This is a genomic window from Pseudomonas sp. AL03 (genome assembly GCF_029960815.1).
In the GTDB taxonomy this organism is placed as follows: domain Bacteria; phylum Pseudomonadota; class Gammaproteobacteria; order Pseudomonadales; family Pseudomonadaceae; genus Aquipseudomonas.
Genome location: NZ_JASBRE010000024.1, coordinates 1 through 87,436, shown reverse-complemented (window position 1 = coordinate 87,436; position 87,436 = coordinate 1). Strand labels below are relative to the sequence as shown.

The 87,436-nt window shown below is 59.2% G+C and carries 75 protein-coding genes and 5 pseudogenes; 40 read left to right on the top strand and 40 right to left on the bottom strand.

What is annotated here, in order from left to right; translation table 11 throughout:
• Nucleotides 1–89 (top strand): annotated as a pseudogene (gene glnQ, locus QK293_RS21205) (glutamine ABC transporter ATP-binding protein GlnQ); the annotation flags it as partial.
• Nucleotides 90–227: 138 nt separating this feature from the next.
• On the top strand, nucleotides 228–1,532 hold the full coding sequence (locus QK293_RS21200; protein ID WP_282380652.1) for an amidase: 1,305 nt from the start codon (nucleotides 228–230) through the stop codon (nucleotides 1,530–1,532).
• A gap of 80 nt (nucleotides 1,533–1,612) precedes the next feature.
• Here QK293_RS21200 and QK293_RS21195 read toward each other — a convergent pair.
• A pseudogene (locus tag QK293_RS21195) lies at nucleotides 1,613–1,978 on the bottom strand (cation:proton antiporter); the annotation flags it as partial.
• 2 nt (nucleotides 1,979–1,980) lie between these two features.
• Nucleotides 1,981–2,474, bottom strand: a pseudogene (locus QK293_RS21190) (MFS transporter); the annotation flags it as partial.
• A 286-nt stretch (nucleotides 2,475–2,760) separates the two neighbouring features.
• On the opposite strand from QK293_RS21190, the gene QK293_RS21185 reads away from it, so the two are divergent.
• Both QK293_RS21185 and QK293_RS21180 read left to right on the top strand, forming a co-directional pair.
• On the top strand, nucleotides 2,761–3,594 hold the full coding sequence (locus tag QK293_RS21185) for an EamA family transporter (protein ID WP_282380658.1): 834 nt from the start codon (nucleotides 2,761–2,763) through the stop codon (nucleotides 3,592–3,594).
• Between the two features lie 40 nt (nucleotides 3,595–3,634).
• Nucleotides 3,635–4,018 (top strand): MAPEG family protein, encoded by a 384-nt coding sequence (locus QK293_RS21180; RefSeq protein WP_282380650.1) that lies wholly within the window; start codon nucleotides 3,635–3,637, stop codon nucleotides 4,016–4,018.
• Nucleotides 4,019–4,063: 45 nt separating this feature from the next.
• Here the strand turns inward: QK293_RS21180 and QK293_RS21175 are convergent, their stop codons facing one another.
• Nucleotides 4,064–5,236, bottom strand: a complete 1,173-nt coding sequence (locus QK293_RS21175; protein WP_282380648.1) for an MltA domain-containing protein — start codon at nucleotides 5,234–5,236, stop codon at nucleotides 4,064–4,066.
• A 128-nt stretch (nucleotides 5,237–5,364) separates the two neighbouring features.
• Here QK293_RS21175 and QK293_RS21170 point away from each other — a divergent pair, with 128 nt between their 5' ends.
• Entirely contained in the window at nucleotides 5,365–5,814 is a 450-nt protein-coding gene (locus tag QK293_RS21170; protein WP_282380646.1) for a cytochrome c, read from the top strand.
• 63 nt (nucleotides 5,815–5,877) lie between these two features.
• Here the strand turns inward: QK293_RS21170 and QK293_RS21165 are convergent, their stop codons facing one another.
• The 4 genes from QK293_RS21165 to QK293_RS21150 form a co-directional block, all read right to left on the bottom strand.
• Nucleotides 5,878–6,273 (bottom strand): DUF1090 domain-containing protein, encoded by a 396-nt coding sequence (locus tag QK293_RS21165; protein WP_282380644.1) that lies wholly within the window; start codon nucleotides 6,271–6,273, stop codon nucleotides 5,878–5,880.
• A 98-nt stretch (nucleotides 6,274–6,371) separates the two neighbouring features.
• A complete protein-coding gene (gene ligB, locus QK293_RS21160; protein ID WP_282380642.1) occupies nucleotides 6,372–8,051 on the bottom strand; it encodes an NAD-dependent DNA ligase LigB in 1,680 nt (559 codons plus the stop codon).
• A 160-nt stretch (nucleotides 8,052–8,211) separates the two neighbouring features.
• Entirely contained in the window at nucleotides 8,212–9,402 is a 1,191-nt protein-coding gene (gene metK, locus QK293_RS21155; RefSeq protein ID WP_282380640.1) for a methionine adenosyltransferase, read from the bottom strand.
• A gap of 18 nt (nucleotides 9,403–9,420) precedes the next feature.
• The gene (locus tag QK293_RS21150) at nucleotides 9,421–10,416 is read right to left on the bottom strand and encodes a metalloregulator ArsR/SmtB family transcription factor (protein ID WP_282380638.1); all 996 of its coding nucleotides are present in this window, start codon (nucleotides 10,414–10,416) and stop codon (nucleotides 9,421–9,423) included.
• A 273-nt stretch (nucleotides 10,417–10,689) separates the two neighbouring features.
• On the opposite strand from QK293_RS21150, the gene tkt reads away from it, so the two are divergent.
• From tkt to fba, 6 genes are all read left to right on the top strand, one after another.
• Nucleotides 10,690–12,687, top strand: coding sequence for a transketolase (gene tkt / locus QK293_RS21145; RefSeq protein ID WP_282380636.1), 1,998 nt, complete (start codon nucleotides 10,690–10,692; stop codon nucleotides 12,685–12,687).
• 225 nt (nucleotides 12,688–12,912) lie between these two features.
• Nucleotides 12,913–13,977, top strand: a complete 1,065-nt coding sequence (gene epd / locus QK293_RS21140; protein ID WP_282380634.1) for an erythrose-4-phosphate dehydrogenase — start codon at nucleotides 12,913–12,915, stop codon at nucleotides 13,975–13,977.
• Nucleotides 13,978–13,994: 17 nt separating this feature from the next.
• On the top strand, nucleotides 13,995–15,158 hold the full coding sequence (locus QK293_RS21135) for a phosphoglycerate kinase (protein ID WP_282380632.1): 1,164 nt from the start codon (nucleotides 13,995–13,997) through the stop codon (nucleotides 15,156–15,158).
• Nucleotides 15,159–15,192: 34 nt separating this feature from the next.
• The gene (locus tag QK293_RS21130; RefSeq protein WP_046045274.1) at nucleotides 15,193–15,414 is read left to right on the top strand and encodes a hypothetical protein; all 222 of its coding nucleotides are present in this window, start codon (nucleotides 15,193–15,195) and stop codon (nucleotides 15,412–15,414) included.
• Nucleotides 15,415–15,470: 56 nt separating this feature from the next.
• Entirely contained in the window at nucleotides 15,471–15,803 is a 333-nt protein-coding gene (locus QK293_RS21125) for an MliC family protein (protein ID WP_282380629.1), read from the top strand.
• A gap of 129 nt (nucleotides 15,804–15,932) precedes the next feature.
• On the top strand, nucleotides 15,933–16,997 hold the full coding sequence (gene fba / locus QK293_RS21120; RefSeq protein WP_046045276.1) for a class II fructose-bisphosphate aldolase: 1,065 nt from the start codon (nucleotides 15,933–15,935) through the stop codon (nucleotides 16,995–16,997).
• 156 nt (nucleotides 16,998–17,153) lie between these two features.
• Here fba and QK293_RS21115 read toward each other — a convergent pair.
• Nucleotides 17,154–17,249: pseudogene (locus tag QK293_RS21115) on the bottom strand (fructose-bisphosphate aldolase); the annotation flags it as partial.
• A gap of 235 nt (nucleotides 17,250–17,484) precedes the next feature.
• The gene (locus tag QK293_RS21110; RefSeq protein ID WP_282380622.1) at nucleotides 17,485–18,153 is read right to left on the bottom strand and encodes a polysaccharide lyase family 7 protein; all 669 of its coding nucleotides are present in this window, start codon (nucleotides 18,151–18,153) and stop codon (nucleotides 17,485–17,487) included.
• Nucleotides 18,154–18,472: 319 nt separating this feature from the next.
• Between QK293_RS21110 and QK293_RS21105 the strand changes: the two genes are divergently transcribed.
• The 3 genes from QK293_RS21105 to QK293_RS21095 are packed head-to-tail and all read left to right on the top strand — an operon-like array spanning nucleotide 18,473 to nucleotide 21,461.
• On the top strand, nucleotides 18,473–20,596 hold the full coding sequence (locus QK293_RS21105) for an EAL domain-containing protein (protein WP_282380620.1): 2,124 nt from the start codon (nucleotides 18,473–18,475) through the stop codon (nucleotides 20,594–20,596).
• 45 nt (nucleotides 20,597–20,641) lie between these two features.
• A complete protein-coding gene (locus QK293_RS21100) occupies nucleotides 20,642–21,133 on the top strand; it encodes a M48 family metallopeptidase (RefSeq protein WP_282380618.1) in 492 nt (163 codons plus the stop codon).
• A gap of 31 nt (nucleotides 21,134–21,164) precedes the next feature.
• Complete coding sequence (locus tag QK293_RS21095) at nucleotides 21,165–21,461, top strand: winged helix-turn-helix domain-containing protein (protein WP_007894945.1); 297 nt, start codon at nucleotides 21,165–21,167, stop codon at nucleotides 21,459–21,461.
• Nucleotides 21,462–21,501: 40 nt separating this feature from the next.
• On the opposite strand, the gene QK293_RS21090 is transcribed toward QK293_RS21095, so the two are convergent.
• Nucleotides 21,502–21,957, bottom strand: a complete 456-nt coding sequence (locus QK293_RS21090; protein ID WP_282380612.1) for a GNAT family N-acetyltransferase — start codon at nucleotides 21,955–21,957, stop codon at nucleotides 21,502–21,504.
• 258 nt (nucleotides 21,958–22,215) lie between these two features.
• Between QK293_RS21090 and QK293_RS21085 the strand changes: the two genes are divergently transcribed.
• The gene (locus QK293_RS21085; RefSeq protein WP_282380610.1) at nucleotides 22,216–22,953 is read left to right on the top strand and encodes a transporter substrate-binding domain-containing protein; all 738 of its coding nucleotides are present in this window, start codon (nucleotides 22,216–22,218) and stop codon (nucleotides 22,951–22,953) included.
• Between the two features lie 15 nt (nucleotides 22,954–22,968).
• On the opposite strand, the gene yccS is transcribed toward QK293_RS21085, so the two are convergent.
• From yccS to betI, 9 genes are all read right to left on the bottom strand, one after another.
• The gene (gene yccS / locus QK293_RS21080) at nucleotides 22,969–25,152 is read right to left on the bottom strand and encodes a YccS family putative transporter (RefSeq protein ID WP_282380608.1); all 2,184 of its coding nucleotides are present in this window, start codon (nucleotides 25,150–25,152) and stop codon (nucleotides 22,969–22,971) included.
• 86 nt (nucleotides 25,153–25,238) lie between these two features.
• Entirely contained in the window at nucleotides 25,239–26,417 is a 1,179-nt protein-coding gene (locus QK293_RS21075) for an NAD(P)/FAD-dependent oxidoreductase (protein ID WP_282380606.1), read from the bottom strand.
• 132 nt (nucleotides 26,418–26,549) lie between these two features.
• Nucleotides 26,550–27,935: an ATP-dependent RNA helicase DbpA gene (gene dbpA / locus QK293_RS21070; RefSeq protein WP_282380605.1), complete on the bottom strand. Its 1,386-nt coding sequence runs from the start codon at nucleotides 27,933–27,935 to the stop codon at nucleotides 26,550–26,552.
• A gap of 182 nt (nucleotides 27,936–28,117) precedes the next feature.
• Nucleotides 28,118–29,545 carry a multidrug transporter subunit MdtD gene (mdtD, locus tag QK293_RS21065; RefSeq protein ID WP_282380604.1) on the bottom strand — a complete coding sequence of 476 codons (1,428 nt, stop codon included), beginning with the start codon at nucleotides 29,543–29,545 and terminating at the stop codon, nucleotides 28,118–28,120.
• A 188-nt stretch (nucleotides 29,546–29,733) separates the two neighbouring features.
• Nucleotides 29,734–31,071, bottom strand: a complete 1,338-nt coding sequence (locus tag QK293_RS21060; RefSeq protein ID WP_282380603.1) for a TldD/PmbA family protein — start codon at nucleotides 31,069–31,071, stop codon at nucleotides 29,734–29,736.
• Entirely contained in the window at nucleotides 31,071–32,513 is a 1,443-nt protein-coding gene (locus QK293_RS21055) for a TldD/PmbA family protein (RefSeq protein ID WP_282380601.1), read from the bottom strand. Before QK293_RS21055 ends, QK293_RS21060 begins: the two co-directional genes overlap by 1 nt.
• A gap of 256 nt (nucleotides 32,514–32,769) precedes the next feature.
• Nucleotides 32,770–34,473 carry a choline dehydrogenase gene (betA, locus tag QK293_RS21050; RefSeq protein WP_282380599.1) on the bottom strand — a complete coding sequence of 568 codons (1,704 nt, stop codon included), beginning with the start codon at nucleotides 34,471–34,473 and terminating at the stop codon, nucleotides 32,770–32,772.
• A 155-nt stretch (nucleotides 34,474–34,628) separates the two neighbouring features.
• Nucleotides 34,629–36,101 carry a betaine-aldehyde dehydrogenase gene (gene betB, locus QK293_RS21045; RefSeq protein WP_282380597.1) on the bottom strand — a complete coding sequence of 491 codons (1,473 nt, stop codon included), beginning with the start codon at nucleotides 36,099–36,101 and terminating at the stop codon, nucleotides 34,629–34,631.
• Nucleotides 36,102–36,208: 107 nt separating this feature from the next.
• The gene (gene betI / locus QK293_RS21040) at nucleotides 36,209–36,802 is read right to left on the bottom strand and encodes a transcriptional regulator BetI (protein ID WP_282380595.1); all 594 of its coding nucleotides are present in this window, start codon (nucleotides 36,800–36,802) and stop codon (nucleotides 36,209–36,211) included.
• A 379-nt stretch (nucleotides 36,803–37,181) separates the two neighbouring features.
• On the opposite strand from betI, the gene QK293_RS21035 reads away from it, so the two are divergent.
• On the top strand, nucleotides 37,182–39,131 hold the full coding sequence (locus QK293_RS21035; protein WP_282380656.1) for a BCCT family transporter: 1,950 nt from the start codon (nucleotides 37,182–37,184) through the stop codon (nucleotides 39,129–39,131).
• Between the two features lie 193 nt (nucleotides 39,132–39,324).
• Here the strand turns inward: QK293_RS21035 and choV are convergent, their stop codons facing one another.
• From choV to QK293_RS21020, 3 genes are all read right to left on the bottom strand, one after another.
• Complete coding sequence (gene choV, locus QK293_RS21030; RefSeq protein ID WP_282380593.1) at nucleotides 39,325–40,503, bottom strand: choline ABC transporter ATP-binding protein; 1,179 nt, start codon at nucleotides 40,501–40,503, stop codon at nucleotides 39,325–39,327.
• Entirely contained in the window at nucleotides 40,500–41,345 is an 846-nt protein-coding gene (choW, locus tag QK293_RS21025; RefSeq protein WP_282380591.1) for a choline ABC transporter permease subunit, read from the bottom strand. Before choW ends, choV begins: the two co-directional genes overlap by 4 nt.
• A 66-nt stretch (nucleotides 41,346–41,411) precedes the next feature.
• Entirely contained in the window at nucleotides 41,412–42,359 is a 948-nt protein-coding gene (locus tag QK293_RS21020) for a choline ABC transporter substrate-binding protein (protein ID WP_282380589.1), read from the bottom strand.
• Nucleotides 42,360–42,794: 435 nt separating this feature from the next.
• On the opposite strand from QK293_RS21020, the gene QK293_RS21015 reads away from it, so the two are divergent.
• Nucleotides 42,795–44,171, top strand: coding sequence for an L-serine ammonia-lyase (locus tag QK293_RS21015; RefSeq protein WP_282380587.1), 1,377 nt, complete (start codon nucleotides 42,795–42,797; stop codon nucleotides 44,169–44,171).
• Between the two features lie 443 nt (nucleotides 44,172–44,614).
• A complete protein-coding gene (locus QK293_RS21010) occupies nucleotides 44,615–45,718 on the top strand; it encodes a GlxA family transcriptional regulator (protein ID WP_201198415.1) in 1,104 nt (367 codons plus the stop codon).
• A gap of 91 nt (nucleotides 45,719–45,809) precedes the next feature.
• On the opposite strand, the gene QK293_RS21005 is transcribed toward QK293_RS21010, so the two are convergent.
• From QK293_RS21005 to QK293_RS20980, 6 genes are all read right to left on the bottom strand, one after another.
• Complete coding sequence (locus tag QK293_RS21005) at nucleotides 45,810–46,073, bottom strand: hypothetical protein (protein ID WP_282380576.1); 264 nt, start codon at nucleotides 46,071–46,073, stop codon at nucleotides 45,810–45,812.
• Nucleotides 46,074–46,332: 259 nt separating this feature from the next.
• On the bottom strand, nucleotides 46,333–47,496 hold the full coding sequence (locus tag QK293_RS21000) for a gamma-butyrobetaine dioxygenase (RefSeq protein ID WP_282380574.1): 1,164 nt from the start codon (nucleotides 47,494–47,496) through the stop codon (nucleotides 46,333–46,335).
• A 13-nt stretch (nucleotides 47,497–47,509) separates the two neighbouring features.
• Entirely contained in the window at nucleotides 47,510–47,986 is a 477-nt protein-coding gene (locus QK293_RS20995; protein WP_282380572.1) for a thioesterase family protein, read from the bottom strand.
• Between the two features lie 65 nt (nucleotides 47,987–48,051).
• A complete protein-coding gene (locus tag QK293_RS20990) occupies nucleotides 48,052–49,017 on the bottom strand; it encodes an L-carnitine dehydrogenase (protein ID WP_282380570.1) in 966 nt (321 codons plus the stop codon).
• Nucleotides 49,018–49,045: 28 nt separating this feature from the next.
• Nucleotides 49,046–49,933 (bottom strand): 3-keto-5-aminohexanoate cleavage protein, encoded by an 888-nt coding sequence (locus QK293_RS20985; protein ID WP_282380568.1) that lies wholly within the window; start codon nucleotides 49,931–49,933, stop codon nucleotides 49,046–49,048.
• Between the two features lie 74 nt (nucleotides 49,934–50,007).
• The gene (locus QK293_RS20980) at nucleotides 50,008–50,952 is read right to left on the bottom strand and encodes a choline ABC transporter substrate-binding protein (protein ID WP_282380566.1); all 945 of its coding nucleotides are present in this window, start codon (nucleotides 50,950–50,952) and stop codon (nucleotides 50,008–50,010) included.
• Nucleotides 50,953–51,146: 194 nt separating this feature from the next.
• Between QK293_RS20980 and QK293_RS20975 the strand changes: the two genes are divergently transcribed.
• Nucleotides 51,147–52,094 (top strand): GlxA family transcriptional regulator, encoded by a 948-nt coding sequence (locus QK293_RS20975; RefSeq protein ID WP_282380655.1) that lies wholly within the window; start codon nucleotides 51,147–51,149, stop codon nucleotides 52,092–52,094.
• A gap of 164 nt (nucleotides 52,095–52,258) precedes the next feature.
• On the opposite strand, the gene QK293_RS20970 is transcribed toward QK293_RS20975, so the two are convergent.
• From QK293_RS20970 to QK293_RS20955, 4 genes are all read right to left on the bottom strand, one after another.
• On the bottom strand, nucleotides 52,259–52,675 hold the full coding sequence (locus QK293_RS20970) for a DUF3010 family protein (protein ID WP_282380564.1): 417 nt from the start codon (nucleotides 52,673–52,675) through the stop codon (nucleotides 52,259–52,261).
• A gap of 133 nt (nucleotides 52,676–52,808) precedes the next feature.
• Nucleotides 52,809–53,981, bottom strand: coding sequence for a hypothetical protein (locus QK293_RS20965; RefSeq protein ID WP_282380562.1), 1,173 nt, complete (start codon nucleotides 53,979–53,981; stop codon nucleotides 52,809–52,811).
• Nucleotides 53,982–54,450: 469 nt separating this feature from the next.
• Nucleotides 54,451–54,858, bottom strand: coding sequence for a hypothetical protein (locus tag QK293_RS20960; RefSeq protein WP_282380561.1), 408 nt, complete (start codon nucleotides 54,856–54,858; stop codon nucleotides 54,451–54,453).
• A 219-nt stretch (nucleotides 54,859–55,077) separates the two neighbouring features.
• Complete coding sequence (locus QK293_RS20955; RefSeq protein WP_282380560.1) at nucleotides 55,078–55,479, bottom strand: lysozyme inhibitor LprI family protein; 402 nt, start codon at nucleotides 55,477–55,479, stop codon at nucleotides 55,078–55,080.
• A 234-nt stretch (nucleotides 55,480–55,713) separates the two neighbouring features.
• On the opposite strand from QK293_RS20955, the gene QK293_RS20950 reads away from it, so the two are divergent.
• From QK293_RS20950 to QK293_RS20920, 7 genes are all read left to right on the top strand, one after another.
• Nucleotides 55,714–56,691 carry a dipeptidase gene (locus tag QK293_RS20950; protein WP_131060646.1) on the top strand — a complete coding sequence of 326 codons (978 nt, stop codon included), beginning with the start codon at nucleotides 55,714–55,716 and terminating at the stop codon, nucleotides 56,689–56,691.
• Between the two features lie 78 nt (nucleotides 56,692–56,769).
• A complete protein-coding gene (locus QK293_RS20945; RefSeq protein WP_003194877.1) occupies nucleotides 56,770–57,300 on the top strand; it encodes a DUF5943 domain-containing protein in 531 nt (176 codons plus the stop codon).
• A 15-nt stretch (nucleotides 57,301–57,315) separates the two neighbouring features.
• Nucleotides 57,316–59,376, top strand: a complete 2,061-nt coding sequence (dgcA, locus tag QK293_RS20940; RefSeq protein WP_282380559.1) for a dimethylglycine demethylation protein DgcA — start codon at nucleotides 57,316–57,318, stop codon at nucleotides 59,374–59,376.
• Nucleotides 59,377–59,549: 173 nt separating this feature from the next.
• Nucleotides 59,550–61,499: a dimethylglycine demethylation protein DgcB gene (dgcB, locus tag QK293_RS20935; RefSeq protein ID WP_282380556.1), complete on the top strand. Its 1,950-nt coding sequence runs from the start codon at nucleotides 59,550–59,552 to the stop codon at nucleotides 61,497–61,499.
• Entirely contained in the window at nucleotides 61,499–62,719 is a 1,221-nt protein-coding gene (locus QK293_RS20930) for an electron transfer flavoprotein subunit alpha/FixB family protein (RefSeq protein WP_282380554.1), read from the top strand. Before dgcB ends, QK293_RS20930 begins: the two co-directional genes overlap by 1 nt.
• A gap of 15 nt (nucleotides 62,720–62,734) precedes the next feature.
• Nucleotides 62,735–63,505: an electron transfer flavoprotein subunit beta gene (locus tag QK293_RS20925; protein ID WP_282380552.1), complete on the top strand. Its 771-nt coding sequence runs from the start codon at nucleotides 62,735–62,737 to the stop codon at nucleotides 63,503–63,505.
• Between the two features lie 21 nt (nucleotides 63,506–63,526).
• Entirely contained in the window at nucleotides 63,527–64,093 is a 567-nt protein-coding gene (locus QK293_RS20920; RefSeq protein WP_282380550.1) for a GNAT family N-acetyltransferase, read from the top strand.
• 708 nt (nucleotides 64,094–64,801) lie between these two features.
• Here QK293_RS20920 and gbcA read toward each other — a convergent pair.
• Complete coding sequence (gbcA, locus tag QK293_RS20915) at nucleotides 64,802–66,097, bottom strand: glycine-betaine demethylase subunit GbcA (RefSeq protein ID WP_282380548.1); 1,296 nt, start codon at nucleotides 66,095–66,097, stop codon at nucleotides 64,802–64,804.
• A 287-nt stretch (nucleotides 66,098–66,384) separates the two neighbouring features.
• Here gbcA and gbcB point away from each other — a divergent pair, with 287 nt between their 5' ends.
• Entirely contained in the window at nucleotides 66,385–67,485 is a 1,101-nt protein-coding gene (gene gbcB / locus QK293_RS20910; protein ID WP_282380546.1) for a glycine-betaine demethylase subunit GbcB, read from the top strand.
• Here gbcB and QK293_RS20905 read toward each other — a convergent pair.
• The 3 genes and pseudogenes from QK293_RS20905 to QK293_RS20895 form a co-directional block, all read right to left on the bottom strand.
• Nucleotides 67,482–67,769, bottom strand: a pseudogene (locus QK293_RS20905) (hypothetical protein); the annotation flags it as partial. The gene gbcB and the pseudogene QK293_RS20905 sit on opposite strands and share 4 nt — an antisense overlap.
• A 223-nt stretch (nucleotides 67,770–67,992) precedes the next feature.
• Nucleotides 67,993–68,526 carry a transposase gene (locus QK293_RS20900; protein WP_282380544.1) on the bottom strand — a complete coding sequence of 178 codons (534 nt, stop codon included), beginning with the start codon at nucleotides 68,524–68,526 and terminating at the stop codon, nucleotides 67,993–67,995.
• Nucleotides 68,527–68,841: 315 nt separating this feature from the next.
• Nucleotides 68,842–69,882, bottom strand: coding sequence for a low specificity L-threonine aldolase (locus QK293_RS20895; protein WP_282380542.1), 1,041 nt, complete (start codon nucleotides 69,880–69,882; stop codon nucleotides 68,842–68,844).
• A 133-nt stretch (nucleotides 69,883–70,015) separates the two neighbouring features.
• Between QK293_RS20895 and QK293_RS20890 the strand changes: the two genes are divergently transcribed.
• The 8 genes from QK293_RS20890 (at nucleotide 70,016) to fdhA (ending at nucleotide 80,027) form a co-directional block, all read left to right on the top strand.
• The gene (locus QK293_RS20890) at nucleotides 70,016–70,732 is read left to right on the top strand and encodes a TraX family protein (RefSeq protein ID WP_282380538.1); all 717 of its coding nucleotides are present in this window, start codon (nucleotides 70,016–70,018) and stop codon (nucleotides 70,730–70,732) included.
• 191 nt (nucleotides 70,733–70,923) lie between these two features.
• On the top strand, nucleotides 70,924–72,177 hold the full coding sequence (gene glyA, locus QK293_RS20885) for a serine hydroxymethyltransferase (RefSeq protein ID WP_282380536.1): 1,254 nt from the start codon (nucleotides 70,924–70,926) through the stop codon (nucleotides 72,175–72,177).
• A 23-nt stretch (nucleotides 72,178–72,200) separates the two neighbouring features.
• The gene (locus tag QK293_RS20880; RefSeq protein WP_038981138.1) at nucleotides 72,201–73,451 is read left to right on the top strand and encodes a sarcosine oxidase subunit beta; all 1,251 of its coding nucleotides are present in this window, start codon (nucleotides 72,201–72,203) and stop codon (nucleotides 73,449–73,451) included.
• 14 nt (nucleotides 73,452–73,465) lie between these two features.
• Nucleotides 73,466–73,795 carry a sarcosine oxidase subunit delta gene (locus tag QK293_RS20875; RefSeq protein WP_131060659.1) on the top strand — a complete coding sequence of 110 codons (330 nt, stop codon included), beginning with the start codon at nucleotides 73,466–73,468 and terminating at the stop codon, nucleotides 73,793–73,795.
• A complete protein-coding gene (locus QK293_RS20870; RefSeq protein ID WP_282380530.1) occupies nucleotides 73,792–76,809 on the top strand; it encodes a sarcosine oxidase subunit alpha in 3,018 nt (1,005 codons plus the stop codon). Before QK293_RS20875 ends, QK293_RS20870 begins: the two co-directional genes overlap by 4 nt.
• Nucleotides 76,810–76,939: 130 nt before the next feature.
• Nucleotides 76,940–77,572 carry a sarcosine oxidase subunit gamma family protein gene (soxG, locus tag QK293_RS20865; RefSeq protein WP_282380528.1) on the top strand — a complete coding sequence of 211 codons (633 nt, stop codon included), beginning with the start codon at nucleotides 76,940–76,942 and terminating at the stop codon, nucleotides 77,570–77,572.
• A gap of 191 nt (nucleotides 77,573–77,763) precedes the next feature.
• Entirely contained in the window at nucleotides 77,764–78,621 is an 858-nt protein-coding gene (gene purU / locus QK293_RS20860) for a formyltetrahydrofolate deformylase (protein WP_282380526.1), read from the top strand.
• Nucleotides 78,622–78,827: 206 nt separating this feature from the next.
• Nucleotides 78,828–80,027, top strand: coding sequence for a formaldehyde dehydrogenase, glutathione-independent (fdhA, locus tag QK293_RS20855; RefSeq protein ID WP_282380524.1), 1,200 nt, complete (start codon nucleotides 78,828–78,830; stop codon nucleotides 80,025–80,027).
• Nucleotides 80,028–80,082: 55 nt separating this feature from the next.
• On the opposite strand, the gene QK293_RS20850 is transcribed toward fdhA, so the two are convergent.
• From QK293_RS20850 to QK293_RS20840, 3 genes are read right to left on the bottom strand one after another with little or no spacing between them, the layout of a single operon-like run.
• Nucleotides 80,083–80,757 (bottom strand): anti-sigma factor, encoded by a 675-nt coding sequence (locus QK293_RS20850; RefSeq protein WP_282380522.1) that lies wholly within the window; start codon nucleotides 80,755–80,757, stop codon nucleotides 80,083–80,085.
• A complete protein-coding gene (locus tag QK293_RS20845) occupies nucleotides 80,754–81,389 on the bottom strand; it encodes a sigma-70 family RNA polymerase sigma factor (protein ID WP_282380520.1) in 636 nt (211 codons plus the stop codon). The genes QK293_RS20850 and QK293_RS20845 overlap by 4 nt, the downstream gene beginning before the upstream one ends.
• Before the next feature lie 54 nt (nucleotides 81,390–81,443).
• Nucleotides 81,444–82,034 (bottom strand): fasciclin domain-containing protein, encoded by a 591-nt coding sequence (locus QK293_RS20840; protein WP_282380518.1) that lies wholly within the window; start codon nucleotides 82,032–82,034, stop codon nucleotides 81,444–81,446.
• Nucleotides 82,035–82,249: 215 nt separating this feature from the next.
• Between QK293_RS20840 and QK293_RS20835 the strand changes: the two genes are divergently transcribed.
• The 5 genes from QK293_RS20835 (at nucleotide 82,250) to creD (ending at nucleotide 87,038) form a co-directional block, all read left to right on the top strand.
• A complete protein-coding gene (locus tag QK293_RS20835; protein ID WP_282380517.1) occupies nucleotides 82,250–82,801 on the top strand; it encodes a DUF2780 domain-containing protein in 552 nt (183 codons plus the stop codon).
• Nucleotides 82,802–82,899: 98 nt separating this feature from the next.
• A complete protein-coding gene (locus QK293_RS20830; protein ID WP_282380515.1) occupies nucleotides 82,900–83,406 on the top strand; it encodes an ATP-dependent zinc protease in 507 nt (168 codons plus the stop codon).
• Nucleotides 83,407–83,480: 74 nt separating this feature from the next.
• Nucleotides 83,481–84,161, top strand: a complete 681-nt coding sequence (gene creB / locus QK293_RS20825) for a two-component system response regulator CreB (RefSeq protein WP_282380513.1) — start codon at nucleotides 83,481–83,483, stop codon at nucleotides 84,159–84,161.
• Nucleotides 84,161–85,579 carry a two-component system sensor histidine kinase CreC gene (gene creC / locus QK293_RS20820; protein ID WP_282380511.1) on the top strand — a complete coding sequence of 473 codons (1,419 nt, stop codon included), beginning with the start codon at nucleotides 84,161–84,163 and terminating at the stop codon, nucleotides 85,577–85,579. Before creB ends, creC begins: the two co-directional genes overlap by 1 nt.
• A gap of 88 nt (nucleotides 85,580–85,667) precedes the next feature.
• A complete protein-coding gene (gene creD / locus QK293_RS20815; protein ID WP_282380509.1) occupies nucleotides 85,668–87,038 on the top strand; it encodes a cell envelope integrity protein CreD in 1,371 nt (456 codons plus the stop codon).
• 150 nt (nucleotides 87,039–87,188) lie between these two features.
• On the opposite strand, the gene QK293_RS20810 is transcribed toward creD, so the two are convergent.
• Nucleotides 87,189–87,436 (bottom strand): transposase (locus QK293_RS20810; protein ID WP_282380507.1); only part of this gene is annotated, 248 nt, incomplete at its 5' end.

Here is an 87,436-nt window from a genome sequence, read left to right as displayed (position 1 = left end):
AAATCGTCGAACAGGCCGCGCCGAACGACTTCTTCGATAATCCGCAGAATGAGCGGACCCAGTTGTTCTTGAGTCAGATTCTGCATTGATTATCTGGATACATCTGCTGGTTCTGCCGAGTGCCGCTCGGCGCGCACCCATAAAGATGAAGCTCGAAATCTCATGAGTTGTCGGTAATGACAACCCTCCAATTAGTCTCCGGGTTATAAGTAGCTCGAAGGAGCGATATGCACGATTTTAATAAGTTTGACGCCACCACCATTTCGGAAATGGTTCGTTCAGGTGTCGTGAGCGCAGAGACAGTAGCTGATCACTTTCTTGAGTACGTTGAATCGCAAGAGCGAAACATTAAAGCATTCGTTTCGTTCGATCCAGAAGGGGTGCGCACTCAAGCTTGCCAACTAAAAAAGAGTAACGCGAATGGTCTCCTGGCGGGTGTCCCAGTGGGAATCAAAGACAACTATGACACCACGGATCATCCCACCCGTTTTTTCTCTCCGATCTATGATGACAACTGTCCTTCGCGTGACGCCCATGTCGTCTCGCTTCTGCGCCAGGCCGGAGCGGTCATCATGGGCAAGACGCATACCACCGAATTCGCTTACATGCATACCGGTCCAACCCGCAATCCACATGATCTCGACAGGACCCCAGGGAGCTCCAGTGCCGGATCGGCAGCGGGGATGGCGGCCGGCTTTTTTCCGATCGCTTTGGGAACACAGACAGCCGGATCATTGATTAAACCGGCATCCTATTGCGGACTGTATGCTTTCAAACCTTCGTACGGGTTAGTTCCTCTAGAAGGGGTCAAACCATTAGCGCCGAGCTTCGACACGGTGGGTTGGTATGGCCGCTCCGTTCGTGATCTGGTGCTGATGGCTAAAGTGTTGATTCCTGGATTTCCAAAGCTTGCTCATGAGCGCAATTTACGGTCGTTCGGCTTCTGTCGTACGGCCCGTTGGGATCAGGTAGACGAGCACGTGTCCAAATCACTGGACGCTGCTGTAGAAGATCTGCGATTGGCGGGACATCAAGTGAGCGAGGTATTGCTGCCCGAGGAATTTGCGGGTGTATTTGATGACCATCTGCTGATAAACGATTGCGAGGGCGCCCGATCACTCTCCAAAGAACTGCAATTGCACCCTGACAAACTAAGTGAAGAGTTGTTAGCCATGTTCGAACGCGCCAGTCTGACGACTTGGAACCAAGAGTCAGCGGCAAAGAAGCGTTTAGCAAAGTTAGCCGCTGTTCTGGAACCGATATTCATGCCTTTTGACGCCGTCTTGGGTGCGAGCTGCGGCATCGTCGCGCCGTTGGGGCTTGGAGCTACCGGATCTTCTGATTTCTGCAAGTTTTGGATGGCGTTTGGATTGCCTCAAATCAATATCCCTCTCGTTCGGAATACCAGGGCGTTACCAGTGGGACTTCAAATGATCGGGGGATTTAGAAACGACAGCAATCTGTTACTGGCTGCGGAGCAAGTTGATGCGGTGCTGAGAGCAGCCGCACCCGCGCCTGCCGCATCAGGGTGATGCAGCAGGCGCGTAGTTCAATGTTCAATCGTCAGGCCCTGCAGCAGGATCGACGACAGCACCACGATGTAAGTGATGCTCAGCAAAACGGTGAACACCACGACCGCAGTGCCGTCGTTGAACAGCGACTCACCGACGATGGTGGTTTTCAGCGGCTTGGATGCGTTGGCGGTCCGCAGCACGCCGAGCACGGCAATCGGGTCGGTCGGGGAGATCAATGCGCCGAACAGCAGGCAGTACAGGAAACTCACGTGCCAGCCGAACAGGGCAAAAATGTAATAGGCGAGGCTGCCGATCACGGCGGTCGCGATCAATACGCCGAACGTTGCCAACAGGCCGATGGGCTAACGGTAGCTGCGCAAGTCATTGAGGTTGACGTGCAGGGCGCCGGCAAACAGCAGGAACGACAGCATCCAGTTCATCAGCAGATCACCGAAGTCGATCTGGTCACTGACACCGCCCAGAACGTCGAGCGCCAGCCGGCGTATTGCCCCAGCGCGGTTCCCAGCGGAACGCCAAGCACGTTGGCCAGGGTCAGGCCGGTGAACATCATGGCAATCGCCTGGGCCCGTTTGTTCGGCGCGACCAGGCCGGCGGCCACCACCGAACCAATCCCGAAGAACGCCCCGTGGCACAACGCAGTTACCACGCGAGCGGCCATCAACGTGGCGTGGTTTGGCGCCAGCGCGCACAGAATATTGCCAAGAATGAACATCAACGTCATGCCCAGCAGCGTGGCTTTGCGCGGCATGTTGGCGGTGCCGATTGCGAGGATCGGTGCGCCAAACACCACGCCCAGGGCGTAGCCGGTGATCAGCAGGCCGGCGTCGGAATGCTCACGGCGAGGTCGCGGGCCACATCGGGCAACAGGCCCATAATGACGAATTCAGTGGTGCCGATGCCGAACGCGGCAACAGCGAGGGCAAGCAAGGCGAGTGGCATGCGCAAGGTCTCTGTCGGTAGTCTTGACGCTCTGATCAGGCATACGCATGCCGACGCCCGTTCTCGACGAGAGCGGGCGTCGGCACAAATTATTGGAATTAGTCAGTGCACAACTGAGTGCGGCGTGGTCGCTTGCAGTATAAACAGCTGCTGACATATGGCGAATCAATTATCTGACCCGCTCCCTGTAGGAGTACGGCTTGCCGGCGATGGCGATCTCAAGGACGCCTTCGCCGGCAAGCCGCGCTCCTACAAGGGCGGGTTGGGCAACAAAAAGGAGTGTGCCGTGCTTGCCACAGCACTGGTGTTAGTCGCGGCGCTGTTGCACGCGGCGTGGAATACCCTGATCAAATTCAGTGCGGAACGATTGTTGGTAGTGGCCTGCATGGACAGCGTGGCGATGTTGTTTGTCGCGGTGATGCTGCCTTTGGTGAACGTGCCGCCCATGGAAATCTGGCCGTGGATTTTGGCGTCGGCGGCGTTCGAGTTGCTCTATCGCTATCTGTTGATCCAGGCGTACCGCGTCGGCGACCTCGGGTTGGTCTACCCGCTGATGCGTGGTTTGTCGCCGCTGGTGGTGCTGGCGTTGACGCTGATTTTTGCCGGGGAAGTGCTGACAAACCAGCAGATCTTCGGGATTCTGCTGATCCCGTTTGGCATGCTGTGCCTGCTCTGGCAGGGCGGTGGCGGCGCGCGTTTGCCATGGTCGATGCTGCCGGTGGTGGCGTTGATCGGCCTGTGCATCGGCTGCTACACCTTCATCGACGGCCAGGCGTTGCGACGCTGGTCGCATCCGCTGGATTACCTGGTGTGGGTCACGTTACTCAGTGCCTGGCCGTTTCCGTTGCTGGCTGTGGTGCGCAAGCGACCGGCTTTCATGTTGTTCTGGCGTGAACAGTGGCGACTGGGGTTGGCAGTCGGCTTTTGCGTGTTGTTCAGCTACGCTCTGGTGCTGTGGGCCATGCAGCTGGGCTCGATTGCCGAAGCGGCGGCATTGCGCGAGATCAGTGTGATTCTGGTGGTGCTGTTCGGCATGCGTTACCTGAAAGAACCTTTCGGCAGGCCACGGCTCTTAGCCTGTGGACTGGTGCTGATCGGCATACTGGTGATGAAGTTTTGACTGGAGCTCGACTCTTGAAACTTGAAGAAGGGATTGCGTTATGACGGTTGCTCTGTGGTGCATTTTGATCGTGATTTTCCTGCCCTATATCTGCACGGGCATCGCCAGGGTCAGTGGCGGGTTCAGGCCGAAAGACAACCATGACCCCCGTGACTTTCTCGAGTCACTGAATGGTTTGGGCCGACGCGCGTATGCGGCGCATCTGAACGGTTTAGAAGTGACTCCCGCGTTCGCGGCGGCGGTGATCGTTGCGCACCTGGCCGGCAATGCCGAACTGGTGACGATCAATGTGCTATCGGTGTTGTTTATCACCAGTCGGCTGCTGTACATCATTTGCTACCTGGCGGACTGGGCGATTTTGCGGTCGCTGGTGTGGTTGGTGGGGATGGGGTTGATCGTCAGTTTCTTTGTGGTTTCTGTTTAAGAGCAAGCTCAAAAGATCGCTGGCGAAGTCAGCGATCTTTTGACTTTAAAGCTTGTCGGTCACCTGAGGCACTTGAGGCAGGGCTGCGCCTTTAGGCCAGAGCATCCAGATCTGCCCCTGCTGTTTCATGTCGCCGGCCAATTGCCCGGCCGCATCGCCCGTGCCCCAGAACAGGTCCGCACGGACTTCGCCGGCAATTGCGCCGCCGGTGTCTTGAGCGGCTACCGGGCGTACCAGTGCGGTACCGTCCGGTTTAGTCGTCGATAACCACAACAGACTGCCCAGCGGAATCACTTTGCGATCCACCGCCGCGCTATAGCCTGCGGTCAGCGGTACGTTCAGCGAGCCGCGAGGCCCTTCGTTGCTGTCCGGGTTACGGGTGAAGAACACGTAGCTAGGGTTGCTGCCCAACAGTTCCGGAATGCGCGTCGGATTGGCCTTGGCCCAATGGCTGATGGCGCCCATGGTCACCTCTTCTTTTTTCAGCTCGCCCTGATCGACCAGCCAGCGGCCGATGGGTCGATAGGGGTGACCGTTCTGGTCGGCATACGCAATGCGCAATTGACGGCCGTCGTCGAGTTGAATGCGGCCCGAGCCCTGAATTTGCAGAAATTGAAGATTCATCGGGTCGGTCAGCCAGGCAACAACCGGTGCCTTGACCCCTTTGGTTTCAATCGTTGCCGCATCGTCGTAAGGCTTGAGCACACGACCTTCGAGTCGTCCCCGCAGGCGTTTGCCTTTGAGTTCCGGGTAAATGCTGTCCAGAGAGACGATGATCATGTCCTCGGGTACGCCGTACACCGGGATGTTCGCCGCTTCGGTCTGGGTCAGGCTGCCGGGGTAGACCGGCTCGTAATAACCGGTGATCAAGCCGTCGGGATTGTCATTGGCGGCGCGCAGGCCGTAGACGTCGAGGTTCTGCTTGAGGAAGCCACGAATGTCGTTGGCAGTTTGCGGCACGTTGGCGGCAGCCGCACATGTTGAACCCCAGACCGGGTCGGCTTTGAGTCGGGTGCAAGCGCTGCGCCACGAGCCGAAGCCGGCGACCAGGTCGTTGTCGGACACCGTCGGAAGTGCTTCCCACGTGGCGCTGGAGTAGGTGGCCAGGGCGTGGGTTTTTGGTTTGTTGTTGTCGCCACCGGTGCAGCCCGCAAGCACGACCACCATCGGAAGGGTCCAAGCGAGGTTGTGACGGCATGCCTTGAAACGGCTGTTCATGGAGTAATTCCTTTGCCGGTTGCCTGAGTGCTCCATGCGCTCAAACAACCCGTATTGATAATAGGGCTATTGGTCTTTGCCGATGACGCGAGGATACTGGCCGCCGTTTCCCGTGACCTGAAGCCACCATGACTCTTAAAAGACTTTCTGTTGTATTGCTGGCCTGCCTGACGCTGTCCGCCTGCGGTGGTGTCGACCCCAACTCGCCGCTGGGGCAGCGCAAGGCAATCTTCAAGCAAATGCTCAAGACCGGCGAAGACCTGGGCGGCATGTTGCGTGGTCGCATTCCATTCGACGGTCCGAAATTCGCTGATGGCGCCGTGAAACTTGACGCGTTGTCCCATGAACCCTGGAAACATTTTCCGCAGGTGCGCGAAGAAGATCACACCAGCGCCAAGGACAATGTGTGGCAGCAGCAGGCACGCTTCCAGGAAATGGTCCGCACCCTTGAAGCCGCCACCGGTGAATTGGTGATTGCCAGCAAGGTTCAGCCTTACAAGGCCAGTAACCTGGGTCCGGCAGTGCAGAAAGTCGAAGATGCCTGCAGTGCGTGCCATAAAGAGTTTCGGGATCATTGATCTCTGATCAGAGGTGGACGCGGAGCGTCCATGGCTGCATTCCCACGCAGAGCGTGGGAACGATCACTTATCCAACTCGTCGAGTGCGTCCTGCAATTCCTTGCGGGACTCGGCGAGTTTGTCTTTGCGCTTGTTGATCTTTTCGGCGTCGCCTTTCTTCATTGCCTTGTCGAGATCAGCCTGACGCTTGCTGACTTCGTGCTTGGCGTCGAGCACTTTGTTCTCCCGTTCTTTCTTCAGGGAAGCGTCGGTGCAATGAGCGGTGACTTCGCTCAGGGCAGTTTCAAGGCCAGCCTGCTGATCAGCATTGCCGTGAGACTTGGCCAGTTCAATCTGGTTGATGATGCCCTGCTTCTTCGCGGCGCAGCCGGTCAGCCCCGGAGCTTCTTCGGCGGCCATCAGTGGAGTGGCCATCACGCTGCAAAGGGTCAACAGGGCGAGCGGTGAAAGAAGTTTCATAAAAGCTCCATGTGAAAAGGCAATCGGGTCTATGTGGCGATAGGGTGTTTGAGCCCGGCGGCGCCATTGGGTTCCGGGTTGGTGGGCATCGTCAGTCGTTAAAAACCATCAATCCGGGCAACACGTAATGTTTCACTCAAGGCCAGGACCTGCGGGTCGCGGAAAAATGCGCTCAATTGCGCTGCGCGTCCCGGGCCGATGCCAGGTTCTGCCTGCCATTGTTCGGTGCTTCGTTGTGCCAGTTCCTGCCATGAGTTGGCGAGGCGTGCCTGGCCGGTCGGTGGCAAACCCAAGGCTTTGAGCCAGCGAGTGAATGGGCGTTGCCGGGCACTGATGAAGCTGTTCAAAAGACGAGCACTGCTGCGTTCGCCGAAGCCTTCAATGTTAGCAAGCTCTTGAGCATCGAGGGTTAACCAATCCAGCAGGCCGTTCAGGCGGCCTGTTTCGAGAAGTTTCTCCCACGTGCCAGGGCCAACATGAGGCAAAGCCAGTCCCTGCTTGCTGCTGAGCCAGGTCAGTCGAGCGAGGAATTGGCTTTCGCACCCCGGTGTCGGCTGCCAGCAACTCAAATGATGAAAGTCTTCTACCAGCGGTACGCTCAATTCAGTGCGTTCGGTACTGCGCAGCATGACACCGTCGAGCCTTGGAATGGTCAGGCCTGCCAAGCTGATGGCGACCTGGTCTCCAGGTCGGATATCCAGCGTTTCCCAGCGTTGCAGTGAACTCACACTGACTCGCTTGATCTGCCGGTCATCAAGCATTACCGGTGTCAGTTCCAGAACCGGCGTGATCCGTCCGGTCCGTCCAATCTTGAAATGGACCTTGCGCACCTCGGCCAGCGTCTGAGCAAAAGGGTATTTCCAGGCGACGCTCCAATAAGGCGGTTTGGCCTGCCAGCGCTCGGCGGGTGGACGCTGACCCTGGCGCAGGACAATGCCATCACTGGTGAAGGGCAGGGGCGTACGATACCAGTGATCTCGCCAGCGTTCGGCGTCGGCGAATACCTTGATCGACTGGCTGTAAGGTGCGGAGCTCGGGAAACCCAACTCATCCAGGGCCGCGACGCGGGCGGGCAAACTGGCCGGGCCTTGGGGCCAGTCCCAGACAAACAGGCCGATCCCGGCGGCTTGTTCAGTGCTCAATTTTTTACGGGCCATCAAACCGGCCACTGTAGCGCGTGCATTGAGGCTGCCGGCCTGGGCCTGTACGTGGTCGGTCAGGCGCCAATAGAGTTCACCTTGCAGCAGCAAGTCGCGCGGTTGTGGCAATCGTTGGGGGATGGTGGCGATCCGGCGCGCCGAAGCCGTCCAGTCCTGGCCATTTATCCCGTCACCGCGACTGATTGCCTGAGTCAGCAGGCCTTTGCGGTAGATCAGCGTCACCGCCACGCCGTCGATTTTTGGCTGAATCCAGACATCGTTCCGACCTTTTAGCCAGGCTTCGACGGCGTGACCATCGTGGAGTTTTTCCAGACCGGTGTGGGCGATGGGGTGAGCAATCGTGCCGCCTGCGGTGCGTAACGGTTCCGCGGATTGGCCCAGGCCAAAACAGGTGCGCCATTCGGTCAGTCGCACACGGGACTGATCGTAGAGTTCGTCGGCGACCAATGAGCGGCCTTCCCGGTGATAGCTGTCGTCCCAGAGGTCGATTTGTTTTTGCAGTGACGTGACTTCGTCCAGTGCGCGTGTCGGTGGCCAGTTGGGGCACTCGGCCGCGTGGGTGGTCAGGCAGAAAGTTGTCAGTAGAAAACCGAAAAAGAGGCACAGGTAGAGCCGCATCGTGAGCGTCCTTGCTCAAGTGGAATGCTTGAAGGCTAGGACGGATTTTCAGGATGAGAAGGCCGGCTGTTTTTCAGCGTGTGTCGGCACCGGGGCAGCGGACAATAAAAAGCCCCGCACGGCGAACCGTGCGGGGCTTTTTGGTACCGCCGGGGAAGTCTTACAGGCCGGCAGCAGCGCGCAAGGAATCGGCGCGGTCGGTCTTTTCCCAGGTGAAGGTGGTGAAAGTGTCTTCGCCCACGGTCTTGGTGGCCGGGGTGCGACCGAAGTGGCCGTACGCAGCGGTTTCCTGGTACATCGGGTGCAGCAGGTCGAGCATGGTGGTGATTGCGTATGGACGCAGGTCGAACACTTCGCGAACCAGTTTGACGATTTTGTCGTCGCTGATTTTGCCGGTACCGAAGGTGTTCAATGAGATCGAAGTCGGCTGAGCAACACCGATCGCGTAGGAAACCTGGATCTCGCAACGCTCGGCCAGGCCGGCTGCCACGATGTTTTTGGCCACGTAACGACCCGCGTAGGCGGCCGAACGGTCAACCTTCGATGGATCTTTACCGGAGAACGCGCCGCCGCCGTGACGGGCCATGCCGCCGTAGCTGTCGACGATGATCTTGCGACCGGTCAGACCGCAGTCGCCCACCGGGCCGCCGATGATGAACTGGCCGGTCGGGTTGATGTGGAATTGGGTGTCTTTGCTCAGCAGTTCGGCAGGCAGGACGTGCTTGACGATCAGCTCCATCACGCCTTCGCGCAGGTCTTTGTAGGACACGTCAGGGTTGTGCTGGGTCGACAGTACAACGGCGTCGATACCGACAACCTTGCCGCCGTCGTAACGGCAAGTCACTTGCGACTTGGCGTCCGGGCGCAGCCAAGGCAGCAGGCCGGATTTACGGGCTTCGGCCTGACGCTGCACCAGTTGGTGCGAGAAGGTGATCGGTGCTGGCATCAGCACGTCGGTTTCATTGCTGGCGTAGCCGAACATCAGGCCCTGGTCGCCGGCGCCCTGATCTTCAGGCTTGGCACGGTCGACACCCTGGTTGATGTCAGGGGACTGCTTGCCGATGATGTTCATCACGCCGCAAGTGGCGCCGTCGAAGCCGACATCGGAGCTGTTGTAGCCGATGTCCAGAATGACGTTACGCACGATCTCTTCCAGATCGACCCAGGCCGACGTGGTGACTTCACCCGCGATGATTGCCACGCCGGTTTTAACCAGTGTCTCGACCGCTACACGGGCGAATTTGTCTTCAGCAATGATGGCGTCCAGCACCGCATCGGAAATCTGGTCGGCGATTTTGTCCGGATGCCCTTCGGACACGGACTCGGAGGTGAAGAGGGAGTATTCGCTCATCTCGATTTTTTCCTGAATTTACCGATGGTGAGTGTCGCCAGCCGGTCGCTGAAAATGGCGGACCTGGATCTGGAAACCATTACGTAAGCCTACATAGAGGCTTTCCCCGGGAACGAGTCCCGCAGCGGTGGCCCAACGGGCCAAATCGTCCTGTTCAAACCCCAACCAGAGATCACCGCAGGCCTCCCTGGCCCAACTCTGGTTGTGGCTACATAACTCTGTCACGAGCAGGCTTCCGCCTGGTTGCAGCAAGTCGGCCATGCGCTTGAGCGCTTCGGCCGGCGCGGCGAAATGGTGCAGCACCATGTTCAGTACAACGCAGTCAGCCTTGAGGTTTACACCGTTCAATGCATCGGCTAATTGCAGGCTGACGTTAGTCAGCGTTTCACGCTCGCAGACCTGACGCGCCAGTTCGAGCATCGCCGGGCTGTTGTCCAGCGCCGTCACCTGTGTGAAACGACGCGCCAGTTCCGGCAAAAATGCACCGTCACCGGGGCCGACTTCGATGGCCGTGGCGTCTGCGCCGAAACTCAGTTTGTCGAGCAACGCCACCACGCTTTCACGGTATTGCGGCAGACCGGCGATCAAGTCTTGCTGGGCGCGAAACTTCTCCGCGACCCGTGAGAAAAAGTCCTGGCTGGCCGCCGCTCGTTGCCCATGGACCTGACCGATCCGCGACTGCACCTCGGCAGGCAGGGTCAGGTTATCCACTTCTTCCAGTAGCGCAGCGTGCAGCTTGCCACCCAGCAGGTCGGTGTGAGGCAGGGCGCGACGGTAGAAAATCGCGTTGCCTTCACGGCGAGTCGCCACCAGGTCGGCCTGGGCCAATACCTTGAGGTGGTGACTCATGCCGGACTGACCGATGCCGAAGATCTGCGCCAGTTCCAGCACGCCGAACGAATCGTTGGCCAGCGCGCGCAGTACATTCAGACGCAGAGGATCACCGCCGGCCTTGCACAGGGCCGCCAGCTCATCGCAATCGTCATGTCGAATGGAGGGCGCACGTAAATTCATAAGGCCAGCAGTCTAGTGACGGTCAGAAATCACTGCAAGAGCAATATCAAAAAGTTTTGATATTGCTCGATAGATGGCACTTCTCGGGGACAGGGTCACTCTACAAATCGTCAGCGGAAAGGTTTCATCAGGCGAATGCGACTTTATCCACCGGAAAAACGCCTTCAGATGACTATCTGTCATTGCCCCGAGGCGGCCCGGTGAGGGAAAATGCTCGCCTTTTTTCCGTTTCGTTTTATTCACTCTCGATTCAGAACCCGCAGGAGAACAGCGATGCCCAGCCGTCGTGAGCGTGCCAACGCCATTCGTGCCCTCAGCATGGATGCCGTGCAAAAAGCCAACAGCGGCCATCCCGGTGCCCCTATGGGTATGGCGGATATCGCCGAAGTACTTTGGCGTGACTACCTGAAGCACAACCCGAGCAATCCATCGTTCGCCGACCGTGACCGCTTCGTGCTGTCCAACGGTCACGGCTCGATGTTGATCTACTCGCTGCTGCACCTGACCGGCTACGATCTGTCGATCGATGACCTGAAGAATTTCCGCCAGCTGCACAGCCGCACCCCGGGCCACCCGGAACTCGGCTACACCCCAGGCGTTGAAACCACCACCGGTCCACTGGGCCAAGGCCTGGCCAACGCGGTTGGTTTTGCCCTGGCAGAAAAAGTCCTGGCGGCGCAGTTCAACCGTCCGGGCCACAATGTCGTCGACCACCACACCTACGTGTTCCTGGGTGATGGCTGCATGATGGAAGGCATTTCCCACGAAGTTGGCTCCCTGGCCGGTACGTTGGGCCTGGGCAAACTGATCGCCTTCTACGATGACAACGGCATCTCCATCGACGGCGAAGTCGAAGGCTGGTTCACCGACGACACGCCTAAGCGTTTCGAAGCCTACAACTGGCAGGTCATCCGCAACGTCGACGGTCACGACCCTGAAGAGATCAAGATCGCGATCGAAACCGCGCGTAAAAGCGAGCAACCGACGCTGATCTGCTGCAAGACCACCATCGGTTTCGGTTCGCCGAACAAGCAAGGCAAAGAAGACTGCCACGGCGCCCCACTGGGTGATGCGGAAATCGCTCTGACCCGCGCCGCGCTGAAATGGAATCACGGCCCGTTCGAAATCCCGGCCGACATCTACGCCGAGTGGGACGCCAAGGAAACCGGTCGCGCGGCCGAGGCCGAGTGGGATCAGCGTTTCGCGGCCTACTCCGCTGCTTTCCCTGAGTTGGCCAACGAACTGGTCCGTCGCTTGAGCGGCGACTTGCCGGAAGACTTCGCTGAAAAAGCCTCTGCTTATATTGCTGAAGTCGCCGCCAAGGGCGAAACCATCGCCAGCCGTAAAGCCAGCCAGAATGCACTGAATGCCTACGGCCCGCTGTTGCCTGAACTGCTGGGCGGCTCCGCTGACCTGGCCGGTTCCAACCTGACCCTGTGGAAAGGTTGCAAAGGTGTTTCCGCTGAAGACGCCAGCGGCAACTACATGTACTACGGCGTTCGCGAGTTCGGCATGAGCGCGATCATGAACGGCGTGGCTCTGCACGGCGGTCTGGTGCCTTACGGCGCGACCTTCCTGATGTTCATGGAATACGCCCGCAACGCAGTGCGCATGGCCTCGCTGATGAAGAAGCGTGTCGTGTTCGTCTACACCCACGACTCCATCGGTCTGGGCGAAGACGGCCCGACTCACCAGCCGATCGAGCAACTGACCAGCTTGCGCAGCACGCCGAACCTCGACACCTGGCGCCCAGCCGATGCCGTTGAATCGGCGGTGTGCTGGAAACTGGCTCTGGAACGCAAGGACGGCCCTTCGGCGCTGATCTTCTCGCGTCAGAACCTGCAGCATCAAACCCGCAATGCGATTCAGATCGAAGAGATCGCGCGTGGCGGTTACGTGTTGAAGGACTGCGACGGCGAGCCTGAGTTGATCCTGATCTCCACCGGTTCCGAAGTCGGCCTGGCGGTTCAGGCCTACGACAAGCTGACCGAACAGGGTCGCAAGGTGCGCGTGGTTTCGATGCCTTGCACCAGCGTGTTCGATGCTCAGGACGCCGGCTACAAGCAAGCGGTTCTGCCATTGCAGGTCAGCGCCCGTATCGCCATCGAAGCCGCCCACGCGGACTACTGGTACAAGTACGTGGGCCTGGAAGGCCGCGTCATCGGCATGACCACTTACGGCGAGTCGGCGCCTGCGCCAGCCTTGTTCGAAGAATTCGGCTTCACCCTGGAAAACATCCTGGGTCAGGCTGAAGAGCTGCTGGAAGACTAAACACGGACGTGGCAGTCATGTTTTCATGCCGGCCACGATCCCTGCAGCAGCTGCCGAAGGCTGCGTCCGGCCGCGAAGCGGTCGTAAACCTGACAACGCGTATCTTCAAAATGGAGCGCGGTGCTTGATTTTACGACCGTTTCGCGGCCGGACGCAGGCTGCGCCAGCTGCTACAGGCCCGTGTTGTTACAAAGAATTCGTCTGCCCGCGTCTATCGAGAACCCCATGCCTCAACCGCGTCCTTACAAAGTTGCACTCAACGGCTACGGCCGGATTGGTCGTTGCGTCTTGCGTGCGTTGTTCGAGCGAGGGGCGGCGGCAGGGTTTGAAATTGTGGCGATCAACGATCTGGCTGACATGGCCAGCATCGAATACCTGACACGCTTCGACTCCACTCACGGGCGCTTTCCCGGTGAAGTGAAGGTCGACGGCGATTGTCTGCATATTAATGGCAACTGCGTGAAGGTCCTGCGCAGTGCCACCCCCGAAGGCATCGATTGGGCGTCGTTGGGCGTCGATCTGGTGCTGGAGTGCTCCGGCGCCTACCACACTCGGGTCGACGGCCAGCGTTTTTTGGATGCCGGCGCACCGCGAGTACTGTTTTCCCAGCCGATGGCCAGCGAGGCGGATGTCGACGCCACCATCGTCTATGGCGTGAACCAGGATTGCCTGACCGGCGACGAGCTGCTGGTGTCCAACGCGTCCTGCACCACCAACTGCGGTGTGCCGCTGTTGCGCCTGCTGGATCAGGCCATTGGTCTGGAATACGTGTCGATCACCACCATTCACTCGGCCATGAACGATCAGCCGGTGATCGACGCCTATCATCACGAAGACTTGCGCCGCACCCGTTCGGCGTTTCAGTCGGTGATTCCGGTGTCCACTGGTCTGGCGCGTGGCATCGAACGGCTGTTGCCGGAACTTGCCGGGAGAATTCAGGCCAAAGCCGTGCGGGTGCCGACGGTTAACGTGTCTTGCCTCGACATTACGATGCAGACCGTGAGCGATACCGACGCCACCGAGGTCAATCGGATTTTGCGCGAGGCCGCCACCACTGGCCCACTCAAGGGCCTTCTGGCCTACACCGAGTTGCCTCACGCCAGTTGTGATTTCAATCATGACCCGCATTCGGCCATCGTCGATGCCAGTCAGACCCGAGTTTCCGGCCCACGGCTGGTGAATATCCTGGCCTGGTTCGACAACGAATGGGGTTTTGCCAACCGAATGCTGGACGTTGCAGAGCACTATCTGCAAACAGCTTCTCCACTCTCTGCTTATCAAAAGCCGTAAACCAGGAAATGCGACCCATGACCGTGTTGAAGATGACCGACCTCGATCTGCAAGGTAAGCGCGTACTGATCCGCGAAGACCTCAACGTCCCAGTCAAGGACGGTGTTGTCACCAGCGATGCGCGAATCCTGGCCTCGCTGCCGACCATCAAGCTGGCCCTGGAAAAAGGCGCGGCCGTGATGGTCTGCTCGCACCTTGGCCGTCCGACCGAAGGCGAATTCTCGGCCGAGAATAGCCTCAAGCCAGTCGCTGATTACTTGAGCAAGGCCCTGGGCCGCGAAGTGCCGCTGGTGGCCGATTACCTCGGCGGCGTCGACGTGAAAGCCGGCGACATCGTGCTGTTCGAAAACGTGCGCTTCAACAAGGGCGAGAAAAAGAACGCTGACGAATTGGCCCAGCAATACGCCGCCCTGTGCGACGTGTTCGTGATGGACGCCTTCGGCACCGCTCACCGCGCCGAGGGTTCGACCCATGGCGTGGCCAAGTTCGCCAAAGTCGCGGCCGCTGGCCCACTGCTGGCCGCCGAGCTGGACGCACTGGGCAAAGCCCTCGGCGCCCCGGCTCAACCCATGGCTGCCATCGTTGCCGGCTCCAAGGTCTCCACCAAACTCGATGTACTCAACAGCCTGAGCCAGATCTGCAACCAGCTGATCGTCGGCGGCGGCATTGCCAACACCTTCCTGGCCGCTGCCGGTCACCCGGTCGGCAAGTCCCTGTACGAGCCGGATCTGCTGGACACCGCTCGCGCCATCGCCGCCAAGGTCAGCGTACCGCTGCCGGTCGACGTCGTCGTGGCCAAGGAATTCGCTGAAAGCGCGACCGCTACCGTCAAGCTGATCGCTGATGTGGCCGCAGACGACATGATTCTGGACATCGGCCCACAGACCGCGGCGAATTTCGCCGAGCTGCTGAAGTCGTCCAAGACCATCCTGTGGAACGGCCCGGTGGGCGTGTTCGAATTCGACCAGTTCGGTAACGGCACCAAAGTCCTGGCCCAGGCCATCGCACAAAGCTCGGCGTTCTCCATCGCTGGCGGCGGCGACACCCTGGCAGCGATCGATAAATATGGCGTTGCCGATCAGATCTCCTACATTTCTACCGGCGGTGGCGCGTTCCTCGAATTCGTCGAAGGCAAGGTTCTGCCGGCCGTTGAAGTCCTGGAAAGCCGGGCCAAGGCCTGAGGCCGCCCATTTGACCAGGCAAAGGAGTGTTCAGATGGTCAAAACGTTAGCGCTGTTGATTATCGCGGGTTCGCTTGCGGCTTGCGGGAGTAACCCGAAAGCCCCGAAGGTGCCGGAGACGCCTGAACAGGACAAAGGCTGCTACCAGGCCGACTGGCAGGCCGAAACCAACCCGGTGATCAACAAGCGTTCCGGGCCTGATGGCCTGGACAAATACGAGACGCAGACCCCGGCCAAGGAACATGGTTGCCCTTGACGGGTCTGACACTTTACTCAGGGCTGGCGGCGTGCGTCGTCAGTCGAGGAACATGGATGAAAGGTTTTATCGCCGTTACGGCGCTGGCTCTGCTGGCAGGTTGCGCCAATTTGAACCTGTTCAAGCCTGCCGAATCGACGGACAGCTGGACCACCTGGACCTGCGACAGTCAGGCCAACGTGCTCTGGCGCTACAGCGACGAAAGCCGCAAGGAAGTCGACGTTCGCCTCGGCGGTGCCGATCAGGTCTACCGCTTGAAGCATGAGCCGGGCGCCGAAGGTTCGCTGTACAGCAACGACATGCTGGCGTTTCACATAAAAGGTGAGGAAGGCCTGGTGTACTGGGTCGCCACCAATGATTTGATCGGCCGCGGTTGCAAAGCGCAGTAACGCCGCAAGATTGAGGCAACACCGAATTGGCAGGCCGGGCTGACCCCCGATCTGCAATAACTTGAATAGCCGCCGCCGCTACGGCAGGCTGGCACGATTAACGACCCTCAACCGGGAGATACACACACAATGGCACTTATCAGCATGCGCCAGATGCTGGACCACGCAGCCGAGTTCGGCTACGGCGTTCCAGCCTTCAACGTCAACAACCTTGAGCAGATGCGCGCCATCATGGAAGCCGCTGACAAGACTGACTCCCCGGTGATCGTCCAGGCTTCGGCCGGTGCTCGCAAATACGCCGGCGCACCGTTCCTGCGTCACCTGATCCTGGCGGCGATCGAAGAATTCCCGCACATCCCGGTGTGCATGCACCAGGACCACGGCACCAGCCCTGACGTCTGCCAGCGCTCCATTCAACTGGGCTTCAGCTCGGTGATGATGGACGGTTCCCTGGGCGAAGACGGCAAAACGCCGACCGACTACGACTACAACATCCGCGTTACCCAACAAACCGTCGCCTTGGCTCACGCCTGCGGTGTATCGGTAGAAGGCGAGCTGGGCTGCCTGGGTTCGCTGGAAACCGGCATGGCCGGTGAAGAAGACGGCATCGGCGCCGAAGGCGTTCTGGATCACAGCCAAATGCTGACCGACCCGGAAGAAGCCGCTGACTTCGTCAAGCGCACCCAGGTCGACGCCCTGGCCATCGCCATCGGCACCAGCCACGGCGCCTACAAATTTACCAAGCCGCCTACCGGCGACGTGCTGGCCATCGACCGCATCAAAGAGATCCACAAACGCATCCCGAACACCCACCTGGTGATGCACGGTTCGTCTTCGGTTCCGCAAGACTGGCTGGCGATCATCAACCAGTACGGCGGCGACATCAAAGAAACCTACGGCGTACCGGTTGAAGAAATCGTCGAAGGCATCAAGCACGGCGTGCGCAAGGTCAACATTGACACCGACCTGCGCCTGGCCTCCACCGGTGCGATGCGTCGCCTGATGGCGACCAACCCGAGCGAGTTCGATCCGCGTAAGTTCTTCGGCGCGACTGTTACTGCGATGCGTGATGTGTGTATCGCTCGCTACGAAGCTTTCGGCACTGCCGGTAATGCTTCGAAGATCAAGCCGATCTCGTTGGAAGCGATGTATCAGCGGTATTTGAAGGGTGAGTTGAACGCTAAGGTGAACTAAGCCTGAGCGTTTGAGTTGCATAAAAAACCCGCCGAGAGGCGGGTTTTTTGTGGTCGGAGATTTTTACGCGGGGCAGCTAATGCTCGGCGAATCAAATGTCACCTATAACGGACATTTTTAAGGCTTGAGGCAGAAAAGTCCGATATAGGTGACATTTTATCGGTTCGATTTCTCGTCAAACCCACACTGCTCAATCACCCGAAACACATCGCTTACATCCTGGACCAGGATCCGCGCAATATCAGTGATACTGCCAAAAGGGGATGGCAAGCCCCCTCGCCACAGTGGGAGCAGTCCTACGAGTTTTGCGGACGCCAGGATTTTGTAGCAGCTGCCGAGCCTGCGAGGCTGCGTTCGATCGCGAAGCGGTCGCAATCTGGCAAACACTGGGCTCCTGAAAAACGCAGTTGCCGGTTTTACAACGGCTTCGCAGCCGGACGCAGCCTCGCGGGCTCGGCAGCTACAGGATTGAGTCGCGCTTAAGGGCTTACTTATCGTGATCAATATCCAGCTTGGTGAACGTCACTTTCCCGCCTTCACTGGTGTACCCCGTGTAATCCTGCACATAAACCCCGGCCTTGAAGTACAGCGGCTTGTCGCGCCAGGACGCGCTGATGTCGGTGCCCCACTGGTAGCCCGCCGCACTGATGCCCAGCGCGCCGCCGGGGCTCAGGTGGATGAGGTAGTTGAATTCTTTATCCAGTTTCACACCGGTAGCAAGGGTGATCACCCGTCCTTCACCGTCATCAGGGCGCATACGAACCTTGGCGACGATGTTGCCCGACTGCGTGCTGGTCTTGTACTGATACTCAAGCTTCACCATGGGCTTCTGGCTTTGATAGGCGTGGATCTGGCCGATGACGATCTTGCCCGAACTCGGAACCTGGTTCACCGCCAGGGTGGCACGCAGGGTATTGTCGGCGTCCGGGTAGAGCCAGTTGCGCAGGGCGCCGTTGCTGTAGGTTTCGCGAAGTTCGGTGCGGGGATACTTTGCATTTTCAGTTTTAGTGCCGGTCACCGGCGACCAGAAAAACAACGTGCCGGTGTCGGAATGGAAGTATTGATCCTTGAAGCCGTCCACCAGTTTGCTTGTTTCAACGGTGTACGGCGGATTGCCGACAGGAACGCTGAGGTTCCAGGTTGCGAGATCGATCATAGACAAAGCTTCCACAGATTTTACAGCACGGACGTACCAGAAGCTCTGGCACGCGCCTCGGGGGCAATCTTTATAATCGCAGAAGTTCAATTTGTTAATGCGTAAATGACAAACGGATGACGTCAAAATCCTGTTAGAAGGCCATCTTCCCGGTTTCAGGGGCCTGTAGCGCCGACCGTTAGTCGGTAAATGAACGCTTGGGTTAAATGATGGCGTACTGACACCTTCTGCTTTCGCGGATCCCGGTCTAGAGTGAAGACTTAGTATTTGTCCGGTTTTCACGAGAAACCGGCCTGACGTCCCGCAAAAGAGAAGCAGCATGGAATGCGCGCAACCCCCGCCAGCTGAAGGCAGCTCAATCCTTTTAATCGTCGATGATTACCCTGAAAACCTGATCAGTATGCGAGCGCTGTTGCAGCGCCAGGATTGGCAGGTCATGACCGCCGCCTCGGGCTTTGAGGCACTCAGTTTGTTACTCGAACACGATGTCGACCTGGTGCTGCTGGATGTGCAGATGCCGGGCATGGACGGTTTTGAAGTGGCACGCCTGATGCGCGGCAGTCAGCGAACCCGTCTTACACCCATTATTTTTCTTACCGCCAACGAACAGTCCCAGGACGCCGTGATCAAGGGCTATGCCAGCGGCGCGGTGGATTACCTGTTTAAACCGTTCGACCCGCAAATTCTCAAGCCCAAAGTCCAGGCGCTGCTCGAGCATCAGCGCAATCGCCGTGCGCTGCAGCGCCTGAGCCACGATCTGGAGGTCGCACGCGCGTTTAACGCCTCGGTGCTGGACAACGCCGCCGAAGGTATCCTGGTGGTCGGTGAGGACGGTCTGATCCGCTTTGCCAATCCGGCGATGTCGCGGCTGCTCAATGCCACGGTGCAAGACCTGCAAGGCAAAGAGTTCCTGGATTTCCTGCAAAATCCGCACATCCCGATCTGGGCCGACTCCGAGCTGTTCGCCGGTTACAAACGCGGCGAAACCTTGCGCCTGCATGATGCATTGCTGCGTACGGCGCCCGGCCAGCAGGTGCCTGTGGCGCTGTCCTGCGCGCCATTGCCCAGCGAACAACATGCGATGGTGGTGACGGTGCTGGACATGTCGGTGGTGCGCCATCTGCATCAGCAACTGGAGTTCCAGGCGGTCACTGACCCATTGACCGGGCTGCTCAATCGTCGCGGTTTTTATCAGACGGCGGAAAACCTGCTGCTGCGTGGCGAACGTTCCGACAGCGCCTGGGTGCTGCTATATCTGGACCTCGACGGCTTCAAACGGGTCAATGATTCCCTCGGTCACGATGCCGGCGACCGGGTGCTGCGCTGGGTGTCCGAGCAGTTGAAGGCCAGTCTGCGGCCCTTCGACATTCTGGCGCGCATGGGCGGTGATGAGTTCACTGCTTTGCTGGATCTGGAATTCCCCGAGCAAGCGGCAAAGATTGCCGAGAAACTCATTGAGCGGGTGTCGATCTGTCAGCAGATTGATGGTCTGGATATCGCGTTGGGCGCCAGCATCGGCATTGCGACGTATCCGGATTGCGGTGCCAATCTCGACGGCTTGCTGCGCGCATCCGACATCGCCATGTACGAAGCCAAGCGCGCCGGCCGTCAGCAATATCGTTTCTACGATCACGAGATGAACGGCCGCGCACGCTCGCGGCTGATGCTCGAAGAAAGTGTGCGCGCGGCGATCGAGAACCGTGATTTCAATTTGGTGTATCAACCTCAGGTGGCCATTGCCAGTGGGCAGATTCGCGGCTTCGAGGCGTTGCTGCGCTGGCAGCACCCGAGCGTCGGCGATGTACCGCCGGGGCTGTTTTTACCATTGCTGGAAGAGGCGCGGTTGATCAGTCACCTGGGCAGCTGGATCTATCAACAAGTGGCGAGCCAGCGAAAAGCCTGGGAAACCTCGTTTGCTGAGGATCTGGTGCTGGGCGTCAGTTTGAGCGGTACGCAGTTTGGCATGCCCAATCTCGTCACCGAGTTGCGCCAGGTACTGGAGCGCCATGGTTTGCAGGCGCGCCATCTGGAAGTCGAGGTCACTGAAGAGGGCTTGATGCAAAACCCCGAGGAGACTCGCAAACAGTTGCGCCTGCTGCGTAACCTGGGGGTGCGAGTGGCCTTGGATGACTTCGGTTCCGGGCCGTGTTCGCTGTCTCATCTGCGTGATTTTGAGTTGGACACGCTCAAGCTCGACCGGCATTTGATTGCCCGGTTACCGGAGTCCTCACGCGATGCGGCGCTGGTGCGCAATGTGATCGACCTGTGCAAGCAGTACGGGATGCTGGTGATCGCCGAAGGGGTGGAAACCATTGCGCAATATCAGTGGCTGCAAGCCAATGGTTGCGAGTACGTACAAGGGTTTCTGGTCGCGCGGCCGATGATGGCCAAGGACGTCGGCGACTTTGTGCAGCCATTCGACTGGAACACGCTGACCGGCTGAATTCGCTACACTGGCGACCTTTTCCTGATGTGTGTTGCCGCCCCAATGACTGCGTTGAAATACCTCCAGGCCTATCCCGCAGCGTTGCAGGACCAGGTGCGCCAGCTGATCGCCGAGGGTCGGCTGGGCGACTACCTGAGCCAGCGTTACCCGGAAAAACACCGGATACAGAGCGACAAGGCGTTGTACACCTATACGCTGGATCTCAAGCAGGAATACCTGCGTAACGCCCCGGCCATCGACAAAGTGTTGTTCGACAACCGCCTGGACCTGACCCACCGCGCCCTCGGCCTGCACACCGCGATATCTCGGGTGCAGGGCGGCAAGCTCAAGGCCAAGAAAGAGATTCGTGTCGCTTCGTTGTTCAAGGAGGCGCCTGCCGAGTTTCTGAAAATGATCGTGGTGCATGAACTGGCGCACTTCAAGGAGTCGGATCACAACAAAGCGTTCTACAAACTGTGCGAACACATGTTGCCGGGGTATCACCAGGTGGAGTTCGATGTGCGGGTGTACCTGACGTGGCGAGATATGCAATAGAGATCAAAATAGCGCAGCCGGGAGTGTTTAGATGGATGTAAGCAAGACCAAGAGCAGCTTTTATCGCCGATTGTACGTGGCGTACCTGATTGATAGCGGGCTGGCCAGCAGTGTCCCGGCGCTGACCGAAGTGACCGGCATGCCCCGGCGCACAGCCCAGGACACTATCGCGGCGTTGGCGGATCTGGATATTGTTTGCGAGTTCGAGCAGGAAGAAGGCGCACGCAATCATGCCGGGCGCTATCGGATTCGCGAGTGGGGGGCGATTGATCGGGGGTGGATCGAGCGTAATTTGCGGCAGATTAAAGCGGTGCTTGAGTACCCCTGAATGACCGACCCCGATCGTTCCCACGCACGCGTGGGAACGATCATTGCGGACGCCGCATTCCGATATGAGGAATGCCATCCTCCAGAAATTCCTCACCCGCCACCACAAACCCGTACCGCCCGTAGTACCCCTGCAAATGCGCCTGGGCCGAGAGATAAATCGGCATTTCAGGCCAGTGCTTCTCGCCCTGCTTCAACGCCTGCGCCATCAGCTCATGCCCAAGCCCGGTGCCGCGCGCTTGAGGGGCAATGATCACCCGGCCGATCACCACGTCACCACCCTGTAACTCCGGGTCGAGCAACCGCAGGTACGCCACCAGCCGATCCCCGTCCCAGGCCATTAAATGGCAGGTGTCACCTTCCAGATCCTGGCCATCGACGTCTTGATAAACGCATTTCTGCTCAACGACAAACACTTCTGCACGCAGCTGCAGAATGGCGTATAGCTGCTCTTTGCCTAGATCGCTGTGGTGTTTGCAGACCCAATCGATTGTCATCTTCACATTCCTTGAACAAAGTCGTTCCGATACTAAGCGCCCAGACGAAAGATGTCTTTATGGCAGAGGAATCTGTGACGAAGGCCAAAAAGCCATCATTCATTTCGCGTGGCGTTGTCTTCTTTGTGTAATCTGAGATGAAGCGCTGAGCAGTGGCGTCGATGAGCTAATGTTAGTTCTTGGGTTTGGCAGCACAGGGAGCCTTGGAGTTTTGGCTGAAAACATGTCGGGCGTCCCGCCCTCTAAGGATCTTCGAGCATGTCGCGATTGCATCGAGCCTTTGCTTTGATTGGGTTGCTGTTGCTGACTCAAGGCGCGGCAGCGGAAAAGCTGCGATTGGTGGCCGATGCCTGGCCACCCTTTACCGATGCCACGCTGGTCAACGGTGGGTTGGCCACGGACATCGTCAGCACCGCTCTGGCCCGGGCCGGTTATGCCAGTGATTTCGAACAAGTGCCTTGGGCGCGGGCGATACTGGGGGTGGGCGAGGGTCGATACGACGTGTTGATCAACGCCTGGTACACCGACGATCGCACGAAAATTGGCCAGTTTTCCGGCGAATACCTGCTCAACCGTGTGCGGTTTCTCAAGCGCAAAGACACACCGATCGAATACGAGAACCTGCAACAACTGCATACCTACCCGATAGCGATGGTGCGCGGTTATGCCTATTCGCCGGAGTTTGATGGTGACGTGTCGCTGCAGAAAGTCCCGGTGCACAACTTCTCCATGGCTGTGCGCATGGTTGCTGCGGACCGGGTCAAATTGACGCTGGAGGACGAATACGTCGCGCGTTACTACTTGGCACTGGAATCCTCCAAAGTGCGCAATGCGGTGGAGTTTTTGCCCAAGCCACTGAGCGAGAACAGCCTGCACATCCTGGTCAGCCTGAAGAACCCCAGGCATGAACAGATCGTCGCCGGATTCGACCGCGAGATCGCGGCGATGAAAGTGGATGGGAGTTATCAGCGATTGATGAAGCTGCACGGAATGTAAGTGCCGGGCCCACGCTCAATTCGCACTCGTTTCCTTGAGGAGGTGCGTTGCCAGCGTCCGCAATGGCCCAAGCTGTCGGCAGATCAACGCCAACTGCGTCTGCACCAATCGTTGCCCTTCATCGATCTCATCCGGCATCTGCTCAAGCGTATTGGCCAGTGCCTCTTCCTCATCGCTTTGAATCGCAATCGGCAGTTTGCTCGCCAGGCCTTGGGCAATTTCATCGAGGCTGGCGGCCAGTTTCACGCCTGCACCGTCGATCAACTGCTCGTGTACGTCCGGCGGTAGCTGGGTTTCCCGGTGTGCGCCCAGTCCGGACAAGTAACTGAGCAAGGTGTGCGACAGCACCAGGAAGCGAAAACCGACATCCGCTTCCTTACGGAAATGCCCCGGTTCCATCAGCATGTTGGCGAGCGTCGTCGATAGGGCCGCATCAGCGTTGTGCGCGTTGCGGCGGGCCAGGCGATAAGCCAGGTCATCGCTTTTGCCGGCGGCGTATTGCTGCATGATCTGATGCAGGTAAATGCTGTTGCAGGTCAGCGTGTTGGCCAGCACTTTATTCAGGCGTCGGCCTTGCCAGTCCGGCAGGAACAAGAATACCGCCAGCCCGGCGATCAGGCTGCCGAGCAAGGTATCGAACAGCCGCGGCAGGAGCAGCCCGTAACCATCCCCGACCTGGTTGAAGCAGAACAGCACCATCAAGGTGATCGCGGCTGTGGCCAAGGTGTAGCGGGTGGTGCGGTTGATAAAGAACACCACCCCGGCGGCGATCGCAAAGCACGACTGGACCAACGGATTCGGAAACAGATCGAACAGCGCCCAGGCCACCGTCAGGCCGAAGGCGGTGCCGATGATCCGCTGGCCGAGTTTGCGGCGGGTGGCGCCGTAGTTTGGCTGGCAGACAAACAGCGTGGTGAGGATGATCCAGTAACCTTGGGACGGGTGGATCAAATGCACCATCGCGTAGCCGATGCTCAAGGCCAGGGGCAAACGCAGGGCGTGACGGAACAGTAACGAGGTCGGTGTCAGCTGGGTGCGCAAGCGTATCCAGACATCTTTGAGGCTGCGTGGCGAACGGTCGAGCAGGCTGCTGTCGGTGGCGTCGGCCAGGGCATCGGGGTTGCTGGCGTCGCTGAGCAAACGGTCGAGCGTGCCGAGGTTGGCCGCCAGTGCCCGCAACGAGCGCAACAACCCACGCCAGGCCGGGTTGCTCTGAATGCGCAGGTGTTCGAGGGAGGCGTGCAGATCGCTCAGGGTTTCGGCGAAGCTGGCGTCATAGATGAACGGCTGGCGCATCTGAATCGACTCGGCCAGCGCCCGGCAGGCCTTGCCTTGCTGGCGCAGCAGGCGCTGACAACGGAACATCACGTCGCTGTGGAAGAAGGCGTCGGCCAGGGCGTTGTAAGGGTAGTGCGAGGAGCTGGCGCGCTCGTGGATGTCCTGGGCGAGGAAGTACAACTTCAGGTATCGGCTGAGTTTCGAGCCCGGTCGACCGTTGCCCACCCGATGCAGGATGATCTCTTTGGCGGCGTTCAGTGCTGCCACGACACGACCGTTTTGCTGCGCCAGTTCCAGTCGACGCGCTTCCATGTCCATCTGGCGGATCGGCTCGAACAGCGACGATTTCAGCTTCAGGTAAAAACCCAGTTCACGGAACAACCGCGCCAGGCTTTGCTGCACGGGCTGATTGGAAAACAGCGCCTGCCACAGCACCGAGAGCAAACCGTACCAGGCCGCGCCGGCCACCAGCAGCACCGGCTCGTGCCAGAAATCGGTGACGGCGCCGCCGCGCTGGTCCACGCCGATCATGGTGTAGACCGACAGAATCAACGTCGCCGAGGCAATCGCGCCATAGCGTTCGCCGAGGGCACCGAGCATGGTCAGGCCGAAACTGGCCAGCGCCAGGGCGATGATAAAAATGATGGGGTAGGGGAACAGTAATTCGACGGAGAAGGCGGCGACGCTGAAACACACCAGCGTCACGGCCAGTGCGTTAAGGCGGCCCTGCCAACTGTCGTCGGTCTCGGCCAGGGCGCTGGCGATGATCCCGAGGAACAGCGGGATCAGCAGCCCCATTTCATCCTTATACCAACACAGCGCCATGCTGCCGGTCAGCGCGATGAACACCCGCACGCTGTAGCTGAATTTATCCAGCGCCCAGAGGCGACGCAGAGACTGATTAAACGGGGTCGATGGCATGAAGTGCGAAGGCCTTCCGAGGCAATGACGCTAAATCGAGTCAGTAATGACGCCGACTGGCCCGCGAAGAACGATAACGCGGTCGATCAGACGAATTGCGCGGCGGCGTAACCCGAGGCCCAGGCCCACTGGAAGTTGAAGCCGCCCAGATGACCGGTGACGTCGAGTACTTCACCAATGAAATACAGGCCGGGGCTTTTCAGCGATTCCATGGTCTTGGACGAGACTTCTCGCGTATCTACACCGCCCAGAGTCACTTCGGCGGTGCGGTAGCCTTCGGTGCCGGCCGGCACCACTTTCCAACTCGCCAGTTTTTCCGCGATGTCGGCAATTTCCGCGTGGGTGTACTGCTTCATCGGTTTGGACACGAACCAGCTGTCCGCCAGCAGGTTGGCCATCTTCTTGGTGAAGATTTCCCCCAGCAGGGTTTTCAGCTCGCTGTTCGCACGCTCGGCCTGCTGCTGTTGCAGCCAGGTCGGTACGTCGTGATCCGGCAGCAGGTTGATCTGCACCGTATCGCCGGACTCCCAGAACGACGAGATCTGCAAAATCGCCGGGCCACTGAGGCCGCGGTGAGTGAACAGGATGTTCTCGCGGAAACTCTGGTCGTTGCAGCTCACCAGGCAATCCACCGATGTACCGGACAGCTCGGTGCAAAGCTCCTTGAGCTGATCGGTGATGGTGAACGGCACCAGCCCTGCGCGGGTCGGCAGCAAGTCGTGGCCGAACTGCCTGGCCACTTGATAACCGAAACCGGTCGCACCCAGCGTCGGGATCGACAAGCCGCCCGTGGCGATCACCAACGATTCGCAGGTGATCTGGTCGAGAGTGGTTTGCAGCAGGTAGCCGCTTTCCATTTTCTCGATGTGCTGGATCGAGGTGTCCAGGTGCAGGCTGACGCCGACCTGATCGCACTCGTTGAGCAGCATCTCGAGGATGTCGCTGGATTTGTTATCGCAGAACAATTGGCCGAGTTTTTTCTCGTGGTAGGGCACGCCGTGTTTGGCGACCATCCCAATGAAATCCCACTGGGTGTAGCGGGCCAGGGCCGATTTGCAGAAGTGTTCGTTCTGCGAGAGGAAATTGTTCGGTTCGGTGTACATGTTGGTGAAATTGCAGCGGCCACCGCCCGACATCAGGATTTTCTTGCCTGCCTTGTTCGCATGGTCGAGCAACATCACCTTGCGCCCGCGCCCGGCGGCGGTCAGCGCACACATCAAACCTGCGGCGCCAGCGCCAATGATCACGACTTCGGTAGAGCGCAAAACGGTGTCCTCACACAATGATCGTTCCCACGCTCTGCGTGGGAATGCCGCCATGGACGCTCTGCGTCCGCCGTTATGTGACGCGGAGCGTCACGGGATGCATTCCCACGCAGAGCGTGGGAACGATCAGGGTCAGAGGATGCGAACGCGCAACGAACGGCCTTTGATCTTGCCGTCGTTCAGGCGCTGCAAGGCTTGCTTGGCGATCCCGCGTTCAACAGCCACATACGCCTGGAAGTCGAAAATCGCGATCTTGCCAACCTGAGCGCCCGGAATGCCCGCATCGCCAGTCAGTGCGCCAAGAATGTCGCCCGGACGAACCTTGTCTTTACGGCCCGCGCCGATGACAAGCGTGCTCATCACCGGCAGCAGCGGCGCGCCGCCCTGGGATTTGAGGTTGTCCAGCTGATCCCAGCTCAACGGCGACTTCTGCAGTTGCTCGATGGCCTGGGCGCGGTGCGCTTCGGACGGTGCGACCAGGCTGATCGCAATGCCTTTCTCACCCGCGCGGCCAGTACGGCCCACACGGTGGATGTGAATTTCCGAGTCACGGGCCAGTTCGACGTTGATCACCATGTCCAGCGCATCGATGTCCAGACCGCGAGCGGCGACGTCGGTGGCAACCAGGACCGAAGTACTGCGGTTGGCGAACATGGCCAGTACCTGGTCACGGTCACGCTGTTCCAGATCGCCATGCAGGCCGACGGCGGAGATGCCTTTGGAGGTCAGGTGATCGACGGTTTCCTGAACCTGCTGCTTGGTGAAGCAGAATGCCACGGTGGACGCCGGACGATGATGCGCGAGGACTTTGACCACGGCGTCCATGCGCTCTTCCGGGGAGATTTCGTAGAAGCGCTGCTCGATCTGCGTGTCGTCATGGAACGCCTCGGCCTTCACGATCTGAGGGGTGCGCATGAATTTCGCCGCCAACTGCTTGATACCCGTCGGGTACGTGGCGGAGAACAGCAGGGTCTGGCGACGCTCTGGGGTCTGGGCAATGATTTCTTCGATGGAGTCGTAGAAACCCATGTCGAGCATGCGGTCGGCTTCGTCGAGGATCAGCGTGTTCAGGCCATGGAGCACCAGCGAACCTTTGCGCAAATGCTGCTGAAGGCGACCCGGAGTGCCGACGATGATGTGCGCGCCGTGCTCCAGCGAACCGATCTGCGGGCCGAAGGACACGCCGCCGCACAGGGTCAGGACCTTGATGTTGTCTTCGGCGCGGGCCAGGCGACGGATTTCCTTGGCGACCTGGTCAGCCAACTCGCGAGTCGGGCAAATGACCAGCGCCTGGCAACCGAAGAAGCGCGGATTGATCGGGTTCAACAGGCCGATACCGAAGGCGGCGGTCTTGCCGCTGCCGGTCTTGGCTTGGGCGATCAGGTCCATCCCCTTGAGGATCACCGGCAAGCTTTGCGCCTGGATCGGCGTCATCTGGGCATAACCGAGGGAGTCGAGGTTAGCCAGCATGGCGGCGGACAGCGGCAAAGTATTAAAAGCGGTGGCGATGGTGGTCACGGGACTGGCCTGCAAAACAAAATGTCGCGCAGTGTACCAGTCTCGCTCTCTCCACCTGCAAATTCTGGACGAATAGTCGTAGCAGCTGCCGAGGCACGAGGCTGCGTTGGGCTGCGAAGCGGCCCCCGGGGGCGGTCCTGCGGACACGCAACGCAGCCTCGTGCCTCGGCAGCTGCTACAGATCAGTGCTCTATATCGTGTTCGCGGCTGACCATCCGTCGGCCATCCTTTGGTGAAAGCTGGGAGAAGATGGTTGCAGCCAGCATCGCCATGATTCCGACCGTCACAAACGTCAATTGGAACGCGCCCAAAACCGTGTCCACGCCATCGTTTCCGACTTCGGCAGTGAAACCACCGAGTAGCGCACCGGCACAGGCAACGCCGAGGCTCAGGGACAATTGCGCGACCACCGACAGCAGGCTGTTGCCGCTGCTGGCGCTGGCGTCGTCGAGGTCGATCAAGGTTACGGTGTTCATTGCGGTGAACTGCAAAGAGTTGATCGCGCCGAGGATCGACAGCATCACTAAAAGCAGCCAGTACGGCGTTTGCTCGCTGACCAGACCCATGCTCGCCAGCATCAGCCCCAGCGCCAACGTGTTGCCGGTGAGCACCATGCGATAGCCCAAACGTTCGATCAGCGGCCGGGCCACCGACTTGGCGACCATCGCTGCCGCCGCCAGCGGCAGCATGCTCATCCCGGCCTGGGACGGCGAATAACCCAGCGCCACTTGCAGCAGCAACGGCACGAGAAACGGCAGGGCGCCGCTGCCCAGTCGGGCGAACAGGTTGCCGAGGATGCCCACGGCGAACGTCCGGGTCTTGAACAGCGACGGCGCGAACAGCGGATTGTCGATGTGCCCGGCCCGCAACCAGTACGCCGCCAGACACGCCATGCCGCCGAACAGCAGCAATATCACGCGCAAGTGCGGCAGGTGCAGTTCGCCGAGCCCTTCCATGGCGATGGTGATCAGCACCATTGCGGCACCAAACAACAGGAAGCCCAGGCTGTCGAAACGCGTGCGTTCGCTGCCACGCAGATCGGGGATGAATTTCCACACCGCGTAGCACCCGACGGCGCCCACCGGCAGGTTGATCAGGAAGATCCAGTGCCAGGTCAGGTATTCGACCATCCAGCCGCCCATGGTCGGGCCGATCAACGGGCCGAGCAATCCGGGAATGGTGATGAAGCCCATGATCCGCACCAAATCCGAGCGCGGGTAGGCGCGTAGCACCACCAATCGCCCGACCGGCAGCATCAACGCACCGCCCAGGCCCTGGATCACCCGCGCGCCAATCAGCATGCTCAGGGTGCTCGACAACGCGCAGAGCAACGAGCCGAGGCTGAACAGCAGAATCGCGCCGAAGAAGATTTTCTTGGTGCCGAAGCGGTCGGCAATCCAGCCCGAGGCGGGGATCAGCAAGGCGACGGTGAGCATGTAGGCGATGATCACGCCCTGCATGCGCAGCGGGTCTTCGGCCAGGTCCCGGGCCATGGCGGGCAGGGCGGTGTTGAGGATGGTGCCGTCGAGGGATTGCATGAAGAAAGCGATCGCGACAACCCACGGCACCCAGCGGGCGGTGACAGCGTCGAGAGGCGGGCGGCTGGGCATGGGACCTCTTGTTGTCGGAGATGAGACAATCTGCAGTGCGATGAAACCCCTGTAGCAGCTGGCGAAGCCTGCGTTCGAGGACGCAGTCCTCGCAAACCGGCAACCGCGTTCCGACTGTAACGCCGAGTTTGCTGAACTGGCGAGGACTGCGTCCTCGAACGCAGGCTTCGCCAGCTGCTACAAGGTGTTTACAGCGTCAAGGTCAATCGGCTGACGAGCGCCCCTGGCAACAACGCCGAGGCCGTGGCCCGCTGACTGTAGGTGCTCGCCGACAACATCAACTCGCGCTCTTCGGTCAATGCTTCCAGCTGCGATCCCAGCAAACTGTAGGCACTGTCATCAAACCGCATGGTACTCACCGGCGCCTGAATCTCGCCGTTCTCGACCCAGAAGGTCGCAAACCGCGTCATGCCGGTCAGGCGTGCTGCCGGCTGATCCGAGTAGTTCAGGTACCACAAGTTGCTGATGTACAAGCCAGTGCCCAATTGCTTGAGAATCTCTGCGTCAGGCAACGTACCGGCCGCCATGTTCACTGCGCTCGGCATTTCACCACCGCTGGCGCCGTTGGCGGTCAGACCGTACTCGGCCGCACTGCGTGAACTGACCATCTGCACGCCGGCCTTGCCGTTGACGATCAACCCAAGATCGCTGCGCGGATACCCTTCGCCGGAGAATGCCGGGCTCAACGAACCGCTGACCTTTTCATCGACGGACACCAACGGGCTGAACGAAATGTCGCCCGCGTAAAGCTTCTGCAGCGGACTGCTTTTGCTGGCAATTGACTGCGCCGAGAAACCACCCCAGCCCAGCATGTCCATGATTTCCCCTAGGGCGGCCGGCGCTAGATAGGCGCGGTACTGACCCGGCGCCAGGGTGTGTTGTGGTCGGCCTAGAAACGCCAACTGCTCGCGCGCCAGCGCAAAGCGCCTGGCAAACCCTTCGCTGTTCCAGTCGTGCCCGGCGTAACTGGCTTTCACCGCCTGGCCGTTGTCATGGAACAGGCTGAAGTCGAAGTTGAAGCTGTTGGCCTGGTGCCAACCGAACGCACCCGAAGAGCTGGCGAAACCGCGACTGATCGGGCCGGCAGCATAGAAGCCCACCAGGTCCAGCCCTTCGGCGGCCTGGGTGATTTCGGCCACCACCTGCTCGGTGTCCGGCAGCGGATGTTCCTGCACGTTCTTGCTCTGCCAGTCGTTGTGGTTGAGCAGCAGATACGGGTCCTGCGGCAACAACGGCAAGGTTTCGCGCAACTGTTGCAGACCTTCGGCGAGGCGCTGAACATCGACTTCGGCATCACCGGAAAGGGTGATGTTCAGGTCGGCGTGGCGACCCTCGTTGATCAGTTTGAAACCGACACTCGCCTGCTGCACCTGACCGGCCTGACGAACCTTGGCGTGGTTGAAGCGCACGAAGGCCGACGATTCGGCGGCGTAGCTGAGGGTGAATTGTTCCGGCTCGCGAATCGCATCGCGCAGCCAGTTGACCAAAGCCTTGAACGACTCGGCCTGATTTTTTGAAGTGCTCATCAGGCGTCTCCCCCAAATACATCTACGTTGCTGAACACACAGGCCGGCGAGGCATGGCCGACGCGAATGACCTGATTCGGTTCGCCCTTGCCGCAGTTCGGCGTACCCAGAACCTTCAAGGAGCTGGCGTCACCGACGGCGCTGAGGCTTTTCCAGAACTGTGCGGAAATCGCCCGGTAGTTCGGGTTTTTCACTACACCTTTGAGCTCGCCGTTTTCGATCAACTGAGCCCATTCGCAGCCGAACTGGAATTTGTTGCGCGCATCGTCGATGGACCACGAACGATTGGTCGACATCATGATGCCGTGCTCGATGTTGCCGATCAGCTGTTCCAGTGGCTGATCGCCGGGCTCGATGTTCAGGTTGGCCATGCGGTCGATTGGCGGGCGGTTCCAGCCGCAGGCGCGGCTGTTGGCGACACCGTCCATGCCGGCACGGAATTGCGACAACGCACCACCCAGTGGGCGCAGCAGCAAACCTTCTTTAATCAGAAACTGTTTGCTCGCGGCAGTGCCGTCGTCGTCATGGCCGTAACTGGCGAGCTGCTCGGGGATGTCCGGGTCGAAGGTCACGTTGAGCAATTTGGAGCCGTACTGCAGATGGCCGAAGTCTTCTGCCTTGACGAAACTGGTGCCGGCATAATTGCGTTCGTCGCCCAGGATTCGGTCCAGCTCCAGTGGGTGGCCGATGGATTCGTGGATCTGCAGCATCATCTGGTCCGGCATCAGCAGCAGGTCGCGTGCGCCTTGCGGGGTGTTCGGTGCCAGCAGCAATTGCAACGCCTGATCGGCGACTTTCGGGCCGGCGCCGACCAGGCCGCAGCGGCTGATGACATCGAAGCCACCCTGTTGGCCAAAGTTCTCGCGGCCAAGGGTGCGGGTCTGGCTGTCGCTACCGTTGTAGGCGGTGACTTCCAGGCTTGGGTAGACGAAACGCTGGGCCTGACGCAGTTCGGCGCCGGCGCTGCTGAGGTAGATCTGCTCGACGTGGGTGATGCCGATGCTCACCTGCCAGTTCACCAATCGCTCGTCCTTGGGCACGGCGGCGGATTCGGCGCCGAGCAGTTGGTAGCAGTCGCTCAGGGATGGGAAGGGCTGGTTCAGATTCGGTGAAAAGTAGTCGGCGCGGTCGCTGGAGACGCCTTGCTCGCGCAGGTCGAGCAAGGCGTGGGGCTTGAGTCGACGGGCTTGTTGCTCGGCTCTCTCCAGCGCGGCTTGCAGGCCTGATTGGGACAGGTCGTTGGTCGCGGCGTAGGCTTCGACGCCGTTGACTCGAACGGTCAGCATCGCGCCTTCGTCATGGCTCAGGCTCGGAGGTTCGGCGACATTCTTGCGCACCGACAGGTATTGACCGGACTCGCGCACATAACGCAGCGAAAAGAATTCAGCGCCCGTGCGCAAGGCAGCGAAGCGCTGCTTGAGCTGGGGGTGGAAATCGAACATTCGGGAACCTCCTTGGTATGGAGTGGCGGTGTATCGATGTTGCGAGGGGGTGAAACGTTTGCGTGGCGCTAGATTAGGCCTGAGCGGGGGGTAGGATCAAGGGCGGAGCGGTGTAGGAATGGATTACCAGGGTGTATCAGGAGGTTGTGTGTTGGTTGGGAGGACCCCTTCGCGGGCAAGCCTCGCTCCTACAAGGAAACACGATCCCATGTAGGAGCGAGGCTTGCCCGCGAAGGGCGCACCTCGGTATTACGTCTTACTGAGCAGTAAGGCTCACATCCCGCAACGGCTTGCCACGCACCGGTGCATTACCGGCCACGAAGTAGTCGGCGGTGCTGCGCGGCAATGACTGGCGACCACGGATCTTGTCGGCGATTTTCTCGGCGATCATGATCGTTGGCGCGTTCAGGTTGCCGGTGGTGATGATGGGCATGATCGAGGCGTCGACCACGCGCAGGGCTTGCATGCCATGCACACGACCTTCGGCATCAACCACCGCCATTTCGTCGGTGCCCATCTTGCACGAGCAGGACGGGTGGAACGCGGTTTCGGCGTGTTCGCGGATGAACTTGTCCAGCTGCTCATCGGTTTGCACGTCGATGCCGGGGCTGATTTCGCGGCCACGGAAAGCGTCCAGCGCAGGCTGTTGCATGATTTCACGGGTCAGGCGGATGCCGTCACGAAATTCCTGCCAGTCCTGCTCGGTGGCCATGTAGTTGAACAGGATGCTCGGGTACTCGCGCGGATCCTTGGACTTGGCCTGAATGCGACCACGGCTCGGCGAACGCATGGAACCCATGTGCGCCTGGAAACCGTGCTCTTTCACGCCGTTGCTGCCGTTGTAGTTAATCGCGACCGGCAGGAAGTGGTACTGAATGTTCGGCCAATCGAATTCTTCGCGTGTACGGATGAAACCGCCAGCTTCGAACTGGTTGCTGGCGCCGATGCCGGTGCCGTTGAACAGCCACTCGGCACCGATGGCCGGCTGGTTGTACCAAAGCAGCGACGGGTACAGCGAAACCGGTTGGGTGCAGGCGTATTGCAGGTACAACTCGAGGTGATCCTGCAGGTTTTCGCCGACGCCTGGCAGGTCGTGGACCACCGGAATGTCGAGCGTGTTCAGCAGTTCGGCAGGGCCGACACCGGAACGTTGCAGAATCTGCGGCGACGCGATGGCGCCGGAGCACAGCAGCACTTCTTTGCGGGCGCGGGCTTCAACGCGCTCTTCAGCGGAGCCGATCAAGTAACGCACGCCGACTGCACGCTTGCCTTCGAACAGGATCTTGTCGGTCAGGGCGTGGGTGACGATGGTCAGGGTCGAGCGCTTCTTGGCGATGTCCAGGTAACCGCGAGCGGTGCTGGCGCGACGACCGTTCGGCGTCACGGTGCGGTCCATCGGGCCGAAACCTTCCTGCTGATAACCGTTGAGGTCTTCGGTACGCGGGTAACCGGCTTGCACGCCGGCTTCAACCATCGCGTGGAACAGCGGGTTGTTGCCGGCTTTCGGCGTGGTCACGCTGACCGGGCCGTCGCTACCGTGGTAATCGTTCGCGCCGATGTCACGGGTTTCAGCCTTGCGGAAGTACGGCAGGCAGTTCAGGTAGTCCCAGTCTTCCAGACCTGGCAGTTTCGACCAGTTGTCGTAATCCATCGCGTTGCCGCGGATGTAGCACATGCCGTTGATCAGCGAAGAACCACCCAGGCCCTTGCCGCGACCGCATTCCATCCGGCGACCGTCCATGTGTGGCTCTGGATCGGTTTCGTAGCCCCAGTTGTAGCGACGACCTTGCAGCGGAAACGCCAGGGCGGCCGGCATTTGCGTGCGGAAGTCCAAGCGGTAGTCCGGGCCGCCGGCTTCGAGCAGCAGAACGGTGACGCCTTCGTCTTCAGTCAGACGGGTCGCCAGGGTGTTACCGGCCGAGCCGGCACCGATGATGATGTAATCGAATTCTTGGGACATTAAATGCACCCTCTTTGAAGTTGGTCAGGTCGCCTGTAGCAGCTGTCGAGGCACGAGGCTGCGTTGGGTCGCGCAGCGGCCCTCTGAGGGCGGTCCTGCGGACACGCAACGCAGCCTCGTACCTCGGCAGCTGCTACAGGGTTTTCAGCCGGGGTTTAGAACACCGAGGCGTAATCGCCCAGTTCGACCTGTACCGATTTGATGCGTGTGAAGTTGTTCAGCGAGCTGATGCCGTTCTCACGGCCCACGCCCGACTGCTTGTAGCCGCCGACCGGCATTTTGGCGTCGGACTCGCCCCAGGCGTTGATCCAGCAGATACCGGCTTCCAGTTGGTGAATCACGCGGTGAGCGCGGTTCAGGTCTTTGGTGACGATGCCAGCCGCCAGGCCGAAGTCGGTGTCGTTGGCACGACGGATCACTTCTTCTTCGGTGTCGTAGGTCAGGATGCTCATCACCGGGCCGAAGATTTCCTCGCGAACGATGGTCATCTCGTCGGTGCAGTCGGTGAACACGGTCGGTGCCACGAATGCGCCTTTGGCGAAGTCGCCGTCGGTCAGGCGAGTACCGCCGCACAGGACGCGAGCGCCTTCTTCCTTACCTTTGGCGATGTAACCCAGCACGCTTTCCATGTGGGCGAAGCTGACCAGCGGGCCGAAATTGGTGTTTTCGTCTTCTGGGTTGCCGATGCGGATGCGCGCAACACGCTCAGCGATCTTGGCTTCGAAAGCGGCTTTCAGATGAGTCGGTACGAACACGCGAGTGCCGTTGGTGCAGACCTGACCGGAGCTGTAGAAGTTGGCCATCATCGCGGTGTCGGCGGCGCGATCGAGGTCGGCGTCGTCGAAAATGATCAGCGGGGATTTGCCGCCCAACTCCATGGTCACGTCTTTCAGCGAAGACGCGGAAGCGCTGGCCATCACTTTCTTGCCAGTGTCGGTGCCGCCGGTGAAGGAGATTTTTTCGATGCGTGGGTGCTCGGTCAACCAAGTGCCGACTTCACGGCCGCTACCGGTCAGCACGTTGAACACGCCAGCCGGAACGCCGGCTTCGGTGTAGATCTCGGCCAGTTTCAGCGTGGTCAGGGACGTGACTTCGCTTGGCTTGAAGATCATCGCGTTACCGGCCGCCAGGGCTGGTGCGGATTTCCACAGGGCGATCTGGATCGGGTAGTTCCACGCGCCGATACCGGCCACAACACCCAGCGGCTCGCGACGTGTGTAGACGAACGAAGTGGTGCGCAACGGAATCTGCTCGCCTTCGATAGCCGGAACCAGACCTGCGTAGTACTCCAGCACGTCAGCGCCGGTAACGATGTCGACGTAACGGGTTTCGGAGTACGACTTGCCGGTGTCCAGGGTTTCCAGGGCAGCCAGTTCATCGTTGCGCTCGCGCAAGATGTCCACGGCACGACGCAGGATGCGCGAACGCTCCATGGCGGTCATCGCGGCCCAGATTTTCTGGCCCTTTTCAGCGCTGACCACAGCACGCTCAACGTCTTCCTTGGTCGCACGCTGTACGGTTGCGAGGACTTCACCGTTAGCCGGGTTGATGGCTTCGAAGGTGGCGTCGCTGCTGGCGTCGGAGTAGCCGCCATCGATGTAGAGTTTTTGCAGTTCGAAACGGGCCATAGTGTCCTCGCAAGTGCATAAGTGGTTGGCGTTGACCACTGGGCGTGCCTTATAGCTTGGGCAACGCTGGTCAGTGGCAGTTCAGGTGCTGAGCGGTTCTGTGTGCTCTAACTCACCTGCTTGGCCAGTTGGAAATCCATGTATTCGTAAGCGATCTGGTGCGCTTGCCCGGTGTCGAAAGCATCTCCCGACAGCGCGCCGCGCAACCACAAGCCGTCAATGAGGGCCGCCAGGCCGCGGGCGGCGCTGCGCGCTTGATCGAGCGGCAACACACGGCGGAACTGGCAGCACAGGTTGGAATACAGGCGGTGATCGTTAATCCGCTGCAACCTGTGCAATGACGGGTGGTGCATGCTGGTGGCCCAGAAGGCCAGCCAGGTTTTCATTGCCGGGCCATTGACCTGGCTGGCGTCGAAGTTGCCTTCGATGATCACCTGCAGATGCGCCCGTGGGCTGTCATCTGCCAGCGCCTGACGGCGCGCGGTGACGTTCTCGCTGAGCACGCTCATCAGGTACTGCGCCGTGGCAGCGATCAGGCCGTTTTTGTCCTGAAAATAGTGACTGATGATGCCATTTGAGACACCGGCCAAACGGGCGATCAGCGCAATGCTGGCGTCCCCCATTCCGACCTGATCGACGGCCTGCAATGTGGCTTCGATCAACTGCTGGCGGCGGATGGGTTGCATACCGACCTTGGGCATCTTGCACATCTCCTTAGGCCTTCCGGCGGACGTAAAACGTCTATCGGATTGAGGGCCAGTCTATTTTGTTTTGATTGAACGTTCAATCAACAAAGAATAAGATCTGCGACAAATCGTCGCTACCTAACAGGTTTTTCCTAAACGTAGTTGGCGAAAAACGACATCCGAAAACGCTCGAAACCCTTGCGCACTGGCGCTCCCGGGCTTCGGGCTTTTTTCGGGGTGTCTTTATATCACCCGCCGGTCGGCTGCCAACTAACCGATTAGTCGGGTACCGCGTTGCCTTGTGTTCTTCTCCCGCACTGCCCGGAGCATCTGTGCCATGAGTTCTGCCTCTCTTATAAAGACCCCACCCGAGAAGGTGACGGTCAACGGTTGGGTGTTCTACACCTCTACCGCGTTGATCCTGTTGTTGACCGCCATTCTGATCATTGCCCCGCAAGAGGCCGGCAGATTGCTCGGCATCGCCCAAGCCTGGTTGTCCCGCAGCTTCGGCTGGTACTACATGGTGGTGATCGCCGCTTACCTGGTCTTCGTGCTCGGCCTGGCGTTTTCGTCCTACGGCAAACTCAAGCTGGGCAGTAAGGACGACACCCCAGACTTCAGCTATGGCGCCTGGGCGGGGATGCTATTCTCGTCGGGTATCGGCATCTCGCTGTTGTACTTCGGTGCTTCCGAGCCGCTGGACCACTACTTCAATCCGCCGGAAGGCGTGGCCGGCAGCAACCTTGCTGCACGTCAGGCGGTTCAGCTGACGTTCCTGCACTGGGGCCTGCATGGCTGGGCGATTTATGCATTGGTCGGCCTGGCCGTGGCGTACTTTGCGTATCGCCATAACCAGCCGCTGGCATTGCGTTCGGCGCTGTATCCGTTGGTCGGCGAGCGTTGGGTCAAAGGCGCGGCCGGGCATGCGGTGGACGGCTTTGGCATGTTCGTGACCCTGCTGGGGCTGGTGACGAACCTGGGGATTGGTTCGCTGCAAGTGTCGTCGGGCCTTGAAAACCTGTTCGGCATGGAGCACAACAACACCAACCTGCTGATCGTGATCATCGTGATGAGCACCGTGGCGACCATCGCTGCCGTGTCCGGCGTGGAAAACGGTATTCGCCGTCTGTCCAACCTGAACATTGTGCTGTTCAGCGGTCTGCTGATTTTCGTGCTGCTGTTCGGCCCGACCCTGCACCTGCTCAACGGCTTCGTGCAAAACGTCGGCGACTACCTGAACAGCGTGGTGCTGAAAACGTTCGACCTCTATGTGTACGAAGGCGACAGTGAGAAATCCGACCGCTGGTTGGGCCTGTGGACCCTGTTCTACTGGGCCTGGTGGATTTCCTGGGCCCCCTTCGTCGGCATGTTCATCGCGCGTATTTCCCGTGGTCGCACGGTGCGTGAACTGGTGGCCGGTGTGCTGCTGATCCCGCTGGGTTTCACCCTGGCGTGGCTGTCGATCTTCGGTAACTCTGCCCTGGACCTGGTGATGAACCACGGAGCGGTGGAGCTCGGGAAGACGGCGCTGGAACAGCCGTCCATGGCGATCTATCAGTTGCTGGAGCATTACCCGGCGTCGAAAATCGTGATTGGCGTGTCGATCTTCGTCGGTTTCGTGTTGTTCCTGACCCCGGCTGATTCCGGCGCGGTGATGATGGCCAACCTTTCGTGCAAGGGCGGCAACGTTGACGAAGATGCGCCGCACTGGCTGCGGATCTTCTGGTCGGCGGTGATTACCCTGGTGACCATCGGCCTGCTGTTTGCCGGTAACTTCGAAGCCATGCAAACCATGGTGGTGCTGGCCGGTCTGCCGTTCTCGGTGGTGCTGGTGTTCTTCATGTTCGGCTTGCACAAGGCCATGCGCCAGGACGTGCAGATCGAACAGGAGCAAGCGGAGCTCGCAGCGCGCGGTCGTCGTGGTTTCAGCGAGCGTTTGACTCAGCTGGACTTGCAGCCGAATCAGTCGATCGTTCAGCGTTTCATGGACAAGCAAGTGAGCCCGGCGCTGGAAGAGGCTGCGGTGCAACTGCGTACTCAAGGCCTGGATGTGCAAACGTTGCTGGGCAAGGCCAAGCGTTGCATGGGCCTGCGGATCGAGAGGGAAGAGGGCAACCCTTTTGTCTACGAAGTGAGCCTGGACGGCTATCTGGCAGCGGCGAGCGACACGGTTTCGGCTGAGAGTGCTGATGAACCGCGCGCACGTTACTACCGCGCCGAGGTTTATTTGCACAATGGCAGCCAGGACTACGACTTGATGGGCTTCACTCAAGATCAGATCACCCGTGACGTGCTCGATCAGTTTGAAAGCCATCGGCAGCTCCTTGGCCGGGTCTATAGCTAATGTTGAAGGGCGCGGTGCATCAGATGCACCGCGTCGCATCCTTCGCGGGCAAGCCTCGCTCCTACAGGATTTCCGTTGAACTTGTAGGAGCGAGGCTTGCCCGCGAAGGGGCCATCAGCCGCAATACTGTTTGACTCGATATCCCGTAAACAAAAACGCCGCGATCCTCTCGCGGCGTTTTTGTGTCTGCTGCCTACCCCAGGTTCTTGCCGAGCAGCGCGTGATACAGCTCGCTGTCACCCAGAATCCCGACAACCTTGTTGTTGTCGTGCAGCACCAGCTTATTACCCGTCTGATATCGAATCTGCAGCGCGTCGCGCATGCCGATACTCGAATCCACCAGCGTTGGTCGACGACCCAAGCCTTCAACCGCTTGCCCTGGAATCCAGTTCTGCAGGTCCAGGCTCGCGCCGTTCTGGCGTGCGCCTTTGATGGTGTTGCCTTCGGCCAGGTCCAGCCAGGAGTCGCCGCCCGGATCGAGGCATACCGAACCGTTGATGCGTTTGCAGTTGTCCAGGGTGCGCATCAGGCTGCGACCGCACAACACGTTCAGCGGGTTGGTATGGGCGACGAAGGTCCGCACATAGTCGTCCGCAGGGTTCAATACGATCTCTTCCGGCTTGCTGTACTGGACGATCCGACCGTCTTTCATGATCGCGATACGGCTGCCCAGCTTCAGTGCTTCATCGAGGTCATGGCTCACGAACACGATGGTTTTGTTCAGCTTGCTTTGCAGCTCCAGCAGTTCGTCTTGCAGGCCCTGACGGATCAGCGGGTCGAGGGCCGAGAACGGTTCGTCCATCAGCAGAATGTCGGCATCCATCGCGAGCGCGCGGGCCAGGCCCACACGTTGCTGCATACCACCGGAGAGCTCATCCGGCTTCTTGTTACGCCACTGGGTCAGGCCCACCAGCTCAAGTTTTTCATCGACCAGTTTTTTCCGTTCCTTCTCCGGTCGTCCCTGCATTTCCAGACCGAAGCTGATGTTCTCGCGAACGGTCAGCCAAGGCATCAGGGCGAACTTCTGGAACACCATCGCAATGCGCTGGGTGCGCATCATTTTCAGTTCCGCCGGGGTGCAGGAAGCGATGTCGATCTGCTTGCCTTCGTGCTCGACGAACAATTTGCCGCGGCTGACGGTGTTGAGACCGTTGATGCAGCGCAGCAAGCTGGACTTGCCGGAGCCGGACAGGCCCATCAGTACGCAGATTTCCCCCTTTTCGACATCCAGGCTGGCCTTTTCGACGCCGACAATCTGCCCGGTCTTTTTCAGGATCTGGTCGCGGGTCATGCCCTGATCGAGGAGTTTCAAGGCCTCGCGCGGGTCTTTGGAGAAGATTACGTCGACGTCTTCGAAGCGAATAATGCTCATGCGTCACCCCCTACTTTGGCTTCGGGTTGTTTGCAGATACGGTCGAGCATGATCGCCAGCAGTACGATCGCCAGGCCCGCTTCGAAGCCCAGGGCGATATCAGCAGTGTTCAGTGCGTTGACCACGGGTTTGCCCAGGCCGTCGGCGCCCACCAGTGCCGCGATCACCACCATCGACAACGACAGCATGATGCACTGGGTGATACCGGCAGCGATGCTTGGCATAGCGTAGGGCAGTTCGATGCGTGCGAGCAGTTGACGGCGCGAGCAGCCGAAGGCTTTGCCGGCGTCCATCAATTCTGCGGGAACATCACGGATACCCAGGTAGGTCAGGCGGATAGGCGCGGCAATTGCGAACACCACCGTAGAAATCAGACCCGGGACCACACCCAGACCGAAGAGGGTCAGGGTAGGAATGAGGTACACGAAGGTCGGCACGGTCTGCATCAGATCGAGCACCGGACGCATCAGTGTGTAAAACATCGGTTTATGCGCGGCGACGATGCCCAACGGCACGCCGATGACCACGCAGACCAGGGTGGCGAACAACACCTGGGCGAGGGTTTCCATGGTTTCCTGCCAGTACCCCAGATTGAGGATCAGCAGGAAGGAGGCGATGACAAAAACGGTCAGTCCCCACTTTCGTTGAATGAAGTGTGCCAGTAGCGCGATGAGGCCGATCAATGCCAGCGGGTTGAACCAGGTCAGCGCAAAAGTCACGCCGTGGATCATCGTTTCCAGTGACACGGCGATTGCGTCGAAGGTGTTGGCGCCGTGTTGCGTCAACCATTCAACGAAGCCCGCGATGTACTGGCCTAAAGGTATTTTCTGATCAATCAGCATGGTAGTGAACGTCCGCATGCAAGGAAATTAACAGCCCGGGCGACCTGGATCGCCCGGCGTAAGCGATTACTGCGCGAGCTTGGCTTTCACGGCCTCCAGGCCTGGTTTACCGTCAATGGTGGTCACGCCAGCGAGCCAGGTATCGAGGACCTGTGGATTCTTTTTCAGCCAGGCTTTGGCGGCCGCGTCAGGCTTCATTTTGTCGTCCAGGACGTTGCCCATCAGGGTGCTTTCCATGTCCAGAGTGAACTGCAGGTTTTTCAACAGCTGACCCACGTTGCTGCATTCCTGCGCATAGCCCTTGCGGGTGTTGGTGTAGATGGTTGCCTGGCCGAAGTTCGGGCCGAAATACTCGTCGCCGCCGGTCAAGTACTTCATCTTGAAACGCGTGTTCATCGGGTGCGGTTCCCAGCCCAGGAACACCACGGCGGTGTTGCGGCGCTGGGCGCGATCGACTTGCGAGAGCATGCCTGCCTCGCTGGACTCGACCACCTTGAAGCCGGCGTCTTTCAAGCCGAAGGCGTTCTTGTCGATCATGCTCTGGATCAGGCGGTTGCCGTCGTTGCCTGGTTCAATGCCATAGATCTTGCCGTCGAGTTCTTTCTTGAACTTGGCGATGTCGGCGAAATCTTTCAGACCTTTGTTATACAACTCTTCCGGGACGGCGAGTGTGTATTTTGCGTTTTCCAGGTTGGCACGCAGGGTGTCCACGGTGCCGGCATCGCGGTAGGCCTTGATGTCGTTTTCCATGGTCGGCATCCAGTTGCCCAGGAATACGTCCATGTTCTTGCCGTCGGCCAGGGACTTGTAGGTCACCGGTACGGAAATCATCGTGGTTTTGGTCTTGTAGCCGAGGGCATCGAGGACGACGCTGGTGGTGGCGGTGGTGACGGTAATGTCAGTCCAGCCGACATCGGAGAAATTTACGGTGCTGCATTGAGCCGGTTCGGCGGCTTGAGCCAGAAACGGCAGACTCAGCATGGCGGCCAACAACAACGACGGGGAACCTTTCATGGATGGACTCCTTGGTGTTTTTTTTGGCAGTGTTCCGACTGGACCACCGCACTTATAGGTTGCGGTTGGATGGCGTTTTGGAGACAGCTCTACCACGGCGCCTTGCAATCGAGTCGATACGATCATGTACCAGTGAAAATCTGACGCCTACAGGGGGCGTCGTAACCAGTACAGGGATGGTCGCATCCAGTGTCGGTGACGTCGTTTACAGCTTTTTTCAGCCCTCTTTGCCCCTCCGATCCGCAAAAAAACGGCGAAAACGCAGCGTCAAAGGCTCGCGGCGTTTGTGGGCATGAGTGCGTCGGTGTGAGACGTCGAACGACAAGGCAAAAGCCTGATGATGCGGCCATCTCGGCGGATTGCAGCTTCAGCGTAGCAGCTCCGTCACTGGGCGCTTTTGCGTCTGGAGTTGGGACATCCAGGAGTTCGGCAGTAATGGCTATCAGTGTTTTCGACCTGTTCAAAATCGGCATCGGCCCTTCCAGTTCGCACACCGTGGGACCTATGCGGGCCGCCGCGTTGTTCGTGCAAGGTGTGCGTGAGCAGGGTCTTTTGGAGCAAGTGCGTCGCGTCGAAGTTCAGCTTTATGGTTCGTTGTCGGCCACCGGCATCGGTCACGGCAGCGACAACGCGGTGATCATGGGCCTGATGGGCGAGTGGCCGGACGCGATCGATCCGTCGCAAATCGGCATCCGCATCGAAACCCTGCGCGAAACTCACACGCTGTTGCTCGACGGTCGCTTGTCGGTCCCGTTCATCTGGGCCCGGGACATGCGCCTGATCGACGAAAACCTGCCGTTCCATCCCAACGCCATGACCCTGATCGCCGAGGGCGATGACGGTGAACTGCATCGCGACACCTACTATTCCATCGGCGGCGGTTTTGTCGTCGATGAAGCACAAGCCTCCAGCGGCGTAGTGGATCTGGATCGCACGGTGTTGCCGTACGATTTCTCCAGCGCCGTCGAACTGCTCAGCCTGTGCCAGAAACACAACTTGCGCGTCGCCGAATTGATGATGGCCAACGAGAAGGTCTGGCGCAGCGAAGAGGAAATCCGTGCCGGCCTGATGAAACTCTGGCGCGCCATGCAGGATTGCGTCGAACAAGGCCTCAAGCACGAAGGCATCCTGCCCGGCGGACTTAATGTGCGTCGTCGTGCGGCCAGGTTGCATCGCAGCCTGCAAGAGCTGGGGAAACCTAACGTAATCGGCTCAACGTTGAGCGCCATGGAGTGGGTCAACCTCTTCGCCCTCGCGGTCAACGAAGAAAACGCCGCTGGCGGGCGCATGGTCACGGCGCCGACCAATGGCGCCGCGGGGATCATTCCGGCGGTGTTGCACTACTTTATGAAGTTCAGTGAAGTGGTGACCGACGCCAACGTGGTCGACTATTTCCTCAGTGCGGCGGCGGTAGGGATTCTGTGCAAGAAGAACGCTTCGATTTCCGGTGCCGAAGTCGGTTGCCAGGGCGAAGTCGGTTCGGCCTGCGCCATGGCGGCGGCCGGGTTGGCGGAGATCCTCGGCGCCACACCGGAGCAGCTATGCAACGCGGCGGAAATCGGTCTGGAACACAACCTCGGTCTGACCTGCGACCCGGTGGGCGGGCTGGTGCAAGTGCCGTGCATCGAGCGCAACGCGATTGCCGCGGTGAAAGCCATCAACGCGGCGCAGATGGCGCTGCGTGGCGATGGTCAGCACTTTATCTCGCTGGATCGGGTGATCCGCACGATGCGTGATACTGGCGCCGATATGCATGACAAATATAAAGAGACATCGCGCGGTGGGTTGGCGGTTAGCGCGGTTGAGTGCTGAAACCGCGAAGGCGTCAGACCAGTCAAAACTGCGCACTAAGTGAACACCCAATTCAAAACGCGCCACGTTTTGGCGCGTCGCTTACAGATAAGCGACTTCACCCAGGTCAGGGATCCAAGTTGGCCATTACCGCCTGTCACCTGTGCTTGCGGTGACACTCTCTCCCGGCACCTCGCAGCCCTGTTCCCACAAGTGCTACCGATTTGCTCACGCCCAACGAGGCAGAGCGCCTGCTGCCGATAATGGCACTTATATCCCCCCTTCAGCGCGCGGCTTATATAGACACATCCCGACGTCGTTTTCAGGAGTTATTGAACGCGCATTCAACTTTAGGCATGGCAATTGCTCTGTCATTACAAAGCCCGTCTCCCACGCGAGAACGATGGCAATAACAAGAGCCTCCGCCTGAGGCCATCACCCGCTTTGTGTGAGGAGATACCGCGATGACGACGTTCAACTCAGGGGCTCAACCCCAGAACCGTGCGCCTCAATCCATCGGCTTTTTGCTGCTGGACAATTTCACGCTTATTTCTCTGGCCTCCGCAGTAGAACCCCTGCGTATGGCCAACCAATTGTCCGGCCGCGAGCTGTATCGCTGGACCACACTCACCGTCGACGGCGGTCAGGTCTGGGCCAGTGACGGTCTGCAGATCACTCCCGACTGTTCCATGCACAAGGCACCCGCCCTGGACACCATCATTGTCTGCGGCGGTATTGGCATCCAGCGCACTGTTACCCGTGAACACGTTTCGTGGCTGCAAAGCCAGGCACGGCAGTCCCGCCGTCTCGGTGCGGTCTGCACCGGCAGCTGGGCCCTGGCGTGCGCCGGCCTGCTGGATGGTTTCGATTGCAGCGTGCACTGGGAATGTCTGGCCTCGATGCAGGAAGCTTTTCCGCGTGTGGCCATGAGTACGCGTCTGTTCACCCTCGACCGTAACCGTTTCACCAGTTCCGGCGGCACCGCGCCGCTGGACATGATGCTGCACCTGATCAGCCGCGATCACGGTCGTGAACTGTCTGCCGCGATTTCGGAAATGTTCGTCTATGAGCGCATCCGTAACGAGCAGGATCACCAGCGTGTGCCGCTCAAGCACATGCTCGGCACCAACCAGCCGAAGTTGCAGGAAATCGTCGCGCTGATGGAGGCCAACCTGGAAGAGCCGATCGACCTCGACGAACTGGCAGTGTACGTCGCCGTGTCGCGTCGTCAGCTGGAGCGGCTGTTCCAGAAATACCTGCACTGCTCGCCGTCGCGTTATTACCTGAAACTGCGCTTGATCCGTGCTCGGCAACTGCTCAAGCAAACGCCGATGTCGATCATCGAAGTGGCGTCGGTGTGTGGTTTCGTTTCCACACCACACTTCTCCAAGTGCTACCGCGAATACTTCGGCATTCCACCGCGTGACGAGCGCGTAGGTTCCAACACCACGCAACAAGTGGCGATGATGCCGCTGCCACAAGCGTTGGTGCTGTCACCGTTGTCCGGGCCGTTGTCGGCGCTGAGTCAGGCGCGCAACGAGTCGACGTTCGCCAGCGTAAGGCTCTAAACCGAGGCGCCTTCATTCGCGAGCAGGCTCGCTCCCACAGGGATATGCGATCCAATAATGTGGGAGCGAGCCTGCTCGCGAAAGCGGTTGATCAGGCGCTACGGCTCTGCTGATACTGCGCCAGTGCAGGCAGCAATTGCTTATCAATGGCCTGGCGCACGGCGGGCAGAATGGTCGCGCTGCTGGTGTACATCTGCTTGACCATCGTGCGCAGTTCCGTTGCCCGTTCGTTGTTCAAACCCCGTACCGCGCATTCGCAGGCCTGCTCAGCGGTTGCGCCAGGGGGCACTGCAAATCCCAACGCCTTCAGCTGGCCCAACAGGTCTTCCTGGTCTATCAAATCGGCGTGCATCATGACGCAATCCTTCTTCAGGGAACGGTGTCGTGGCTCGATTCTCGTAGGGGTCGTGGGCGTCGGCAAGGACGATTTGTCGCAATGGCCGCAATACCTATGAACAGGTCGTTTTCGGCTAACTTGCTACGGATGGGAGTAGGCACACTGGAGTCAGCTGGCTTCACGAAGGTTTGGTCACCCTCGCGCAACGGCTCCTCAACAGTACCCACTTCTGCCCCGATCCTGTCACGGCTTGATCGGGGCTTTTTTTGGCTGGGGTTTAACGCTGCAGGACGAGGATGCGCGACAACAATTCATCCCGGTCGACATAGCAACCCTGGAAATGCCGGGTGCCGGTGGTAGGGTCGAAGGCGTTGCGGGCGTGGAGGGTGCGGCGGTTGTCGAAACACCACATTTCACCGGGGTTTAGCCGCGTCATCACCCGGAATCGATTTTCGCGGGTCATCGCAATGAAGCGGCGGTAAGCGTGATAGAGAGTGGGCATCTGCTTGACCGACGCATCGAATGGGCCGCGCAGAAAGTTCGCCATACGGACTTCCGAAACCTGCCCGAAGGCATCCAGAGCGATGATTGGCGCGAGACAACGGTAGTCGCTGTGGCGGTCTTTATTACGGAACTCCACAGGGATTTCGCAAAGGCTTTTAAACGCCTCGGGATCTTCCTGGCGCAAGGCTTGGGCAATGGCAAAGCCGTCGACGAAAATACTCTCGCCACCGTCTGCTTCATTGATCAGGCAATGCAGAAACTGCAGTCCCGGTTGCAACTCCCGGGTCGGCAAATCGCTATGCAGCGGCAGGTTGAAAGCGGTGTAGGCATTGCTGTCGGCATCGGCCTTGGATTGCACGTTGAACAGCACGCCAAAATTGCTCTCGCGGATGAAGGAAATCCGCTGGGCGATCAGCTTCAGCGAGCCGGGTTCGGTCGGCACGCCGCGGACCTGGGTCAGGCCGATATCGCGCACGGCCAGCAGCCATTGCAACAGGGCATCGTTGTCGTTCATCAACGCCTGGTATTCGAACGCCGGCAGCTTCAGGTTGCTGTTCCAGAGCTGGCTTTTGGGCTTGGCGCTCCGGCGTTCGGCGCGGGACTCATCATCGTAGGCGTGGGCCCGTAACCAGCCAGGATCGAAGCGGCTGAGATGGCCGTCCTGCCAATCGACACGCAGGCAGCCTTCGGCATCAATGCTGGCGTGCGAGGGCTTCAGGTTTTCGGCGACGTCGACGATTTCCAGCACTTGCTCGCGGGTCACGGTGTAGACGCACAGCGGGCACGGACAGTTGTCCCGCAACCACTGATGATGAAACGGGCTGACACGGTCATCGGCCCACTTCACTTGAACTCGGTCCGCCAGGGTTTGTACGGCGGTCAATGCGCTGATCAACGGGTAGGTACGGAAGTCGGCAAAAGCGGCGGCGGTGTTCATGGCGATCTCCTTGTCATTTTTTCGGCGGTAACGCGATCACTCGGCCAATGTAGGCGGGGGCGGGCAGGTCGGCTTGCTCGGCAACGATGGCTTGCAGCTTGCTCAGGGTTTCTTCGCTGAAGGGTGCGGATCGCGGGCCGTCGAGGTCGACGTGCAGCAGCATTTGCTCGTTGCCCGCCAGCGCCTTGTCGTCGCCCACCCGATGCAGGCTGTGATAGAGGTGCAGACGTTTGCTGTCGTGGCCGACGATTTGGGTGTGCACCTCGACATCGGCGTCGAGCTTCACTTCGTGCAGGTAATTGAGGTGCAGTTCGAGGGTGAACAGCGAGTTACCGCTGACTTCGCGGTTGTTGCTGTCCATTCCCAGGCGATCCATCAGCGCGTCGGTGGCGTAGCTGAAAATCAGCAGGTAGAAGGCATCGCGCAGGTGGCCGTTGTAGTCGACCCAGTCGGGGATGATTTTGGTTTGGTAGGTGGTTAGGGTGGGCATTTTTCTCTCCAGACATGATCGGCGCTGATCGTTCCCATGCTCCGCGTGGGAACGATCAGCGTGGACTACTCGCTAAACGCCATCCCATGCTTTTCCTTGGTAGTCTTCACCGCCTCCAGCACTGCCAGCAAACAGTCATCACGATAGCGCTCCAGCGCCGAAATGCTGTGCGTGCCCAACTGATCAGTGGTGCCATCCACCACATCATCGATCAACTTGTCGGTCAATTCCGGCGCCGGCAGATACGTCCACGGCAACTGCAACGCTGGCCCGAACTGCGCCATGAAGTGCCGCATACCCGCATCGCCACCCGCCAGGGTGTACGTCAAAAACGTGCCCATGAACGACCAGCGCAAGCCCGCACCAAAACGAATGGCATCATCGATCTCACCGGTGGTCGCTACACCGTCGTTAACCAGGTGCAGCGCCTCACGCCAGAGCGCTTCGAGCAAGCGGTCGGCGATAAAGCCGGGTACTTCCTTGCGCACATGCAGCGGGCGCATGCCCAAGGATTCATAGACTTTCATTGCCGCTTGAACGGCTTCGGGAGCGGTGTTTTTGCCGCCAACCACTTCCACCAGCGGCAGCAGATAAACCGGGTTGAATGGGTGGCCGACAACGCAGCGTTCCGGGTGCGTCGAACTCTCGTAGAACTCGCTCGGTAGCAGGCCCGAGGTGCTGGAGCCGATCAGCGCGTTGGGCTTGGCCGCCGCGCTGATTTTGCTGTGCAGTTCCAGTTTCAGATCCAGGCGTTCCGGAGCGCTTTCCTGAATGAAATCTGCGTCGCCAACGCATTCTTCAATGGTGGCGACAAAGCGCAACCGGTCCTGCGATGCACCGGGCGCCAGGCCTTGTTTCTCCAACGCAGCCCAGGCATTGGCGACGCGTTTGCGCAGGGCTGCTTCGGCGCCGGGTGCCGGGTCCCAGGCCACCACGTCGAGGCCGTGGGCGAGGGCGCGGGAGACCCAACCGCTGCCGATGACACCGCTGCCCAGGGCGGCGAAGGTTTTGATTTCGGTGATAAAAGTCATGGCAATTTCCTGAAGTTGAAAAGGTCGATTAACCGCGCTTGGTCAGGCCCATTTTTGCCCGGCCTTCAGCTGGCGTCAGAACGCGGGCGCCGAGGCGGCTGAGGATCTCCGAGGCGCGTTCGACCAGTTGGCCGTTGGTTGCCAGTACGCCCTTGTCCAACCAGATGTTGTCTTCCAGACCGACCCGCACGTTGCCACCCAGCAGTACCGCTTGTGCCGCCATCGGCATTTGCATGCGACCGATGCCGAAGCCGGCCCACACCGCATTGGCAGGCAAGTTGTCGACCATGGCTTTCATGGTGGTGGTGTCGGCCGGCGCGCCCCACGGGATCCCCAGGCAGAGCTGGAACAGCGGGTCGTCGAGCAACCCTTCCTTGATCATCTGCTTGGCGAACCACAGGTGACCGGTGTCGAAAATTTCCAGCTCGGCCTTCACGCCCAACTCTTGAATGCGTTTGGCGCCAGCGCGTAGCTGGGCCGGGGTGGACACGTAAATGGTGTCGCCGTCGCCGAAGTTCAGGGTGCCGCAATCGAGGGTGCAGATTTCCGGCAGCAGTTCTGCAACGTGGGCCAGACGGGTCAGCGGGCCGACCAGGTCGGTGTTCGGGCCGAACTCCATCGGGTTCTCGCCAGCGCCGATTTCCAGGTCGCCGCCCATGCCGGCGGTGAGGTTGACGATGATGTCGACGTCGGCTTCGCGGATGCGCTCCATCACTTCGCGGTACAGCGCCACGTCACGGCTGAACTTGCCGGTTTCGGGGTTGCGCACGTGGCAGTGGACCACGGTGGCGCCAGCCTTGGCGGCTTCCACGGCGGCAGCGGCGATCTGTTTCGGGGTGACCGGCACGTGTGGGCTTCTGGCGGTCGTGTCGCCAGCACCGGTGAGTGCGCAGGTGATGATGACGTCGTGGTTCATGAGGCGGGTTCCTTGCAGGCGTGATGATTCCGATCGCAGCCCGGTCGGGCTGCGAGTCGGTGGTTCAATCGGGTTTATTGGGTTGTCAGTTGCAGGTTTTCAGCCGCCGGTTTGCCATCGAAAGTGGTCACGCCTTCGAGCCAGCGTTGCTTGTCTTGCGGGTGATCTTTCAGCCATTGCTTGGCCGATTCGAAGGCGTCCTTGTGATCCAGCAGCGGCTGCATCATCCGGCTCTCGTCTTCGGCGGTGTACGTCAGGTTGCTCAGCAAACGACCGATGTTCGGGCATTGTTCGGCGTATTTCGGTGCGGTGACGGTCCAGACCGTGGCCATGCCTTCGTTCGGGCCCAGGGCGTCTTCGCTACCGGTGAGGTAAGTCATCTTCACGTTGATGTTCATCGGGTGCGGCGCCCAGCCGAAGAACACCACGGCCTCTTTGCGCCGTACGGCGCGATCCACCGCCGCGAGCATGCCGGCCTCGCTGGACTCGACCAGCTGGAACTTGCCGAGACCGAACTGGTTCTTGGCGATCATTGCCTTGATCTGGGTATTGGCGCCCGAACCTGGCTCGATGCCGTAGATCTTGCCGCCCAGTTCCTTTTCAAACTTGGCGATGTCGGCGAAGGTTTTCAGGCCCTTGTCGGCGAGGTAAGTCGGCACAGCGAGGGTGGCGCGGGCGTCCTTGAGGCTCGGTGCTTCAAGCACTTTCACCTGCTTGCCATCGACGAACGGGGTGATGGTCTGGGTCATCAGCGGGTTCCAGTAGCCCAGGAACAGGTCCAGGCGCTGGTCGCGGATCCCGGCGAAGATGATTTGCTGGGACGCGCTGGTTTGTTTGGTGTTGTAGCCGAGGCCATCGAGCAGGACTTGGGTCATGGCGCTGGTGGCGATTACGTCGGTCCAGTTCACTACGCCCATGCGCACGTTCTGGCATGAAGCAGGTTCGGCCGCCATGACGCTGGCGCTCAAGAAAGCGGTACCGCTGAGTGCAAGAACACAGCTGCTGATCAGTCGTTTCATGTCGGGTTCCTCGGCAGGTCGTTATTGTGGGTCCGGGCGTCTTCGTGCGCCGGTGATGCCAAGTTACGCAGCTAAGCTCCCGTGAAAGCGCACTGCGGCGACCAGCTCTTGCACTGCAGCGACCTGTCCTCTTGAATGCCATCGACAACTGGCGTATCAACGTCCACACGCTACCCGTCAACCGAGTGCGCTCCATGTCCCAGGATTTCTACTTTTTGTTGATGCCGGGTTTCTCGGCCATCGGTTTCATCTCGGCGATCGAGCCGCTGCGGGTCGCCAATCGCTTTCGCGGCGAGCTGTATCGCTGGCATGTGCTCAGTGCGGGCGGCGGGGCGGTGCTGGCCAGCAACGGCATGTCGGTCAACGCCGATGCGGCGCTGGAACCGTTGAAGAAAGGCGCGACTCTGCTGGTGGTCGCCGGTTTCGAACCCCTGAAATTCGCCACCCCGGCGCTGGAGCACTGGCTACGTCGACTGGACAACGAAGGCGTGACCCTCGGCGCCATCGACACCGGCAGCTTCGTCCTCGCCGAAGCCGGCCTGCTCGACGGCCATCGCCTGACGCTGCACTGGGAAGCCATCGACGCGTTCAAGGAGTCCTATCCGCAGCTCAGCGTCACCCAAGAGCTGTTCGAGATCGACCGCCGGCGCATTACCTCCGCCGGCGGCACCGCGTCCATCGACCTGATGCTCGACCTCATCAGCCAGGCCCACGGCCCGGAACTGGCGATCCAGGTCAGCGAACAATTCGTACTGGGGCGCATCCGCCCGCGCAAAGACCACCAGCGCATGGAAGTCGCCACGCGTTATGGCATCAGCAATAAGAAATTGGTGCAGGTGATTGGCGAGATGGAGCAGCACAGCGAACCACCGTTGAGCACATTGACGTTAGCCGAATCGATCAAGGTAACGCGACGGCAGCTCGAACGCCTGTTTCGCCTGCACCTGAACGACACGCCAAGCAATTTCTACCTGCGTTTACGGCTGGAGAAAGCGCGGCAGTTGCTGCGGCAGACGGACATGAGCGTGCTGGAGGTGAGTATTGCCTGCGGGTTTGAATCTCCGTCGTATTTCACCCGCAGTTATCGGGCGCGTTTTGCGCGGTGTCCGCGGGAAGATCGCCGGCAAAGCCAAAAGGCCTGAACCTCCGGCATGGGGCGAAACCCAATCCCTGTAGGAGCGAGCGGTGCGGCGATCCGACTTGCCCGCGAAGGCGGCGTGTCAGGCGACAGTAATTTTGAATGTGCCGGCCTCTTCGCGGGCAAGTCGGATCGCCGCACCGCTCGCTCCTACAGAATTTGCGGCACTCACTTTTTCATCAGCGCCGAGCAGGCCGCTTTAAACGCCTCATGCTGATACTTGTTCAGCGTGCCCGGCAGTTCAAAATCGAACTTCTTGTTCTGCGCGTTGATGGTCTGTGGCGACAGCAGCGTCACCTCGCAATTCTCCAGCAACTGGAAAACACCCTCGATCTTGAACGTGGTCGGCCCACCGGCGAACTCACCTTTCTTGCTGCGCTTCTTGATCGCGATCCGGTCGATGGAGTTCTCGCGCACAAACGACGCCACCTGAGCGGCAAAGACTTTGACGTTCGCGGCTTCGTCGTCATCGTCGAGGGCGATTTTCTTGGTGGTCAGGGCGACGTGGCTCAGGGCCTGACCGTCGAGGGAGGCCACGGCGATGATCGCTTCGCTGCCTTTGATTTCGATGCCGCAGATTTTCATGAGGTCGCCTTGTGAATGGATGAATTTCGCCAGAAAAATGTAGGGAAGGAGCAAAAAAACTGTGAATCAGTCTATATTCAGGATGGCTGAATTGATTCTGGATATGAGCCGCCTCTGCTTCTGGGTATTTTTGCTAGTTTTTATTATTGATCAAATCGTCCATGTGGCTGATTGTAGAGCCACTCAATAACTCTCCATGGCGGTCAAATATCGGATCAACTAATACTGATATTTTTTTTGCTCTAAGTTTGTGCATAAAATGGTCGAATTGCTTATCATCTTCAATTATATTAAGTTTGTAGTTTTCCACTGTCGAAGCAATTGCTTTCCAGTTTTCTAGAAAGTGTTTTAAGTCGATTGGTCTGCTGATTAAGAAAACCATATCGTTAAAAAGGATCGGATTGTTTCTTTCGTCCATTATTGTTGTTAAGGGGGCGTAATAATTTTTGCAGGTGTCATGAAGTGCTGACAATCCTCGTGTGTAAACCGCCTTTTCGAAATTTAGGCATTCAATTGGTTTTGCGGGTGTTTGTTGGTTTCTCATGATTGTGTCTTTGTTGCTAAACACATCCCCGTCACTTGAGAAACAAAGAGGGTTGCCGCTTTCTTGGGCAGCGCGAGCTTGCTCGATAAAACGACTACACTCGATATCAGCATTTTCTGATGTAAATCGTTGTATTTGTCCACGGTGTTGTATGTATCGTGTCGAACTATCTTCCAACGTCGCTTTGATGCAGTGAGTTCCAACTAGATGCTCTTGGTCTGGAGTCCATAAAATGTGTGTTGCTTTGGTGCTTATATTTTCAAGACTTCCCCAGACAGCTTGACTTTCTGGTAATAAGGTAAACCACTTTTTGTAGTCAAAATTCTTAAGTTCTGGGTATAAATCAATGCCTGGATTTGAGCCGGTTCCTAATATCCTATCTGATGGGCGTCTACATTTTTTGTGGATAATACCATTGTCAAACGGAAGGCTTGTTTCTTGGATTTCGACGAACATGCCGTTGTGAGAAAGCCCGTCACCACAATGGATGCATTTTGAAACGTTTGTGTTACTAGTAATGCTAGATCTGATTTTCTCCGAATAAGTCAGTGGGATTAGCTCATTGTCAATTGCGGAAATAGACTCCGCATCAGGTAGTATAAGATTCTTCTTCATGAATCGAGGATCTTCATGGAAGAGCCTGGCGGCGCCACTGATAGTTGCGGCTCTTCCATAGAGCTTGTATTTGCTCCCGTCCTGCAATTCGACCTTGTCTTCTTGGAAACTAAGCAAAAATTCTCCTGCATCATTGAATCTTTTCAACTCAAGAAGAACTACCTCGTTTTTTTTGTTTGGTGACTCTATGAGTATAACTTCACGTCCTGAGCAAATCTTGAATTTTTCGGCGTCAAAGGCGAAGTGAAAATTTGTGTCGGATTGAAGGGGGGCTGTTTGGGGTGGCTTTATAAAGTTATCCAGTAGTGATTTTGTTTCGGAGTTGTCAATGGATTGCCTGTTCTTTGACCAGTCGAGGCTTTTTGTAATTATATAATTCCATAGAAGCTCCGGGTGAATCGAAAGTTGGCATGTGATTGATGTTAGAAAAGCACTTTCGTAAGTGCCGCCTTGCTCTAGATCAAGGGTTATTATGTGGATTTTCTTAAGAAGTTCAATAAATTCTACGTCTGAAACTTTTTGGTGCTTGTTGTTTGAGGCAATTAATTTAACGATGTTGGAGACTTTCTGTAGTGTCTCTTGTTCTGATTGGGATAGAGGGTTTTCGGTAAGTGCGTCAACATTTAGGCGCAGTGATTTCGTGATTTTCTTGAGCTCTTTTGTTATTTTTTTTTGATGAGTCTGCTGTTGTGACTAATGTGTAGCTGTCTTTTGGATTTTGAGAGCTTCGATTTTGTTTGTAGAATTGTTCAATTGTTTTGAAAAAGTCAGAGGTGGGCGCTTCAGATAATGATAGTTGGCGCTTGGCTTGGATATATGTTATTGATTTTTTGTGAATTAATTTTATGTCGTCAATAGAATCGCTTGTTTCAAAAGATATTTTTTTTATTTTTAGCTGCTTGTGATGACCTAGAGCTATTGAGCAGTCAAGGCTCAGGCCCATACTTAATACAAAGAAGGCCGCAACCCTTTGTTGGAAGTCGACACCGCTATTAGTGGCTGAGCCTCCGCCGGTATTATTCATTTCATAACTCCTTTTATGTGTGTTTTTTGAAAAGTTTAAATATCTAACGCTGATGTGATTTTTGCATTATGGCATCGGAGTAAGTTGCTGCTGTCAAATGATTTAATCGCTATGCAATTGAGTTGTGTTTAACGGACAGAACTAAAGGAGTAGCTCTACGGTTGCCAATTCCCCAGGATCCAGAAGAAAAAGGCTCTTGTGTCTTCTATTTATGATCCGTCACTCCTGCCCAATCGACTCCAAAAACTCCGACCGCTCATCACTCATTCGCGCCACGCAATCATTCTGCGCAATGGTGAACGCCTTGCTGCCGGCCGTCGTCGGAAACGCGTCAACCGCGCAATCCGCATCCCGAGTCTTCAACCATTGCTGCTGAGCGGCCTTGAGCTTGGCGGTGATGTCGGTCAGTTGCGCCGGGTTCTTGCCGTAGGTCGTTTGCAAGCGTTCGGTCAGGCTTTGATAGTTGTCTTTAAGCAGGTCTTCGGCGGTGGTTCTGCCGTAGACCGAGCATTCCAGGGTCTGGACTTCGTTTTCGACTTTGTCGCAGGGGTTGTCGTCGGACTCTTCCGCCGCGTGTACGCCGGTCGCTATCAGTGCTAACGCCAGGAAGATCGATTTCATTGCGTCGCCGCCCCTTATCAGTAAAGCATCCAGTAATGCCGCGAATTCTCGCCCAAGCAGCGGCCCTTGAACAGGTGGGCAATTGCGTCCATCAACGACCCTTTGTCGCAGATTGACGCTTTCGGCAAACCCCCTGTCGTTTTTGCACCCGGCTACCCCGTCCCTCAGGCATATGCTGGCCCCAAAGCGCCGACACACGATTCGGCGCACGAATCGCTAATAGGGGACAGCCTGATGAGCCCAGCCGAATTGCACGCCGACAGCATCGTTATCGACGGTCTGATTATTGCCAAGTGGAACCGTGAGCTGTTCGAAGACATGCGCAAGGGCGGTCTGACCGCGGCCAACTGCACCGTGTCGGTGTGGGAGGGCTTCCAGGCCACCGTCAACAATATCGCCGCCAGCCAGAAGCTGATCCGCGAAAACAGCGACCTGGTAATTCCAGTGCGCACCACCGCCGATATCCGCAAGGCCAAGGAGCAGGGTAAAACCGGCATCCTCTTCGGTTTCCAGAATGCTCATGCGTTTGAAGACCAGATCGGCTACGTCGAGGTGTTCAAGCAGCTCGGTGTCGGTATCGTGCAGATGTGCTACAACACCCAAAACCTGGTCGGTACCGGCTGCTACGAGCGCGATGGCGGCCTGTCGGGTTTCGGTCGTGAAATCGTCGCCGAGATGAACCGCGTCGGCGTCATGTGCGACCTGTCCCACGTGGGTTCGAAAACCTCCGAAGAAGTCATCCTCGAATCCAAGAAACCGGTCTGCTACTCCCACTGCCTGCCGTCGGGTCTGAAAATTCACCCGCGCAACAAATCCGATGAAGAACTGAAGTTCATCGCCGATCACGGTGGTTTCGTCGGCGTGACCATGTTTGCGCCATTCCTGGCCAAGGGCATCGATTCGACCATCGACGATTACGCCGAAGCCATCGAATACACCATGAACATCGTCGGCGAAGACGCCATCGGCATCGGCACCGACTTCACCCAGGGCCATGGCCAGGACTTCTTCGAATACCTGACCCATGACAAGGGCTACGCCCGCCGCCTGACCAGCTTCGGCAAGATCATCAACCCGCTGGGCATCCGCACCGTCGGCGAGTTCCCGAACCTGACCGAAACCCTGCTCAAGCGCGGCCATCCCGAGCGCGTGGTCCGCAAGATCATGGGCGAGAACTGGGTCAACGTTTTGAAGGACGTCTGGGGCGAGTAAGCCACAGCACCTCTGAATCCTTTCCCCCGGCCGTCCGTGCCGGGGGCAACACCACGAATTTTCTGGAGTTAAGTTTCCATGGCCAAGATCGCCCCGCAATTGCCAATCGAAGTTGACAGCGAAACCGGTGTCTGGACCTCCGACGCCCTGCCGATGCTGTACGTACCGCGTCATTTCTTCGTCAACAACCACATGGGCATCGAGGAAGTGCTGGGCGCCGACGCCTACGCCGAAATCCTCTACAAGGCCGGCTACAAATCCGCCTGGCACTGGTGTGAAAAAGAAGCTGAATGCCACGGCCTGGAAGGCGTTGCGGTGTTCGAACACTACATGAAGCGCCTGTCGCAGCGCGGCTGGGGCCTGTTCAAGATCCAGGACATCGACCTCGACAAAGGCACTGCCAGCGTCAAGCTCGAACACTCGGCGTTCGTCTATGTCTACGGCAAGGTCGGACGTAAGGTCGACTACATGTTCACCGGCTGGTTTGCCGGTGCCATGGACCAGATTCTGCAAGCCCGCGGCAGCAACATTCGCACGGTTGCCGAACAAGTCTACGGTGGCTCCGAAGAAGGCCACGACGACGGTTTGTTCACCGTCAAGCCGTTGTAAGTCGAGGACCCCGTCATGGCTTTCGAAGCAATGTTCCAGCCGATCCAGATCGGCAAACTGACCATCCGTAACCGCGTGCTCAGCACCGCGCACGCCGAGGTCTATGCCACCGACGGCGGCATGACCACCGACCGGTACGTCAAGTATTACGAAGAGAAAGCCAAGGGCGGGATCGGCCTGGCGATTTGCGGCGGTTCCTCCAGTGTGGCCATCGACAGCCCGCAAGGCTGGTGGAAGTCGGTCAACCTGGCCGACGACCGGATCATTCCGCACTTCCAGAACCTGGCCGATGCCATGCACAAGCATGGCGCCAAGATCATGATTCAGATTACCCACATGGGCCGACGCTCGCGTTGGGACGGCGAGCATTGGCCAACCCTGCTGTCGCCGTCGGGCATCCGTGAACCGGTGCACCGTGCGACCTGCAAAACCATCGAGCCGGAAGAAATCTGGCGAGTAATCGGCAACTACGCCACTGCGGCTGGCCGCGCCAAGGCCGGTGGCCTGGACGGCGTCGAACTATCGGCAGTGCACCAGCACATGATCGACCAGTTCTGGAGCCCGCGAGTCAACAAACGCACTGACGAGTGGGGCGGCAGTTTCGAGAACCGCATGCGTTTCGGCCTGGAAGTGATCAAGGCTGTGCGGGCTGAAGTCGGCCCGGATTTCTGTGTCGGCATCCGTCTGTGCGGTGACGAGTTCCACCCGGACGGCTTGTCCCACGAGGACATGAAGCAGATCGCCAAGTACTACGACGACACCGGCATGATCGACTTCATCGGCGTGGTGGGTTCGGGTTGCGACACCCATAACACCCTGGCCAACGTTATCCCGAACATGAGTTATCCACCGGAGCCGTTCCTGCACCTGGCTGCCGGTATCAAAGAAGTGGTCAAGGCCCCTGTTTTGCACGCGCAGAACATCAAGGACCCGAACCAGGCGACCCGTATTCTGGAAGGCGGCTACGTCGACATGGTCGGCATGACCCGTGCCCACATCGCCGACCCGCACCTGATCGCCAAGATCAAAATGGGTCAGATCGACCAGATCAAACAATGCGTCGGCGCCAACTACTGCATCGACCGTCAGTACCAGGGCCTGGACGTCTTGTGCATCCAGAACGCCGCGACCTCCCGTGAATACATGGGCGTGCCGCACATCATCGAGAAATCGACCGGTGTGAAGCGCAAGGTTGTGGTGGTCGGTGCCGGTCCTGCCGGGATGGAAGCCGCTCGCGTGTCGGCCGAACGCGGCCACGACGTGACCCTGTTCGAGAAGAAAGAATTCATCGGTGGGCAGATCACCACTGCCTCGAAAGCGCCACAGCGTGACCAGATTGCCGGCATCACTCGCTGGTTCCAGCTTGAGCTGGCCCGTTTGAAAGTCGACCTGCGCCTGGGCGTGGCGGCCGATGCAGCAACTATTCTGGACTTGCGTCCGGACGTGGTGGTGCTCGCCGTCGGCGGTCATCCATTCCTGGAGCAGAACGAACATTGGGGCGCGGCTGAAGGCCTGGTGGTCAGCAGCTGGGACATCCTCGATGGCAAGGTCGCACCGGGCAAGAATGTGCTGGTCTACGACACCATTTGCGAATTCACCGGGATGTCGACCGCCGACTTCCTCGCCGACAAGGGCAGCCAGGTCGAGATCGTCACCGACGACATCAAACCGGGTGTGGCCATCGGCGGTACGTCGTTCCCGACCTACTACCGCAGCATGTACCCCAAAGAAGTGATCATGACTGGGGACATGATGCTGGAGAAGGTCTACCGCGAAGGCGACAAGCTGGTGGCGGTGCTGGAAAACGAATACACCGGCGCCAAAGAGGAGCGGGTGGTGGACCAGGTGGTCGTCGAAAACGGCGTGCGTCCGGACGAAGAAATCTACTACGCGTTGAAGGAAGGCTCGCGCAACAAAGGCCAGATGGACATCGAAGCTTTGTTCGCGATCAAACCGCAACCTTCGCTGAGCCAGGCGGGCGACGGCTACTTGCTGTTCCGCATCGGCGACTGCGTGGCGCAACGCAACACCCACGCGGCGATCTACGACGCGCTGCGGTTGTGCAAGGATTTCTAAGAGCTTGTGGATAACCCTGTAGGAGCGAGGCTTGCCCGCGAAGGCCTCCTGACATTCAACATTGATGTCGGCTGATCCATCGCCTTCGCGGGCAAGCCTCGCTCCTACAGGAATTCGAGCAAGGCATCCAGCTAGTTAGGCCTGCAAGACCCGAGGTCTTTGGGAGCTCCACCATGTTGAACACCCTTCTTCCAATCCTGTTGTTCGCTGCCCTGGGCCTGGCTGTCCTGGGCGCGTTGCGGCGGGTGGCTATGTGGCGCCGAGGTCGAGCTTCGAAAGTCGACCTGATCGGCGGCCTGTTCGCCATGCCCAAGCGCTACATGGTCGACTTGCACCATGTCGTCGCGCGGGACAAATACATCGCCAACACCCACGTCGCGACTGCGGGTGGTGCGGTGGCGTCAATGGTGCTGGCGATACTGGTTCACGGTTTCGGCCTGCACAGTCGCATTCTTGGTGTTGCCCTGTTGATTGCCTCGACGGTGATGTTCGTTGGTGCGATTTTCATGTTTCTGCGTCGTCGCAACCCACCGGCTCGCCTGTCCAAAGGGCCATGGATGCGCCTGCCAAAAAGCCTGTTGGCATTCTCTGCAAGCTTCTTTCTGTTGACCCTGCCGGTGGCGGGCATTCTTCCGGAAAACTTCGGTGGCTGGGTGCTGGCGGCGATCCTCGGCGTCGGCGTGTTGTGGGGCGTCAGCGAACTGTTCTTCGGCATGACCTGGGGCGGGCCAATGAAGCACGCCTTCGCTGGTGCCCTGCACTTGGCCTGGCACCGTCGCGCCGAACGTTTCGGCGGCGGCCGTTCCACCGGTTTGAAACCGCTGGACCTGAACGATCCAAACGCGCCACTGGGCGTGGAAAAACCCAAGGATTTCACCTGGAACCAACTGCTCGGCTTCGATGCCTGCGTGCAGTGCGGTAAATGCGAAGCGGCGTGCCCGGCATTCGCCGCCGGCCAGCCGCTGAACCCGAAAAAACTGATTCAGGACATGGTGGTCGGCCTCGCGGGTGGCACCGATGCCAAGTTCGCCGGCAGCCCTTATCCAGGCCAACCGATTGGCGAACACGCCGGCAACCCGCATCAACCGATCGTCAACGGTCTGGTGGACGCTGAAACCTTGTGGTCCTGCACCACCTGCCGCGCCTGCGTCGAGGAGTGCCCGATGATGATCGAGCACGTTGACGCCATCGTCGACATGCGCCGTCACCTGACCCTGGAAAAAGGCGCAACCCCGAACAAGGGCGCCGAAGTCCTCGAAAACCTGATCGCCACCGATAACCCTGGCGGTTTCGCGCCGGGCGGGCGGATGAACTGGGCGGCGGACTTGAACCTGAACCTGCTCAGCGAGAAGAAATCTGTCGACGTGCTGTTCTGGGTCGGCGACGGTGCCTTCGACATGCGCAACCAGCGCACCTTGCGCGCCTTCGTCAAAGTGCTGAAAGCAGCCAAGGTCGACTTCGCCGTGCTGGGCCTCGAAGAACGCGACAGCGGTGACGTGGCCCGACGTCTGGGCGACGAAGCGACGTTCCAGTTGCTGGCCAAACGCAACATCCAGACCCTGGCCAAGTACAGCTTCAACCGTATCGTCACCTGCGACCCGCACAGCTTCCACGTGCTGAAAAACGAGTACGGCGCCTTCGACGGCCACTACCTCGTGCAGCACCACAGCACCTACATGGCCGAAATCATCGGCGCTGGCGCCCTCAACCTCGGTCAGCACAAAGGCAGCAGCGTGACTTATCACGATCCGTGCTACCTCGGTCGTTACAACGGCGAATACGAGGCGCCGCGTGAAGTGCTGCGTGCCCTCGGGATCGAGATCAAGGAAATGCAACGCTCCGGTTTCCGTTCGCGCTGCTGCGGCGGTGGTGGCGGTGCACCGATTACCGACATTCCGGGCAAACAACGGATCCCTGACATGCGTATGGACGACATCCGCGAAACCGGCGCCGAACTGGTGGCCGTGGGTTGTCCACAATGCACCGCGATGCTCGAAGGCGTGGTCGAACCCCGGCCGCTGATCAAGGACATCGCCGAACTGGTGGCCGATGCGTTGCTCGAAGACGCCGCGCCAGGCAAACCGGCCACACCAGCCAAACGTGAACCTGCGGAGGTGCATTGATGAGCGACATTATCCGCCGCGACCCACGCGCCGAATGGATCGCCCGCAACCGCCTGCACCCGCTGCACGCGGCCATGCAACCGGCGCAGCACAGCTGGATGGGACCTAATGGCATCATCCGCAAGAATCCCCATGGCATCGGTTTTATCGGTCCCAACGGCATCAAACGGATCGACCGCAGCGGCGCTCAACAGGGCGGGGCGACAAAACGTTCGGCCGCGGTTGAAGTGCAATTGCCGCTGCATCAAGTTCCTGCACCTGCGTTTTACATCAGCGTGGTGCCGGACATGGTCGGCGGCCGCTTGAGCAGCCACGACCGCGATTTGCTCGGTCTGGCTCATCAGTTGGCCGGCAAGGACGGCGCGGTGTTGGCCGTGGTTTTCGGCGAACACAAAGAGAATGCCTTCGCCACTGCTGGCGTCGATCGCTTGCTGGTGCTGGATGGTGACGAATTCAGCGGTTATGCACCGGAACAAAGAGTCCAGGGCCTGCGGGCTGTGGATAACCAGTTCAGCCCGCGTCACTGGTTGCTGCCGGACAGCCGCAGCGGCGGGGGGGAACTGGGTCGACGCTTTGCCGCAGCACTGGGCGAGCGCCCGGCCACGCGGGTCTGGCAGGTCAAGGATCAGGAGTGCATCGGCCGCGCTGGTGCTGGTTTGCAAGACCTTGCGCGCCCGGTCGCTCGCTTGATTCTGGCCGCCGTCGAATGCGCCGAACCGGTCAGCGAAACCCGTCACGAAGCCTTGCCGGTGGAGTTATCCACAGCGGTGGTGCGCAGTCTCTCGCGCATCGAGGATTTGGGCGCGGTGGCAGTGGACCCGGCGGCGATTCCGATGGCCGAAGCCGAATTCATCTTCTCCGGCGGCAACGGGGTCAAGGACTGGGGACTTTTCCACAGGACGGCCGAAGCGTTGGGCGCGACCGAAGGCGCGTCCCGTGTGGCAGTGGATGACGGCTTCATGGCGCGCGACCGTCAGGTCGGTGCGTCCGGCACCTGGGTTACCGCAAGGGTCTACGTGGCGGTGGGGATTTCCGGGGCAATCCAGCACCTGCAAGGCATCGGTGCCTGCGACAAGGTGGTGGCGATCAACCTCGATCCTGGCTGCGACATGATCAAACGGGCCGACCTGTCGGTGATCGGTGAAAGCGCCGAAATTCTTCAAGCCTTGATCGATGCGGTAGAGGCTTACCGCAATGAAGCCAAGCGCGATGCGGCTTAAGGAAAGGAAAGGGTTATGAGCACGAAAATCATCAGCCTGGTGTCCATCGGCGCCCACCCGACTTCCGGCCGGCCACGTCGCGCTGAACAGGATGCGCGGGCGGTGGAACTGGGTCTGCAACTGGCTGGGGATAACCTGCAAGTGCTGCATGCAGGCGATGTCGCGGAGCCTGCATTGCGCGCGTATCTGGGCATGGGCCTGGAACAGTTGCATGTGCTTGAACAACCTTCAGGCACCGATGCACTGCCGGCATTGACCGCGTATTTGCGTGACGCCGGAGCTCAGGTCGTGCTGACCGGCAGCCAGGCGGAAACCGGCGAAGGCTCGGGCATGTTGCCGTTCCTGCTGGCGGAAAATCTAGGCTGGCCGCTCGTCGTAGGGCTGGCTCAAGTTGAATCCATCGACGGCGGTTCGGCGCTGGTGCTGCAAGCCTTGCCACGCGGTCAGCGTCGTCGTTTGAAAGTGCGGCTACCGTTTCTCGCGACGGTGGATAACGCTGCGCCGAAACCTCGGCAGAGCGCTTACGGGCCGGCCCGACGCGGGGTGTTGCAGGCGGATGAAGTCGAAGTGATCGACGATGAACTGCTGGCGGTCGCCACCCTGCAACCGGCCAAGCCACGGCCTAAACGCTTGAAGGTGATCAAGGCCAAGAGTGGCGCGGACCGGATGAAAGCCGCGACGGCCAAGGCCAGTGGTGGAGGCGGACAAGTGCTTAAAGGGTTGAGTGCTGCCGCTGGGGCTGAGGCGATTCTCAAGTTATTGATTGAGGAAGGCGTCGTTCGCTAACGGTCCTGTGGAGTCCGCTAAATGGCAGTTGAATTTCGTTCGGCCCTGCGCGCGGATGCGCGGGAGATTGCTCGTTTGTTTCAGATTTCATCAGAAGGCGCTGCGGATTACATCTGGAGTCAACTGGCGCAGCCCGGTCAGGACCTATTGGATGTCGGTGCCAGTCGGTACGCCCGTGAAGACGTGGATTTTTCCTGGCAGAACTGCCTCATTGCCGAGGCCGAGGGAAACGTCATTGGCATGATGCACAGCTACGTGATGCGTCACGATCCGCTGGCGGCCCCTGTGACCGATCCGGTCCTGGCGCCGTATGCCAGGATGGAAATTCCCGACACCCTCTATATCTCCAGCCTGGCGCTTCATGAAGGCTGGCGAAATCAGGGCCTGGGCAAGCAGTTCCTCGCCTACGCCTACGACCGAGCCAACCAGCTTGGGCTCAATGGCTTGAGCCTGATCGACTACGCCGTGAACACCGGCGCCCGCCGGTTCTACGAGCGCCACGGCTTCCGTATCGTCGATACCTGCCAGATCACGCCACACCCGATGATTCGGGTCACGGGTGAGGCCTATCTGATGTATCGGCCTTAAGGCACGAATCCTATCCCACAGGGGTGATGTGTTTACCCACAGTCCCTGTGAGCGCTTCTGTGGATAACATGTTCGCCGTTCGCCACGGCCCATACAAATCAAGCCCTGCAACCCTTCGTATAAAAAACGACCAACTTAACTTGCGGTTTTTTCAGGCTTTTTCCTGAGGATAACTTTTCACGCGAGCCAATACTTGCCCCCAATCTCTGTTAGCGCATCTGTGGATAAGATGTTCGCTGTCCGCTACAGGCCATATAAAACGGGCTTATCAGGTGGATGATCAAAAAACGATCAAATCATCGTTTTAGATCGATAAACCGCGCGAAAACCCCGATATATCGCGGCCTCCAACGGTTTTCCACAGATCCATCGAAGTTGCCCCCAAAGTCTGTTGGCGCTTCTGTGGATAAGGTGTTCGCCATCCTCTGCAGGCCACGTATTTCGTGCCTTACAGGCTTCCGATCAAAAAACAACCAATCGCAGTTCAAAACCCTGCTTCTGGATAAGTCACGGATTTTCTTCGGTTTCTGTGTAGAAAGTTTTCGCTGTAAACCGAGTTGTCCCCATTTGCTGTGGGTGAAGGTGTGGATAACTTGTTCGCGAACCTCTACAGCCCCACACCCGTGGCAGCTCCAATGCAATTGATCGAAATTTGAACAATAAAAAACCGCGAAACGTGTTCGCGGTTTTTTGTCTCAGCGGGGTCGGTTAGCCTTGAACCGGCACGCCTTTGAGGTAAGGCGCAGGCTCAGCCCCCAGGTTGTTCAGCAAACGCTCGCTGTACCAATCCACAAAGTTCACCACGCCAAACTCATAGGTCTTGGAATAAGGCCCTGGCTGATAAGCGGTGGAGTTGATGCCGCGCTGGTTCTCTTCGGCCAGGCGACGGTCTTGGTCGTTGGTCGCATCCCACACCTTGCGCATGCGTTCCACGTCGTAATCCACGCCTTCGACCGCATCCTTGTGCACGATCCACTTGGTGGTGACCATGGTTTCCTGCGCGCTGATCGGCCACACGGTGAAGACGATGATGTGATCGCCCATGCAGTGGTTCCAGGAGTGCGGCAGGTGCAGGATGCGCATCGAGCCCAGGTCCGGGTTCTTGATGCGGCCCATGAGTTTGGCGCAGCCCTGTTTGCCGTCCAGGGTCATCGACACGGTGCCTTTGAGCAGCGGCATGCGCACGATGCGGTTACGCAGGCCGAAACTGGCGTGGGCGTAAGGAATCTTCTCGGCTTCCCAGGCAGCGGCGGAGGCGGCGACGTGGTCCTTGAAGGCCTGGTCAGCGCGCGGGTCGGTAACGTCGTCCCATTCCAGCAAGGTTTTCAGCAGTTCCGGGTGCGATGCGTTGCAGTGGTAGCACTCGCGGTTGTTTTCCAGCACCAGTTTCCAGTTGGCTTTTTCGAACAAGGTGGTCTGGATCGCCACCTTGGTGTTCTCCATGTCGTACGGTTCCATGTAATGGTTCAGCGTCGACAGGAAGTCATCAATGGCCGGCGGATTCTCCGACAGACTGATGAAGATGTAACCGCCGGCAGTCTTCACGTTCACCGGTTTTAGGCCGTACTGCTTCATGTCGAAGTCGGCGCCCATCTCGGTGCCGGCAAACAGCAGGCGACCGTCCAGTTCGTAGGTCCACTGGTGGTAGTGGCAAACCAGTTTGGCGACCTTGCCTTTTTCGCTGGTGCACAGCCGCGAACCACGGTGACGGCAGACGTTGTGGAACGCATGCACCACGCCTTCGGCGCCACGAATCACGATGATCGGGTTCTTGCCGACTTGCAGGGTCAGGTAATTGCCCTTGGTCGGGATCTCGCAGGTCATGCCGGCGATCAACCACTCTTTCGAGAAGATTTCCTGCATGTCGATATCAAACAGCCGCTCGTCAGAGTAAAACGGCTGCGGCAGCGAGAAAGTGCGTTCGCGCTCTTGAAGCATTTGCGCGGTGGCCTTGCGTGCGGGTTCCAGCGGATCGCCCAGACTGATTTTTGCGGTGACGTCCATCGATTTGATCCTCAAGGCCATTTTGTGTGGCCGGCGAAATAGTGGCTGATACGGTTTGCTACGCAAGGGTGTAAAGAAAACGTCTTTGTGTGGGGCCGAGTGTGGGGCCGGCGCACGCCAGAACCTTATCCACGAGCGACATGGCCCACTCTGTTCCCGACGCGCAACCCCCGGTAGTTAAGGGCTGGTCGCGATAAGTATGTGAATGTCGCAGATAGGTAAATGGGTGGTTCGCGCGTTACGCAGAATTGCCAACATAAGGCCGAGCATCGGCGGTGGAGAACAGCATGTCCAACAGCTTCCTGAATCCGGTAACCACCCAGACCTGGGCCAATGGTCGGCACATCGTCCGTTGTGTCAAAGTCATCCAGGAAACCTGGGATGTGCGCACCTTCTGCTTTATGGCTGACCAGCCGATTTTGTTCTTCTTTAAACCGGGGCAGTTTGTCACCCTGGAGCTGGAGATCGAAGGCGTGCCGATCATGCGCTCCTACACCATTTCCAGCTCGCCATCGGTGCCGTACAGCTTTTCGGTGACGATCAAGCGCGTACCGGGCGGCAAGGTTTCGAACTGGCTGCACGACACCCTGCATGAAGGCCAGGAGCTGGCCGTGCACGGGCCGGTCGGACTGTTCAACGCCATGGACTTCACTGCGCCGAAGGTTCTGTACCTCAGCGGTGGCGTCGGTATCACGCCCGTCATGTCGATGGCTCGCTGGTTCTATGACACCAACGGCAACGTCGACATGGTGTTTATCCACAGCGCCCGTTCGCCGAAAGACATCATTTACCACCGCGAACTGGAACACATGGCGTCGCGGATCGATAACTTCAGCCTGCACCTGATCTGCGAGAAGCATGGTCTGGGCGAGCCGTGGGCCGGTTATCGCGGTTACCTGAACCACAAGATGCTCGAACTGATGGCGCCGGACTTCCTTGAGCGCGAAGTGTTCTGCTGCGGCCCGACGCCGTACATGAGCGCGGTCAAGCGCATGCTCGAAGCGGTCGGCTTCGACATGAGCCGTTATCACGAGGAATCCTTCGGCGCCACGCCACCGGAAGCCCGTGCCGATGCGGTGGAACAAGCCGAAATAGCAGCAGACGCACCGGACATCGATGTGGCGGACCTGCATCAAGTGGAATTCACCGCGTCCGGCAAGAGCATTCGCGTTGCACCGGGTGAAACCGTGCATGCGGCGGCGGCCAAGCTGGGTCTGTTGATTCCGAAGGCTTGCGGGATGGGGATCTGCGGGACGTGCAAGGTAATGAAGTTGGGTGGCGAGGTTGAGATGGATCACAACGGCGGGATCACCGAGGAAGATGAGGCCGAGGGGTTTATTCTTTCGTGCTGCAGCGTGCCGAAGGGTGATGTGCGGATTGAGTTTTAAGCCTTTGTTGTCCCATCCCGATATCGGGATGGGATCGCTTTCGTGTAGTCGACAAACAGATCCGGCATCAGTGTGTCGGTTGTATCCGGTGCAAAACGACCGGTAATGCTGCGAGCGCTGCTGTCCAGAATGAGGTGAGCGGCATCCGCCATGATCGCAGGCGTGCGCGCATGCTTGTAGGACTCGCGTGACCCGAGTTGAAACTCGATGGCGGCGGTCGCAATCATCGTCTGCGGCCACAATGAATTGACGCTGATGCCGTAGTTCTTGAATTCCTCGCTCAAGGACATGCTTGCGCTCCTGATTGTTTTTATCTGAGCGAATGGTAGACCACTCAGCGCTCACTGATCGTTCCCACGCTCTGCGTGGGAATGCAGCCCGTGACGCTCTGCGTCACAATCGGCGTCGGGCCTTGCGCTAGCGGTGAAGCTGGAACGGGGAGCGTCCCTGGAGGCATTCCCACGCGGAGCGTGGGAACGATCCTGGTTCCGGGGAGTGACCACCGGCTTAGTACCACCGTTGAATTTCAATCAAGCCCTCCTGGCCTGCGTAATCGCGGGCGCTTGAATACCTCCAATGCTCCGGCAAATCCACATACCCACGCTTCACCGGGTTGTAATGGATGTAATCCAGCTTCTGGCGCATCACTGTTTCGCTGTACACCCTTTCTGCATGCGAACCTTCCTGCCACAGCTGATAAACCCGGTCCTGCTTGTGTGCACGTTTGCTGAAGCGCAGGCGCCGCAAAGCGCGCTCGGCGCCTTTGTTTTGCAGATCGTCGATGATTTGTCGGGCGGTGAAGGATTTGAATTGGCTGAGGCATTTGCTCAGATCTGGAGCCTGCGCAACAAAGTGCAGATGGTTCTCCAGGACGACATAGCCATACAGTTTCAGAGCTTGATGGGTTTGCTGATAGCGCCAGCAATTGAGCAGGTGATCGACGATGTAAGGGCGGATGAACAGCGGGAGCCATTCCATGAGAGTGCAGGTGAGAAAGTGGGGTTTGTCGGGTTCGGTGATGGTGTAGCGGCTTCGACCCATGGGATTCGTCCTTGAATCTGGTAGTGCGGCGGGCTGGAACGCGGAGCGTCCCTGGAGGCATTCCCACGCGGAGCGTGGGAACGATCAGGTTGCGGGGTTTGTCGCAGGGTGGCTAGACGGTAGCTTCCGAGTGAAGCGTAGGAATGATCAGCACCAAGGGCAGGCTAAAGATCGTTCCCACGCTCTGCGTGGGAATGCAGCCCGTGACGCTCTGCGTCACAATCGGCGTCGGGCCTTGCGCTAGCGGTGAAGCTGGAACGCGGAGCGTCCCTGGAGGCATTCCCACGCGGAGCGTGGGAACGATCATGTGGGAAGTTAGCGGGACATGACCTCGCGAATATCCGCCGCCAATTCCCGTACACGTTCTTCTTCGGTGTCCCACGAGCACATGAAGCGTGCGCCGCCGTTGCCGATGAAGGTGTAGAAGCGCCAGCCCTTGGCCGTCAATGCAGCAATGGCCGGTTCCGACAGTTGCAGGAACACACCGTTGGCCTGCACCGGGAACATCAGTTCCACGCCTGGAATATCGCTCACCAGTTCCGCCAGCAACTGCGCGCAGTGGTTGGCGTGTTTGGCGTATTTGAGCCAGGCGTCGTTTTCCAGAATCCCGACCCAGGGTGCCGAGAGGAAACGCATCTTCGAGGCCAGTTGCCCGGCCTGTTTGCAGCGGTAGTCGAAGTCTTCGGCGAGTGCGTGGTTGAAGAACAGAATCGCTTCCCCGACGGCCATGCCGTTTTTGGTGCCGCCGAAGCACAACACGTCGACACCGGCCTTCCAGGTCAGGTCCGCTGGCGAGCAGCCGAGGAACGCACACGCATTGGAAAACCGCGCACCGTCCATGTGCAGATTCAGGCCCAGCTCTTTGCACGTGGCGCTGATGGCGCGGATTTCTTCCGGGGTGTAGACGCTGCCGACTTCGGTGGCCTGGGTCAGGGTGACTACGCGCGGTTTCGGGTAGTGGATGTCCTGGCGCTTGAGCGCGATTTCGCGGATCGATTCCGGGGTCAGCTTGCCGTTTTCAGTGCGGGCGACGAGCAGCTTGGAACCGTTGGAAAAGAATTCCGGTGCGCCGCATTCGTCGGTTTCGACGTGGGCGGTTTCCGAGCAGATCACGCTGTGGTAACTCTGGCACAGCGACGACAGGGCCAAGGAGTTGGCGGCAGTGCCGTTGAAGGCGAAGAATACTTCGCAGTCGGTTTCGAACAGTTTGCGGAAATCGTCGGACGCGCGTGCGGTCCACTCGTCGTCGCCATAGGCGCGCTGGTGGCCGTGGTTGGCCTGTTCCATGGCAGCCCAGGCTTCAGGGCAGATACCGGAATAGTTGTCGCTGGCGAATTGTTGGCTCTTATCGGTCATGGCCGGCTTCCGTGTTCGGGGGGCTCTTATGGTGAAGAGTTCCGTGGTCAATGATGGTGCGCACTTTACCCAAGATCGTCAGGAGAGCACACGCGATGATGCTGTCAGAAAAATACAAAGACGCCGGGCAATTATGCACATGACGCAAAGGGACGGGGCACTGGATCTGCTCAAGTGGCTGGCGCTGTTGAGCATGGTGCTCGATCACCTGCGATATGTCGGTTATTCCGTCGATATTCTGTATGTTCCGGGCAGGCTGGCCTTTCCGTGGTTCTGTCTGGCGATGGCCGCAAACCTTTCGCGGGCCCGCGCGGTGACGACCGACGGCCAGTGGCGTTATCTGGGCTGGTTGTTGCTGTTTAGCGCCATCAGCGAAATTCCCTACCGGATGTACATTCCTGATCCCAACACCTTGAACGTGCTGCCCACGTTGGTTCTGGGGCTATTGGTAGCGCGTGGTTGGCAGCAGGAAGCGCTGCAATCGCGACTGCTCGCGGTCGGCGCTCTGACGCTGGCGGCGCTGTTCCCGGAACGCCTGATGTTCGGCTTCTTCGGCGTATTGTTGCCGCTGGGGATGTTGCTGGTGATCAAGCGGCCCTGGTACTTCAGTCTGCTGCCCGGACTGGTCTGTCTGGCCGCCAACCAATGGGAGGTGCTGTATTACTCCGCCCGATTTGGTAACCGTGCGGCCATCCTCGGTATCACCACTTGTCTGATCGCGCCATTGCTGGGGCTGGTCTTGTTGCGACATGCCAAACATCTCAAGCCACCACCGATGCGGCGTTGGGCGTATGCGCTCTATCCCGCGCATTTCCTCGCACTGTTGGTCCTGCGCCAACTCCTGACCTGACATAGTCCCTGTGGGTTTGAGGGCAGTGTCTGACCAGCCAATTGCGCTCATGTCGTAAACGCACCTTTGCGTGGCGTCCATAGGCATTTGACCTGTCTGCGCCGGTCATACCATCGCATCCAAAGGGCACTGCCGAAAGGTACGTGCCTCACCGAGACGAATGGCGCACTGCCGCCGCTGGGAGAGACGCGATGTTCAGCAAGCAAGACCAGATCCAGGGTTACGACGATGCACTGCTGGCGGCGATGAATGCCGAGGAGCAACGCCAGGAAGATCACATCGAGCTGATCGCGTCCGAGAACTACACCAGCAAACGCGTCATGGAAGCGCAAGGCAGTGGCCTGACCAACAAATACGCCGAAGGCTATCCGGGCAAGCGCTACTACGGTGGCTGCGAGCACGTCGACAAGGTTGAAGCGCTGGCTATTGAACGCGCCAAGCAGCTGTTCGGCGCCGACTACGCCAACGTGCAGCCGCACTCCGGCAGCCAGGCCAACGCCGCGGTATTCCTTGCGCTGCTGCAGGCTGGCGACACCGTGCTGGGCATGAGCCTGGCCCACGGCGGTCACCTGACCCACGGCGCCAAGGTCAGCTTCTCCGGCAAGCTCTATAACGCTGTGCAGTACGGCATCGACACCGCCACCGGCCTGATCGATTACGACGAAGTCGAGCGCATGGCGGTCGAGCACAAGCCAAAAATGATCATCGCCGGGTTCTCCGCTTACTCGAAGACCCTGGACTTTCCGCGCTTCCGTCAGATCGCTGACAAAGTCGGCGCTTATCTCTTTGTTGATATGGCTCACGTTGCCGGTCTGGTCGCTGCCGGCCTCTACCCGAACCCGCTGCCGTACGCTGATGTGGTCACCACCACTACCCACAAAACCCTGCGCGGTCCTCGTGGCGGTCTGATCCTGGCCAAGGCCAATGAAGAGCTGGAAAAGAAATTCAACGCTGCCGTATTCCCCGGTGGTCAGGGCGGCCCGCTGATGCACGTGATCGCCGGTAAGGCGGTGTGCTTCAAGGAAGCGTTGGAGCCAGGTTTCAAGGCTTACCAACAACAAGTGATCGACAACGCTCAGGCCATGGCCGGCATCTTTATAAAACGCGGCTACGATGTAGTGTCCGGCGGGACTGACAACCACCTGTTCCTGGTCAGCCTGATCCGTCAGGGCCTCACCGGTAAAGAGGCGGATGCAGCACTGGGTCGCGCCCACATCACCGTGAACAAGAACGCTGTGCCGAACGATCCGCAGTCGCCGTTCGTCACCTCCGGCCTGCGCATCGGCACCCCGGCGGTGACCACGCGCGGCTTCAAGGTGACCCAGTGCGTCACGCTGGCCGGCTGGATCTGCGACATCCTCGACAACCTCGGCGACGCCGATGTCGAAGCGAACGTCGCGCAGCAAGTGTCGGCCCTGTGCGCGGACTTCCCGGTTTATCGCTGAGCGCGGTTTTGGAGTAAATGACTATGCAACGCTACTCGGGCTTCGGCCTCTTCAAACACTCCCTCAGCCATCACGAAAACTGGCAGAAAATGTGGCGCACGCCGACCCCTAAAAAGGTCTATGACGTGGTCATCGTCGGCGGTGGCGGGCATGGTCTGGCGACCGCCTACTACCTGGCCAAAGAGCACGGCATCACCAACGTGGCCGTGGTCGAGAAAGGCTGGCTGGGCGGCGGTAACACCGCGCGCAACACCACCATCGTTCGCTCCAACTACCTGTGGGATGAGTCGGCGCACCTGTACGAACACGCGATGAAATTGTGGGAAGGCCTGTCCCAGGACCTGAACTACAACGTGATGTTCTCCCAGCGCGGCGTTTACAACCTGTGCCACACCCTGCAGGACATTCGTGATTCCGAGCGTCGGGTCAGCGCCAACCGCCTCAACGGCGTGGACGGTGAACTGCTCGACGCCAAACAAGTGGCCGACGAGATTCCGTACCTCGACTGCTCGAAGAACACGCGCTACCCGGTGATGGGCGCAACCGTCCAGCGTCGCGGCGGCGTGGCCCGTCACGATGCCGTGGCGTGGGGCTTTGCCCGTGCCGCCGACGCCTTGGGCGTGGATTTGATTCAACAGACCGAAGTGATCGGTTTCCGTAAGGAAAATGGCGTGTGCATCGGCGTTGAAACCAACAAAGGCTTCATCGGCGCCAAACGCGTCGGTGTCGTGACCGCCGGTAACTCCGGGCACATGGCCAAACTTGCCGGTTTCCGTCTGCCGATCGAATCCCATCCGCTGCAAGCGCTGGTGTCCGAGCCGATCAAACCGATTATCGACAGCGTGATCATGTCCAACGCCGTACACGGTTACATCAGCCAGTCCGACAAGGGCGACCTGGTGATCGGCGCCGGCATCGACGGCTACAACGGCTACGGCCAGCGTGGTTCGTACCCGGTGATCGAGCACACCGTTCAGGCCATCGTCGAGATGTTCCCGGTCTTGTCCCGCGTACGCATGAACCGTCAGTGGGGCGGCATCGTCGATACCACGCCGGATGCGTGCCCGATCATTTCGAAAACACCTGTACCGAACATGTTCTTCAACTGCGGTTGGGGTACCGGTGGCTTCAAGGCAACACCTGGCTCGGGCAACGTCTTTGCCGCGAGTTTGGCCAAGGGTGAAATGCACCCATTGGCTGCACCTTTCTCCATCGACCGTTTCCACAACGGTGCGTTGATCGATGAACACGGCGCTGCTGCGGTTGCCCACTAACAGGAGAAATCCCCATGTTGCATATCTTCTGTCCTCACTGCGGCGAGCTGCGCTCCGAAGAGGAATTCCACGCCTCCGGCCAGGCGCATATCCCGCGCCCACTGGACCCAACTACTTGCACCGACGAGGAGTGGGGCGACTACATGTTCTTCCGCGATAACCCTCGCGGTCTGCACCACGAACTGTGGGATCACGTCGCCGGTTGCCGTCAGTACTTCAACGCCACCCGTGACACCGTGACCTACGAGATTCTCGAAACCTACAAGATCGGCGCCAAGCCGCAGTTCACCGACAAGACCGATAGCCCGAAAGCGGCCACGACGGCTCTGGGAGAGAAGGTATGAGCCAGATCAATCGCCTGTCCAACGGCGGACGGATCGACCGCAACAAAGTGCTGAGCTTCACCTTCAACGGCCAGACCTACAAAGGCTTTGAAGGCGATTCGCTGGCCGCTGCACTGCTGGCCAACGGCGTCGACATCATCGGCCGCAGCTTCAAGTACTCCCGTCCGCGCGGCATCTTTGCCGCCGGTGCTGAAGAGCCGAACGCCGTGCTGCAGATCGGCGCGACCGAAGCCACGCAGATCCCGAACGTACGCGCCACGCAACAAGCGCTGTATCAAGGTTTGGTCGCCACCAGCACCAACGGCTGGCCGAGCGTGAACAACGACATGATGGGGATTCTCGGCAAGGTCGGCGGCAAGCTGATGCCGCCGGGCTTCTACTACAAAACCTTCATGTACCCGCAATCGTTCTGGATGACTTACGAAAAGTACATTCGTAAGGCAGCCGGTCTTGGCCGCTCGCCGACCGAGAACGATCCGGACACCTACGACTACATGAATCAGCACTGCGACGTGCTGATCGTCGGCGGTGGTCCTGCTGGCCTGGCCGCTGCACTGGCAGCAGCTCGCAGCGGTGCTCGCGTCATCCTCGCCGATGAACAGGAAGAGTTCGGCGGCAGCCTGCTCGATTCCCGCGAAAGCCTCGACGGCAAGCCTGCTTCCGAATGGGTCGCCAGCGTCATCGCTGAACTCAAAGACACCCCGGACGTGCTGCTGTTGCCGCGTGCCACGGTTAACGGCTACCACGACCATAACTTCCTGACCATTCACGAGCGTCTCACCGATCACCTCGGCGACCGCGCACCGATTGGCCAGGTGCGTCAGCGCATCCACCGTGTTCGCGCCAAGCGTGTGGTGCTGGCGACCGGCGCTTGCGAGCGTCCACTGGTTTACGGCAACAACGACGTGCCGGGCAACATGCTCGCTGGCGCTGTGTCGACTTACGTGCGTCGCTACGGCGTGGCACCAGGCAAGAAGCTTGTCCTGAGCACCAACAACGATCACGCCTACCGCGTTGCTCTGGACTGGCTCGACGCCAGCCTGCAAGTCGTGGCCATCGCCGATGCCCGCAGCAATCCGCGCGGTGCGCTGGTGGAAGAAGCACGCGCCAAAGGCATCCGCATCCTGACCGGTAGCGCTGTAATCGAAACCCGTGGCAGCAAGCACGTGACCGCTGCTCGCGTTGCCGCGATCGATGTCAAAGCTCACGCGGTGACCAGTCCTGGCGAATGGCTTGATTGCGACTTGGTTGCGACTTCCGGCGGTTACAGCCCGGTGGTCCACTTGGCTTCGCACTTGGGCGGCAAGCCGACCTGGCGTGAAGACATTCTCGGTTTCGTACCGGGCGAAGCACCGCAGAAACGCGTGTGCGTCGGTGGCATCAACGGCGTCTACGGGCTCGGTGATTCCCTGGCCGATGGCTTTGAAGGCGGCGCTCGCGCAGCCAGCGAAGCCGGTTTCAGCGTGGTCGAAGGCACCTTGCCGAAAGCCCTGAGTCGTCTGGAAGAGCCTACTTTGGCGCTGTTCCAGGTGCCGCATGAAAAGAACACCGCACGTGCGCCGAAGCAATTCGTCGACCTGCAAAACGACGTCACCGCAGCCGCCATCGAACTGGCAACCCGCGAAGGCTTCGAGTCGGTCGAACACGTCAAACGCTACACCGCACTGGGCTTCGGTACTGACCAGGGCAAACTCGGCAACGTCAACGGTCTGGCCATCGCCGCCCGTTCGCTGAACGTGACCATCCCGCAGATGGGCACCACCATGTTCCGTCCGAACTACACACCGGTCACCTTCGGCGCCGTGGCCGGCCGTCACTGTGGGCACATCTTCGAGCCGGTGCGTTTCACCGCGCTGCATCACTGGCACGTGAAGAACGGCGCCGAGTTCGAAGACGTCGGTCAGTGGAAACGTCCTTGGTACTTCCCGAAAAACGGTGAAGACCTGCATACCGCCGTGAAACGCGAATGCAAAGCCGTGCGCGACAGCGTCGGCCTGCTGGACGCTTCGACCCTGGGCAAGATCGACATCCAGGGCCCGGACTCACGCGAGTTCCTCAACCGCATCTACACCAACGCCTGGACCAAGCTCGATGTGGGCAAGGCTCGCTACGGCCTGATGTGCAAAGAAGACGGCATGGTCTTCGACGACGGCGTAACCGCCTGTCTCGCCGACAACCACTTCGTGATGACCACCACCACCGGCGGCGCTGCACGCGTGCTGCAATGGCTGGAAATCTACCACCAGACCGAATGGCCAGACCTGAAGGTGTACTTCACTTCCGTGACGGATCACTGGGCAACCATGACCCTGTCCGGGCCGAACAGCCGCAAGCTGCTCAGCCAAGTTACCGACATCGACCTGACCAACGAAGCGTTCCCGTTCATGACCTGGAAAGAAGGCCTGGTCGGCGGTGTGCCGGCGCGGGTGTTCCGGATTTCGTTTACCGGTGAACTGTCGTACGAAGTCAACGTGCAAGCCGACTATGCGATGGGCGTTCTGGAAAAAATTGTTGATGCTGGCAAGCAGTACAACCTGACGCCATATGGCACTGAAACCATGCACGTTCTGCGGGCCGAAAAGGGCTTCATCATCGTCGGTCAGGACACTGACAGCTCGATGACTCCGGACGACCTGAACATGGGCTGGTGCGTCGGTCGCACTAAACCGTTCTCATGGATCGGCCAGCGTGGCATGAACCGTGAAGACTGCGTGCGTGATCAGCGCAAACAGTTGGTCGGCCTGAAGCCGATCGATCCGACCAAATGGCTGCCGGAAGGCGCGCAACTGGTGTTCAACACCAAGCAAGCGATTCCGATGACGATGGTCGGCCACGTGACGTCCAGCTACCTGCACAACTCCCTCGGCTATTCGTTTGCCATGGGTGTGGTGAAGGGCGGCTTGAAGCGCATCGGTGAGCGCGTGTTCGCACCGCTGGCGGATGGCAGCGTGATCGAGGCGGAAATCGTTTCTTCGGTGTTCTTCGATCCAAAGGGTGATCGCCAGAACATCTGACACTGATCGTTCCCACGCTCTGCGTGGGAATGCATCCCGGGACGCTCCGCGTCCCAAGAGCGGACGCAGAGCGTCCATGGCGGCATTCCCACGCAGAGCGTGGGAACGATCAACAAAAGAAAGGTGCTTTATGACCGCAGCCAATGTTTACCAACAACGCCCAACCACTGGGGCCAAGGCCGAGTCGTCGCTGCATCATGCCGACCTCGCCAGCCTGGTGGGCAAGGGCCGAAAAAGCGCCGGCGTGATCGTGCGTGAGAAAAAACTCCTCGGCCACCTGACCATTCGTGGCAATGGCCACGATGCCGCCTTCGCCGCTGGCGTGCACAAGGCCCTCGGCATCGAATTGCCGGGTGCGCTGACCGTCGTCGTCAAAGGCGAAACCAGCCTGCAATGGATGGGGCCGGATGAATGGCTGCTGATCGTGCCGACCGGTGAAGAATTCGCCGCCGAGCAAAAACTGCGCGAAGCGCTGGGTGACTTGCACATCGCGATCACCAACGTCAGCGGCGGCCAGCAGATCCTCGAGCTGAGCGGCCCGAACGTGCGCCAGGTGCTGATGAAGTCCACCAGCTACGACGTGCACCCCAACAGCTTCCCGGTGGGCAAGGCTGTGGGCACCGTGTTCGCCAAGTCGCAACTGGTCATCCGCCACACCGCCGAAGACACCTGGGAACTGCTGATTCGTCGCAGCTTCTCGGATTATTGGTGGTTGTGGTTGCAGGATGCTTCTGCCGAGTTCGGGCTTAGCGTCCAGGCTTGATGAGTAGTCGAGAACCCTGTAGCAGCTGCCGTAGGCTGCGTTCGGCGACGAAGTCGTCGTGAAACCTGCGGTAGCGTCCGATCAGGTTGACACGGGATTCAGATTTTACGACGGCTGCGCCGCCGAACGCAGCCTTCGGCAGCTGCTACAAAAGCGGCGTTGCTGCACTTTCGAACAGGAGTCACCGCACTATGAGCCGCGCCCCAGACACATGGATTCTGACCGCCGACTGCCCAAGCGTTCTCGGCACCGTGGACGCGGTGACCCGCTTTTTGTTCGAGCAGGGCTGCTACGTCACCGAGCACCATTCCTTCGATGACCGGCTCTCGGGCCGTTTCTTCATTCGTGTGGAATTCCGCCAGCCTGATGGCTTCGACGAACAAGCCTTCCGTGCAGGCCTGGAAGAGCGCGGCCAAGCCTTCGGCATGATCTTCGAACTCACTGCGCCGAACTACCGGCCAAAAGTGGTGATCATGGTGTCCAAAGCCGATCACTGCCTCAACGACTTGCTCTACCGCCAGCGCATCGGCCAGTTGTCCATGGATGTGGCCGCCGTGGTGTCCAACCACCCGGACCTCAAACCGTTGGCGGATTGGCATCAGATTCCGTACTACCACTTCCCGCTGGACCCGAACGACAAACCGTCGCAGGAGCGTCAGGTCTGGCAGGTGATTGAAGAGTCCGGCGCCGAACTGGTGATCCTTGCCCGTTACATGCAAGTCCTGTCGCCAGAGCTGTGCCGCAAACTTGACGGCAAGGCGATCAACATTCACCACTCCCTGCTGCCCGGTTTCAAGGGCGCCAAGCCTTATCACCAGGCCTACAACAAGGGCGTGAAACTGGTCGGTGCGACGGCGCATTACATCAATAACGACCTGGACGAAGGCCCGATCATCGCCCAGGGCGTAGAGGCCGTGGACCACAGTCATTATCCCGAAGACCTGATCACCAAGGGGCGGGACATCGAAGGGCTGACCCTGGCCCGGGCTGTTGGTTATCACATCGAAAGACGAGTGTTCCTCAACGCCAATCGCACCGTCGTTCTCTAGATCGCTTTCGCGGGCAAGCCTCGCTCCTACAGGATTGAGGTCGATCGCGGAAATGTAGACAACCTCAATCCTGTAGGAGCGAGGCTTGCCCGCGAAGAGGCCCTGACAAACAACGCAAAAAGACACAGGCAATAACCCGAGCAATCAACGCGCCGCCGATCCATGGCGACGCGACCGCTACATAAAAACAACAGCGAGGTGAAAGCATGTCTGGTAATCGTGGTGTCGTGTATCTCGGCAATGGCCAGGTCGAAGTACAGAAAATCGACTATCCCAAAATGCAGGACCCGCGCGGCAGGAAGATCGAACACGCTGTCATCCTGCGCGTAGTCTCTACCAACATCTGTGGTTCGGATCAGCACATGGTGCGTGGCCGTACTACTGCTCAAACCGGCCTGGTACTGGGTCACGAGATCACGGGTGAAGTGATCGAGAAGGGCCGCGACGTCGAAAACCTGCAGATCGGCGACCTGGTGTCGGTGCCGTTCAACGTCGCTTGCGGGCGCTGCCGTTCCTGCAAGGAAATGCACACTGGTGTGTGCCTGAGCGTTAACCCGGCGCGTCCCGGCGGTGCCTACGGTTATGTCGACATGGGCGACTGGACCGGTGGCCAGGCTGAATACGCCTTGGTGCCGTATGCCGATTTCAACCTGCTGAAACTCCCTGACCGTGATAAGGCCATGGAAAAAATCCGTGACCTGACCTGCCTCTCCGACATCCTGCCGACCGGTTACCACGGCGCAGTGACGGCCGGCGTTGGTCCAGGCAGCACCGTGTACATCGCCGGTGCTGGTCCGGTCGGTCTGGCAGCTGCCGCTTCCGCTCGCCTGCTGGGCGCTGCGGTGGTGGTCATCGGTGACGTCAACCCGGTCCGCCTGGCGCACGCCAAGGCTCAGGGTTTCGAAATCGCCGACCTGTCCCTGGATACTCCGCTGCACGAACAGATCGCTGCACTGCTGGGCGAGCCTGAAGTGGATTGCGCCGTCGACGCCGTAGGCTTCGAAGCGCGCGGTCACGGCCATGACGGCGTGAAACACGAGGCTCCGGCCACTGTGCTCAACTCACTGATGGGCGTGGTTCGGGTGGCCGGCAAGATCGGTATCCCTGGCCTGTACGTGACTGAAGATCCAGGTGCAGTCGATGCAGCCGCAAAAATGGGCAGCTTGAGCATCCGCTTCGGTCTGGGCTGGGCCAAATCCCACAGCTTCCACACCGGCCAGACGCCAGTGATGAAGTACAACCGCCAGCTGATGCAGGCGATCATGTGGGACCGTATCCACATTGCCGACATCGTCGGTGTGGAAGTCATCAGCCTGGATGACGCGCCACGCGGTTATGGCGAGTTTGATGCGGGCGTACCGAAGAAGTTTGTGATTGATCCGCACAAGTTGTTCAGTGCGGCGTAAGGCTTCAGGCAAAACAAAACGGCGACCTTCGGGTCGCCGTTTTTTTGTTCGGTCATTAAAGGGCTGCCAACGCCCCTTGATATAGAACCGGCCCAGTCGGTTGCCCAGTCGGCGACCCACCCTTCGGCTCAAGACTCACCGCCAATCCAATCGGTTTGCCGATCAACACCTTCTGCACATCGCTCAGCGCTACGCGGCCCTTACCGCCCGTCGGAATCACCCCAAGTGAAATCGGCTTGCCATCCGCCGGAATCGCCCACAACTCCAGACTGCGCCCCGGATCAACCGCTGCCAGCGTCAACGGCTCGACGTTCAAATAATCCTCATGCGCTTCAACCTTCAGCGCAGGCTGCGCGTCGGCAGTCAGCAGCGTGGCGCTGTAACGCGCACTGTCGCGGTTGTAGAGCAGGCCCAAGGTGACGGCGATTACCAGCGAGCAAACCGCCGCCGTCACTCGCATCCAGCTCCAGAACGGACGTTTCTCCGGCATATGCAACACTTGCGGCTCAATCCGCGCCGTAATTCCCTGCCACACCCGATCCGGCACCGGTTGCTCCGGCAGGGCTTCGGTCAGGCTCGCGAGGCTTTCCTGCCACTGCGCCAGTTCCGCGCGAAGCGCTGTGTCTGCCAGCAGCAACTGTTCAAAACGCCGACGAGCGGCAGAAGGCATCAAGCCAATAGCGTAATCGGCGGCGAGGGCGCGGCGCAGGGTCGGGGTTTGATAGTTCATGATTCAAGGCACCTGCGCAGGCGCTCCATACCGCGGCGGATCCAGGATTTCACCGAGCCCAGTGGCGCGGCCAAATGTTCGGCCAGTTCGGAACACGACAACCCCTGAAAGTAAGCCACGGTGATCGATTGACGCTGCATGCCTTCAAGGCTTTCCAGGCACCGGTTCAAGGCGCGGGCCTCACGGGCACTGCTGAGCTGTTCGTGGGCCGAAGGACTTTCATCCTCCAGCGCCTGTTCTTCAAGGTCGGTCAACGGACGGTCGCGGTGCTTGCGCAACTGATCGATGGCCTGATGACGGGTGATGTTGATCATCCAGGTCAGCGGTGCCGACAGATGCGCCTCATAGCGCGAAGCATTGTTCCAGATGCGCACGAAGCTTTCCTGCAGCACTTCTTCAGCCAGGTCCGGCCGCCCCATGAACCGCAGCGCTACGCCATGCAGCCGAGGGCCGACGCTGCGGTAAAGCGTCTCGAAAGCGCGGCGGTCGCCCAGTGAACACTGGGCCAGAAGCTGCCTGAGTTGGTCGGCGTCGACGGTGGGAATAGCAGTTCTCCAGGCAATCGAGGTGGGCTGCGTGAGGTGCCGGTTGCAGGCAGAGGTTAGTTCACGGTGCGCGGTTGTTCCATTCACGGGTGGCCACCTCGCAAAACCGCCGACCCCGATGGACAGGGTCGGCGGCAGCCCTCAGCTTTTCGGCATCAACACTTTGTCGATGACCTGAATCACGCCGTTGGACTGGTACACGTCATAGGTGGTGATGTCGGCGACGTCACCTTTTTCATCCTTGATCGTGATGTTGTGCGGGCCGTTCATCATCGCCCAAAGCTTGCCGCCCGCGACGGTGGTCAGTTCGGCTTTGCCGCCACCGGCCTTGATCTTCTCGGCCAGGGTCATCATGTCGAGTTTCCCGGCGACGACGTGGTAGGTGAGGACGTGAGTCAGGGTCGCCTTGTTGGCGGGTTTGAGCAGGGTGTCGACAGTGCCGGCTGGCAGGGCGGCGAAGGCTGAGTTAACCGGGGCGAACACGGTGAACGGGCCTTTGCCCTTGAGGGTTTCCACCAGGCCAGCGGCTTTCACGGCGGCGACCAGGGTGGTGTGGTCGGCGGAGTTCACCGCGTTATCGATGATGTCTTTGCTCGGCAGCATGCTCTGGCCGCCGACGATGACAGCATGGTTCGTGTCTGCCGCTTGCACGGTGTTCAGGGCGGCCCCGCCGCCCAAGGCCAGGGTCAGCAGGCTGGCAATCAATGGCGTTTTGATCGAAGTGCGTTTCATGGTGATGATCCTCGTGCAGGGAATCGGTCAGGAATGTCTGTCCGTGCTTGATATACGCGGGCGGGGCCAGAGTGGATGCAGCGCCGGTAAATTCTTTTTTGACTGTTCGTCTGGGGCTCGCCAAGGCTGGGAACAATCCCCTGGGGTGCCAGTCAAACACACAGTTTTTCGCCGCCCATTGCCGGGTGGTTTTCATGGCACTTGAGGATGTCTGGATGAAGATTTCACGCAGTTTTGTACTGGCTTCGCTGATGTGTCTGGCGGCCAGCCCGGTCTTTGCTCAGTTCAGCCTGTTCGATGCGGCCAATGCCATCTCCGGCACGCAGGGCGATGACGCCACCGCAGCCGCGCCGACCTCGCAGACGGCCGGTCTGCTGAGTGCGCTCAGCCAATTGAACGTGACGCCACAACAAGCCATTGGCGGTGCCGGGGCGATGCTCGGTCTGGCGAAGAATCAATTGAGTTCGACCGACTACTCGGAGTTGTCCAAAAGCGTGCCCGGAATCGACTTACTGTCGGGTGGCGGTGAACTGGGCGTCCTCAGCGGCTTGCTTGGCTCGTCCGGTACAGCGGCAGGTCTGAACAACGTCTTGGGCAACGTGAACAACACCAACGACCTGAACAGTGCCTTCAGCGCATTGGGCATGGACACTGGCATGATCGGCCTGTTTGCCCCTGTGCTTCTGCAATTTTTCGGTCAGCAGGGTGTCGGCGGTTCGCTGCTGGCAAACCTGGGCGGGATCTGGGGCGCAGGCACCGGTAGTTGACGACGAATGTTTCACCTTGGGATCGTTAACCTTGTGGGAACGATCAACTCAACAACGGTCTAAAATCCCGTTGTTCACTTCTCAAGGAAGCCCAATACGTGAAATCCCTCCTTGCACTGCTTTCCCTCGTGGCCCTGCCGGTCCTGGCCGCTGAGCCGACCCTGTACGGGCGCTACGAATACATCGCACTGCCGGAAATCGGCGGCGAAGTCCTCAAGGCCAAAATGGACACCGGTGCCCTGACGGCGTCGCTGTCGGCCAAAGACATCGAAACCTTCACCCGCGATGGCGACGAGTGGGTGCGCTTCCGCCTCGGCACCAAAGACGCGAGCAACAAGGTCTACGAACACAAAGTCGCGCGGATCAGCAAGATCAAGACCCGCTCCGAAGAAGACGAGGATGAGAAGGACGACAGCGCACCCACCAAACGTCCGGTAGTCGATCTGGAATTGTGCCTGGGCAACGTTAAACGCACGGTGGAGGTCAATCTCACCGACCGCAGCAGCTTTAACTACCCTTTGTTGATCGGTGCCAAAGCCTTGCGTGAATTCGGCGCGGCGGTGAACCCGGCGCGGCGCTTTACGGCGGACAAACCCGACTGCTGATTTCAAGGGCGCTCATTGACGTGACGTGAGCCTTGGGGCACCGTTCGCCCACTTAACTGCCGGGCTCGGACGCCATGCCTCATATCCTGATTGTCGAAGACGAAGTGGCAATTGCTGACACCCTGACGTTCGCGTTGCAGGGCGAGGGCTTCACCACCACCTGGTTGAGCCTTGGCGCGGCGGCGCTTGCGCATCAGCGCCAGACCCCGGCCGACCTGATCATTCTCGACATTGGTCTGCCGGATATCAGCGGCTTCGAGACCTGCAAGCAATTGCGGCGTTTCAGCGAAGTGCCGGTGATTTTCCTCAGCGCCCGTGATGCTGAAATCGATCGCGTCGTGGGCCTGGAAATCGGTGCCGACGATTATGTGGTCAAGCCGTTCAGCCCGCGGGAAGTGGCGGCGCGGGCTCGGGCGATTCTCAAACGCACGGCGCCGCGAGCGGCGGCCGAGGTGTCATCGGCACTGTTTCGCATCGACAGCGAGCGGGTGCAGATCAACTATCGCGGTCAGCCACTAACCCTGACGCGCCATGAGTTCCGCCTGCTGCACTGCCTGCTGGACCAACCCGAACGCGTCTTCAGCCGCGAGCAATTGCTCGACGCGCTGGGGGTCGCCGCTGATGCCGGTTACGAACGCAGTATCGACAGCCACATCAAAAGCGTGCGCGCCAAACTGCGCCGGGTAAAGGCCGACGCGGAACCCATCCAGACCCATCGCGGCCTCGGTTACAGCTACAGCCCGGGGCGTAGCTGATGCCGCTGGGGATCCGGATTTTTCTGGTCTACGTGCTGTTTATCGGCCTGACCGGCTACTTTGTGCTGAACACCGTGATGGAAGAAATCCGTCCCGGCGTGCGCCAGTCCACCGAAGAAACGCTGGTCGACACCGCTAACCTGATGGCCGAAATCCTGCGCGACGACTTCAAGGCCGGTACCCTGAATCAGAACCGCTGGCCCGAACTGCTCAAGGCCTATGGCGAACGGCAACCGAAGGCGAGCATCTGGGGATTGCCGAAGAACCAGGTCAACCACCGCATCTACGTCACCGATGCCAAGGGCATTGTCGTTCTGGATTCCAGTGGCGTCGCGGTGGGCCAGGACTACTCGCGCTGGAACGACGTTTTACTGACCCTGCGTGGCGAATATGGCGCGCGTTCCAGCCGCAGCGATCCGAGCGATCCGAACGCCTCGGTGATGCACGTCGGTGCCCCGATTCGCGACAACGGCCAGATCATCGGCGTGGTCACCGTCGCCAAACCCAACAGCTCGTTGCAGCCTTACGTTGATCGCACTGAACGGCGATTACTCGCCTGGGGGGCCGGGCTGATCGGCCTTGGTCTGCTGTTCGGCGCGTTGTTGTCCTGGTGGTTGAGCGCTGCTTTACGGCGGTTGACGGTGTACGCCCAAGCGGTGAGTGAGGGCCGCAGGGTCGAGGTTCCGCACTATCGTGGCGGCGAACTGGAACAACTGGCGACGGCGGTTGAGCAGATGCGTACGCAACTCGAAGGCAAAGCCTACGTCGAGCGTTACGTACATACATTGACCCACGAACTGAAAAGCCCGCTGGCGGCGATTCGCGGCGCGGCGGAGTTGCTGCAAGGCGAGATACCGCTGGCCCAGCGGCAGCGCTTTGTCAGCAATATCGACAGCGAAAGTGTGCGGATGCAGCAGTTGATCGAGCGGCTGTTGAACCTGGCTCAAGTTGAACAGCGCCAAGGATTGGAGGAGCGGGTGGCGGTGCCGCTGGCGAAGTTGGTAGATGAATGGCTGAGCGCTCAGGCGGCGCGCATCGAAGGCAAGCAGTTGCGCGTGGAACAACGGATTGCGGCGGATTTGAACCTGCTCGGCGAACCGTTTCTGTTGCGTCAGGCGCTGGGGAATCTGCTGGAAAATGCTTTGGATTTCACTCCGACTCATGGCTTGCTGCGATTCAGTGCCGAGCGCATTGGGGAACAGATCGAGTTCAGACTGTTTAACCAGGCGGAAGCGATTCCCGACTATGCGCTGCCGAGGTTGAGTGAGCGGTTTTACTCATTGCCGCGACCGGACAGCGGGCGCAAGAGCACGGGGTTGGGGCTTAACTTTGTTGAGGAAGTGGTGAAGCTGCATGGTGGCGTGATGAGCATCGGTAACGTCGATGGTGGTGTAGAGGTCATGTTGCACCTGCCTTAGCGCCAGTCTCCACACACTCTCCACAGTTCTCCCATAAATTCCCCACACGCCCATCCCAGACTCTCCCCATCCAAACAGGGAGAGTCCCATGAACCGCAGCCTGACCCTAAAACTCGGGGCAATTGCCCTTCTGATTCTGTTGTTGCTGATCCCGCTCCTGATGATCAACGGCATCATCCAGGACCGTCAGCAACTGCGCGACGGTGTCCTCGAAGACATCGCCCGCAGTTCCAGCTACAGCCAGCAACTGAGCGGGCCGTTGATGGTGGTGCCGTATCGCAAAGTGGTGCGCACCTGGAAGCTCAACGAGAAAACCAACCAGCGTTACCAGGAAGTGGGTGAAGAACGCGGCCGTTTGTATTTCCTCCCGGAGCGCTTCGAACTCGACGGCAAGGTCCAGACCGAACTGCGTGCTAGAGGCATTTATGAGGCGCGTCTGTTTCATGCGGACAACCGCATCAGTGGGCATTTTTCGGTACCTGCTCAATTGGGTATCAAGGACGACTTCGTCGATTACCAGTTCGATCAGCCGTTTTTGGCGGTTGGGATCAGCGACATTCGCGGCATCGAAAACGCCCTGAAACTCGAGCTCAATGGCCAGAAACTCGACTTCGTCCCCGGTAGCCAGGTGGGCTGGTTGGGGGAGGGCGTGCATGTCACCCTGCCGGCGCTCAACGCGAAACAAACCACGGAACTGGCCTTCGGTTTCGACCTGCGTCTGCAAGGCACTGGTCAGTTACAGATCCTGCCGGTGGGCAAGACCAGCAAGGTTTCGCTGGCCGCCAATTGGCCGCATCCGAGCTTCATCGGCAATTACCTGCCGGCCCAACGTGAAGTCAGCGATCAGGGCTTCACTGCCCATTGGCAGACCTCGTTTTTCTCGACCAACCTTCAAGAGGCCTTGAGCCGCTGCGTGTCCGGCGGCGGTTGCGAAGCCTACACCGGCCGTAGTTTCGGGGTGAGCTTCATCGACCCGGTGGATCAGTACCTGAAAAGCGATCGGGCCATCAAATACGCGTTGCTGTTTATCGTCCTGACCTTCGCTGGTTTCTTCCTCTTCGAAGTGCTGAAAAGCCTCGCGGTACACCCAGTGCAATACGCTCTGGTGGGCGTGGCCTTGGCGTTTTTCTATCTGCTGTTGCTGTCGCTGTCCGAACACATCGGCTTTACCCTGGCGTACCTGTTGTCGGCAAGCGGCTGTGTGTTGTTGATCGGCTTTTATGTCTGCCATGTGTTGCGCAGCGTACGTCACGGCTTGAGTTTTTCGGCGGGATTGGCGGCGTTGTACGGCTTGCTCTACGGCTTGCTGAGTGCAGAGGATTACGCGTTGTTGATGGGGTCGCTGCTGTTGTTCGGTTTGCTGGGCGTGTTCATGGTGCTGACCCGCAAGCTGGACTGGTATGGGATTGGGCAGAAGTCGGCCCAGCCGCTGGCGTTTGATATTGGAGCGGTGGAATGAGCCGGTCGTTGGGGTTGCGCGAGGATCAGCGAGAGGGCGAATTACTGGCGATGCGGATAGCTAATTTGTTTTCTCCGGATTGGGGCGATCCCTTCGCGGGCAAGCCTCGCTCCTACAGATCACCTAGACCTGTAGATACTCTGTTCACGGTCAAGCTTTCGCGAGATGTTTTTCGCTAAAAAGCTTGGCCGTATCAAATTCTTCGCCGGAGCGCATGCAAGCCCATAAACCCGTCAGGTACTTGCGCATCACCGCTCCAATGGCCTGCATTTTCTTCTTGCCGCGAGCTACCAGCGCCTCGTAGAAAGCCTTCACATTCTCGTCACAGCGGATCGCCGTCATGGCCGGCATGAACATCGCTGCGCGTAAGTAGGCGTTGCCACATTTCGACATTCGGC

Excerpts from the sequence above, each read along its gene's own strand:
- dgcA (WP_282380559.1), top strand. The coding sequence starts at position 57,316 with ATGGCTTTCGAAGCAATGTTCCAGCCGATCCAGATCGGCAAACTGACC.
- fba (WP_046045276.1), top strand. The coding sequence starts at position 15,933 with ATGGCACTTATCAGCATGCGCCAGATGCTGGACCACGCAGCCGAGTTC.
- betB (WP_282380597.1), bottom strand. The coding sequence starts at position 36,101 with ATGGCCCGTTTCGAACTGCAAAAACTCTACATCGATGGCGGCTACTCC.
- QK293_RS20980 (WP_282380566.1), bottom strand. The coding sequence starts at position 50,952 with ATGAAACGACTGATCAGCAGCTGTGTTCTTGCACTCAGCGGTACCGCT.
- QK293_RS21090 (WP_282380612.1), bottom strand. The coding sequence starts at position 21,957 with ATGACAATCGATTGGGTCTGCAAACACCACAGCGATCTAGGCAAAGAG.
- QK293_RS20955 (WP_282380560.1), bottom strand. The coding sequence starts at position 55,479 with ATGAAATCGATCTTCCTGGCGTTAGCACTGATAGCGACCGGCGTACAC.
- fdhA (WP_282380524.1), top strand. The coding sequence starts at position 78,828 with ATGTCTGGTAATCGTGGTGTCGTGTATCTCGGCAATGGCCAGGTCGAA.
- QK293_RS21200 (WP_282380652.1), top strand. The coding sequence starts at position 228 with ATGCACGATTTTAATAAGTTTGACGCCACCACCATTTCGGAAATGGTT.
- QK293_RS21020 (WP_282380589.1), bottom strand. The coding sequence starts at position 42,359 with ATGAAAGGTTCCCCGTCGTTGTTGTTGGCCGCCATGCTGAGTCTGCCG.
- QK293_RS21180 (WP_282380650.1), top strand. The coding sequence starts at position 3,635 with ATGACGGTTGCTCTGTGGTGCATTTTGATCGTGATTTTCCTGCCCTAT.
- QK293_RS20950 (WP_131060646.1), top strand. The coding sequence starts at position 55,714 with ATGAGCCCAGCCGAATTGCACGCCGACAGCATCGTTATCGACGGTCTG.
- QK293_RS20895 (WP_282380542.1), bottom strand. The coding sequence starts at position 69,882 with ATGACCGATAAGAGCCAACAATTCGCCAGCGACAACTATTCCGGTATC.
- betA (WP_282380599.1), bottom strand. The coding sequence starts at position 34,473 with ATGTCCCAAGAATTCGATTACATCATCATCGGTGCCGGCTCGGCCGGT.
- QK293_RS20990 (WP_282380570.1), bottom strand. The coding sequence starts at position 49,017 with ATGACTTTTATCACCGAAATCAAAACCTTCGCCGCCCTGGGCAGCGGT.
- soxG (WP_282380528.1), top strand. The coding sequence starts at position 76,940 with ATGACCGCAGCCAATGTTTACCAACAACGCCCAACCACTGGGGCCAAG.
- QK293_RS21000 (WP_282380574.1), bottom strand. The coding sequence starts at position 47,496 with ATGAACACCGCCGCCGCTTTTGCCGACTTCCGTACCTACCCGTTGATC.
- QK293_RS21100 (WP_282380618.1), top strand. The coding sequence starts at position 20,642 with ATGACTGCGTTGAAATACCTCCAGGCCTATCCCGCAGCGTTGCAGGAC.
- QK293_RS20945 (WP_003194877.1), top strand. The coding sequence starts at position 56,770 with ATGGCCAAGATCGCCCCGCAATTGCCAATCGAAGTTGACAGCGAAACC.
- yccS (WP_282380608.1), bottom strand. The coding sequence starts at position 25,152 with ATGCCATCGACCCCGTTTAATCAGTCTCTGCGTCGCCTCTGGGCGCTG.
- QK293_RS20880 (WP_038981138.1), top strand. The coding sequence starts at position 72,201 with ATGCAACGCTACTCGGGCTTCGGCCTCTTCAAACACTCCCTCAGCCAT.
- QK293_RS20925 (WP_282380552.1), top strand. The coding sequence starts at position 62,735 with ATGAGCACGAAAATCATCAGCCTGGTGTCCATCGGCGCCCACCCGACT.
- QK293_RS21060 (WP_282380603.1), bottom strand. The coding sequence starts at position 31,071 with ATGAGCACTTCAAAAAATCAGGCCGAGTCGTTCAAGGCTTTGGTCAAC.
- creC (WP_282380511.1), top strand. The coding sequence starts at position 84,161 with ATGCCGCTGGGGATCCGGATTTTTCTGGTCTACGTGCTGTTTATCGGC.
- QK293_RS20960 (WP_282380561.1), bottom strand. The coding sequence starts at position 54,858 with ATGAATAATACCGGCGGAGGCTCAGCCACTAATAGCGGTGTCGACTTC.
- QK293_RS20875 (WP_131060659.1), top strand. The coding sequence starts at position 73,466 with ATGTTGCATATCTTCTGTCCTCACTGCGGCGAGCTGCGCTCCGAAGAG.
- metK (WP_282380640.1), bottom strand. The coding sequence starts at position 9,402 with ATGAGCGAATACTCCCTCTTCACCTCCGAGTCCGTGTCCGAAGGGCAT.
- choV (WP_282380593.1), bottom strand. The coding sequence starts at position 40,503 with ATGAGCATTATTCGCTTCGAAGACGTCGACGTAATCTTCTCCAAAGAC.
- QK293_RS20985 (WP_282380568.1), bottom strand. The coding sequence starts at position 49,933 with ATGAACCACGACGTCATCATCACCTGCGCACTCACCGGTGCTGGCGAC.
- QK293_RS21175 (WP_282380648.1), bottom strand. The coding sequence starts at position 5,236 with ATGAACAGCCGTTTCAAGGCATGCCGTCACAACCTCGCTTGGACCCTT.
- glyA (WP_282380536.1), top strand. The coding sequence starts at position 70,924 with ATGTTCAGCAAGCAAGACCAGATCCAGGGTTACGACGATGCACTGCTG.
- QK293_RS21055 (WP_282380601.1), bottom strand. The coding sequence starts at position 32,513 with ATGTTCGATTTCCACCCCCAGCTCAAGCAGCGCTTCGCTGCCTTGCGC.
- betI (WP_282380595.1), bottom strand. The coding sequence starts at position 36,802 with ATGCCCAAGGTCGGTATGCAACCCATCCGCCGCCAGCAGTTGATCGAA.
- QK293_RS20870 (WP_282380530.1), top strand. The coding sequence starts at position 73,792 with ATGAGCCAGATCAATCGCCTGTCCAACGGCGGACGGATCGACCGCAAC.
- QK293_RS21135 (WP_282380632.1), top strand. The coding sequence starts at position 13,995 with ATGACCGTGTTGAAGATGACCGACCTCGATCTGCAAGGTAAGCGCGTA.
- dgcB (WP_282380556.1), top strand. The coding sequence starts at position 59,550 with ATGTTGAACACCCTTCTTCCAATCCTGTTGTTCGCTGCCCTGGGCCTG.
- QK293_RS21005 (WP_282380576.1), bottom strand. The coding sequence starts at position 46,073 with ATGATGCACGCCGATTTGATAGACCAGGAAGACCTGTTGGGCCAGCTG.
- QK293_RS21095 (WP_007894945.1), top strand. The coding sequence starts at position 21,165 with ATGGATGTAAGCAAGACCAAGAGCAGCTTTTATCGCCGATTGTACGTG.
- QK293_RS20890 (WP_282380538.1), top strand. The coding sequence starts at position 70,016 with ATGCACATGACGCAAAGGGACGGGGCACTGGATCTGCTCAAGTGGCTG.
- QK293_RS20970 (WP_282380564.1), bottom strand. The coding sequence starts at position 52,675 with ATGAAAATCTGCGGCATCGAAATCAAAGGCAGCGAAGCGATCATCGCC.
- QK293_RS20900 (WP_282380544.1), bottom strand. The coding sequence starts at position 68,526 with ATGGGTCGAAGCCGCTACACCATCACCGAACCCGACAAACCCCACTTT.
- QK293_RS20930 (WP_282380554.1), top strand. The coding sequence starts at position 61,499 with ATGAGCGACATTATCCGCCGCGACCCACGCGCCGAATGGATCGCCCGC.
- QK293_RS21165 (WP_282380644.1), bottom strand. The coding sequence starts at position 6,273 with ATGAAACTTCTTTCACCGCTCGCCCTGTTGACCCTTTGCAGCGTGATG.
- mdtD (WP_282380604.1), bottom strand. The coding sequence starts at position 29,545 with ATGCCCAGCCGCCCGCCTCTCGACGCTGTCACCGCCCGCTGGGTGCCG.
- purU (WP_282380526.1), top strand. The coding sequence starts at position 77,764 with ATGAGCCGCGCCCCAGACACATGGATTCTGACCGCCGACTGCCCAAGC.
- QK293_RS21085 (WP_282380610.1), top strand. The coding sequence starts at position 22,216 with ATGTCGCGATTGCATCGAGCCTTTGCTTTGATTGGGTTGCTGTTGCTG.
- gbcA (WP_282380548.1), bottom strand. The coding sequence starts at position 66,097 with ATGGACGTCACCGCAAAAATCAGTCTGGGCGATCCGCTGGAACCCGCA.
- QK293_RS20840 (WP_282380518.1), bottom strand. The coding sequence starts at position 82,034 with ATGAAACGCACTTCGATCAAAACGCCATTGATTGCCAGCCTGCTGACC.
- epd (WP_282380634.1), top strand. The coding sequence starts at position 12,913 with ATGCCTCAACCGCGTCCTTACAAAGTTGCACTCAACGGCTACGGCCGG.
- gbcB (WP_282380546.1), top strand. The coding sequence starts at position 66,385 with ATGTCCAACAGCTTCCTGAATCCGGTAACCACCCAGACCTGGGCCAAT.
- QK293_RS20835 (WP_282380517.1), top strand. The coding sequence starts at position 82,250 with ATGAAGATTTCACGCAGTTTTGTACTGGCTTCGCTGATGTGTCTGGCG.
- QK293_RS21130 (WP_046045274.1), top strand. The coding sequence starts at position 15,193 with ATGGTCAAAACGTTAGCGCTGTTGATTATCGCGGGTTCGCTTGCGGCT.
- QK293_RS21125 (WP_282380629.1), top strand. The coding sequence starts at position 15,471 with ATGAAAGGTTTTATCGCCGTTACGGCGCTGGCTCTGCTGGCAGGTTGC.
- creD (WP_282380509.1), top strand. The coding sequence starts at position 85,668 with ATGAACCGCAGCCTGACCCTAAAACTCGGGGCAATTGCCCTTCTGATT.
- QK293_RS21105 (WP_282380620.1), top strand. The coding sequence starts at position 18,473 with ATGGAATGCGCGCAACCCCCGCCAGCTGAAGGCAGCTCAATCCTTTTA.
- QK293_RS20995 (WP_282380572.1), bottom strand. The coding sequence starts at position 47,986 with ATGCCCACCCTAACCACCTACCAAACCAAAATCATCCCCGACTGGGTC.
- QK293_RS21170 (WP_282380646.1), top strand. The coding sequence starts at position 5,365 with ATGACTCTTAAAAGACTTTCTGTTGTATTGCTGGCCTGCCTGACGCTG.
- creB (WP_282380513.1), top strand. The coding sequence starts at position 83,481 with ATGCCTCATATCCTGATTGTCGAAGACGAAGTGGCAATTGCTGACACC.
- QK293_RS21110 (WP_282380622.1), bottom strand. The coding sequence starts at position 18,153 with ATGATCGATCTCGCAACCTGGAACCTCAGCGTTCCTGTCGGCAATCCG.
- QK293_RS20975 (WP_282380655.1), top strand. The coding sequence starts at position 51,147 with ATGTCCCAGGATTTCTACTTTTTGTTGATGCCGGGTTTCTCGGCCATC.
- QK293_RS20920 (WP_282380550.1), top strand. The coding sequence starts at position 63,527 with ATGGCAGTTGAATTTCGTTCGGCCCTGCGCGCGGATGCGCGGGAGATT.
- choW (WP_282380591.1), bottom strand. The coding sequence starts at position 41,345 with ATGCTGATTGATCAGAAAATACCTTTAGGCCAGTACATCGCGGGCTTC.
- ligB (WP_282380642.1), bottom strand. The coding sequence starts at position 8,051 with ATGCGGCTCTACCTGTGCCTCTTTTTCGGTTTTCTACTGACAACTTTC.
- QK293_RS21015 (WP_282380587.1), top strand. The coding sequence starts at position 42,795 with ATGGCTATCAGTGTTTTCGACCTGTTCAAAATCGGCATCGGCCCTTCC.
- QK293_RS21010 (WP_201198415.1), top strand. The coding sequence starts at position 44,615 with ATGACGACGTTCAACTCAGGGGCTCAACCCCAGAACCGTGCGCCTCAA.
- QK293_RS20850 (WP_282380522.1), bottom strand. The coding sequence starts at position 80,757 with ATGAACTATCAAACCCCGACCCTGCGCCGCGCCCTCGCCGCCGATTAC.
- tkt (WP_282380636.1), top strand. The coding sequence starts at position 10,690 with ATGCCCAGCCGTCGTGAGCGTGCCAACGCCATTCGTGCCCTCAGCATG.
- QK293_RS21150 (WP_282380638.1), bottom strand. The coding sequence starts at position 10,416 with ATGAATTTACGTGCGCCCTCCATTCGACATGACGATTGCGATGAGCTG.